The sequence below is a fragment of the Citrobacter sp. RHBSTW-01044 genome (assembly GCF_013781945.1).
Lineage (GTDB): Bacteria > Pseudomonadota > Gammaproteobacteria > Enterobacterales > Enterobacteriaceae > Citrobacter > Citrobacter braakii.
Map to the genome: position 1 here is coordinate 2,066,682 of NZ_CP056180.1, position 115,343 is coordinate 2,182,024.

The 115,343-nt window shown below is 51.5% G+C and carries 104 protein-coding genes, 2 tRNA genes, 4 other RNA genes and 1 pseudogene (2 of these 111 cut by a window edge); 50 read left to right on the top strand and 61 right to left on the bottom strand.

Going from position 1 to position 115,343, the window contains the following annotated elements:
• Positions 1 to 315: the final stretch of a D-amino acid dehydrogenase gene (locus HV352_RS09985; protein WP_046275019.1), read on the top strand. It extends 984 nt beyond the left edge of the window; 315 of the gene's 1,299 nt are visible here — the last part of the coding sequence; its start codon lies beyond the left edge, outside the window; its stop codon occupies positions 313 to 315.
• A 12-nt stretch (positions 316 to 327) separates the two neighbouring features.
• Entirely contained in the window at positions 328 to 1,398 is a 1,071-nt protein-coding gene (dadX, locus tag HV352_RS09990; RefSeq protein ID WP_046275018.1) for a catabolic alanine racemase DadX, read from the top strand.
• A gap of 107 nt (positions 1,399 to 1,505) precedes the next feature.
• Here dadX and HV352_RS09995 read toward each other — a convergent pair whose 3' ends face one another.
• Positions 1,506 to 3,245 carry a potassium/proton antiporter gene (locus HV352_RS09995; protein ID WP_016153367.1) on the bottom strand — a complete coding sequence of 580 codons (1,740 nt, stop codon included), beginning with the start codon at positions 3,243 to 3,245 and terminating at the stop codon, positions 1,506 to 1,508.
• Between the two features lie 97 nt (positions 3,246 to 3,342).
• On the bottom strand, positions 3,343 to 4,257 hold the full coding sequence (gene ldcA, locus HV352_RS10000) for a muramoyltetrapeptide carboxypeptidase (RefSeq protein ID WP_181635391.1): 915 nt from the start codon (positions 4,255 to 4,257) through the stop codon (positions 3,343 to 3,345).
• 98 nt (positions 4,258 to 4,355) lie between these two features.
• Between ldcA and emtA the strand changes: the two genes are divergently transcribed.
• On the top strand, positions 4,356 to 4,967 hold the full coding sequence (gene emtA, locus HV352_RS10005; protein WP_016153365.1) for a membrane-bound lytic murein transglycosylase EmtA: 612 nt from the start codon (positions 4,356 to 4,358) through the stop codon (positions 4,965 to 4,967).
• Between the two features lie 11 nt (positions 4,968 to 4,978).
• Here emtA and ycgR read toward each other — a convergent pair whose 3' ends face one another.
• Positions 4,979 to 5,713 carry a flagellar brake protein YcgR gene (gene ycgR, locus HV352_RS10010; RefSeq protein WP_049043144.1) on the bottom strand — a complete coding sequence of 245 codons (735 nt, stop codon included), beginning with the start codon at positions 5,711 to 5,713 and terminating at the stop codon, positions 4,979 to 4,981.
• Positions 5,714 to 5,913: 200 nt separating this feature from the next.
• On the opposite strand from ycgR, the gene HV352_RS10015 reads away from it, so the two are divergent.
• Positions 5,914 to 6,168, top strand: a complete 255-nt coding sequence (locus HV352_RS10015) for a GlsB/YeaQ/YmgE family stress response membrane protein (protein ID WP_016153363.1) — start codon at positions 5,914 to 5,916, stop codon at positions 6,166 to 6,168.
• A gap of 41 nt (positions 6,169 to 6,209) precedes the next feature.
• Here the strand turns inward: HV352_RS10015 and HV352_RS10020 are convergent, their stop codons facing one another.
• From HV352_RS10020 to HV352_RS10100, 17 genes are all read right to left on the bottom strand, one after another.
• The gene (locus HV352_RS10020; protein ID WP_181635392.1) at positions 6,210 to 8,180 is read right to left on the bottom strand and encodes a TonB-dependent receptor; all 1,971 of its coding nucleotides are present in this window, start codon (positions 8,178 to 8,180) and stop codon (positions 6,210 to 6,212) included.
• 23 nt (positions 8,181 to 8,203) lie between these two features.
• Entirely contained in the window at positions 8,204 to 9,061 is an 858-nt protein-coding gene (gene modD, locus HV352_RS10025) for a ModD protein (RefSeq protein WP_016156777.1), read from the bottom strand.
• Positions 9,058 to 9,870 (bottom strand): class I SAM-dependent methyltransferase, encoded by an 813-nt coding sequence (locus tag HV352_RS10030; protein ID WP_103283751.1) that lies wholly within the window; start codon positions 9,868 to 9,870, stop codon positions 9,058 to 9,060. The genes modD and HV352_RS10030 overlap by 4 nt, the downstream gene beginning before the upstream one ends.
• A gap of 9 nt (positions 9,871 to 9,879) precedes the next feature.
• Positions 9,880 to 10,641, bottom strand: coding sequence for an ABC transporter ATP-binding protein (locus HV352_RS10035; RefSeq protein WP_019076955.1), 762 nt, complete (start codon positions 10,639 to 10,641; stop codon positions 9,880 to 9,882).
• The gene (locus tag HV352_RS10040; RefSeq protein WP_181022911.1) at positions 10,638 to 11,597 is read right to left on the bottom strand and encodes an iron ABC transporter permease; all 960 of its coding nucleotides are present in this window, start codon (positions 11,595 to 11,597) and stop codon (positions 10,638 to 10,640) included. The genes HV352_RS10035 and HV352_RS10040 overlap by 4 nt, the downstream gene beginning before the upstream one ends.
• A 26-nt stretch (positions 11,598 to 11,623) precedes the next feature.
• The gene (locus HV352_RS10045) at positions 11,624 to 12,646 is read right to left on the bottom strand and encodes an ABC transporter substrate-binding protein (protein ID WP_181635393.1); all 1,023 of its coding nucleotides are present in this window, start codon (positions 12,644 to 12,646) and stop codon (positions 11,624 to 11,626) included.
• Between the two features lie 208 nt (positions 12,647 to 12,854).
• Positions 12,855 to 14,567, bottom strand: coding sequence for an alpha,alpha-trehalase (locus HV352_RS10050; RefSeq protein ID WP_075848684.1), 1,713 nt, complete (start codon positions 14,565 to 14,567; stop codon positions 12,855 to 12,857).
• Positions 14,568 to 14,738: 171 nt separating this feature from the next.
• Positions 14,739 to 16,169, bottom strand: a complete 1,431-nt coding sequence (dhaM, locus tag HV352_RS10055; RefSeq protein ID WP_181635394.1) for a dihydroxyacetone kinase phosphoryl donor subunit DhaM — start codon at positions 16,167 to 16,169, stop codon at positions 14,739 to 14,741.
• A gap of 10 nt (positions 16,170 to 16,179) precedes the next feature.
• Complete coding sequence (gene dhaL, locus HV352_RS10060; protein WP_016153354.1) at positions 16,180 to 16,812, bottom strand: dihydroxyacetone kinase subunit DhaL; 633 nt, start codon at positions 16,810 to 16,812, stop codon at positions 16,180 to 16,182.
• Between the two features lie 11 nt (positions 16,813 to 16,823).
• Complete coding sequence (gene dhaK, locus HV352_RS10065) at positions 16,824 to 17,894, bottom strand: dihydroxyacetone kinase subunit DhaK (RefSeq protein ID WP_016153353.1); 1,071 nt, start codon at positions 17,892 to 17,894, stop codon at positions 16,824 to 16,826.
• A gap of 325 nt (positions 17,895 to 18,219) precedes the next feature.
• Entirely contained in the window at positions 18,220 to 19,494 is a 1,275-nt protein-coding gene (locus HV352_RS10070; RefSeq protein ID WP_016153352.1) for a Glu/Leu/Phe/Val dehydrogenase, read from the bottom strand.
• 321 nt (positions 19,495 to 19,815) lie between these two features.
• The gene (locus HV352_RS10075; RefSeq protein ID WP_104651337.1) at positions 19,816 to 20,784 is read right to left on the bottom strand and encodes a spore coat protein U domain-containing protein; all 969 of its coding nucleotides are present in this window, start codon (positions 20,782 to 20,784) and stop codon (positions 19,816 to 19,818) included.
• Between the two features lie 13 nt (positions 20,785 to 20,797).
• Complete coding sequence (locus tag HV352_RS10080; protein ID WP_172860483.1) at positions 20,798 to 23,083, bottom strand: fimbria/pilus outer membrane usher protein; 2,286 nt, start codon at positions 23,081 to 23,083, stop codon at positions 20,798 to 20,800.
• A 55-nt stretch (positions 23,084 to 23,138) separates the two neighbouring features.
• Positions 23,139 to 23,861: a molecular chaperone gene (locus HV352_RS10085; protein WP_046275004.1), complete on the bottom strand. Its 723-nt coding sequence runs from the start codon at positions 23,859 to 23,861 to the stop codon at positions 23,139 to 23,141.
• Between the two features lie 14 nt (positions 23,862 to 23,875).
• Positions 23,876 to 24,406: a spore coat protein U domain-containing protein gene (locus tag HV352_RS10090; protein WP_016153348.1), complete on the bottom strand. Its 531-nt coding sequence runs from the start codon at positions 24,404 to 24,406 to the stop codon at positions 23,876 to 23,878.
• Positions 24,407 to 24,726: 320 nt separating this feature from the next.
• Positions 24,727 to 25,458, bottom strand: coding sequence for a MerR family transcriptional regulator (locus HV352_RS10095; protein ID WP_032931597.1), 732 nt, complete (start codon positions 25,456 to 25,458; stop codon positions 24,727 to 24,729).
• Positions 25,459 to 25,679: 221 nt separating this feature from the next.
• Positions 25,680 to 26,891, bottom strand: coding sequence for a diguanylate phosphodiesterase (locus tag HV352_RS10100; RefSeq protein ID WP_181635395.1), 1,212 nt, complete (start codon positions 26,889 to 26,891; stop codon positions 25,680 to 25,682).
• A 318-nt stretch (positions 26,892 to 27,209) separates the two neighbouring features.
• Between HV352_RS10100 and ycgZ the strand changes: the two genes are divergently transcribed.
• The 5 genes from ycgZ (at position 27,210) to HV352_RS10125 (ending at position 28,987) form a co-directional block, all read left to right on the top strand.
• Entirely contained in the window at positions 27,210 to 27,446 is a 237-nt protein-coding gene (gene ycgZ / locus HV352_RS10105; RefSeq protein WP_016153345.1) for a regulatory protein YcgZ, read from the top strand.
• A gap of 42 nt (positions 27,447 to 27,488) precedes the next feature.
• Complete coding sequence (locus tag HV352_RS10110; protein ID WP_181635396.1) at positions 27,489 to 27,761, top strand: hypothetical protein; 273 nt, start codon at positions 27,489 to 27,491, stop codon at positions 27,759 to 27,761.
• 34 nt (positions 27,762 to 27,795) lie between these two features.
• Positions 27,796 to 28,062 carry a biofilm development regulator YmgB/AriR family protein gene (locus HV352_RS10115; protein ID WP_016153343.1) on the top strand — a complete coding sequence of 89 codons (267 nt, stop codon included), beginning with the start codon at positions 27,796 to 27,798 and terminating at the stop codon, positions 28,060 to 28,062.
• Between the two features lie 128 nt (positions 28,063 to 28,190).
• On the top strand, positions 28,191 to 28,436 hold the full coding sequence (locus HV352_RS10120) for a hypothetical protein (protein ID WP_016156767.1): 246 nt from the start codon (positions 28,191 to 28,193) through the stop codon (positions 28,434 to 28,436).
• Positions 28,436 to 28,987, top strand: a complete 552-nt coding sequence (locus HV352_RS10125) for a LuxR C-terminal-related transcriptional regulator (protein WP_049042080.1) — start codon at positions 28,436 to 28,438, stop codon at positions 28,985 to 28,987. Before HV352_RS10120 ends, HV352_RS10125 begins: the two co-directional genes overlap by 1 nt.
• A gap of 142 nt (positions 28,988 to 29,129) precedes the next feature.
• On the opposite strand, the gene HV352_RS10130 is transcribed toward HV352_RS10125, so the two are convergent.
• A complete protein-coding gene (locus HV352_RS10130) occupies positions 29,130 to 29,921 on the bottom strand; it encodes an SDR family oxidoreductase (protein WP_101700536.1) in 792 nt (263 codons plus the stop codon).
• Positions 29,922 to 30,069: 148 nt separating this feature from the next.
• Between HV352_RS10130 and HV352_RS10135 the strand changes: the two genes are divergently transcribed.
• Positions 30,070 to 30,963, top strand: coding sequence for a LysR family transcriptional regulator (locus HV352_RS10135; RefSeq protein ID WP_016156764.1), 894 nt, complete (start codon positions 30,070 to 30,072; stop codon positions 30,961 to 30,963).
• Between the two features lie 24 nt (positions 30,964 to 30,987).
• On the opposite strand, the gene HV352_RS10140 is transcribed toward HV352_RS10135, so the two are convergent.
• From HV352_RS10140 to HV352_RS10150, 3 genes are all read right to left on the bottom strand, one after another.
• Positions 30,988 to 31,977 (bottom strand): aldo/keto reductase, encoded by a 990-nt coding sequence (locus HV352_RS10140; RefSeq protein ID WP_047358275.1) that lies wholly within the window; start codon positions 31,975 to 31,977, stop codon positions 30,988 to 30,990.
• Positions 31,978 to 32,003: 26 nt separating this feature from the next.
• Positions 32,004 to 32,855 carry an aldo/keto reductase gene (locus HV352_RS10145; protein ID WP_016153337.1) on the bottom strand — a complete coding sequence of 284 codons (852 nt, stop codon included), beginning with the start codon at positions 32,853 to 32,855 and terminating at the stop codon, positions 32,004 to 32,006.
• Positions 32,856 to 33,121: 266 nt separating this feature from the next.
• Positions 33,122 to 34,351, bottom strand: a complete 1,230-nt coding sequence (locus tag HV352_RS10150; protein ID WP_103283760.1) for an anaerobic sulfatase maturase — start codon at positions 34,349 to 34,351, stop codon at positions 33,122 to 33,124.
• A 157-nt stretch (positions 34,352 to 34,508) separates the two neighbouring features.
• Here HV352_RS10150 and HV352_RS10155 point away from each other — a divergent pair, with 157 nt between their 5' ends.
• From HV352_RS10155 to HV352_RS10185, 6 genes are all read left to right on the top strand, one after another.
• Complete coding sequence (locus HV352_RS10155) at positions 34,509 to 36,053, top strand: PTS transporter subunit EIIC (RefSeq protein ID WP_141875264.1); 1,545 nt, start codon at positions 34,509 to 34,511, stop codon at positions 36,051 to 36,053.
• 14 nt (positions 36,054 to 36,067) lie between these two features.
• Positions 36,068 to 37,828 carry a sulfatase gene (locus HV352_RS10160; RefSeq protein WP_181635397.1) on the top strand — a complete coding sequence of 587 codons (1,761 nt, stop codon included), beginning with the start codon at positions 36,068 to 36,070 and terminating at the stop codon, positions 37,826 to 37,828.
• A gap of 2 nt (positions 37,829 to 37,830) precedes the next feature.
• On the top strand, positions 37,831 to 38,709 hold the full coding sequence (locus HV352_RS10165) for an aldose epimerase (RefSeq protein ID WP_181635398.1): 879 nt from the start codon (positions 37,831 to 37,833) through the stop codon (positions 38,707 to 38,709).
• A gap of 43 nt (positions 38,710 to 38,752) precedes the next feature.
• Positions 38,753 to 39,634: a MurR/RpiR family transcriptional regulator gene (locus HV352_RS10170; RefSeq protein WP_047416661.1), complete on the top strand. Its 882-nt coding sequence runs from the start codon at positions 38,753 to 38,755 to the stop codon at positions 39,632 to 39,634.
• Positions 39,618 to 40,010 (top strand): DUF202 domain-containing protein, encoded by a 393-nt coding sequence (locus HV352_RS10175; protein ID WP_016156755.1) that lies wholly within the window; start codon positions 39,618 to 39,620, stop codon positions 40,008 to 40,010. Before HV352_RS10170 ends, HV352_RS10175 begins: the two co-directional genes overlap by 17 nt.
• 482 nt (positions 40,011 to 40,492) lie before the next feature.
• A complete protein-coding gene (locus HV352_RS10185; RefSeq protein ID WP_047416664.1) occupies positions 40,493 to 40,831 on the top strand; it encodes a hypothetical protein in 339 nt (112 codons plus the stop codon).
• A 142-nt stretch (positions 40,832 to 40,973) separates the two neighbouring features.
• On the opposite strand, the pseudogene HV352_RS10190 reads toward HV352_RS10185, so the two are convergent.
• Positions 40,974 to 41,102 (bottom strand): annotated as a pseudogene (locus HV352_RS10190) (alpha/beta hydrolase); the annotation flags it as partial.
• Between the two features lie 144 nt (positions 41,103 to 41,246).
• Here HV352_RS10190 and HV352_RS10195 point away from each other — a divergent pair.
• From HV352_RS10195 to HV352_RS10215, 5 genes are all read left to right on the top strand, one after another.
• The gene (locus HV352_RS10195; protein ID WP_047416667.1) at positions 41,247 to 42,257 is read left to right on the top strand and encodes a LacI family DNA-binding transcriptional regulator; all 1,011 of its coding nucleotides are present in this window, start codon (positions 41,247 to 41,249) and stop codon (positions 42,255 to 42,257) included.
• Between the two features lie 125 nt (positions 42,258 to 42,382).
• Positions 42,383 to 43,810 (top strand): MFS transporter, encoded by a 1,428-nt coding sequence (locus HV352_RS10200; RefSeq protein WP_153646308.1) that lies wholly within the window; start codon positions 42,383 to 42,385, stop codon positions 43,808 to 43,810.
• Entirely contained in the window at positions 43,788 to 45,476 is a 1,689-nt protein-coding gene (locus tag HV352_RS10205; protein ID WP_181635399.1) for a glycoside hydrolase family 32 protein, read from the top strand. The genes HV352_RS10200 and HV352_RS10205 overlap by 23 nt, the downstream gene beginning before the upstream one ends.
• 37 nt (positions 45,477 to 45,513) lie before the next feature.
• Positions 45,514 to 46,890 carry a NosD domain-containing protein gene (locus HV352_RS10210; protein ID WP_153646306.1) on the top strand — a complete coding sequence of 459 codons (1,377 nt, stop codon included), beginning with the start codon at positions 45,514 to 45,516 and terminating at the stop codon, positions 46,888 to 46,890.
• Positions 46,890 to 47,849 (top strand): carbohydrate kinase, encoded by a 960-nt coding sequence (locus HV352_RS10215; RefSeq protein ID WP_137380193.1) that lies wholly within the window; start codon positions 46,890 to 46,892, stop codon positions 47,847 to 47,849. The genes HV352_RS10210 and HV352_RS10215 overlap by 1 nt, the downstream gene beginning before the upstream one ends.
• A gap of 844 nt (positions 47,850 to 48,693) precedes the next feature.
• Here the strand turns inward: HV352_RS10215 and HV352_RS10225 are convergent.
• The 12 genes from HV352_RS10225 to HV352_RS10280 all read right to left on the bottom strand — a co-directional run bounded on the left by HV352_RS10225 (position 48,694) and on the right by HV352_RS10280 (position 59,319).
• A complete protein-coding gene (locus tag HV352_RS10225) occupies positions 48,694 to 49,311 on the bottom strand; it encodes a TRAP transporter TatT component family protein (protein ID WP_109017614.1) in 618 nt (205 codons plus the stop codon).
• Entirely contained in the window at positions 49,308 to 50,138 is an 831-nt protein-coding gene (locus HV352_RS10230; RefSeq protein WP_249415457.1) for an SDR family oxidoreductase, read from the bottom strand. Before HV352_RS10230 ends, HV352_RS10225 begins: the two co-directional genes overlap by 4 nt.
• Positions 50,101 to 50,766: an iron-containing redox enzyme family protein gene (locus HV352_RS10235; RefSeq protein WP_047416676.1), complete on the bottom strand. Its 666-nt coding sequence runs from the start codon at positions 50,764 to 50,766 to the stop codon at positions 50,101 to 50,103. The genes HV352_RS10230 and HV352_RS10235 overlap by 38 nt, the downstream gene beginning before the upstream one ends.
• A 2-nt stretch (positions 50,767 to 50,768) precedes the next feature.
• Positions 50,769 to 52,205: an AMP-binding protein gene (locus HV352_RS10240; RefSeq protein ID WP_047416679.1), complete on the bottom strand. Its 1,437-nt coding sequence runs from the start codon at positions 52,203 to 52,205 to the stop codon at positions 50,769 to 50,771.
• The gene (locus HV352_RS10245) at positions 52,195 to 52,842 is read right to left on the bottom strand and encodes a thermostable hemolysin (RefSeq protein ID WP_181635400.1); all 648 of its coding nucleotides are present in this window, start codon (positions 52,840 to 52,842) and stop codon (positions 52,195 to 52,197) included. Before HV352_RS10245 ends, HV352_RS10240 begins: the two co-directional genes overlap by 11 nt.
• A 365-nt stretch (positions 52,843 to 53,207) precedes the next feature.
• Entirely contained in the window at positions 53,208 to 54,272 is a 1,065-nt protein-coding gene (locus tag HV352_RS10250; RefSeq protein WP_181635401.1) for an alpha/beta fold hydrolase, read from the bottom strand.
• A 135-nt stretch (positions 54,273 to 54,407) separates the two neighbouring features.
• Positions 54,408 to 55,169: a carboxymuconolactone decarboxylase family protein gene (locus HV352_RS10255; protein ID WP_101700528.1), complete on the bottom strand. Its 762-nt coding sequence runs from the start codon at positions 55,167 to 55,169 to the stop codon at positions 54,408 to 54,410.
• On the bottom strand, positions 55,147 to 55,626 hold the full coding sequence (locus HV352_RS10260) for a cupin domain-containing protein (protein ID WP_016153327.1): 480 nt from the start codon (positions 55,624 to 55,626) through the stop codon (positions 55,147 to 55,149). The genes HV352_RS10255 and HV352_RS10260 overlap by 23 nt, the downstream gene beginning before the upstream one ends.
• 107 nt (positions 55,627 to 55,733) lie before the next feature.
• Positions 55,734 to 56,381 (bottom strand): DUF4405 domain-containing protein, encoded by a 648-nt coding sequence (locus tag HV352_RS10265; RefSeq protein WP_016153326.1) that lies wholly within the window; start codon positions 56,379 to 56,381, stop codon positions 55,734 to 55,736.
• A gap of 51 nt (positions 56,382 to 56,432) precedes the next feature.
• Positions 56,433 to 57,053 carry a flavodoxin gene (locus HV352_RS10270; RefSeq protein ID WP_196406176.1) on the bottom strand — a complete coding sequence of 207 codons (621 nt, stop codon included), beginning with the start codon at positions 57,051 to 57,053 and terminating at the stop codon, positions 56,433 to 56,435.
• Between the two features lie 100 nt (positions 57,054 to 57,153).
• Entirely contained in the window at positions 57,154 to 58,623 is a 1,470-nt protein-coding gene (locus tag HV352_RS10275) for a heavy metal sensor histidine kinase (RefSeq protein ID WP_181635402.1), read from the bottom strand.
• A gap of 15 nt (positions 58,624 to 58,638) precedes the next feature.
• Positions 58,639 to 59,319 carry a heavy metal response regulator transcription factor gene (locus tag HV352_RS10280; RefSeq protein WP_046275295.1) on the bottom strand — a complete coding sequence of 227 codons (681 nt, stop codon included), beginning with the start codon at positions 59,317 to 59,319 and terminating at the stop codon, positions 58,639 to 58,641.
• 219 nt (positions 59,320 to 59,538) lie between these two features.
• Here HV352_RS10280 and HV352_RS10285 point away from each other — a divergent pair, with 219 nt between their 5' ends.
• Complete coding sequence (locus tag HV352_RS10285; protein WP_181635403.1) at positions 59,539 to 60,588, top strand: alpha/beta hydrolase; 1,050 nt, start codon at positions 59,539 to 59,541, stop codon at positions 60,586 to 60,588.
• Between the two features lie 390 nt (positions 60,589 to 60,978).
• Here the strand turns inward: HV352_RS10285 and ychF are convergent, their stop codons facing one another.
• A complete protein-coding gene (ychF, locus tag HV352_RS10290) occupies positions 60,979 to 62,073 on the bottom strand; it encodes a redox-regulated ATPase YchF (RefSeq protein WP_016153303.1) in 1,095 nt (364 codons plus the stop codon).
• A gap of 115 nt (positions 62,074 to 62,188) precedes the next feature.
• Positions 62,189 to 62,773 (bottom strand): aminoacyl-tRNA hydrolase, encoded by a 585-nt coding sequence (pth, locus tag HV352_RS10295; RefSeq protein ID WP_016153302.1) that lies wholly within the window; start codon positions 62,771 to 62,773, stop codon positions 62,189 to 62,191.
• Positions 62,774 to 63,047: 274 nt separating this feature from the next.
• On the opposite strand from pth, the gene ychH reads away from it, so the two are divergent.
• Positions 63,048 to 63,329, top strand: coding sequence for a stress-induced protein YchH (gene ychH / locus HV352_RS10300; protein WP_016153301.1), 282 nt, complete (start codon positions 63,048 to 63,050; stop codon positions 63,327 to 63,329).
• 124 nt (positions 63,330 to 63,453) lie between these two features.
• Here ychH and lysC read toward each other — a convergent pair whose 3' ends face one another.
• Positions 63,454 to 64,815, bottom strand: a complete 1,362-nt coding sequence (lysC, locus tag HV352_RS10305) for a lysine-sensitive aspartokinase 3 (RefSeq protein WP_016156744.1) — start codon at positions 64,813 to 64,815, stop codon at positions 63,454 to 63,456.
• Positions 64,816 to 65,426: 611 nt separating this feature from the next.
• Between lysC and HV352_RS10310 the strand changes: the two genes are divergently transcribed.
• A complete protein-coding gene (locus HV352_RS10310) occupies positions 65,427 to 66,812 on the top strand; it encodes a diaminobutyrate--2-oxoglutarate transaminase (RefSeq protein ID WP_181635404.1) in 1,386 nt (461 codons plus the stop codon).
• 15 nt (positions 66,813 to 66,827) lie between these two features.
• Positions 66,828 to 68,291, top strand: coding sequence for an aspartate aminotransferase family protein (locus tag HV352_RS10315; RefSeq protein ID WP_016156743.1), 1,464 nt, complete (start codon positions 66,828 to 66,830; stop codon positions 68,289 to 68,291).
• Positions 68,292 to 68,388: 97 nt separating this feature from the next.
• On the opposite strand, the gene dauA is transcribed toward HV352_RS10315, so the two are convergent.
• The 4 genes from dauA to lolB form a co-directional block, all read right to left on the bottom strand.
• On the bottom strand, positions 68,389 to 70,044 hold the full coding sequence (gene dauA / locus HV352_RS10320) for a C4-dicarboxylic acid transporter DauA (protein ID WP_016153297.1): 1,656 nt from the start codon (positions 70,042 to 70,044) through the stop codon (positions 68,389 to 68,391).
• A gap of 151 nt (positions 70,045 to 70,195) precedes the next feature.
• Positions 70,196 to 71,143, bottom strand: a complete 948-nt coding sequence (prs, locus tag HV352_RS10325; RefSeq protein ID WP_001518537.1) for a ribose-phosphate diphosphokinase — start codon at positions 71,141 to 71,143, stop codon at positions 70,196 to 70,198.
• Positions 71,144 to 71,360: 217 nt separating this feature from the next.
• The gene (gene ispE / locus HV352_RS10330) at positions 71,361 to 72,212 is read right to left on the bottom strand and encodes a 4-(cytidine 5'-diphospho)-2-C-methyl-D-erythritol kinase (protein ID WP_016153296.1); all 852 of its coding nucleotides are present in this window, start codon (positions 72,210 to 72,212) and stop codon (positions 71,361 to 71,363) included.
• Complete coding sequence (lolB, locus tag HV352_RS10335; RefSeq protein WP_047358971.1) at positions 72,209 to 72,832, bottom strand: lipoprotein insertase outer membrane protein LolB; 624 nt, start codon at positions 72,830 to 72,832, stop codon at positions 72,209 to 72,211. The genes ispE and lolB overlap by 4 nt, the downstream gene beginning before the upstream one ends.
• A 211-nt stretch (positions 72,833 to 73,043) precedes the next feature.
• Between lolB and hemA the strand changes: the two genes are divergently transcribed.
• From hemA to kdsA, 6 genes are read left to right on the top strand one after another with little or no spacing between them, the layout of a single operon-like run.
• Positions 73,044 to 74,300, top strand: coding sequence for a glutamyl-tRNA reductase (hemA, locus tag HV352_RS10340; RefSeq protein WP_016153294.1), 1,257 nt, complete (start codon positions 73,044 to 73,046; stop codon positions 74,298 to 74,300).
• Positions 74,301 to 74,341: 41 nt separating this feature from the next.
• A complete protein-coding gene (prfA, locus tag HV352_RS10345) occupies positions 74,342 to 75,424 on the top strand; it encodes a peptide chain release factor 1 (protein WP_016153293.1) in 1,083 nt (360 codons plus the stop codon).
• A complete protein-coding gene (gene prmC, locus HV352_RS10350; RefSeq protein WP_181635405.1) occupies positions 75,424 to 76,257 on the top strand; it encodes a peptide chain release factor N(5)-glutamine methyltransferase in 834 nt (277 codons plus the stop codon). The genes prfA and prmC overlap by 1 nt, the downstream gene beginning before the upstream one ends.
• Positions 76,254 to 76,646 carry an invasion regulator SirB2 gene (gene sirB2, locus HV352_RS10355; RefSeq protein ID WP_016153291.1) on the top strand — a complete coding sequence of 131 codons (393 nt, stop codon included), beginning with the start codon at positions 76,254 to 76,256 and terminating at the stop codon, positions 76,644 to 76,646. Before prmC ends, sirB2 begins: the two co-directional genes overlap by 4 nt.
• Before the next feature lie 2 nt (positions 76,647 to 76,648).
• A complete protein-coding gene (sirB1, locus tag HV352_RS10360; protein WP_003020775.1) occupies positions 76,649 to 77,458 on the top strand; it encodes an invasion regulator SirB1 in 810 nt (269 codons plus the stop codon).
• Between the two features lie 35 nt (positions 77,459 to 77,493).
• A complete protein-coding gene (gene kdsA / locus HV352_RS10365; RefSeq protein WP_181635406.1) occupies positions 77,494 to 78,348 on the top strand; it encodes a 3-deoxy-8-phosphooctulonate synthase in 855 nt (284 codons plus the stop codon).
• Between the two features lie 152 nt (positions 78,349 to 78,500).
• Here the strand turns inward: kdsA and chaA are convergent, their stop codons facing one another.
• Positions 78,501 to 79,601, bottom strand: coding sequence for a sodium-potassium/proton antiporter ChaA (gene chaA, locus HV352_RS10370; protein WP_016153289.1), 1,101 nt, complete (start codon positions 79,599 to 79,601; stop codon positions 78,501 to 78,503).
• Positions 79,602 to 79,876: 275 nt separating this feature from the next.
• Between chaA and chaB the strand changes: the two genes are divergently transcribed.
• Entirely contained in the window at positions 79,877 to 80,107 is a 231-nt protein-coding gene (chaB, locus tag HV352_RS10375) for a putative cation transport regulator ChaB (protein WP_181635407.1), read from the top strand.
• A gap of 196 nt (positions 80,108 to 80,303) precedes the next feature.
• The gene (locus HV352_RS10380) at positions 80,304 to 80,999 is read left to right on the top strand and encodes a gamma-glutamylcyclotransferase (protein ID WP_003833406.1); all 696 of its coding nucleotides are present in this window, start codon (positions 80,304 to 80,306) and stop codon (positions 80,997 to 80,999) included.
• 54 nt (positions 81,000 to 81,053) lie between these two features.
• Here HV352_RS10380 and HV352_RS10385 read toward each other — a convergent pair whose 3' ends face one another.
• Together HV352_RS10385 and HV352_RS10390 are read right to left on the bottom strand one after the other, a co-directional pair.
• Complete coding sequence (locus HV352_RS10385) at positions 81,054 to 81,299, bottom strand: DUF1883 domain-containing protein (RefSeq protein WP_003833405.1); 246 nt, start codon at positions 81,297 to 81,299, stop codon at positions 81,054 to 81,056.
• 262 nt (positions 81,300 to 81,561) lie between these two features.
• A complete protein-coding gene (locus HV352_RS10390) occupies positions 81,562 to 81,915 on the bottom strand; it encodes a DsrE/DsrF/TusD sulfur relay family protein (protein WP_049042858.1) in 354 nt (117 codons plus the stop codon).
• Between the two features lie 175 nt (positions 81,916 to 82,090).
• Between HV352_RS10390 and HV352_RS10395 the strand changes: the two genes are divergently transcribed.
• A complete protein-coding gene (locus HV352_RS10395) occupies positions 82,091 to 83,476 on the top strand; it encodes a YchO/YchP family invasin (RefSeq protein WP_071600324.1) in 1,386 nt (461 codons plus the stop codon).
• Between the two features lie 21 nt (positions 83,477 to 83,497).
• Here HV352_RS10395 and narL read toward each other — a convergent pair whose 3' ends face one another.
• Both narL and narX read right to left on the bottom strand, forming a co-directional pair.
• Positions 83,498 to 84,148 carry a two-component system response regulator NarL gene (gene narL / locus HV352_RS10400; protein ID WP_003020756.1) on the bottom strand — a complete coding sequence of 217 codons (651 nt, stop codon included), beginning with the start codon at positions 84,146 to 84,148 and terminating at the stop codon, positions 83,498 to 83,500.
• On the bottom strand, positions 84,141 to 85,937 hold the full coding sequence (narX, locus tag HV352_RS10405) for a nitrate/nitrite two-component system sensor histidine kinase NarX (RefSeq protein WP_016156734.1): 1,797 nt from the start codon (positions 85,935 to 85,937) through the stop codon (positions 84,141 to 84,143). The genes narL and narX overlap by 8 nt, the downstream gene beginning before the upstream one ends.
• Positions 85,938 to 86,277: 340 nt before the next feature.
• On the opposite strand from narX, the gene HV352_RS10410 reads away from it, so the two are divergent.
• The 5 genes from HV352_RS10410 to narI all read left to right on the top strand — a co-directional run bounded on the left by HV352_RS10410 (position 86,278) and on the right by narI (position 94,727).
• Entirely contained in the window at positions 86,278 to 87,669 is a 1,392-nt protein-coding gene (locus HV352_RS10410; protein WP_016153284.1) for a NarK family nitrate/nitrite MFS transporter, read from the top strand.
• Positions 87,670 to 88,064: 395 nt separating this feature from the next.
• A complete protein-coding gene (locus HV352_RS10415) occupies positions 88,065 to 91,808 on the top strand; it encodes a nitrate reductase subunit alpha (protein ID WP_181635408.1) in 3,744 nt (1,247 codons plus the stop codon).
• Entirely contained in the window at positions 91,805 to 93,343 is a 1,539-nt protein-coding gene (gene narH, locus HV352_RS10420) for a nitrate reductase subunit beta (protein ID WP_003833388.1), read from the top strand. Before HV352_RS10415 ends, narH begins: the two co-directional genes overlap by 4 nt.
• Positions 93,340 to 94,050 (top strand): nitrate reductase molybdenum cofactor assembly chaperone, encoded by a 711-nt coding sequence (narJ, locus tag HV352_RS10425; RefSeq protein WP_016153282.1) that lies wholly within the window; start codon positions 93,340 to 93,342, stop codon positions 94,048 to 94,050. Before narH ends, narJ begins: the two co-directional genes overlap by 4 nt.
• A complete protein-coding gene (narI, locus tag HV352_RS10430; protein WP_016153281.1) occupies positions 94,050 to 94,727 on the top strand; it encodes a respiratory nitrate reductase subunit gamma in 678 nt (225 codons plus the stop codon). Before narJ ends, narI begins: the two co-directional genes overlap by 1 nt.
• A 166-nt stretch (positions 94,728 to 94,893) precedes the next feature.
• On the opposite strand, the gene HV352_RS10435 is transcribed toward narI, so the two are convergent.
• The 8 genes from HV352_RS10435 to HV352_RS10470 form a co-directional block, all read right to left on the bottom strand.
• A non-coding RNA gene (locus HV352_RS10435) (RtT sRNA) lies at positions 94,894 to 95,025 on the bottom strand.
• A 44-nt stretch (positions 95,026 to 95,069) separates the two neighbouring features.
• A non-coding RNA gene (locus HV352_RS10440) (RtT sRNA) lies at positions 95,070 to 95,201 on the bottom strand.
• Positions 95,202 to 95,245: 44 nt separating this feature from the next.
• A non-coding RNA gene (locus HV352_RS10445) (RtT sRNA) lies at positions 95,246 to 95,377 on the bottom strand.
• A 44-nt stretch (positions 95,378 to 95,421) separates the two neighbouring features.
• Positions 95,422 to 95,553: non-coding RNA, RtT sRNA (locus HV352_RS10450), on the bottom strand.
• A 44-nt stretch (positions 95,554 to 95,597) separates the two neighbouring features.
• Positions 95,598 to 95,682 (bottom strand) — tRNA-Tyr (locus HV352_RS10455).
• 36 nt (positions 95,683 to 95,718) lie between these two features.
• A tRNA-Tyr gene (locus tag HV352_RS10460) sits at positions 95,719 to 95,803 on the bottom strand.
• A gap of 156 nt (positions 95,804 to 95,959) precedes the next feature.
• Entirely contained in the window at positions 95,960 to 96,802 is an 843-nt protein-coding gene (gene purU, locus HV352_RS10465; RefSeq protein ID WP_016153278.1) for a formyltetrahydrofolate deformylase, read from the bottom strand.
• A gap of 55 nt (positions 96,803 to 96,857) precedes the next feature.
• Positions 96,858 to 97,313, bottom strand: coding sequence for a YchJ family protein (locus HV352_RS10470; RefSeq protein ID WP_029139563.1), 456 nt, complete (start codon positions 97,311 to 97,313; stop codon positions 96,858 to 96,860).
• Between the two features lie 111 nt (positions 97,314 to 97,424).
• Between HV352_RS10470 and rssA the strand changes: the two genes are divergently transcribed.
• The 3 genes from rssA (at position 97,425) to galU (ending at position 100,553) form a co-directional block, all read left to right on the top strand.
• Complete coding sequence (gene rssA / locus HV352_RS10475) at positions 97,425 to 98,336, top strand: patatin-like phospholipase RssA (RefSeq protein ID WP_016156731.1); 912 nt, start codon at positions 97,425 to 97,427, stop codon at positions 98,334 to 98,336.
• A gap of 90 nt (positions 98,337 to 98,426) precedes the next feature.
• Positions 98,427 to 99,440 (top strand): two-component system response regulator RssB, encoded by a 1,014-nt coding sequence (rssB, locus tag HV352_RS10480; RefSeq protein WP_016153275.1) that lies wholly within the window; start codon positions 98,427 to 98,429, stop codon positions 99,438 to 99,440.
• A 204-nt stretch (positions 99,441 to 99,644) separates the two neighbouring features.
• Entirely contained in the window at positions 99,645 to 100,553 is a 909-nt protein-coding gene (galU, locus tag HV352_RS10485; protein ID WP_016153274.1) for a UTP--glucose-1-phosphate uridylyltransferase GalU, read from the top strand.
• Positions 100,554 to 100,690: 137 nt separating this feature from the next.
• Here galU and hns read toward each other — a convergent pair whose 3' ends face one another.
• On the bottom strand, positions 100,691 to 101,104 hold the full coding sequence (hns, locus tag HV352_RS10490) for a histone-like nucleoid-structuring protein H-NS (protein WP_003020723.1): 414 nt from the start codon (positions 101,102 to 101,104) through the stop codon (positions 100,691 to 100,693).
• Between the two features lie 623 nt (positions 101,105 to 101,727).
• On the opposite strand from hns, the gene tdk reads away from it, so the two are divergent.
• Entirely contained in the window at positions 101,728 to 102,345 is a 618-nt protein-coding gene (tdk, locus tag HV352_RS10495; protein WP_019076935.1) for a thymidine kinase, read from the top strand.
• Between the two features lie 237 nt (positions 102,346 to 102,582).
• Here the strand turns inward: tdk and adhE are convergent, their stop codons facing one another.
• On the bottom strand, positions 102,583 to 105,261 hold the full coding sequence (adhE, locus tag HV352_RS10500; RefSeq protein WP_016153272.1) for a bifunctional acetaldehyde-CoA/alcohol dehydrogenase: 2,679 nt from the start codon (positions 105,259 to 105,261) through the stop codon (positions 102,583 to 102,585).
• Between the two features lie 487 nt (positions 105,262 to 105,748).
• On the opposite strand from adhE, the gene ychE reads away from it, so the two are divergent.
• The 7 genes from ychE (at position 105,749) to HV352_RS10535 (ending at position 113,669) form a co-directional block, all read left to right on the top strand.
• Positions 105,749 to 106,396 (top strand): NAAT family transporter YchE, encoded by a 648-nt coding sequence (ychE, locus tag HV352_RS10505; protein ID WP_003020714.1) that lies wholly within the window; start codon positions 105,749 to 105,751, stop codon positions 106,394 to 106,396.
• A 768-nt stretch (positions 106,397 to 107,164) separates the two neighbouring features.
• Positions 107,165 to 108,796 carry an oligopeptide ABC transporter substrate-binding protein OppA gene (gene oppA, locus HV352_RS10510; RefSeq protein WP_049269433.1) on the top strand — a complete coding sequence of 544 codons (1,632 nt, stop codon included), beginning with the start codon at positions 107,165 to 107,167 and terminating at the stop codon, positions 108,794 to 108,796.
• Positions 108,797 to 108,916: 120 nt separating this feature from the next.
• Entirely contained in the window at positions 108,917 to 109,837 is a 921-nt protein-coding gene (gene oppB, locus HV352_RS10515) for an oligopeptide ABC transporter permease OppB (protein WP_003020708.1), read from the top strand.
• Positions 109,838 to 109,851: 14 nt separating this feature from the next.
• On the top strand, positions 109,852 to 110,760 hold the full coding sequence (oppC, locus tag HV352_RS10520; RefSeq protein WP_003020701.1) for an oligopeptide ABC transporter permease OppC: 909 nt from the start codon (positions 109,852 to 109,854) through the stop codon (positions 110,758 to 110,760).
• A gap of 11 nt (positions 110,761 to 110,771) precedes the next feature.
• Positions 110,772 to 111,785 (top strand): murein tripeptide/oligopeptide ABC transporter ATP-binding protein OppD, encoded by a 1,014-nt coding sequence (gene oppD, locus HV352_RS10525; protein WP_003833364.1) that lies wholly within the window; start codon positions 110,772 to 110,774, stop codon positions 111,783 to 111,785.
• Positions 111,782 to 112,786 carry a murein tripeptide/oligopeptide ABC transporter ATP-binding protein OppF gene (gene oppF / locus HV352_RS10530; protein ID WP_016156729.1) on the top strand — a complete coding sequence of 335 codons (1,005 nt, stop codon included), beginning with the start codon at positions 111,782 to 111,784 and terminating at the stop codon, positions 112,784 to 112,786. Before oppD ends, oppF begins: the two co-directional genes overlap by 4 nt.
• 46 nt (positions 112,787 to 112,832) lie before the next feature.
• Positions 112,833 to 113,669, top strand: a complete 837-nt coding sequence (locus tag HV352_RS10535) for an ion transporter (protein WP_016156728.1) — start codon at positions 112,833 to 112,835, stop codon at positions 113,667 to 113,669.
• A gap of 36 nt (positions 113,670 to 113,705) precedes the next feature.
• On the opposite strand, the gene HV352_RS10540 is transcribed toward HV352_RS10535, so the two are convergent.
• The gene (locus tag HV352_RS10540; protein WP_003020691.1) at positions 113,706 to 114,035 is read right to left on the bottom strand and encodes an HI1450 family dsDNA-mimic protein; all 330 of its coding nucleotides are present in this window, start codon (positions 114,033 to 114,035) and stop codon (positions 113,706 to 113,708) included.
• Positions 114,036 to 114,069: 34 nt separating this feature from the next.
• On the bottom strand, positions 114,070 to 115,343 hold the 3' portion of the coding sequence (gene cls / locus HV352_RS10545; protein WP_003020687.1) for a cardiolipin synthase. 187 nt of this gene lie beyond the right edge of the window; 1,274 of the gene's 1,461 nt are visible here — the last part of the coding sequence; its start codon lies beyond the right edge, outside the window; it ends in the stop codon at positions 114,070 to 114,072.

The following is a 115,343-nucleotide window of genomic DNA, read 5'->3' on the forward strand; positions in this document are numbered from 1 at the left end:
GAGACGCTGGAGATGGTCGTCCGCGATCTCTTCCCACGCGGTGGGCATGTGGAGCAGGCAACCTTCTGGACCGGGCTGCGTCCGATGACGCCGGACGGTACGCCAGTGATCGGGCGAACGCGCTTTAAGAATCTACTGCTTAATACCGGCCACGGCACGCTGGGCTGGACCATGGCCTGCGGTTCGGGTCAGTTGCTGAGCGACATTCTGTCAGGCCGCACACCAGCCATTCCTTACGACGATCTGAGCGTGGCGCGTTACAGCCCGGGGTTTACCCCATCTCGTCCACGGCATTTACATGGCGCACATAACTGATAAGGACGTGAGATGACTCGCCCGATACTGGCCAGCATTGACCTGCAGGCGTTGAAACAAAACCTGACCATTACCCGCCAGGCCGCGCCGGACGCCCGCGTCTGGTCGGTGGTGAAAGCCAATGCATACGGACACGGCATTGAACGTGTCTGGAATGCGCTGGGCACAACCGACGGTTTTGCCATGCTCAATCTTGAAGAAGCGATAACCCTGCGTGAGCGCGGGTGGAAAGGCCCGATACTCATGCTGGAGGGATTTTTCCACGCCGAAGACCTGATGGTGTATGACAAATATCGTCTGACCACCTGTGTACACAGTAACTGGCAATTAAAAGCGCTGCAGAATGCGCGCCTCAACGCGCCGCTGGATGTTTACCTGAAGGTGAACAGCGGCATGAACCGACTGGGTTTCTTACCGGAAAGAGTATCAACGGTCTGGCAACAGCTGCGGGCAATGCCCAACGTCGGTGAAATGACGCTGATGTCCCACTTTGCAGATGCGGAGCACCCGGAAGGTATTCAGGACGCCATGGCGCGGATTGCACAGGCGACAGAAGGGCTGGAGTGCAGACGGTCGCTGTCCAATTCGGCCGCCACACTGTGGCACCCTGAAGCACATTATGACTGGGTGCGCCCGGGCATTATTTTGTATGGTGCATCACCTTCGGGACAGTGGCGGGACATCGCCAATACCGGCCTGAAACCGGTCATGACCCTGAGCAGCGAGATAATCGGCATACAGACGCTAAAAGCTGGAGATCGGGTGGGCTACGGGGGACGCTATACCGCCAGCGGCGAGCAGCGCATTGGCATTGTGGCGACCGGGTATGCAGACGGTTATCCGCGCCATGCGCCAAGCGGAACGCCGGTGCTGGTGGACGGCGTACGCACGACAACGGTGGGGACGGTCTCAATGGATATGCTGGCGGTAGATCTGACACCGTGTCCGCAAGCGGGGATCGGGACGCCGGTAGAGCTGTGGGGCAAAGAGATTAAAATTGACGATGTGGCCAGCGCAGCGGGTACGGTGGGCTACGAGTTGATGTGTTCTCTGGCGCTGCGCGTGCCGGTTGTGACGGTGTAACGTATCTGAAGCCGGATGTCGACGCTGATGTGTTTCATCCGGCTACACCGTTTATGCGACGCAGAGCGCAGGCCGGGCAAGGCGCTGCTGCCGCCCGGCAAAAAGCATCAACGCGCCTCATCCTCATCTTCAGCAACGCGAACACCGACCTTCAGCACCGCATTATCTTCTTTCTCAGCAACCGTCCAGATCATGCCAGCAAATTCAACCTGGTCACCCACGACCGGCGCGGCACCAAGCAGATGCTGAACAATTTCACCCAGCGTTTGCTGTTTATCACGATACTCTGTGCCATCTTCCAGGCCATAAATCAGTGCCACATCGGCATATTTCGCGCTGGCCTCGAGAATAAAATCACCGAAGAAGCGCTGGTCTAACGACACCGGCGGCGACTGGCTGAACAGCTTGCCGAGAGCAGGGAGATCGCGCTCGCGGCCAATGACGCACAGAACATCGCCTTCACGCAGCCGCGTACTGCCGGATGGGTGAAACAGCACGTTGTCCCGAAACAGGGCGGCAATTCGCGTCTCTTCCGGCATATGCAGGTCACGCAATGCGGCTCCTACACACCACTTATCCGCGCTGAGCTGATAAACAAACTGCTCCCAGGGGTTTTCCGGGTGAATATCCAGACCAATGCGCGAAACGGGCCAGCCGACGGGAGGAACCACCACTTTGGCTTTTTTGGCGGCCCAGGAAAGCGACGTTCCCTGAAACAGCAGCGAGATCAGAACCACGAAGAACGCGACGTTAAAGAACAGGCGCGCATTCTCCAGACCCGCCATCATTGGGAACACGGCGAGGATGATGGGGACTGCACCGCGCAGGCCCACCCAACTGATGAAAATGCGCTCGCGCAGATTGAAGCCACGAAACGGCAGCAGTCCGGCGAAGACCGAAAGCGGACGGGCAATGAATATCATCCATGCAGACAAAATCAGCGCAGGGATCGCGATAGGCAGCAGGTCGGACGGCGTAACCAGCAGTCCCAGCACCAGGAACATGGCGATTTGCGCCAGCCATGCCAGACCGTCGAAGTTTTGCAGAATGCCAAATCGGTTGCGGATGGGGCGATTACCCAGCAGGAAACCACACAGATAGACCGCCAGAATACCGCTGCCTTCCAGTGCAGTGGTCAGGGCAAAAATCAGGATCCCACCGCTTAAGGCCAGTAGCGGATAAAGCCCGGCAGGCAGTGAAATGCGGTTAATCATTTGCTGAAGCAGGTAGCCCCCACCGAGACCCAGTATGATCCCTAAGCCGAACTGCTGGATAATATGCACTGCAAACATCCAGCTTAAACCGGTCTCGTGATTTTGAATCATGGCGATAAGCGTGATGGTTAAAAACACCGCCATCGGGTCATTACTCCCGGATTCAATTTCCAGCGTAGAGCCAACACGCTCGTTAAGCCCCTTGCCGCCGAGCAGGGAAAAAACCGCCGCGGCATCGGTTGAACCGACAATCGCGCCAATCAGGAGTCCTTCAATAAGATCCAGATGAAACAGCCACGCGGCCATCATGCCGGTGAGTCCGGAGGTAATCAGCACCCCGACGGTCGCCAGCGACAGAGCCGGGCCTAACGCGACACGAAATGAGCTGGCCTGGGTGCGCATCCCGCCGTCGAGCAGGATAACCGCCAGCGCCAGGTTACTCACCATATAGGCGAAAGGGTAGTTATCGAAAGGAATACCGCCCACGCCGTCGACTCCCGCTAACATACCGATAGCGAGAAATATCACCAGAATAGGGATACCAAGACGTGATGAGAATGAACTGAGTAAGATACTGCAGGTGACGAGTACGGAACCCAAAATAAAAAGGCTAATTATTGCTGCGGCATCCAACGTTCGGTTACTCCTGAATTACGCTGTTTCGTATTTATAAACCCTAACATAATAACGACAGAAACAGCGTTTTACTTAGCCCTGTTAACCGCTTTTTTTACGATTTAAGTGTCGGATGCCCGCTTAAGGTGAGCTGAGCGCCGTTTTTATCATTTTTCAGTACCGATCTTGCCCCCAACGGCAAGGTGACGGTGCGTTGTTCATGACCAAAATCGAGGCCGTCGATCAACGGAACCGATAACCTGGCGCGTAGAAAATCACAAACTGAGTCAAGACTGTAACCCGCGTCGTAATCATTAGGTGCGCTGCCGCTAAAACTGCCGAGGATAATGGCGTTTTGTCGGGCCAGTATTCCTGCGTGATACAGTTGCAGCAGCATGCGTTCAATGCGAAAAGGATGCTCGTTAATGTCTTCCAGCACCAAAACGCCGTTTTCGATAGCGGGCATCCACGGCGTGCCCATCAGAGAAATGAGCATCGCCAGATTTCCGCCCCATAGCGTACCTTCGGTCGCACATGCCGGACCGTTACCTTGCCACTCGAGGGTAAATTGGGCATTGCGAACAGCCTGCCAGAAATGGTGCTCGGTAAATGCGTTCATCTCCTCGGCGCCAAAGTTAGCCGCCAGCATCGGGCCGCTGAAGCTAATCACATTCCCCTGCGCCAGCAGACCACACTGGATCGCGGTAAAATCGCTGTGTCCGCACAGCAGCAGCGGGTTGTGTTGCTGACGGTTCGCCAGCGCCTGCCAGTCAATATCTGCCAGTAAACGGCTCGCGCCATAGCCGCCGCGTACTGCCATCACAATGGTATCGGGCGTGTTCAGATTTACGAGCGCGTTCACATCAGCAAGCCGTTCTGCTTCTGTACCCGCAAAACGCTGGCAGCGGCGCGCAATGACCGCTGAATTGTCGACCTGATGACCGGCCTCAGTAAGACGCGCCAGCCCGCGTAAGGCAGCCTGCTGGTTGATACAGTAGCCCGACGGGGCAATTAAGTGAAACCGGGACATGGCATTTCCTTGCTACAACTAAAACCAAATGTATATCATGCCGCGTAGGTATGTCGTTGTCACCTCAGCGACAGGTTCCGGCTATAAGGATAGATGACGTGAAATTGAGATGGTTTGCTTTTTTGGTTGTATTACTTGCGGGCTGTAGTTCAAAACAGGATTACAAAAATCCGCCGTGGAATGCTGAAGTTCCGGTTAAACGCGCAATGCAATGGATGCCGATCAGCGAAAAAGCCGGTGCGGCCTGGGGTGTCAGTCCACAATTGATTACCGCGATCATCGCCATTGAATCAGGTGGAAACCCGAATGCGGTCAGTAAGTCTAATGCGATTGGCCTGATGCAGTTAAAAGCCTCGACGTCAGGGCGTGATGTTTATCGTCGCATGGGGTGGAGTGGCGAGCCGTCAACCAGCGAGCTGAAAAATCCTGAGCGCAATATCTCGATGGGGGCCGCATACCTGAGCATTCTTGAGACCGGGCCGCTGGCCGGGATCGAAGATCCGCAGGTGATGCAATATGCGCTGGTGGTATCGTACGCCAACGGTGCGGGCGCGCTGCTGCGAACGTTCTCCTCCGACAGGAAAAAAGCCATTAATAAGATAAACGATCTCAGCCCGGATGAATTTATTGAACATGTTGCGGATAATCATCCGGCGCCGCAGGCTCCGCGCTATATCTGGAAGCTTCAACAAGCGCTGGATGTGATGTAATTCAGGTGATGCTAATCGCGCACCTTATTCGACTTTTCCCGGGCCTCGCGCTCAAGGGAAAAAATAATTCGCTGTAGGTTACGCTCCACCGCCGGGCCGACGTTGAGAAAACGAAAGCTCAGGCGGGGAGTGGTAATTGTTTCGTTTTTCCCGTCGATAACTTTGCGTTCGCTAATGGAAATTAGCTGGGCGTCAACCTGATACACTCCCCATTGCTCCATGTTCAGTTCAACCTGTGAAAAGCGCATGCCTTCTACCAGTCCCTCTGGTTTAGCCGTTTCTAACAGCCCGCCCATGCCGCCAAGAGACAAATCGAATAAGCGAAAACACAGCATGCTGTTATCCGGCATCTTTACCGTGCAGCGATAGGGGGGATGCAGCGGAGCACCGATACGAAAATATTCCCGACGCTGGACGAACCACAGAGATGGCGGCAATGATGAGATAAATGCGGGTAGCCGCTGGTATTCGCCTTTTTTCAGCTGTGGCAGGGTGAACTCCACTTTGGCTCCCTGCGTTTCGGCGATAATCGTAATTTGATTGGCCCGCTGCACGGCCTGGTTTTCATATTCCTGACTACCAAAATCCATGATCAGTTCGTCCGGGCTGACCGCCAGTATTTTGCTGATGAACTGGCCACCTGACCAGGAGATACGCAGCGGAACCTGCTGCGAATTTAAGTCCCGGAGTACGCCTAACACCGCTAACGGATTTTGCTTCAGGAACTGCTCATTGTAGTTACTCACACCTAATGACTCCTGGATGCCTGGTTTATCGTTGGATTATCGGCATCAATCAACGGAACTTAATACAAATGGATGAAATTTTTTACCAAACCCAATGAATTAAGTCTGAGGGAAAAAGCACGTAGCGATGGCTTGCCTATACTTAACGTGCTGGCGCAAGAATGTCTTGCGCGTGCGTTCACTGGAAAGAGGGCCTGGAAATGGGAATTATTACCTGGATTATTTTTGGTCTGATTGCGGGGGTTATCGCCAAACTGATTATGCCGGGGCGCGATGGCGGTGGATTTATCCTGACCTGCATTCTCGGTATTATCGGTGCTGTGGTCGGTGGATGGCTGGCTACGATGTTCGGTATCGGCGGCGATATCAGCGGGTTTAATCTCCACAGCTTCCTGGTGGCCGTGGTCGGCGCGATTGTTGTGCTGGGTGTCTTTCGGCTTGTACGACGAGATTAATCGAACGGCCCCTGACGGGGCCGTTTTTCTGCATTGTTAAGTCAGAACTGATACTCAATGCCCGCCCAGTAATTACGCCCCTCTTCAATAAATCCTTCACTGTAAACGTACTGCGTATCGAACAGGTTATTGACCGAAGCGTTAACGCTAAACCCGTGACCAATAGCGTAATCAGCGCGCAAATGGGTAATGGCGAAACCAGCGGCTTTCTGCGAGCCGTCGGTATTGCTATAGCTCGACGAACGGGCCTCTTCGGACAGCGTAATGCTGAGTGGCTCCCACGGTTTCAGCGTCATCCAGGCTGTCAGGGTTTGCGTCGGCAGATCGGTAATCTTACCGATATCGCTGCGTTTGGCGTCCGCATGAATAAGGCCGTAGCTCAGCCCGACGTCCAGCATATCAAAAACTTTACCTTTAACGCCTGCATCCAGGCCGGTGTAATCCACCCGACCACTGTTCTGATTCTGGATGGTGTCGGCATCAATATTGTGCGAAAGAATCGCGTCGCTGATGCGGTTGTAATACACGCTGGCTTCGAATCCCCAGTTCTGGCTAAGTGAACCATTCCATGTCAGGTCCACGCTGCGGGCGCGCTCCGGTTTAAGCTGTGGATTGACCAGGGCCACCTGGTTATAGGCCGGTTTCGAGGTCGTGTAGCGTTCTTTTAACGTTGGGAAACGCGTTCTGTCAGAGTAAGACAGCGCTAATGTATCTGAATTTTCAAAGTGGTATTTTGTCATCACCTGCCAGTTAAAGGCCGACTGGTTGTTGTCATCGTAGTGCGTGACGCTGCCGTTTTTCTCGTGCTTCATACCTTCCAGACTGTCTCGCCAGTCATAGCTCATTCCCGCCACCACATCGATATTATCCGCCGCAGCCCACTGGTATTCACTGGCTACGGACCAGGTGCGGTCTTCGTAGCGGTCGTAAGCCGCATTCGGTGCGCCTTTCTCGCGGTGAACATCGTCCTTCCAGTTCACGGCGAAAGAGAGCAGATCGTTTTCTCGCATATCCGCAGCGAGCTGCAGGCCAGCCCCATCGCTATAGTCCGAATAATGGCTGTAGCTGCCTTTCTTATTTTTCAGATCGGCCAGCGAGTTGTACATCATTAACGTATTTTCAAAGGTGTCGCGATACAGACGGCTTTTCAGAGTAAAACGGTCGCCCAGATGCGTGGTTCCCTGATAGTAATAGCTCTCTTTATCGTATTGTGGCCATTGCCAGTAGCGTGATTTCTGGCTGCTGGTTCCGGCGTACGGTGGATTATCTTTTTCACCGTCCTGATTTATATAGGTCAGCACATATTCATCATCTCCACGAGGGGTAAAGCCCAGCTTCACGATGCCACGCTTGTCATCAGCGGAAGAGTTGATCATCTTGCCGTGACTGCCTGCAACCGGGTTGTCCACGCCATGTGGTAACCCAAGGAAATCCTGCTTCAGCTGACTGCCGCTGAGCTGGATATAGCCGAGATCGTTACTGGCACCAAATGAAGCGTGCATATCGTGGGCGTTGTCTTTGCTGCGACTCCAGCCCTGGCGATAGCCGATGCTGCCTTCAAGCGGTTTGGTCGGTTTTTTTGTAGTGATATTGATGGCGCCGCCCATCTGGTTTGGCCCCTGCAACAGAGACGAGTAGCCTTTGGAGACTTCAACCGAAGCGATATCGGATGTCAGAAAACGGCCTAAATCGAGGTTGCCGTCATAGGGGATGTACACCGGCACGCCGTCAAAAAAGACGGGAACCTGACGGCTGTCAAACCCGCGCACTTTTACCTGTTGCTCGTTGCGGTTGCCTGACTTTTGCAGCACGACGCCAGGGACGACGCTCAGCGCCTGCGCCACGTTCAGTTTATCCAGCTGTTGTATCGTTTCCTGGCCGAGAACCGTGGTGGTGGCCGCGGAGACTGGACTAGACCAGACGGTCATGGTTTCGCTTTCCTGCCCAGCAAAAGCACTGTGCGCGAAAGCAAACGACAGGGCTGTGTAAAGACAACTTTTGTTGAAATTCATTATTTTTAGTCCATTTTTTGATGTTATAGGCCACGTGCGTCCGGGCTCAGGCTCACTTTGATATCCGCAGGTGGAGCGTAGTAAGGCGCGGAAGTGATAAAGAGTCTGATACCGCAGTCGAGATAACCCGCCAGCGAGGCGAGGGTAATGCCGCCGGTCAGTGCCAGCGTGCAATGGGGGGCCAGAGCAGGGGCCTGACGGGCAATTTCTGCCGCCTGCTCGGGGGTAAATTTGTCGAGTTGTAAGACATCAGGGGCGGCGCGTAGGGCGGCCAATGCCTCATCTGGCGTATCCGCTTCGACCACGATCTTTTTTTCTGGCGCATGGCTGCGTAAGCGCGCAATCGCGCCTGTCCAGTCGTTTGGGTTGGTAAGAAAACGGCGGTGATTAGCAAACAGCAGTACCGTTTCGGCGCATCCTCCCCGATGGATAATGCCCCCGGCGGCAAGTATTGCCTGAGTCGCCAGTAAACGCGTACCGGGAATGGCTTTGCGGGTGCAGGCAATCTGCCCATCGGGATAGCGTTGATGCAGCATGCTCAGCATCTCGACGAGATAGCCCGACACGCCGCAGCTCCACTCCAGTACATTTTGTACCGCTTTCCAGCCCTGGTGCAGCGCCGCCGCCGGTCCGTGTGCGCGAATCAGTCGCTGTCCGGCGTTCGCCCGTTCGCCATCAGACAAAATATCGGTGACGGTTAATCCCAATGACGTCAGCATTTGTCTGGCAACAGCGGTACCGCTAACGCATCCGCCCTGGCGATGGTTAAACTCGATGACGCCTGGTTGGGCGCCGATACCCAGCGCGCGGGTGGTCAGATCGCCGCCCTGAATATCTTCCAGCAGCAGCGCGTCAGTTTGCGCCTGCGAAAAGTAGATCATCGCAGCGCCTCCAGCGGGATGCTGTCCCACCAGATAAGCGCCCAGTCACGGCTGGCGGGGGCAATAGCGCGTGGATCCTGCTGTTGGTACCAGTTTTCCAGACGTTCGACCTCGTCGGCGCTCAGTTCACCCATACTCCAGCGCACGTTTTCCAGAAAACGCGTCCAGGTGCTGTTGTCCTGCTGACAGTTGGGACCGCGGATAAAATCAACGTGCGCGTGGATCCCCATCTGATACAGAACATTAAGCGCATAGATATAGTTGGGCAGTTCAATCACTTCGCGGCCCAGTGCGCGCTGAATGGTGGGAGAAACGAAAGATGAACTGACGAGGTGGGTGGTATAAACCCGCAGCCGGGCCTGATTATTCAGCTTGCTCATTGCCTGACGCATATCGGCAACCAGCGTGGAGCGCGAGGCGACGGCGATATCGCACTGGGGTAAATCATCCCAGTGCTCTTCCCAGGCTCGTTGCACCCATTGTACGTGACGGGCGTTCATTTGTGCGGCGCGGCGGGCAGCTACGCTCAGCATTCCCTGGCTGTAATCTACGCCGTAAATTATTGGCATTTTTTTAGCCAGCGCCAGCGAGACTGTACCGGGGCCGCAACCCATATCAAACAGCGACTCTGCACCTTGCAGGTCGATTTTCCCCAGCAGTTGCAGCAGATAGCTGTCGGTTAATGAAGCGCAATTCTCCGCCATTTTTTCCGCACGTTTGTCCCAGTGCTCCGGCTTTTTCTCGGTTCTGTTCGCCAGCTGTAATTGCTTACGGTAAAGATCGGCAAAATCAATGTCGTCAATGAGCATAAATATTCCTTAATTGAGTGAACCATAAAGATGGTGGGTAATTTGTGACGGTGTAACGCGATACAGCGCGGCCAGGCGGTCGGCGGCGAGCTGATGTTCAGGCAGACCCTGCGACACCTCGCCGTTTGGTTCAACCCGTACCACGCTGTCGGCGATTGCCCGGGCGTGCAACGGGTGATGGGTCGACATCAGCAGGGCCATACCGGAATTTTTCAGCGTCACCAGCGTGTCGAGCAGACGGATTTGATGCCCAAAATCAAGGCTGGATGCGGGTTCATCCAGCAATAAAAGACGCGGACGTTGCGCCAGCGCGCGAGCGATCAACACCAGTTGCCGTTCGCCGCCGCTCAGGGTGTTCCAGCGTCGAAGTGCCAGGTGAGAAATCTCCAGCATCGCCAGTTGCTGATGCGCAATTTCACGCTCTTTAGCGCCGGGAACCGCAAATGCCGCCAGTTGCGGGGCCAGTCCCATCATCACCATGTCCAGCGCGGTGAAGGCAAACGCGCCGTCGTGCGCCTGAGGAACCCAGGCGATGGCTGCGGCGCGTTCCCGATCGCTGAGATGATTCACTGCGACGCCATCAAGCAGAATGTCACCGCGAAGCGGCGGAAGAACGCCGAGAATGGTGCGCATCAGGGTGGTTTTACCGCTGCCGTTAGCACCAATCAGACAACAGACAGAACCGGGCGAAACCTGAAAGGAGACATCGCGTAACACGGGTTGTTTACTGTGGTATCCCAGCGACGCGTGGCGCACGAGTAATAGCGTCATGGGCGGTTTCCTCGCAGCAAAAGCAGCAAAAAGAACGGTGCGCCAATAAATGCAGTCAGGATCCCCAGCGGGATTTCCGTGCGGCTCAGCGTGCGGGCGAGGGTGTCGGTGAGCAGGAGTAGAATGGCGCCGATCCCCATGGACACCGGCAGTAACTGCTGGTGGTTATTCCCGCTGAGGAGTCTGCCGATGTGCGGCACCACCAGTCCAATCCAGCCGATAATGCCGGCAATGGCGACGGTACAGGCGGTGACTAACGTTGCGCAGACGATCAGTCCCAGCCGCAGTCGGGAGACGTTGATCCCAAGCGATCGGGCTTCATCATCCGACAGAGTGAGCAGGTTCATGCGCCAGCGCAGCAGCAATAACGGGACCAGTCCAGCAAGGATCAGCGGTGCTGAGAACCACAGATCGTGCAGAGTAATTGTCGATAAACCGCCGAGCAGCCAGAAGGTGATCGACGGGAGTTGGGTATACGGGTCGGCCAACGTTTTGATGAGTGAAATTCCCGCTCCGCAGACCGTACCCAGCGCAATCCCGACCAGCACCAGTGTTAACACCGGATCGTGACGCTTGACTCGCCGGGTAATCAGCCAGACACCGGCGACCACTAACAAACCGCCAGTAAACGCATACAGCTGAATAAACAGGATTGGTAGCCCCAGCAGGATTGCCGTACAGGCGCCCAAACCGGCACCGGCCGCCACGCCGAGGATATCCGGAGAAACCAGTGGGTTACGGAACATGCCCTGATAGGTGGTTCCTGCACCAGCCAGCGCTGCGCCGAGTAACAATGCAGCCAGAATGCGCGGCAGTCGGATTTGCCAGAAGACGATTTTGTCCTGCATCGGGACGCTATCCCTGCCTGCAATAAGATCCACGACCTGTTGTGCATCGAGGCGATAAGCACCCGACACCGCGGCGATGCTCGCGAAAAGCACCGCCGTCGTAATCATCAGAAAACCGAGGGTAGATGTTTTCATCAGACGCTCACCAGTTGTTGATACTGTGCGTCGCTTAACGTGGTGTGCCAGAACAGTTCACTGTAGCGCTGCATATCGGTTTTAAAGCCCGCTTCAACCTGTGGATCAAGCCAGGCATGCAGACGGCGTAACCCCAGCAAACGATTGATGCCGGGAGGCGCGTCCAGCCAGCCAAACGGCAGGCCGCTGAGAAACAGAATGCGCCGGGCGGCAACCGCTTTGACTCCTTGCCAGACGGGATCTTCCCGCAGGTACTGTGCCGTAATGGCATCCTGTACCAGAATAATATCGGGCTGCCAGTTCAACAGGTTTTCCATTGAAACCTGCGCCAGCCCGTGCCGCCCAGGAATTTGCGCCACATTGTGTAATCCCAGTAGTTCTGCAGCTTCGGTATGCAATGAACCTTGTAATCCTGTTTCAAGTCCTTGGGCGCCGCGTGCGGCATAAAAACGCAGCTTTGCTGCGGGAGAGTGTGAAAACGCGAGGGCTTCATCAATAAAACGCTGGGCCAGTTTGGCCTGAGTCCTGGCCCGTGTTGCGACTCCCAGCGCTTCACCTGCCGCGAGTAGCTGTTGTGGGCTGAGCCGCAGTTCGCCATTAATCAGCAGCCAGGGAATTTGCGTTTGCGCATTCACTTGTCTGGCCTGAGAAAGCCAGGTTTCATCGGCATTGCCGCAGTCAATCACCAGATCGGGTTTAAGCGCCAGTAGCGCTTCAAGCGAGAGTGTGCTGGCGCGTCCCGCCAGCTTGCCCAGTTTCGGTAAAGCCCGAATGTCTTCGTGAAACGGGATGGCGGTCTGACGAGAAAAATCAAAGGATGAAAAACCAACCAGTTTTTCCGGCGCGACGGCCAGCAGCAGCAGGTCGGCGGGTGCGCCTGCGCTGACCACGCGTTGGGTCGCCTCTGGCGCTGGGTGGCCTCCAACGGCAACGGTTAGCGGCATTTGAGCCAAGGCGGGAAGATGGCGTAGCAGCAGTGCAGATGCCACAAGCTGGGCAAACATCCGTCTTGTCAGTGGCATAATTGTTATCCTGAAGGTGATAAAATCGCTATATATTTACATATACAGCGAATAAAAACATGTTCAGAATCAATTTCTCACGGATGAAAACCCGGAATACCCCATATGGGCTAGATGGCGTAGAGACAACAGGAATGGCGAAATATAAGCCAGAAAAAATCCGCGACGCAGCGCGGATTCGGGGAGTAAAACGCTTCAGGTAACGGCGTTAAGACGTCGGCTGAGCCTGTTTTTTAGGCTCGACTGGCGTGGTACTTGCCGGGGCCGGGCGCGATGCGGGCACGCTGTCACAGGGCTTTTCTTTGGCGCAGATCAGGTCGAGCATTTTTAGCGTTACGCCGTTGGTCCAGCCAAAACCATCCTGCAACGGATATTCGCCGCCGCCTCCGCCAGTGCCTGTGCTACTCACGTCATACTTTTCAACCAGCTTTTTCTCACGATCGTAGGTGTGCTGCACGTTGGTGAGGAATCGCCAGGTCACGTCCATGGCGACGTTATCCTGACCGTAATTCTGTAATCCCGATGCGGCGACCCACTGGAGCGGGGCCCAGCCGTTGGGAGCATCCCACTGCTGGCCGCTTTTCACCGACGTGGTGGCCAGGCCGCCGGGTTGCAGCAAATGCGCCTGGGTTGCCGCGGCCACTTTACTGGCGCGATCTTTTGCTGCTGCATTGACATACAACGGGAACAAGGCGGCGGCCGTGAGTTGGTTACGTACTTTGTGGCTCTTCAGATCGTAATCGGCATACCAGCCTTCTTTGTCGTTCCACAGGTGCTTTTCGATCCCTTTTTGTCGGGCATTAGCGAAGCCTTCATATTGTGCAGCTTTGGCATTATCCCCGGCGGCCTTGCTGGCGAGGGCGATCATCTTTTCCATTTTGTACATCAACGCATTGAGATCGACCGGAACGATGCTGGTGGTGCGCAGGGTGCCTAGTTGATTGGGGTTATCCATCCAGCGGGAACTAAAGTCCCAACCCGACGCGGCGGCAGAACGCAGGTCGCGGTAGATTTCTGTGGCCGGTCGGTTCGGATTGCTTTTCGCTGTGGCGATATCCTCCATCCAGGACTCTGGCCGCGGCGTATCACGGTCATCCCAGTAGCGATTCAAAATGGTGCCGTCATCCAGTTTAACCACGCGCTTATTCTGCTGACCGGGCTGGAGCGTTTCGACGCCTTCCATCCAGTAGGTGTATTCTTTGAGCATCTGCGGGAGGTATTTTTTCAGCGCGTCATCCCCGTCATGCTGCGCCAGCAGTTCCACCATAAAGGCAAAGAATGGCGGTTGAGAACGGCTCAGATAGTAGGTGCGGTTGCCGTTAGGAATGTGTCCCCAGGAATCAATCTCGTAAGCAAAGTTTGCCACCATGTCGGAGACCTTATCCCAGTGATTGCTCTCGGCAAGCCCCAGCATGGTGAAATAGCTGTCCCAATAATATATTTCGCGAAAACGCCCGCCAGGCACGACATACGGTTCCGGGAGCGGCAGCAGAGAGTCCCATTTTTCAGCGTCGGTTGTCGAACGGGTGAGTACCGGCCACAGTCCGTCAATATGCTCGCGCAGCGATTGCCCGGCTGGGGGGACGTATTTCTCGCCAGCTTTCGGCAAGGTGAAATTCACTTCCACAAAATGACGTAAGTCGAATCCGGACTGATTTTTCTGCATCCGGTAATCGGCAAGGATCATTAATGGATCGCTGTTAGGTACGGCGTCAGCAAAGGTTTTCTGATCAGGAAACAGTTTGGCCGTTTGTACATCGTTAAACAGTGGGCCAAGCAAAATATCAGGCGGCTGAGGCGTAGCGGTTGGTGCGTCCTCGGCGTTAACGGCAAAAGAGGAAAGGGCAAAAAAGGTGCTTGCGAGCGTCAGTTTTATTGCAACAGAGAGCAGGCCTGGATGGCGAGTTGCAGGCGTTATCATCGGTTAATCTCCTTAGGGTGTGCCGAAGCAGCGGCATTTACCATGAGAAAACCTTAGTTCAGGATCGACCGTTGCGCGTGATCGACGCCCCATTTTGCGAATAAACAGACATTTCCCGACGCGAATCGAAAAGATGCACACCCTTTGTCGGCAAAGGGCGTGCAACCGACATCAGTCCGCGCGGGTTATCCGCTGGGCCACGCTGTCAAGGGTCAGGGTATCACCCATCGTGATACTCTCGATGGCCTCGCCTTGCTGACATAACCAACATAACCCCATTGCACGGGCGATAATCGCCGGGTGGGACGCTTCGCTCCCGTCCCGCAGGCAGATGCCTTTGATGGTCTTCGGATCGAGTTGCAGCACCGTAGATGGATAGATGACCTCCGCGACCAAAATAGTGGGGCGGATGAATGCGGGAATTTGTGCAGTCTCTCCCGTCAAATACTGCAGTGAACGAGACAACAAATCTTCAATATCGATGTATCGCGCCTGCAGGTAAGGATCGTCGAGCTGTAAATACTGCTGGCTGAGATCGCTCAGCACCTGATGCCAGGCCCAGGCCGCGCTGCACTGCGTTTCACGCATTAAATCGCAGGCCATATCGAACAGATCCGGATCGTCCAACAGCGTGTGGTGACCGGAGAAAATAGCGGCGATATCTGCGGAATATCTCTCTTCTGCAAGCGCGGTTAGCTCGCTTAAGTCGTTCAGCGTGCTTTGGATAGCGACCCGTAACCGTTGCTGCTCAATCTGGAGTGAGGCTACAGGCTGCTGGCTTACCTGTGGTGAGAACGGTGTGTAACAGAATGCCGTCCCCGTGACCTGTGAGGGAACCTTCGTCACTACGGTATCAGCATGCGCGGGCTCGAGCGATTCACCAAAATTCTCAGCCGCCAGCTGTTTGAATGCGGCCAGCGCATCCTCTGCCTGTTCGCCCTTGGCAATCAGGCGCAGCGTGTCGTTACAGCGTACCTGCAGCAGGGCAATCTGATTCAGGCTATCAGGGACGACGCACTTGCCATTTTTCTCGAGCCACATATCGGCGTTAAAGCCAGACAGCGTGGAAACCAGCCGGGAAGCCGGACGCACATGAATGCCGTTTGGGTTTTTCACCACAATGGCCACTGAATGAGCATCTGCATCGGGCGCGAATTCGGCGGATGTCGGCTTTGCTGCAGATGGCGAAGGTAAACCCAGTTGCTCACATTTGGCGTCGAGGGCGTTCATGGCATCACAGATGACCCGCTCAATGTCAGCACCTGCAGCAGCGCTAACCGTTGCGGCGAGCGTGCCTTCGACCAGCGGCGCGGCGCACAAACGTACTTTGGCGGCAATGGCCGGATCGAGCAGTTCCAGCGCGGTTTCCGCACTCAATAGCGCGCTACCGATATCCATCATCACCAGCACGTGATCCTTATCGGCCACGGACTCAATGGCTTCCATCACCTTGATAGGATCGGTACCAATCGGATTCTCAGGATCGTCAATGCCTGCGGCAATAGCGATTTTGCAACCATCACCCATTAACATCTGCCGGGCTAGCGCGCCGACGCCTTCGCCCAACTGGGCGCTGTGAGAAACAATAACCAGGTTTACCATCGCTTTATCCTTACTCTCTGGACGCCTGAGCCAGCATTTGCATCATAAACATTACGGACGTTGCGCCGGGATCCTGATGCCCAATGCTGCGCTCACCGAGATAGCTGGCGCGGCCTTTGCGGGCCTGCATGGTGATGGTGCTTTGCGCTGCTGCTTCCGCTTGTTGGCTTGCCGCTTCCAGCGCCGCCTGTACGCTCAGCTTTTGCTCGCAGGATTGGCGTAAAGATTCCACTACCGGCAGCCAGACATCGCACATGGTTTTGTCGCCAGGTTCAGCTTTACCGCGGCTAATCACACCTTCTGCGCCATCACGAATCATTTGATACAACTCCTCAAGCGTCAGGCTTTGATGAGCCTGGGTCACCTGGGCGGCGCGGATAAAAAAGGTACCAAACAGTGGACCGCTGGCCCCCCCGACGCTTGAGAGCAGTACCATGCCGGTGTTTTTCAAAATAAAACCAATGTCTTTATCGGCGATGGACGGCAGCTTTTCGACGACTTTGCTAAAGCCACGGTGCATGTTCAGACCGTGGTCGGCATCACCAATTTCCCGATCAAGACCGGTGAGAAAATCACTTTCGGTGGTGAAGATCTCACCGCAGCGATAGAGCCAGTTAACAATTTGTGTTCTGTTGAGGGACATCATGTATCTCCTTATTTACCCCAGTTGAGAGCAGGGGTGTGAACCGGTGCATCCCATAAGCTCAGCGTGTCGTCATCCACCTGTAACAGGGTGATTGAGAAGCCGGTCATATCCAGAGAGGTACAGTAAGAACCGATCAGGTTGCGCTCAATGACGATGCCGGCGTCCTGGCAACGGCTTTCGAGGCGGTTATAAACGCCGAAGAGTTCTGACAGCGGCGTCGCACCGAGATTATTGACCAGCGCAATGACGCGATCGCCGCTTTGCAACGCGCGCTTGCTTTCTTTGCCTTCCTGCCACGCGCCCTGAACGTTGTCCCAGTGGCGGAGCGTACGGCTGTAGTTGCCGTTTTCCAGCAGGGTATCGAACATTTCATCAACGGTCTGATCGAGGGAAGTGAAGGTGCGGCGGTCAATGCCCGGTTCCCCGTGGATACCCACGCCAAACTCCATTTCGTTATCCTGCAACGTGAACGACGGTTGTCCGGCGGCCGGAACGGTACAGGCGCCAATGGCTATCCCAATGGAGTGGCCCTGGTTATTCAGTTTACGACCCAGCGCCGCACAAACTTCCAGTGAGTCACCGCGTTCGGCGGCAGCGCCGACCAGTTTTTCGATCAATACGGTATTCGCCACACCACGACGACCGGCGGTATACAGACTGTCTTTCACCGCCACGTCGTCATCCACTACCATGGTGGTGACTTTGACGCCGCTTTCATGCAACAGCTCGGTGGCGGTTTCGAAATTAAGAATATCGCCGGTGTAATTTTTGATGATCAGCAGTACGCCTTCGCCGCCATCAATTTGCATGGCGCATTCGAACATTTTATCCGGCGTGGGTGAGGTAAAAATTTCACCCGGGCAGGCACCAGAGAGCATGCCCTGACCAATATAGCCGCAGTGCATAGGCTCGTGTCCGCTGCCACCGCCGGAAAGCAGCGCCACTTTGCCCATTACCGGCGCATCTGCGCGGGTGACATATACCGGATCCTGATGCAGTGCCAGGGAAGGATACGCTTTCGCCAGCCCGGCGAGTTGTTCAGTCAGTACGTCTTCAACACGGTTAATCAATTTTTTCATTATTTATGCTCCGCAGACAGTCCTGGATGGCTGCCAGATTCGGGCAGGCATCTGATGTAGGGTATCGGGTTATACAACGCCACGGCGACTGCTCGCTGCCGATAAGGTAATTTTGCACACGGGTTGGCAAAAGAAAATTGCTGTAATGGGCGTTTCAATACGAAACGTAGCAACATAATAATGTTCCGTATTGGAACGTCATGGTGCATAAAACAGCGAAAATGAGAGGTTGGGCCGTATTTGGCCGGGAAGCTGATTCACGGGTGTTTATGGAAAACAAACCACCTGCAGAGCAGGTGGTTTGTAGGCAAGGTCGATTTCGGCGTTAGCCCGGATAAATTCCGCGATCTTTACGTGCCAGCAGAATGCGTTCGCAGGCAACAATGTAGGCTGCCGTACGCAGTGAGCAGGATTTCTCTGCCGCTTTTTCCCACACGTGTACCATCGCATCGGTCATGATTTTGTCCATGCGATTGTTAATCTCTTCTTCGCTCCAGAAGAAGCTAGCCATGTCCTGAACCCATTCGAAGTAGCTGACGGTTACGCCGCCGGCGTTACAAACAACGTCTGGGACAACCACGATACCGCGGCTTGCCAGAACGTCGTCGGCGTCCGGATAGGTTGGGCCGTTAGCGCCTTCGAGTACCAGTTTACAGGTCAGCGTTTCCGCGCGGTGACGGGTGATCTGGCCTTCGAGCGCGGCCGGGATCAGAATATCCATCTCCAGGCTCCAGAAGGCTTCGCTGGCAATGGTTTCAGCGCCCGGGAAACCGGCAATCTGTTTGTGCTCCAGTTGCCAGGCAGACAACGCGGCCATGTCGATACCCGTTGAGTTAAACAGCGTTGCGGTGTGATCCTGAATCGCGACCACGCGTGCTCCTGCTGCCGCGAACAGGCGGGCGGCTTCGCTGCCGACGTTACCAAAACCTTGCACCGCTACGCGAGCGCCTTCAACGTCGATGTTGGCACGACGCGCCACTTCCAGACCGCTGACGAAAACACCACGACCGGTGGCTTTATCACGGCCTAACGAGCCGCCGAGGTGAATAGGTTTACCGGTGACCACGCTGGTCACGGTGGTGCCGTGGTTCATGGAGTAGGTATCCATCATCCAGGCCATTACCTTTCCGTTAGTCCCCACATCCGGCGCAGGAATGTCTTTCTGCGGCCCGATGATAATGCCGATTTCGCTGGTATAACGGCGGGTTAAACGCTCCAGTTCACCTTCGGAAAGCGAGAACGGATCGACGCGCACGCCACCTTTCGCACCGCCGTACGGCAGGTTCAACGCCGCGCATTTGATGGTCATCCATGCGGACAGGGCCATCACTTCATTAAGATCAACATCAGGATGATAACGCACACCGCCTTTGCCCGGCCCGCGGGAGAGGTTATGTTGCACGCGATACCCTTCAAAATGACGGATAGTACCGTCATCCATCTGCACCGGGATATCGACAATCAGCGCGCGTTTTGGGTGGCGCAGGGTATCCACCCAATGGGAAAGTTCGCCCAGGTAAGGGGCCACACGCTCGATTTGTTGCAGGTAGGTATTCCAGGCAGATGTGCTGCTATCTGAAGCGTAAGATAACTTATCCATGATAAACCTTAGTTATAAAAGTAATATGTTCTTAATTTGGCCGTGGTATACAGTGAATCACACCATATAAACCTAAATTTAACATTTATTTCATAGAATGGCCTGTCCGGCTAACACGGTTTATCGGCATGAAGCGTGTGGGCTTTAGCTGAGAAGTGAATAGTTATTCTTTGATTGTGCTGATATTTCGGTATTTTTGCTGGCTGGATAATTTAATATGCATGATTTATAAAAATCGCAATTTGTCAGATTTATGACGCACCTCTAAAAGTAAATAATATGATAATAAAATGTATTTGCTTTATTGCGATTAAGCTGGGGTCAGTAGGTCACGGCGATGGTAACGGTATCAGTATAGTTGTCAGGCGTGTAGTTCGCGCTGGGAACGGTGGCGTAAACCGGGTAGGTGGTGGTGGTTCCCGTACCGTTGCCCGCGACAGTATTGAGCGATGAATTGCCCCAAACCGTACCGGACGGCCCCGGCGTCGAGCTAAGCTGGTAGGGGACCTTGTCCGTATTTGACCCCGTGCCGGCCATCACGCCGCTGCCTGCCGTATTGCCGTTAGAGGGCTGAAGTCCGATGGTGTAAGGCGTGTTATTGGAACATGCTACGCCCACGGTATTTGAAGCCGTTAGGTTACGCCCGGTTGCCCTGGCGGGCGCAAAGCTAATATTGGTTGCAGAGGTGATATTGCACTGTTTGCTGACCGTCGCCGATACGGTGAAGGGAAGCCTGGCGGCAACGGTATCGCCACAGGTGGTCGGCGGGAAAAGCAATCCAGGATTGAGGGTGACAAGGGCTGTCGCCGCCGTATAGCTATCCTGATAGCTTCCGGGGACCGCTGAGGTTTGTGGCGTGACAATCTGTGCTGATACCGTGAGTGAGCCCGTCACTGGCGTCAGATTCAGCAGGTTAAGCTGTACCATTGGAAAAGTTGTTCCCGACTGATACTGACTCCCCCAGACTTTGGTGTGTCCGGCATCCTGGTAAAGCTGGTATGCCAGCGTTCTGGCAGGTGTTCCGTTTAATGACATATTTCGGGGTGTCACCTGGCCACTGACGGCTGAGGCGCCAATATTAAAACAGAGGTTGATCCCTGCCAGCGCGTCGCCAAGCTCTTTGGTGCAGGTGTAGTTGAACGTCATTGATGACGTTGCGCCTGTCGCAGACAGCGGATTGACTGAGCCCAAATTTATGGGTTGTACATTGCTCACCGAACAGGTTACGGCATGGCTAATCGCCGGACAAAAGAGTACGGCTGCGATGAGTAACAGATGCCTTAACCTCATGAGCGCACTCCTGTTAGTGTGGCCGGCAAACCAGTGGACCTATTTGCACAATCCCCTTTGCGGAAGCGGGATAGTCAAATTGCACGCGACAACTGCCGGTGTCTGTCTCAACGCGTAGCGCGTTGTGCTGTTCCAGCGTGTCGAACCAGGTCATCCCATCAAAACCAACGACAGACGATTGTCCTGCTCCGCTGATGGCGTATGCCATGCTGCCTTCGGGAATGGGTTTACCCTGATTGTCGACGAGGATGACCTGCGCAGCGCGCACCGGGGTAATGCCAAAGCTAACCAATGTACCGGAACGATCGGCAGGCGTTGCATTCGTCTCAACGCGTGCGATCCGCATATTGGCGGGGAGATCCATAGGGTCAATACTGATCAGGTTTTTTTGATAACTGTTCAGCGGCGTGACCAGCAATAGCCCCTGGTCGTCGCTGCGACCAATCAGGTTATTTTGTAATTTAATCGGGACGTCAGGAACGCCGTCAGTTGATACGACGGCAAAGCCATTGTTGATTTCACGTGCTGCAAACAGGCCGCCGCCCATGGTAACAAGCGATCCGGTGGCGCCTGCGTAGCCGTAATGGTTATCCGGTAAACGGCTAAATCCCGCGTACGCTTTACCATAACGACCCAGATATCCCACTTCTCCCTGACCGCTTTGCCGGGAAGCCTGCTGACTTGCGGCCAGATTCCAGCCCCAACCGCCGTCGGCAGGAGGCGTCAGGCTGGCGTTGAGCTGGTAGCCGGTCTCATCATTGGTGCGTTGTAGGGTGCTGCTGGCACTGAGATTGTTATCAGTGGTCATTGTCACCATCAGATAGAGACTGCGATCGCGGTTATCGTCGATGTTTTGGTTGAATCCGGCATTCAGTGAAATGTTGTCGGTAATCGATTTGAACCAGCTGGCGTTGGCGTAGCGCACCGCATTTTCGTGCGGATAACGAAACTGCAGGTAACTCAGGCTGACATTACCGGCAGCCTCCAGCGAATAGCCAATGACCGTATTGCTGTTAAGCGTCGGTGGCGGCTCGCCATAATGGGTGGCGACATCACGATAATCGCCGGAAGTGGCCGTCGTACTGGTACTGAAATTAAACCGTTCGCCGGACCAACGATAACCAAAACTGTACAGAAAACCGTTCTTTCCTGCGTCGGTACTTGCGGCAATTGAGGTCGAAAACGTGCCGCTGCGGGTGCCTGGGATCCAGTCGTTACTGAAGCCCGCGTTAATCAGTCCATCGCTGGTTTCAGCGTGAGTCCCGGCAGTGAACGTATTGCTAAACCCACGACGCCATGTACCGCTCAGTACCGGTGCGCTGGCATAATCAAAAGAGGAGTAACCATAGTTTTCGCGTACCGTACCCAATTCTGCAGACCAGGCAGTTAATCCTTCCCGCAGGAGTTGCTGATCGTTGTAGAACGAGAAATTTTGTACGCTCGTTCTGCCCAGCGCATCCGTCATCATTACCTGACCCGTTCCCGCGCCGCTGATGTTCGGCATTGTGTTGATCTGAAAGCTACCCGCGGGGACTTCTCCGTTGTAGTACCTGACGCCGTCGACGTACAGCTCAACGTTTGACGGCAACGTCGCGGAGCCAAGATATGCAGGGAGCGGGGTGGTTGGCATATAGGGCCGCAAACCAAAATCGGTTCCTATCTGAATGCCGCCGATACGCGTCGGTCGGGACCAGATAAGTGAACTGGTCAGGGTATCGCCAACGGTTACCGCCAGCATCGTTTCGGGAAATGACGTACGCCAGCTGGTATCGAGTCGCTCAACGCTGTTATCCGCATTTTCCTCGGTGGAATACTGCGTCAACTGGGTGGTGCTGAGCACGCCTGCAGCATTGAAAGCGCGGAATTCGCTGAAGGTATTTATTGCGCTTTCATCCCCCTGTTGGGTATAGATATCGTAATTGAGCAGCGCTCCGCGTGATGTTGTCGCCGTCGGCGCGGTCTCCACGGGGGAGTTAAGCTGCGTGGTCGCAAGATCGAGTGAACTGAGTGGCGCAGTAAGCGAAAGCGTTTGCAACTGAACGTTATAGTCAATGGTTAGCTCGGGGATATCGTTCAGGCAGACGGCGTGAGTGGCGTCAGGCGCAAAGCGAAAGCCCATTTTTCGCAGGGTATCTGCCCCTGCATAGAGCTTTCCATTATCGTAACCCAAATGCACCAGCCCAACGGGATTCCCATTTAAGGTGACGTCGAGATACAAATTGACCCCCACGAGCTGAGCTGCGCCATTAATAACACCATCTTCGCTCTGGTTATTATTCAGCGTTTGTGCGCAAACCATTCCCGATATTAATACTCCATTGAGAAAGCAATATTTCACCAGAAGCCAGGATCTGTTACAGATCTTGTACTGTTTTTTGGCCATTGATTGTGACTTCAACTTTCCCGCCATCATGAGTATTACTGGCCGACGGGGAGACTATCCAGCGCATTGTTGAGCCGGGTAAAACGTAGCCTAACAGACCGGGCGTAATAACTTTTTTAGCACCGTCAGGGCTTATAAATGTTGCAGCAGATAATTGTGCATGCCCATTTCCCTGGTTACTCACTTCAATAAATTTTTTGCCATCAAGCTGTTGTAATTTCCATTGCAATTTAGCCTGCGTTTGCGCCGCTGATGTTGGTTGAATGAAAACGGGGACGGAATAATGCAGCACAAACTGAAGCTTATTTTTTTCTACTTTTGCAGGCGGTAACTCATTTATCGATAACCGATAAGCGTCTTCAGCATGTGCCGAAGGTGGGCCGGTCCGAATAACGCGAATCAACTGACGTTCTCCAGGGGCTAATGCCAGCATCGGCGGGCTAATGACCAGCCCCTGAGAGGGGGAAAGTTTGTCGCCGTAAGCGCTCTGGCTCCAGCGAAAAACCCGAACCTGGGCATTGAGCACATTTTCACCCGCATTACTAAGCCAGATACCATCGGCATTTTGCGTCGCGAGCAAAGTTAATGTGACCGGGGCGATTTGCAGCCCGCTGGCGGCGGCAGGGTTGAGGCTCGCAACCATCCCTAACAGGCATGCGCAGGCACACTGCTGAACAGACAGTTTTACTCTCATGTGGCTTCCTGAAGTTAGTAGTTAACGTTAACCGTTACCGTGTCGGCATAGTCGTCAGGAGTGAAGTTGGCGCTCGGTGCGGTGGCATAAACAGTAAACGTTTGCACCAGCCCGGTCCCCGTCGCCGCTACGCCGTTTCCAGGCGCGGTGTCGGTGGCGGTGTTCCCCCACACCGGACCTGTTGCTGATGTTCGATTTAGCTGGTAGGGCACTTTATCGGTATTGGTGGCAGCGTTAGCCACGGAGGACATGGCGCCTGAGCCTGTCGTCGTCCCCCCATTGGCGGCCGACGGCGCCAGACCGATAAAATAGGGCGTGGTTTTTGAGCAATTAATCGAAATCGTGTTGCTTGCATTGGTATTTGTTGCCGTGGTATTCACCGGCCCAAGCGTGATATTTGAAGCCGAACCGGCAGTCACGGTACAGGCCTTTTGAATCGTCATCAGTACCTGAAATGTTCCGTTAACGGTTGCTGCATTTGCCACGGGAATAATGGAAAAGGCGCAGCAACAAAGAATTAAGCGTTTGTCTAAGACTAGAGCCATATCCTTTACCTTTTTCAAATAACCACATTTATTACTTTAGAAAAACAATAATGTGGTACAAGAAGACATGGTTTAACCCTAGAATAAGTATTAGGCGTGCGCCAGTTGATCTAATAAATTTTACTTAGGAAAAAGGTGATGTCGTTTGCAAAAAAATAATACCCACGGGTGAGTATATTGTTTTGTTTTTATGCTACTGCGGGTATTAAGTCAGGCGGGTAGGGAACACAGATTCATTGGATGGCATTCAAAATAACCACCCAAAAAATGAGAATTAGTAAGATTTATCTTACTCAGCTCATTACTGCGATACATGTTGGTTACGGGCTGTGAAAAATGACTTTATAACCTTGTTCGTTCCAGTGTTGTAGAAGTTCATTTTGTCTGCGGGTTGGCGTAATACCAGTCCAGACAAAAAGCGTTTGCCCGGGGAAGAGTTCAGGTCTTGGCGATTCAATGGGTTCAGCAAGCACGGCAATATGCCAGCCCGATTGCGATAAACGCCAGGCTTCGAGCCATAAACGGGTTCGGTCTTCAACATCCCAGGCCATCAGGATGGCATCTTTCCCTGATTTGCGCCGCGTTTCAGACAGCAGGGTGGCTACATATTCAATCAATGCGCCATCAAGCATACTGTTCATGATACGGGATGTATTATGGTCAAGTATCAACCGCTGACGCACAGGAAGATAAACGCGATCAATCAACGCATCTACGGGGTAGGCGCGACCGAGTGCGATAATTTTGGCTCGCAGCTTCGGGGGATACGCCATACGAAGAATGCCCATCATCTCTTCTTGCAACTGATTCCAGTCGTCGTCAGTTTCACGGGTACTGGTTTCCAGCAATGCTTTAACTTTGCCAACGGGTGTGCCACTGCTAATCCAACGTTTTATTTCTTCAATACGTTGAATATCCTCTTCATCAAAGAGTCGGTGGCCACCTTCGCTGCGTTGAGGTTTGAGTAAACCGTAACGTCGTTGCCATGCCCGAAGGGTGACAGGATTTATCCCGCAACGTTCTGCGACATCCCCAATGCTGTAATAAGCCATAATTCCCCCAGACACTCATGATTCTCCGTCACCGATATGCGGTTCCTGCTACTTTGTACAACATGCATCAAATTGTACAAAACATACATAGGATTCTAGCAAAATTAAGATTTACTTTACTATCACGTAGGGAGTAAATGCTGAATTTTTATGTTCAGCATAAAAGAGGTGGCGGGATTATTGTGTAATAACAATACGTTAATTATTATAACGCTGAGAAATCATTTTTTCTCTGGCCACGCGACAGACGGAGTACCATTCAGGCAGGCTCTTGCAAACAGGTTACCCTGGAAGATCTCAATACCCGCGGATTCAAGCCACATCCACTCTTCAGGTTTTTCGACGCCGACCGCAGAAATCATAATCTCCAGTGAAGCGCAGCATTTGATTATGGCCTGAATGATGGCCTGCCGTGGTCCACTTTTATGCACATCAGTGATGAGTTCGCGGCTTATCTTAATTCGGTCCGGTTGAAAGCGAGACAAAAGCTGAAGCCCGGCAAAACCTGCCCCGAAATGATCTATCGCCACACATATTCCCGCTGCCTTGAGTGACTTCACGGCCTGCGCGAACGTATCAAAACGCGAAATAACTTCACTTTCGGTAAACTCAACAATGATTTGTTCAGGCACCAGTCCATGCGCCGCGATTTCGTTTATAAGAAAGCTGACTGCATCGGGTCTGTTTACCAGGGTCATGGGTAACAGATTAACCGACAGCATTTTGTGATTAAGTCCCAGTGCGCTTGCCATTGCAAATGCAGTCTTTTTGCTCTGCAGATCAGCGGCATACACATCTTCAGGTTTGAATTTGTCAAAATACGTTGCGGGCGTTTCACCGTCTTTACCGCGAATAAGGGCTTCCAGCGCAATGACGCGCTGTGACATAGGATCGATAATTGGTTGAAAAGCAAAGCTGAAATCTGTATCTGACGGGAGTGTGCTTTCATCCAGGATGGTACAGGTATTGTCGGTTATAAAACTCCAGTAATCAGGCGCAGGTATTTCAAAATAGCTCGATTTTTCCGTGGCGAGGACAAATGTGCGGAAAAACTGTAATGCTCTGTCATCATACGTGAGCTGAAATTTGGACGTACCCTTATTGAGTACAGCTTGCAGGACGTCATTCCGTTCATGTTTTTGTAAATCAAATAACTCCATCCCTAAATTTCCGAATCTTCTCGCAGGTGCGTAATCACACATCAGTTCAACGATATTGTGGTGCCGGGGGTCGTTACAAATACAACGATAGATCTCTTTTACCTGCTCCTCTGGGCCTTCAAGCAGTTGGAAAAAGTGATGGCCGTTAAAGAGTAAGATCCCCGTAACATCTGATCGCCTGTTTTTGATATTTGCGGCTGTCACCATATCCTCAAGCGCTTTGAGAGGGGCGTCTTCACGTAGATGGCTACGGTAAATAATGGTCGTGAGCATGGACAGTCCGGGATCAAGGAAGGAGAAGAGGTCTGGTCAGTATCAGACAAACCAGGTTACGCCCTGATTTTAATACATAATTCTAACTTTGTCTTTACAAATAAGCGGGCTAATACAGATCAATTTCATTGATAACACAAAGTAATTTGTACAAAGAAATTGGATTTCATATAGATCCGAACTATCGTAACTACATGATTTAATTAATTTAGCATTTTTTGCTAAAAATTAGCGTGCTATGTTGTACACATTTTCGGTACAGCTTTGCTACTGTTATAAAACTTAATATTCACCAGCATTTTGTTACAGGAGCACTCCATGCAGCAGCATACCGTTCGCACTGATTCTGCAAGCGCGATTTCTCGTTACTTTGCTAAAGCGCATCTGCCAACCCAACAGGAAACGTTGGGCGAAATCGTGACTGAGATACTAAAAGATGGGCGCAATCTCAGTCGCAAATCACTGTGTACCAAACTTCTGCACCGTCTTGAAAATGCATCAGGTGAGAATGAACAGAAACATTACAATGCGTTAATCGGCCTGCTTTTCGAATAAAATAAAGCCCTACTATGATTATGGGTAAGTAGTGAAGGAGTTATGAAGAAACCTGACAGTGAACGCTTGAAACATGAATTTACAGGTTTGGCTGTGCTAGAAATTTTGCGAATGCATAAAGACGTTTCGTTAGCTGCACTGATTAAGCAATTGCGGCTTATGCATGCCAGTGAAATGGATGGTACACGTAAACAATTAATTGACAGCGTTATCAATGATTTCACAAATGTTAATCCGGGGAAGATAAGCAGAAAACCGGAAAAAACGAGAGATGAGAGTGCTTTCAGTGCCAGCAAAAACCCTAAATTACATTAAAGATAATTCTCCAGACTATACAAGCGAGGTTACCATGCTTCATGAAATTAATGTCCACAGTGTAATGACGGATAAAGCTTTATCAAGTTACTTCCATAATGCAGGTGAACTATTAGCAGATGAGTCAGTGGTATTGGGGCAGGCGGTTACAAATGTAATTCTGGCAGGTGATAATGTTAATAATAAAAACATCATTTTAAGCCTGATTAGTTCGCTGGAGTCAACAACTGACGTTGTCAAGGCAGACATTATCAGAAAAACCCTGGAAATAGTGTTACGTTATACGGCTGATGACGTCTAATGAGGTAGCTCATTAATATAAATACACAGCACAATTATTGTATGATGTAAGTTCTGTCGCTTCGCTGTTTGGATTAAGACTATACATAGCATCCTCTTATTTTTATGACTGCATATTATGGAGTTGATATGGCTAATTCAATTCCGGAAGATTTTATTTTCCGCTGCGCTTTGTATAAGGATATAGAGCGTAATGTCATGTTAAAACAGGGTTGTATCAGTAATGATGTTCTTATTCAGGCATTCAGCACGCAGTTGAAGAATGAGAAGAATGTGATACTGACCGATCTCTATTCACAGATTCTGGCACATCTTCAACTCGATAAAACTTCGCAGCCCGGTGAGGTCAATGGTGATTTTTCGTTGAGGTCATAATGATGAACATCGTGCAGGAACATGCTGGAAACGCAGTTTTATGGATTGATGATATCTTTATCAGGCAAGGGTTAAGGAATATCCTTACAGATATCGTTTTTGAAGATGACAAGGCGCGACTTGTTTTCTTCACCGCTAATCATTTTGACGCGGTAAAAAAGCAAAATTACGATCTGAATACATATCGTCTGGTGCTGCTGATTGATGGCCATCTGTATCAGTATCTCAATGACATCTCACTTTACAGACTGCCAGTAGATAGCGATGTTGCCTCAATCAAGCAATTTATTATTGATATTACTCGTGCTGGTGGAAAGCACGAGCATCAATCGGAACTCAATATCTCCTTGACTGCGCGAGATAAATATATTTTAACGCAGCTAGGGGAGGGGCGAACTGTTTTTGAGATATCTGCCATGTTAAATCTACACTTAAAAACCATTTACCAGGCCAGGCAGAATCTGATCAAGAAACTTGGTTGCTCAGGGCTGATTGATTTTCAGGGAATACTGCAAGCGCAAATATTCCGCAACTGGCTGAAGCATGCCTGATCATCGATACGCTGAACTTACCTTCAGCGATTTGTGTAAGTTTAAATCAATCGCTCGGGTTATCTCATCGATGATGTCTTCTGTTGTGAACATAAATTAACGCGCATTATAAGAGGGTGATGATAAAGCCTTGTCGGGATGCTTATGATTTATTTACAGATTTTAGCAACCCCGTGCGGTTCAGCTCGTTAATAATGCACTCTGGTTCTTCACACAGAGGCATATTGTCTATATCTAAAATGCCATCATTTTTATGTGGATCATCAGCCTGCAGGTCTGCAAACAGTGGAGTAAGATCCGGCGGTGCTTCGCCTCGTTCGGCCACCAGCTCAAACGTTTTATTTTTTGCCGCCTCGTTAGTCAGGGCACTGACCAGAACCTGGGCGATTTGCTGCCTTGATATCACACCATCTTCTGGTGTTCCTGCATGGCGACGATCCCCCTGGAGCAATACGATTCTGTGTTCATCATCATTGTTGTAATCAAACCAGCCGGGTCTGACGATGGTATAGGGGTGACCACTCGCTCTGACCAGACGTTCGGCACGTCTTTTCCAGTCATGAACCTCAGTGCGTTGATTCCAGGTACTGAGTCGTTCAGTCACGCCAATCGTGGTCATTAAACCGATGCGTACAGGTGTATCCCTGAAGAGTCGTAAAATGTTACGTACACCGCCGTAATCTATCGCTCTGGCGCCAATACGCCCCTGGCCATCGGAACCGAGAGTGAAGATGATGGCATCAATATCTTTCGGCAAATCGGTAAGTGTTTCAGGCATTGAAACATCGCCGTAAAAAACATCCGTTCCACGCGGAAGTAATTTTACTTTCCGTTTATTTCTGACCAGCGCCACGGGCTGATGACCCATTTCGATAGCGGTATTCACGACATGAAGACCAATACTTCCGGTCGCGCCTGCAATGAGTATTTTCATGATAAACCTTCTGATAATTCAGACTTATTTTCTCTACAGTCAGAATATCAATTATCATTATTGTCAGTAATAGGGCTAAAATGATTGTGTCTATGAACACCCTTCATGAGTGCGCGATGAAGGGAATGCCACCATAAGGAAATCGCCGATGCTTAAAGAAAACTTCAACGAACTGCAAATCTTTCTGGTGGTGGCAAGGGAGCGAAGTTTTACCAAAGCAGCGGGCAAACTGGGTGTTTCTCAGTCTGCACTCAGCCATGCGATGAAGGCGCTGGAGGAAAGGCTCAATATCCGCCTTCTGACCCGTACGACCCGAAGCGTTGCCCCTACGGAAGCCGGTGAGCGAATTATTGCCTGCCTTGAACCGCGTATTGCCGATCTTGAACAGGAGCTGGAATCGCTGGTTCAACTGAACGGCACTGCCTCCGGCAATATCCGCTTATCTGCTGGGGAGCATGCCGCGCGAAGTCTGGTTTGGCCAAAGTTAAAACCTTTCCTCAGGGAATATCCGGAAATTAATCTCGAACTGGTGGTTGATAACGGCTTTGTCGATATTGTTGAGGGCCGTTTTGATGCCGGGATCCGCCTGGGCGAAAGCGTGGATAAGGATATGGTTGCTGTAAGAATTGGCCCGGACATGCGCATGGCCGTGGTGGGAGCACCGTCTTACTTCGCGGCAAACCCTGCACCTGAAACGCCGCACGAGCTACAAAATCATCGGTGCATCAATATGCGCCTGCCGACTGCCGGTGGGCTTTATCACTGGGAGTTTGAGAAGGAAGGGAAACCGTTACGGGTCAGAGTGGAAGGGCAGGTAACGTTTAATCAGCAGGCAGAAAGGATTGATGCTGCTTTATCCGGTTTTGGCATTGCCTGTATGCCTGAAGACAGGGTGCAGGATTATATAAAGTCAGGAGAGCTTATTCAGGTTCTGCAGGACTGGTGTCCGTCTTTCCCTGGATATTATCTTTACTACCCGAGCCGTAAGCAGCACCCGCCCGCATTTGCGCTGATGATCGATGCACTTCGCTACGCCCAATAACGGGTCCGTAGACCCGTTCGGGTATTAACGGCCTACGCGGGCCAGGTGCTCAGGAGAGTAACGTTCACCGACGATGTTAATCGTTTCCAGCGCTTGGGTTATCTGCTGCGTATCCTTCTGCGAAAGAATGATGTCGGCAGCCCCCAGGTTTTCCTCCAGCCGGTGCAGTTTGGTGGTACCAGGGATAGGAACAATCCACGGCTTTTGTGCCAACAGCCATGCCAGCGCGATTTGCGCAGACGTCACACCTTTCTCGGCCGCCAGTTCACCCAGCAAGGTGACCAGCTTTTCATTGGCTTCAATCGCCTGCTCGGCGAAACGCGGCACTTGGCTTCTGTAATCATCCTTGCCAAAAGTGGTTCCTGGCTTAATCGATCCCGTCAGGAAGCCTTTGCCTAATGGGCTGAAGGGAACGAAACCAATACCCAGTTCCTCCAGTAACGGCAGGATTTCCTGCTCAGGTTCGCGCCACCACAGAGAGTATTCGCTTTGCAGCGCAGTGACCGGTTGTACGGCATGTGCACGACGAATGGTTTGTGCGCCCGCTTCGGACAGACCGAAATGTTTGACTTTGCCTTCCGCTATCAGGTCTTTCACGGTTCCCGCAACATCTTCAATAGGGACATCCGGGTCGACACGGTGTTGGTACAGCAGATCAATGACATCAGTCTTAAGGCGGCGTAATGATCCTTCCACGGCTTCACGGATATGCTCCGGACGGCTGTTTAAAATCTGCTGCTTGTTGTCCGCACCGAAGGTAAAACCAAACTTGGTGGCAATAACCACACGGTCACGAAACGGTTTTAAGGCTTCGCCTACAACCTCTTCATTAAGAAAGGGGCCATACACTTCAGCGGTATCGAAGAAGGTGACGCCACGTTCAACCGCTGCGCGAATGAGCTCGATAGCCTGACGGGTATCGGTCGCCGGACCGTAGCCATGGCTTAAGCCCATGCAGCCGAGCCCAAGCGCGGATACTTCGAGTCGGGATTTACCCAGATAACGTTTTTGCATTGAATGAATACCTCTTTTATCGCGACTTAAACATCAAGTTTGCGGCCGGTCAGCCATTCCACCATCGCCGGATCGCGGTGAGAGAAGAAGGCGCTGGTTGCAGTGTCGAGGGCAGCAATCTGCAGCATATCTTCAGAACTGAGTTCAAAATCGAGAATGTTAATGTTCTCTGCCATGCGTTCTTTGCGCACCGATTTCGCCAGTGAAATGATGCCTCGCTGGAAGATCCAACGCAGAACAACCTGGCCCACGCTTTTGCCGTACTTCTGACCAATTGCCGTTAATACGGGATGCTGGAACAGACCATTTTTCCCCTCAGCAAACGGAGCCCAGGCTTCCGGCTGAATGCCACGGCTTTGATTCCAAGGAACGGCATGCAGCTGCTGGTTGAAGGGGTTAACTTCAATCTGGTTTACCGCAGGGGCAACGTTGTTGAAGGCGATAAGGTCGGCCAGTCTGTCAGGATGGAAGTTGCTGACGCCAATAGCGCGAATTTTTCCTGCCTGTTGTAATTCTTCCATGGCACGCCATGCCCCATGGACATCACCGTAAGGCTGGTGAATCAGATACAGGTCAACATAATCAAGTTGCAGACGATTCAGGGAGCGTTCGAACTGGGCTTTAGCGCCTTCGTAATGAGTATCCTGCAGCCACAGCTTGGTCGTTACAAAGAGTTCGTTACGGGCGATACCACTTTGTTTCAGAGCGTTCCCGACCTGGGTTTCATTCTGGTAAGACGCGGCGGTATCGATCAGGCGGTATCCCGTATCGATGGCATCAATCACGGCTCTTTCGCATTCAGCGGCATCAGACATTTGAAACACACCAAAGCCCAGCAGGGGCATTTCAATACCGTTGTTCAGTTTTACAGTTTGCATGACGTTATCCTTTGGCTGTTGTCGAGGAAAAGCATAACGCAAAGTTATTTATTCGATTAGATGGGGTAATTAGCTAGGGTTTATTAGATGTGTTCATTAATTTTGAGGAGGGCTGATGGGCGGTGTTGCGCCAGATATCGTCATTCACACCCTGAGACCTTCAACAAAGGTTGTCTGACGAACTTAGCACACAGCCTTATTTTCTTGCGTGGCCGAAAATATATCCATTACTGGAATCCATCAGCGATTTATTGCTGATGCGTTATCTATGAGCCCCGGGAATGGCTTTCCTGATTAGCAATAATCGCGGCCACCTGCATCACCTCTGCTGGTGGTCGCTGCATACTGATTTGTCTGGCCATATAATGCATGTAAGGGTCGACATGACTGAAAATTGCCTTGTAGCCCGCACACAGGTGATTATGCCAGCGCTCGCCCATTTTATGTATCCGGTGCTTCGGGCAACCGCCATGACAGGCAAATCGCCACTCACAGCGCATGCACTCTGAACTCACCTCTGTTTTAGCAAGCCCAAACCTGCGTTGCTGTTTGCTGGCGACCATCTTCGCCAGGCTATCCCGGCGCAGATTTCCCAACCGGTGCTCAGGGTAAACGTAATGGTCGCAGCTGTAGACGTCACCGTTTTGCTCCACGACCAGACCAAAACCGCAGGAAGACTGCATTACGCACAGTGATGGCTTTTCACCAAGCCAGGCCGCCAGCGCGCTATCAAACATCTGTACATACACGCGGCCAACGTCCCTGCGTATCCACAGGTCAAATACCCCCTTCATGAAGTTCCCCCATTGTTCCCCGGATACTGACCACTCCGTGACGGAACCGGCGAGTGTCTGCGGGTAGAGTAATTCACCATACTTTTCGTTAGCCGGGCGCTGCTCGACCGCCGGGATAAACTGAACAAACTCAGCCTTCAGTTCCTGGGTCAGATACGCGTAAATCTCTTGCGGATGTTCAGCGGTGACATTATTGACGACAGTCAGAACATTCACATCAACATGGTGTTTCTTCAGCAAATCCATCGCCCGCAGTACGTTGTCAAAAACAGACTGCTTACTCCGGGTCTTCCTGTAGCGGTCGTGCAACCAGGCTGGACCGTCAATCGACAGGCCGACCAGAAACTGATTTTTCGCCAGGAATGCAGCCCATGCCTCGTCAATCAGCACGCCATTGGTCTGGATGCTGTTACTGATACGCTTCTTCCCGGCATATTTGCTCTGCAACTGCATCGCCTTTTCATAGAAAGCAATACCGGCAAGCGTTGGTTCGCCTCCCTGCCAGGTAAATTCCACCTCTGGGCCAGGGTTCGCCTCAATGTACTGCCGCACATAGGCTTCAAGCGTGACATCATCCATATGCCGGGCGGGTTTACGGGGTTTCAGCGTGCTCTGTTCTTTTTCCAGATAGAAGCAGTAATCGCAGGCGATATTGCACTGATAGCTGACGGGCTTGGCCATCAAATGGAATGGTTTGCTCATGGTCGCTCCTGAATAAATCACACACGAAATTTAGTGATATTGCTCACTCTTTTATCACTGTGTTTTGACTTTGGCCAAAAAAGACTGAAACATAGTTTTCATTGATATCAATATAACATGAAATATAAACTTCATAACACCAACATTAGGGGTCTTTATGAGCAAACTGTTTGCCGGAGCACAAAATCTGGGTAAATCGTTTATGCTGCCGATTGCCGTCCTGCCAGCCGCAGGTCTGCTTCTGGGATTCGGTGGCGTGTTCACCAATCCGGTTACCATCTCCACCTATCCAGCCCTCAACAGTGAAGTGATTCAGGCGATTTTTACCGTCATGAAACTGTGTGGTAGCGTGGTCTTCGATAATCTCTCTCTGCTGTTTGCCGTGGGCATCGCTGTAGGTATGGCACGAAGCGACAAGGGAACGGCCGGTCTTGCTGCAGTACTTTGCTTTATCGTCATGAACAAGGCGATCAACGCGTCACTATTGCTATCTGGAACGCTGGCCTCAGAGAATCTGGCCGCAGCCGGGCAGGCGAGTGTAATGGGGATCACTACGCTACAAACCGGCGTGATGGGCGGGATCATTAGTGGTCTGCTGGCCTTCTGGGTTCAAAAGCGGTTTGGCAAAACCGAGCTACCCAGTCTGCTGGCCTTTTTCAGCGGCTCCCGTTTCGTGCCTATTGTCAGTTCCTTTTTTGCCATCTTCCTCGGGGTGGCGCTGTTCTGGGTCTGGCCTCATATCCAGACGGGCATTACCCATCTGGGGGGGCTGGTTGAAAAAACCGGTTATGTTGGGACCCTGTTCTACGGCATGATCCTCAAATGCCTCATTCCCTTGGGCCTTCATCATCTGTTCTACCTGCCATTCTGGCTGACCAGTGTGGGAGGGGAGCAAATGGTGAACGGACACCTGGTACAAGGAACGCAAAAAATCTTCTTTGCCCAGTTGGCCGATCCCTCTGTGACGCAGTACTACATCGGGGTATCCCGTTTCATGGCCGGGCGTTTCGCAGACTTTATGTTCGGCCTGCCGGGTGCAGCGCTGGCTATCTACCATTCTGCCCGTCCTGAGAACAAGAAAAAAGTTGCCAGCCTGATGCTTTCCGCTGCGCTAACTGCGTTTGTCACCGGCATTACTGAGCCGCTGGAATTTGCGTTCATGTTCTGCGCGCCGTTGCTGTATGGCATGCACATTGTGCTGACCGGCGTTGCATTTATGTTTACACACATCCTGCAAATCACGGTTGGACAGACATTCTCCGGTGGGCTTATCGACTTTCTGCTGTTTGGTGTTCTTCAGGGTAATGCCAAAACCAACTGGCTGCTGATGCTCCCTCTCGGTGTGGTCATGTTCTGCCTGTATTACTTCTCCTTCCGCTTCCTTATCAAATGGCGTCAACTGAACACGCCGGGCCGTGAAGATGACGCAGAAGATGAACAGCCGGTAGCGGCATCTGTCAGTGGCAGTGAACGGGCTGCAGGGATCGTGCAGGCACTGGGGGGCCGGGACAATATTGTTGATGTGGATTGCTGCGCTACTCGTCTTCGTATCACAGTCAAAAACCCACAAAGCGTTGTTGTGGACGCCTTTAAACTACTCGGCAGCCGTGGGGCGTTTATCCGTGGAGAGGGGGTGCAGGTAGTCTACGGCCCACACGTGACGCTGATTAAAAACGAAGTCGAAGAATTTATCGGTTCATAAAGAAGAGACGTTTTATGAAAGCTGTAATGTTGATGTTTGATACGCTGACGCGTAACCACCTCGCCCCTTATGGGGGCGATGCCATCACTCCCAATTTTACCCGGCTAGCCCGTGAGTCTGCGCAGTTTGATAACTTCTATGTCGGCAGCATGCCCTGCATGCCAGCCCGACGCGAACTGCATACTGGGCGTTATAATTTTCTGCACCGCAGTTGGGGGCCATTGGAGCCGTTCGATTTCTCAACGTTCCAGGCGCTGAAGCAGGCTGGCATTCATACCCATATGGTGACCGACCATAAACACTACTGGCGTGATGGCGGAGCGACCTACCATACCCGTTATTCCACCTTTGAGTTTATCCGCGGCCAGGAAGGGGATTGCTGGAAAGGGCAGGTTGAAAAACCAGCCATCAACTGGCAGGGAATGGAAGACGAAGAAACCCTGCGCCGTCGCAGCGGGCGTATGATCCAGGACCTGATTAACCGTGCGGCGATGCCCATCCAGGACGATCACTTTACTCACCGTACCATCAGTGCCGGTATAGATTTCCTGGAAACCAATAAAGATCAGGATAACTGGTTCCTGCAGATCGAATGTTTCGACCCCCATGAACCGTTCTTCGTACCGGAAAAATACCTTGCGCAGTATGGCTGCACCCCTGATGAATTTGACGGGTGGGTGCCTTACTACTGCGGCGCACCTGGCGGCAGGGATGATGATAAAGTCCGAAAATTCTACCAGGCACTCATCACCATGTGTGACGACTACCTTGGCCAGGTGATGGACAAGCTGAAAGCACTGGAGCTGTGGGAGGACACGTTGTTCATCGTCTGTACCGACCACGGATTCCTGTTGGGAGAGCATCAATGGTGGGGCAAGAACATCATGCCGGTGTACAACGAAATCGCAAACACACCGTTCTTTATCCGCGATCCACGTTGTAAAGCAGAAGGCGTACGCCGCAGCGCGCTGGCACAGACTATCGATATTCCGGCAACTCTGCTGGAGTATTTCGACGTTCCACGTCCGCCATCCATGACCGGTAAGCCGCTGCGTCCGGCTGTGGAAAATGATACCCCAGTACGTGATTATGCGATGTTTGGCTACTTTGGCGGCCACATCAATATCACCGACGGCGAGTACGTCTATATGCGCTGCCCACGGGAGGAAGGGAAGGGGGGGCTGTATGAATATACCCTGATGCCGGCCCGAATCGACAGCATGTTCAAGATGAATGAGCTGCAGAATATCACTATCCATCCCGGCTTTGATTTCACCCAGGGCGCGCAGGTCATGCAAATTCCTGCAACCTTTGGTTATCTGAATCCGTGGCGGTTCGGGGATAAACTCTTCGATCTCAACGCCGATCCGCAGCAGATGCGTCCTCTTCACGACAGTGAACGTGCGTTTCACTACGCGCAGGCAATAACCGGACTGATGGAACGGCATGATGCACCACCAGAACTCTACGTCCGTTTTGAACTGGACATGCTAACGCCGGAACGCGAAATTGCCTTCGCTGAGCGCTGGGCCAGACAGCGTCCATGGACCGGGAAAGCCTATCGCTGTGCGCATCATGGCGTGGAAGAGGCATTACGTTTTGTCCTCAGTGCAGCCAAAGAGCAGGGCATAACGCAGGATGAGTTGCTGAAGCATTTCCCGGCCGGACATTCACTGGCTGAAAGGGATATCTTCACGCTGATTGATGCTTGTTTCACCGGAGACCGGCATAAGGCGCTGGTTTATCAGAGCCGATTGCTGCTGAGGACAGAGTAACCATGAACGTCTCGCAGCTTGAAAATAACCGCTTTCTGGTCGTGGTGAACGCGGCGGGCGGTGAGCTATCTTCTCTGCGCGATAAATCCACGGGGCGTGAATGGTTGTGGCAACCGCAGCCAGGCGTCTGGAATAACTCGGCTACGCAGCTGTTTCCTGTGGTCGGGGCGCTCATCAATGAAGGACTGCGTGTAGACAATCGACATCTGCCGTTACCGGCGCACGGTTTTTTACGACATCAGACGTTTACCTGCCTTGAACAAGGTGTGAACCATCTGTTGCTGGAAGCCTGCTCCACCTCTGAAACCCTTGGCGTATGGCCATGGTGCTGGCGGATTCAGTTACGGCTCATGTTGCATGAGTTTGGGGTCAGTGTGACACAGCGAGTTTTTAATGATGACCGTCAGCCATTCTTGTATTCCATTGGCTGGCACCCCGGGTTTGCGCTGCCTGTGTCCAGCCAAACGGGATGGCAGGTGAAGTTTGGTGAGCTGGCGGTCAGAGGGCCTTTTCCGACGCGTAACAGAACACTGGTCACGGAAGACCTGACTCGAACAACGCAGTCCTTTGCACTGACAGAGGCAGCCTTTCGCGAGGGTGCCATTTACTTCGGTGACTGCCAGCAGCAACAGATCAGGGTTTGTTCACCCGACGGCACAATCGTCATGACGCTTGAAACGGCTGAATATGACTGGCTTGCGCTCTGGGGCGTTCCCGGTGCTGACTTGCTCTGTATCGAGCCACTCGCCGGGACGACCGATGCGCCAGATTTTGACGGAACGGTGGAGAAGAAGCGCGGAATACGACTGCTTGCACCGAACCAGAGTCAGAGATTCTCCGTGAAACTGCGTTTTACGGTGGACGCATGCGAAGGGGATTGACAGAATACCCGTTATTTTTCATGCAAAAGGATCGGGTGTTGCGATGAGCGTAAATCGTGAAAATGTGCGGGTGTATATCAGTAATGTGCTGGGTGGACTTGGTGAAACTGACCAGCATATTGCCCGGTTTATTCTTGAGCAGCCCGCTACGGTAGCGCAAATGCCGGTACGTAAACTGGCCGAAGCCATATCAGTCAGTGAAGCGACGATCGTGCGCTTTTGCAAAAAAATTGGTTATACCGGGCTGCTCGAGCTGAAAGCGGCGCTTAAACGTGAGCTTCTGGCCGATCGCGAGCAACTGCTGCCATCGTCCCCGGACATCTTCCTGGATGATTCCCGCAACGATGTGGCGCAGAAAATAGCCATGACGGTTGAAACCACCCTGAATGAGACCATCGGTCTGCTGGACATGAAAGTGGTCAATCCAGTGGTTGAGCGATTTTTGACCGCGAACCGCGTTTTGTTCGTGGGGTTTGGAGCCTCAGGTCTTTCCGCAATGGAAGCCCGCGACAAAATGAACCGTCAGGGCATTGATTCGGAAGCCTATACCGACCGTTTTACCATGACGTTGAAACTCGCCAACCTCAAACCAGAAGACCTGGTGGTTGCATTTTCTCACTCAGGCGAAACACCGGAAGTGGTTAATGCCTTCCGGCTGGCCAAAAAAGCGGGCGCGCATTGTCTGGCAATAACGCACAGTCCGCAGTCACCGCTGACTGAACTGGCAGACACCTGGTTGCTGACCAGCGGTAGTGCTGGCCCCTACCAGGGAGACTCGATCGCCACCCGTATGTCACAGCTGTTCATGATTGAGTTTCTGTGCACAGAAATCACTCGCCACAATCTGCGCGACAGCGAATCGACCGGACTGTCTATTAAAGAATTGTTGATAAAAGAAAGGATTAAACGTGAGTCTACAGGATAATACTCCGTCAATACGCCCAAAGGGGAAGTGGTGGCTTGAGGGTAAAACCCCCGATTATCGTTTTACGCTCGCCAACGAGCGTACATTTCTTGCCTGGATCCGTACTGCGCTGGCACTCATGGCCGGTGCTGTCGGCATCGAGCAGTTTTCCCCCCAATTATCTTCTGCGGAACTGCGTATCGGTATTTCAACACTGCTGCTGGTCGCTGCATCAGCGATGGGATATATGGCCTGGCGACGCTGGCGCAAGAATGAATATGCTATGCGTCTTGAAAATGATTTACCTTACACCCGTTTGCTGGTGGTTCTGTCAATACTGATGCTGGTTCTCGCAATATTGCTGGGTATATTACTCTGGCAGGGAAGACCATTATGAAAAGAGATCCGGGCTTACAACCAGAACGTACACACCTGTCATGGCGAAGAACAGGATGGTCAATGCTCGCGCCTGGTCTGTTGTGTTTTCGGGGATGGAGTCATACTGGTAATCTTCTCTACGGTGTGGCGGGTATGCTGCTGATGGCTGGTTCTTTCGCTATTTTCTGCGGAGCCCTCACTTGCCGGCATGTAGTGATCTCATTCAATGTAATGATTGCAGGTGTATTGCTCTTGTTATCTCAGTTATAAGCGCACCGTGAAGGACGTAGAGGTAGAATTTAGTTTACAGGAAGGATTTCGTCTCAGGGCAGTCACTCTTTCACTCGGTTGGCGGGCCTGTTTTAGTTGACCTCTACACTGGAAGCAATCGGAATCTCCGATGCGTTATCTGCCGTCGTCCAGCATGTCAGTTGGTGCTAATATTAAATCAATGGATTTATGAGAAATTATCCCCTTAATTATGCATGTAGAAGATGAAGAATGAAAAGACTGCTGATATTGACCCTTCTAGGGTTTTCCTGTGTGTCACAAGCCAAGTCAGTAATGCGTTGTGAGGGCGACAAAGCGGTTGTCTTCGACAAAGAGCGGGCGACCATTGTTTATGACGGTCGTGTTTTTGAGAATGCATACCAGAGAACGCTTAGTGGTATGGTCATAATCAGTGGCACTGACGATCTGGGCTATGAAGGTGAATTGTTGTTTTCGAAAGTCGAAGACGTTGGCGCATGGAGCTTCAATATCAGCGAAAGTGACGAAATGACCCCTCCAGAAGCTAAGACGCGGAAAACGATTTTATCCATAGATTGCACTCCACAGTAGGATGGAGGTGCGGGCGTTACTATTGAACTGCCACATGTCCGCTCCTCGTGCCAAGCAGACCGTCACGTTCCCATTTTATTTTTTTGATAAAGCTGATGTTTGTATTGAGCCCTCAATAATGAAGGCTCAATACTAGCTCTTCCTATTGTAGATCTTTTTCCTTCAGGAATTGACTCACCAAATCAGCAATCTGCACATTATTTAAATCAGAGAACGGGAAGTGGGTATTGCCTTTGATTCCTTCCTCAGGCAGATGCGTCACAGTGACATTGAATTTTTTACGGTGCTAACGCCAATGGAAGTGAGAGCGCGAACTGGGTTTCATGTAACGCAACAACATGTGAACTGGCTTACATCTTTGACCTCTATCACACTTTATAGTGACATTACTTTTTAGAGGACACATTTCATCATCATGGCTTCCATTAAAGATGTTGCAAAAAAAGCAGGAGTATCAACGGCTACTGTATCGCGGGTGCTTAACAATCACCCCAGCGTAGTGCCTGAAACGCGTCAGGCGGTACGTGATGCAATGGATTTCCTGTGTTATGTGCCCAGTAAAAGCGCGATTCAACTGAGCGGCAAATGTTCAGGCCTCATCGCCGTCGTGTTGCCGAACCTGGTCAATCCGCACTTTTGCGAGCTGCTGGCGACTTTTGAGGAAGAAGCGCGATACATAGGCAAGACGGTGATCGTTAAAACGCATCAAAACCAACCGCAGCAGGATAAACAGATAGTTCATACCCTGATCGGTACGGGAATTGATAGTCTGCTGTGGGTACCGACGGAAGCGGAATCTGAACTTGCAGAGTGGCTCGCGGCTACTCATATTCCGGTTGCGGTGGTAACACAGGTTTCCCGGTTTTTTAATTCGGTATCGATTAATCAGAGCAAAGGTGCAGAAAGCATTGCAGAACATTTTATCCAGACCGGACATACCGCCTTAGGTTTTATTGCGCAGGAGGGGGTCGACAATCGCAAAGTGTCAGCGTGGAGTAAAAAAATCACCGGTCACGGATTAACCATTAACCCACAGAATCAATTCTGGATTACGAAAGGCGAAGGTGAAAAAATATCAGGTCATATAAGTACCCTTGACGACATTATAGAAAAATTAGCCAGGCGGGAAACAGTATGTACATGCCTGATGGTCTATAATGACGTCGCCGCCAGTTATATTATTGATGGATTAAATAATCATGGCATTTCCGTTCCACAGGACATTGCCATTGTCAGTTTTGATAACACATTTTTGGCACAAACTAAAAAAATAACAAGTATAGCTCAGCCGATAAATGAAATTGCGCATCTGGCATTTCAGATGGTCAGCAATAAAAACAATCAGGAGAGTATTGAAATGTATGAAATTGTATCTCGCTTAATTATTCGTGAGAGCAGTGTTAATATTAACATTACAGCTTTGTAAGAATAATATTTACAAATTAAGAAGAACTCAAAGTAGAGAGTATAACCCCGCCTATTTTTACTACGGCATGCGCCGCGCATAAACCGTGCTTTGTAATTATGGCTGTTCAATATTAAGGGATATATATGTCTAATACAGCCGCTGAAAAACACAGCTATTATGAAAGATTGAGCCTGAAAGAAAAGATTGGTTACGGTATGGGTGATGCCGGTTCCTGTATGATTTGGAGCGTACTGGCACTCTATCTGACCTGGTTTTATACCGATGTCTATGGCCTTGATCCCGCGATTGTCGGCACTCTTTTTCTGGTGATCCGCGTTTTTGACGCCTTCAGCGATCCAGTTATGGGGGCGATTTGTGACCGGACCCGCACCCGCTGGGGGAAGTTCCGACCGTGGCTATTATGGATGGCCGTGCCGTTTGGCCTCGGTGCTGTCTTAATGTTCACCACGCCCGACCTGAGCATGAATGGAAAAATCATCTATGCTTGGATCACCTATTTAGTCATGTCATTGATTTATACAGCAATAAATATCCCTTATTGTTCGGTCGCAGGCGTCATTACGCTCAACCCGAAAGAACGCATGGGGTGCCTGTCATGGCGCTTCTTCCTTAACGGCCTGGCCACGCTGATCGTCTCTTCCTCGATTTTACCATTAACCGATTGGCTGGGTGATGGCAGTCGTGCATCCGGTTTCCAGTTAACGATGATGATCATGGGCGGTGCAGCTACCTTAATGTTCCTGTTCTGCTTCTTCAGTATTAAAGAGCGCGTGGTCTCAATTAAAAATAATGAGACCTTAAGAAAGGATCTCAAAGATATTATTAAAAATGACCAATGGCTATTGATGATCTCGATTACCTTCTTGAATGTTTTTCCGGCATTCATTCGCGGGGCCGTGACCATTTATTATGCCACTTATGTGATGCAGGCTTCGGTAGGATTTATTACCTTCTTCATGGCGCTCGGTGTGGCCTGCAACATGTTGGGTAGCGTAATTGCTAAACCGCTAACGGATCGCTTTGATAAAATTAAATTATTCCGCATTATTAATATTATTCTCGGCATACTCTCTTTCGCTCTGTGGTTTGTCGATCCACATTCACTGACGCCGCTGCTGGCACTGTTTATTGTGATTAATATTTTGCACCTGATTCAATCGGGGCCTATTTTGTGGGCAATGATGTCCGACGTTGACGATTATGGTGACTGGAAATTAGGTAAACGCCTGACCGGTATTTCTTTTGCTGGTAATCTATTCATGCTGAAAATGGGACTGGCAGTCGCAGGCGCTATTGTTGCGTGGATATTGTCTTACACCGGTTATATTGCCAATAAACCACAGCAAAATACGCAGGCCATCCAGGGCATTATTATGATGTTTTCGTTATTGCCGATGGTGAGTTATTTCATTAGCGCCTGGATAGTACGCTATTTCAAACTGAACGATACGTTCCTCGAAAAAATTAAAGTCGACCTCGCAAAACGCGAATTGCAAAACGGCTCTGCCCAGACTCAGGAGTATAAAGATGTCCCTGTCGTTAAATGTTAAGCAAGGCCAGCGTATTGATTTATGGCTAAAAGAAACCAAGCCAGCCAGTGAAGCCTTATTTTCCATCCGTATTGAGAGTGAGGTGGTATTCAAAATCAAAACGGCCCCTTGTTATTATTCCTATTTTACCTGGACCGCCTGGCGGGATGGCAATGCTTGTCTGGACTGGTTGCAAGATAATAGCGAGATCTCGCTATGTTATACCTGGCATCCGGATACACTCTCCGAGAATGGAGTCAGTTTTATCGCCACTGAGGGCAATGCGCTTTGTTTGCTGAATGACCGCGACATTGCCAATGGATATCTGCAAGATCCTTTACGTCCGACGCTGCATTTTTCGCCTCACACCGGCTGGATGAATGATCCAAACGGCCTGCATCGCAAAGGCGACGAGTGGCATCTGTTTTACCAGTATCACCCGCATAGCACCCAGTGGGGACCGATGCACTGGAATCACGCGGTGAGCAAAGACCTTTATCACTGGCGGCATTACCCGGTCTTTCTCCAGCCAGAACAAAATCTGGCGGCGCTGGGGGCGACAGGCGGTGCCTTTTCCGGAAGCGCGTCTATTGATATGCAAGGGCAAACCCGTTTTTGGTATACCGAACGTCTGCCGGCATACGATTTATATCACGGTTATCGCGAAATTCAGAAAATGGCCGTGCCACTGGACAGTTACGACAAACCTGCGTCAGTGAAAACGGTGTTAACTGAACTGCCTTCCGGCGTCGATTGTGATTTTCGCGATCCTAAAGTCTGGTATGAGGAGGCCGATTCCTCTTTTTATATGATCCTCGGCGCCTCTGTGCATGGCGATCCGGCGATGCTGCTGTTCCATTCTTCTGACAGTGAACGCTGGGAATTTCACCATGTGCTATACGTGGCCCCGGCTTACTTTCGTGAAAATGGTGGTCGTTGCGTTGAATGCCCAGACTTTTTCTGCCTTGATGGCGTGTGGGTGTTAATCCTTGGCGTTGTGGGATATACCGAACCTGTCACCGGTCGCCACAACCTGTTGTTCGCACAAACCGGTGATTTTCAACACGGTCATTTCACCCCTTCGGCACAAGCGCTGCAAATGCTGGATTTCGGCACCGATTTCTACGCCCTGCAAACCTGGGGTGAAGAAGAGGGGCGTACCGGTTTTGCCTGGTTATATAACTGGGCCACGCAAAAAAACGTTGATTCCACGTATTGCGGCGAAATGTCTTTACCGCGTCGCTTTCATCTCAACGCGCAACAAGAACTGTGTATGACCCCGGTTTTACCGCCAGAGTCACTGGTCATCAATCAGAACAGGCTGGCTGATAACATGCTTTGGTCAAGTGCAGAGGGCAGTAAAGCCTGCATGATCACGTTCACGCCGACAGCCGAGTTTTGTCTGAGGCTAAACGGAAACAGCGGCCAGGAAATTGTCTTCGAATATGACGGCAAATCGTTGTCACTGCGGGAAAAAGGTCAGGATGATGGCCGTTACCATGCACCACTGACCCACGTAGAGGATGTCACATTGTGCTTCGATGCCGGGATCGTGGAAGTCTTCACCAATCAGGGTAGCGTCTGTGGAACACGACGATATTATTCGTGCAATGCACTGACACAAATACAACTCGCCGGTGCTCCGGCAATAGTCACTCATTATCGTGCCGCTTATGCGCAACAATAAAATGGTTTAATTTTAATTCCCCACAAGGATTTAACATATGTCGAGTAATAATTATTACGATGTCACTGAATGGAAAACCGGTAATCCGTATGATGATATTGGTGAAGTTATTAATAGCATCATCGCCGATATTAAGAGCCGACAAACAAACATTGATGTGAATGAAGGCGGTAAACCCGGTGCGGTGATTTATATTCCACCAGGCGATTATCATCTTCTCACCCAAATCGTGATCGATATTAGTTATCTAAAAATAATGGGTTCCGGGCATGGTTTTACGTCCTCCAGCATCCGCTTTAATACCCCCGAAAGTGATTGGCCAAACTGGCACGAAATATGGCCGGGTGGCAGCCGTATCCTGGTGGATAGGTTACCGGAAGATGGCGCAGCGGAATCTGCCGGGGCCGCATTCTATATCGCACGCAGTGGCGACCCACGTATAAGCTCGGTCGAGTTTGCAGACTTCTGTATTGACGGCTTGCACTTTGGTGATGACGGTACTGGTAGCAATGATCCGGAGAATAGCTATCTCAATGGCAAGACGGGCATTTACATTTCCAGCGCGCAAGACTCCTTCCGCATCAACGGCATGGGGATGGTCTATCTTGAGCACGGAGTGACGATTTATAATGCTGATGCCTTGGCTATCCATAACAACTTCATTGCTGAATGCGGGAACTGCATCGAGTTACGCGAGTCTGGCCAGGCCTCGAAAATAACCGATAACTTGATAGGTGCTGGCTACAGAGGCTATTCTGTTTATGCGGAAAACTTCGGTGGCTTGTTAATTACCGCTAACAATATCTTCCCGCGTGGTAAAAGTAGCGTTCATTTATCCAATGTGGTTCGCTCATCCATTAGTAGTAATCGCTTCCATTCATTTTATCCAGGCATGCTGATCATGGAAAATGGTTGCACTGAAAACCTGGTTTCGTCCAACCATTTATTCCGCGAACGTGAACCATGGGGACCGATGCAAGTTTACGATAACGGGTTAGATGATTTATATGGACTGCTGTATATCAGTGGCGATAATAACTCGATCATTGCCAACCATATTTCTGAAACTATAGATAAGCAATATATTATGCCAACTGGCGCAACCCCGGTTATTATTCGGGTTGTCTCTGGCAAAGGCAATACGGTTTCTAATAACCATATTGTTGCTACGACCGAAACCTCCGACGTACAGACAGTAGCTAACGCCAATGCATGTTTCTCTACCCAGGTCAGTGCGTTGTTGTCTACACAGGGCCTGGAAACGCTGACGGTAACTACCGTCCAGATAGAAGCGGCCTCGCAGCAAAATATCGTGTTGGACTCAGGCACTGACGGCCAGGTAATGATAGATAAAACCCTGAATGCTTTCAGAGCGACACCCGCTCCCGGAGTGACGGTGGAGGAACACCGTTAATGCGTGGTCACAACATCGCCTGCATTGGCGAACTGTTAATTGATTTTGTCTGTACCGACATTGGTCTGGGGCTGGAGTTCGGGGCCTCCTTCCTCAAAAAAGCTGGGGGAGCCCCGGCAAACGTTGCCGTAGCAATCAACCGTAGCGGTGGGCAAGCCAGGCTGGCGGCAAAAGTCGGCTACGATCCCTTTGGTGATTTCCTGCTTCACACGCTGAAATCGGAAGGCATCGATTGCAGTGGTGTGTCGCGCAGTTCTACAACCACAACGTTAGCATTTGTCGGATTGCAGAACGATGGCGAGCGCGATTTTACCTTTTGCCGTGGTGCGGATGGTGAGCTTGGCTGGCAGGATATCCCCTCAGATTTTCTTGACGATGTCGGCATCGTTCATTTTGGTGCCGCCACAGGCCTGCTGGACGGCGAACTCTATGCTACTTATCAGCGCCTTCTGCATGAAGCCAAACGGCGTGGTTTATTGGTCTCATTTGATCCCAACTATCGAGGAGGGTTGTGGGGGCAAAATCCCCAAGAATTTATCGTCCGCTGCACACCCTGGTTTCAGCAGGCGGATATCGTGAAAGTCAGTGAAGAGGAACTGCACTTCATTACCGGTGCGAAAACGGATACAGAGGGGTGTCAGATACTGCATGAGGCTGGTGTCAGCTATGTCACTGTCACCTGTGGTCGTCGAGGAACGTGGGTCAGTCATCGATCTGGCATGCAACAACTTATCCCCTCTGTGCCAGTGGATGCTGTTGATTCGACCGGGGCGGGGGATGCGTTTATCGGTGCCTTGTTAGCGCAAATTGCCCGGTCCGGCAGCAGATTAGACGATGGTCCACAGTTCCTGCATGCGGTGCGTTGGGCCAATATCTGTGGCGCATTAACTTGCATGAAATTTGGTGCTATTGACGCTATCCCCGTTCGGCAAGATGTTGATAAATATTTAAACAAGTAGTTAGTGTCGAGAAAAGAAGTTGAAATATCCTGAACTTTCCAGCGCCAAAAATGGCGCTGTGTCGGTATATCCCATTCTGGAAACAGAAGTCGACGTTATAAGGCTATGTTCCTGTTTCTTGCTCATGAAATTCATACGAACATTGTTAATGTGTACAACTGACCGACTTCCCATAGCTCAAGAAGGTTCGATGTAAGAATAAATTCAGAACGTCCGCTTTTCGCTGTGAGTTCAACCGATGGACGCAACACAGGGCTATTGGTAGATATGCTCGTGTAATATAACTTACAATCCGTAAGGAAATGACTTAGGTCTTCATTTACATAAACTGGAAAACAATCATGAATAACCTCGATGATTTGCCTAAGCGCGATCAGAATCATGTTCACGATACAATGGCTAAGACTGCGTTCGAAGCTTGTATCGCTTCGTCAGGTGTGGTTCTGTAGTGGCACAGTTCATTTGGCTACTTGAACAGCCGATTATCGTTGATTCCATGCTCACGAGCGAGTTTCGCCACGGAGATCTCTGGTCGATCTGAGCGTTCAACCATTTTGATTTTGAACTCAACGAGATAATTAGGGCTTTTTTACGCACTGTAGTTAACAATTTCATGGATAGCGCCCATCTTATTTGGTGTCCGCTATGCTGTCAGAAAATTGAGAGTCTGCCAGACGGTGCTGAAATGACGCCTACAATAGGTGAGCTGGGTGTGGATGACAAGCCTGAAAAAGACGAAGGCATCACCACAGTGATGGCTATTCTCGTCAAAGGAAAAAGGGAATATCTGTACCGTTCACAGGGAACAGTGGGCGGCACAGTATATTCTGCGGGTACTGGTTTTTTACTTAATACTGGCCAGATCCTTCGCAATATCACGACGGCGTCCATTATCAGCAATCTCTCGTCCTGGGCGCGCCGGAGCTTTCAGTGCTTTATCCAGATAGCGCTTCGCGTCCTGGTTTTTTTTCTCCTGCAATAGAAAGTCACCATAAAAATAGTTAGGGTCAATACCGTCAGGATTGATCGCCAGCGCTTTCTTTAACATTTCTTCGGCTTTTTCTTTATCACCAAAACCAATCGGCCAGCCTGGTACCTGATAATACAGCGCACCGAGGCTAGTCCAGGCTGACCCCTGCAATGCGCCTGGATCAATCTCAATGGCTTTTTCCAGATTACTGCGCGCCTGTTTAACAAGGCTCAGCGCGCCAAGACCGCCTTTGGCGCCAGCCCAACTGCTGTCAATAATACCTGACCAGATTAACAACGGTGCATCGGTATTGTTAGCTTGAATAGCATTGTGGGTCTTTTGGCTGAGCGCACTGAAACAACTCTCTTTTTTCGCGGCTAACGTCTGATATTGGCAAATGGACCACTCATGCTGTAAATCTTCCAGCGTCGTATTCGCCATTGCAGAGACAGGTATCACTGTCGCAATAATGAGTACATGTAGAATTCTCATTTATGTTCTCCCTTGAGCGGTTTTCTGGCAAATAACTGAATCACAGGTAATTTCTTTCCTAATGCCCCATCGATGACGGTGGGAAACCAGGCATTGATTTTGACAAACAGGCGTTCCATCACGCCAAAGCGGTAGCGTTTCTGTTCAGTTTCAAGTAGACGGGTGAGTCGCGCGGCAACAAAGTCGGGGGAATCGCTATTGTTGCCGAGTTTCTGATTCAGGGCATACACATGTTCGTTGTTCAGCAAGGTTTCTGTTGAACGCGGAGCGGCATACAGTACCGTGATGCCGCTACCCTGTAATTCACGCCCTAATGCTTCAGAAAAACGGTGTGTCGCTGCTTTGGTCGCACTGTAAACGCTCCAGGCTGGATGACCAATTTCCCCAAAGATAGACCCTATATTGAGCACGATCCCTGGTGTATTCATCTTTTGCATTAAAGCACGGGTGAGTAAGGCCGGGATCTCAATGTTGGCGCGGATCTGCTCACGAATATCGTCAAAAGATTGCTGTTCAAACAACGCAAAGCGACTACTTCCCGCATTGTTTATCAGGATATCCAGCCCACCATCCTGGCTAAATCGTGCGGCCAGCGCGTTGATTTCATCATCAGAATAATTACGCATTAGCGCGATGCTGTGCCGCTCCGCATAGGGAAGTGTCTGTTGCAGAAGCTTCATTGCCTGTTCGTTGCGCCCGACAAGGCAAAGCCGTGCCCCTTTTTTCGCCAGCGACAGTGCCAGCGATTGACCGATACCCCCGCTTGCGCCGGTGAGTAAAACCGTCTTGTCATGCAGGTTCATTTGCGTCATTTCCCAGTTGCTCAAGCATCTGCCCATACAAGTTATAAACACGACGGGCGGTGTGGATAATGGCAGTCTGATCGTCCTTATCGGTAATGGTATCCATCAGAGATGCAAAAAATCGCAAATGTCCCTGATCAAGCTCGCCATGTGAACGCAGATAAGTGGTAGCCTGCTCAGGTAGCGCCAGCGTATGCTCAACTTGTGCGGCAACGGCTGATGCTATCGACACGCTGGTACCTTCCAGTACCTGGACCATGCCAAAGAGGCTCATTGGATTGATTCGTTCAATACGATAGTAGAGGTAAGCGATCATCATTTCGATTGGCAGCCCAGGCGTTCCATTTCTGACTTTTTCCGCGTCGCCACCACAGGTGCGAATATCATTGAGGATCCATTCCTGATGTCCGTACTCTTCATCAATATATTCGGCAATGGCTCCTCGCACTGCTTCATGTGAAGCACCAAGACGACTGCCGGCGCACATCAGCAGCGGTACGGTATGGCTGACGTGGTAATATGCCTGCGTCAGAAAGTGGATATACATTGCGCGGGAAATATCGCCTTGCTGGCAGCGGGCGATGATTGGCGATGCCAGTAACCGCTGACGGTCCTCAGCGGTTTGTTTTTGCAGTTCCTGATAAAAACTCATGATTATTCCTCCTCACTGCAGGTGAGAATATCTTGTTTCAGGGAGTGCCAGATGGCGCTCCGCCGGGGACGCCCATTGGCGGTAAACATATCGGGAGATGACAGGACTGAAGTAAAAAGCAGTCGATGGAACCGGGCATAGTCAGGCAAGCGAGCGGAGAGGGCCTGAAGTTGCTCACGGGCCAGTTCCTGTTGACCTTCAAAGACATCAACCAGGGCAACATTGCGTCGCAATCCCTCGCCGAAGATCACAATACGTCGGACCGCCGAACATGCCATTGCTTCAGCTTCCGGCCATTCTGGCGAGAAATTGCGACCAAAAGCATTTATCTGAATATTTTTTAGACGCCCATGAAGATATATAAATCCTTCTTCATCCACTTTGCCGAGATCGCCAGTCGCAACATTCTGCGAGGGTGGTTCAGTCCCCAGATAGCCCAGCGCATTGGCCGGGCTGTTTACATACAGTTGCTGACTGGCATCAACCGATACCTTGATACCCGGTAACGGTTTGCCGACGCTGCCCGCTTTTGCCGCATCAGGCAGATTCAGTGCCACAACGGAACCACATTCCGAAAGGCCGTACCCTTCAAATACCGGTAGACCGCTTTGTCCCGCCAATGCCAACAACTGGGTTGAAATTTTTCCACCGCCGACGGCGATAAAGCGCAAGGATTGCGTGCTTTCCGGGATCTGCTGGTGCAGGTGGAGCAGCGCCCGTAACAGTTCTGGCACCAACACCAGACTTTGTGGATGCCATTTCATCAACACGTGGAAAAACTGAGAGGGATTAAACTGGCTGGAACCTGCGAATCCAATCTGTGCAGAGGGCAGTACCACTGTCTGTGCGCCCAGCAACATAGGGATATAGATTCCGCACAAATTCTCCAGCAGAATGCTGAGCGGTAGTGTGACCAGATGCTTTTGCGAATTGATATTCTGCAGGGCCCTGGCCAGCGTTTGTGCAGTCCAGAACATCCCTTCCTGGCTCAGACAGACGCCTTTAGGTTCACCTGTAGTGCCAGAGGTATACGTTATTTTGGCCGTCCCGGCAGGCAGGGGCGTTGGAGCAGTAATCTGGCGAGTTTGCAGTCTGCCGAATGGGAAATCATGCCTCAGCCAGCCGACCATCAACTCGCCGCCGATTTGCGCATCAACCGATGCCGATGCGCGTACCCACTCTTTTTGTGCGTCGGTGAAGAAGGCGGGGACAGGGATAATAATGATCCCACAAGCCAGACAGGCGAGATCGATGATCGCCCACTCCGGGCTGTTGTCGGCTTCCAGCGCCAGACATTTAACTCCGAGTGACTGTAATCGTGTTGCGGTGTCAATCACGGTTTCATGATATTGCCGCCAGCTCCAGAACCGGGTTTCTCCTTGCAGGGCTACGCTATCGGGATGTAGACGAGCCTGCTGCTCAAGCGCGTTAAGAAACATGGCGTCCTCCTGAAAGATCAGTCCATGGGGCATCTGGTAATGGCGTAAACAGGGCTAACAGCATGGTGTTCTGACTCAGCGCTGTGTATCCGCCAGTCAGTTCTCCTGCCATTATTTGTGGATCATATTGGTAGTACTCACCCCATTCCAGGGCCGCATCGCCCAGTCTGTCAGGATCAGCAGACATCAACTGAATGGGATGTAGATTCAGACGGTAGAAGGTGTTGCGGATTTTCTTCGTACCAGTAAACACGATCCATCCGTAGTGATATTGATTAAGCAACAGACAGAGGGCGGCATACATAATCCGCGCGCTGGCACCATCACGCGCGCTGAAATTGCCGATTTCGACAATTGCTTCACGCGGAACAGGCAGTTCCAGCCGCGACGATAATGTCGTTTCAATTGGAGTATCAAGGTATTGTTCCAGGTATAACGTTCCATGAGATGCCACCTGGACGCCGCATGCGGCTTTAAGTTCACCGTTGGCGTCATACATACCAAGAAGCCAGGGCATACAGCGGGAAAGTGAAGCATGGTAAACCTGATGATAGTTTTCGCGTATTAATGCAGAAATATCATTATGTTCGCTTCCGCCATGTAGCCATTTTAATGTGTAAGGCGAGATTATTCGCATGATAAGACCTCTCACAGATGTCCTATCAATAATGGGGAGATATTATTATGTTAACCTTAAGATGACTGATTATTTAAATTTTCCAAATTTAATAAAACTTTAAGGTTTTCTATCTATAATTCATCACTTTCGTTAACGGCTTTACGACATGCCCCTTTTTTAGAAGTAAATACCGGTATTTATGCTCGGGTATATGGTGAAAGAACACCAACTGGGATGCTATCCTTAATATAATGTGAAATTAGCGGGAAGCAAAATTCCGCCTCTCCCTTATAGCAGACTTTCGCTCCCCCATTTTATTTTTTTTTGATATAACTGATGATTGTATTGAGCCCTCAATAATGAAGGCTCAATATTATCTCTTTCTATTGCAGATCTTTCTCCTTCAGGAATTGACTCACCAAATCAGCAATCTGCACATTATTCAGATCCGAGAACGGGAAGTGGGTATTCCCTTTGATTCCCACTTCAGGCAGATGCGTCACAGTGACATCCCCGCCATGCTTGTTCACCACGTCACGCCACTCGCGAGCCATTGCCAGACGCACGCGCCAGCTGTCTTGCGCGGGCATGGCGACAGGTTTATCCGGGATGTTATCGCCGTAAATAATCAGAATCGGAATTTTAGTCAGTGCCATAAACTGCTCCATCGGCACCGGTTCACCCTTCAGCGTGTCGAACGCGCTTGGCATTGGGGCAGGGAGCTCTTTCTCCAGGAAGACAAAGCTGCTACCAGGCTCGAAGGCGACAATGGCTTTGACCTTGTCATTTTTCATCGCCGTGTACCAGCCTGGTCCGCCACCCTGGGAGTGGGTGAAAAGGATAGCCGGGCCGGATTTTTCCACGACGGCGGACATCGCATCGGAGATAACATTGATATCAAACGGCCCGGTATTTGGGGTCATCTGACGGAAATACTGATTCAGGGCTTCTTTGTCGTGAGAAAACTGAACGCCCTGAAAATACTCTGGCCACACGCCAACGCGGAACTGGTTAAACCACATCTGTTCATCCGGTTTAGGCGTAACCGTACCTTCTACCGTCGTGCGCCCGGCGCTGCCCCGACGCGGCTGATCGACCAGATAAGTTGAGAATCCACGACGCAGGAATATGTTCTGGAACCCTTCGCGACCATCCGGCGTGGTTTCCCAGGTGCGGGAGAACTGACCTGCGCCGTGCAGCATGACGATAGGGTATTTATGCGGATTTTCCGGAATTTGGTAGAACACAGACGCATGATCGCCATGCCAGGTTTGACCCGCAGAGTCCAGCGGCGTTTTCGCGTCAAATTTCCCTGGTGCGGTGATGATTGTGCCACCAGCAGAAAAGCTTCCCTGTTCCTGAATGACCAGCGGCTCGGCGTATACCGACTGAGCCACCATGCCACCCGCCATCGCGCAGATGGCCAGCGTTTTTAAGACAGTTTTCAAGATTACATCCTCTGTTATGTTTGCCGTTCAATCATATCTGAGTTGTCAGCGTGAATTATTTAGCACCTTTGATTGCCCTTATTTGGCAGACTCATGAATGCGGAGGATTAGCACCGTATCGTCTCAAACGAACGCCTAACTGTTTGCTAACGCCTGTTGCAGCGCCTGTTCCGCCCGCGTAGCCGCATCTTCTTCGCCATGTTCACGCAGAACCTGTGCCAGTTGGCGCAGTTGCGCTGCCGTCAGGCCGACTCGCATGCTGGCTCGCGTATGCGATAACAGCTGAGCTTCAACGCCCGGCGTGGCGGCTAATGCGCCAACCGTTGCCAGCTCGCGGCTTTGCCAGTCGAGGTTATCGCGGGCGAAAATGTCGCCGAACAGATGCGTTTGTAGAAATTGATTAATGACCGGGGCAAAATCAAACAGAGGTCCCTGGACGGGGGCGCCGGAGATTTTAGTCTGGTTTGCGGTACCGACACGGCGAAGCTCATCTCCGACAGGGATGGCGGCGACCGGCTCTTTACCTTCAACGTCTTCAACGCCACGTTGTTTACGTGCTTCGACGACTTTCATCAGTTCATTCAGCGCGTTCAGGCTACGGGGAAATCCCGTATAGGCATAGAGCTGGACGAGAATCTCTTTGGTCTCGTTTATCGTGAGTCCTGCATCAAGCCCCTGATTCAGTGCCGCATTCAGCTTATCCATCTGACTGCTGGCCATTGATGCCGCAATCAACGGAATGGCTTGCTGGCGAGCTGACAGCGTATCTGAAACCGTTTGTTCGTGGTTCATTTCTGAGGCTCCTTTATTGACGGGCGCAGCATGTGCCGTGAGACCCAAACCAAAGGTCAGCAGTACCGCTGCCGTTAATGCCTTAATGGGCGTGGTATTGTTCATCTGTCACTTTCTCCATCCAGTTAACGCTTTTGCCATCCACAATCCCGGTTATCGCCAGGTGCGTCATTGCGCTGCCGGGTGCCGCCCCGTGCCAGTGTTTGACGCCCGCTGGGCAAGAGACAACGTCGCCAGCGCGGATGACCTGCACCGGCTGGCCTTCTTGTTGGGTAAGCCCAACTCCCGAGGTCACAATCAGCCGCTGGCCTGCCGGATGCGTATGCCAGGCGGAACGAGCACCTGGCTCAAAGGTGACATAAGCCCCGGAAACGCTAATTTCGTTATCTGGTTTGAAGAGAGGATCAACCCGGACGCGACCGGTAAAGTTCTCTGCTGCCCCGTACACCGCATTCTGGCTTCCGGCGGTGGCGATATGGACAGCGGGATTTTGCTCCGCCGCCCAGGATGAAAACGTAAAGAGGGGCAGTAACAGCCCGAGGTAACGTAAATGTCTGATCATGCAAAGCGTCCTTATCTACAATGATGGAGAGGGTCTGCAATGATTCTAATCAGGGGGAGATGTCGTCAGACTGACGCCAGCCTGACAATTCTGTCAGTTAACCCTTATTATGGTGACGCTGCTTTGTCTTTTCTAAAAATAAGGCACCAAAGCGAAAACCGTGTCATTAATGAAAATAAAACAATAATGGCCAGGTAGCGTAGATAAAAAAGTAGGGCAGATTCATCGTAATCGAAAAAGGAGAAATCGACCTTTATCAACAAATAATCGAGATAGTCCTGGTTCAGTAATTCGTACAATCCCAGTAGTGCGATTAGCGAAAAAACTCCTGGCATCATGACATTTGCAAAGAATGAATTGCTGGAGATGTTCAGGACCCGGCAGAAAAAGGTTGCCAGCATTTTCCAGTGCAACCCGATATGCAGCGCCAGAATGAGCATTCCCCAGTGGACCGACGTCATGTGTACTTTCCTGATCCAGCTCGCCGGGTTGTGGAACGCCAGGTCCAGAAGGATATGTCGGGACAGCATCATGCCCGATACAATCGCGGTCAGAATGACAACGAATGTCACTGCATTAATGATTCTGTTAACTACCAGCATGGTTAACGGAATATTGGGCGACAGTGACCACAAGCGATGCCGGTTAAGATATAAATGCAGCATGATGAGCAGCGTAAAAATAATACCCGCCCATTCATGCACGATTTCACCGTGAAGGTGAAATCCCATCAATACCAACAGAAGTAACGTCATCAGCGCATCCTGCATGACCTGGAAAATATAAATTTTCTTCATGTCGAGGGATTAACGCTGTGGCTGGACTTGTTTTACCCATTGCTCAACCTGCGCGGGTACGTCAGGAGCTGAAATATCGTTGCGCGAGATCGCGAGCGCACGAGTGACTAATTTGGCCTGTGGCTGCATGCGAGCAATTTCTCGCAGGGAGTCGGCTAACCTGCTGCCACCATGGGTGGTAAAGGGAACGACCGTTTTGCCTGCAAAGTCATTTTGCTCAAAGAGGCTGTATATCACCATTGGCATGGTATACCACCAGATGGGGTAGCCGACGTAAATGGTGTCGTAACTGCTCAGGTCAGGGAGCGGCGTTTTTAGCGAGGGTCTGGCTTTCGTTTGCTGTTCCTTTTCGGCAACGCGCAAAAGTGCATCATGCTGGCGAGGGTAGGGAGTGGCGGTTTCAATGCGAAACAGGTCGCCGTGAGTCTGCTTCTGAATCAGTTGCGCAATAAACTGCGTGCTGCCGGTCTCCGGCGTATTTTTTTGTAATACGCTGGCCCCGGAAAAACCATCCACGGCACCAGGTTTCATCTCCTCTGGCTGTGAAAAGTAGATAATCAGCGTGCGGGCGTGTGCGGATGAATCCTCTGATGCGAACGCGGGCTGCCCCAGAAGCCCCATGACCATCATCGCCAGAAACCCGCTAAATACCTTTTTCATTCTCACTGTTTCATTCCTTCAATCAGCCGTGGTGAGTATCAGCAGTGATTCTGGCGCAGATAGCCTGACATCAGACTGACGACTCTCTGACAATTTTGTCAGAAGTCTTTGCGCGCGGAGATCCCGATTTTGTCTCTGAAATCAGTCTCCCGGGTCGGATAGCGTCAGGCTGTTTAGCAAACGTCAGGCCAAAGGTATTGATACCGTTCTCGCTACGGGCAAAGACATCTCCCCGGTGCATAATGGCGACGGCGCGGACGATCGACAGGCCCAGCCCATGATGGGTATCACTCCTGGCTCGGGAGGTGTCAACACGATAGAACCGTTCGAAAAGCCGGTGTAAGTGCTCTGGCGCTATCGGATCGCCAGGGTTAGAAACGTCTACACAAGCTTGATTGCCTTTTTCGCTTAAGCGCACCGTAACCGTGCTATTGGAAGGGGAATGCCTGGCGCTATTTTCCAGCAAATTAGCCAGTGAACGATGAAACAGCCGCCTGTCGATATGCGCCGTGACGTCGCCCTCAACCTCCAGCGAAAGCTGTTTTTCAGCAAAAGAGGGTTCAACATATTCCGCTGTTTTCAGGGTTTCTTCTCGCAGGGAGACTTGCGTAAGCTGGGAAGCATGTTCACCCGCGTGCGCGTGCGACAGGAACAGCATGTCGTTAACTATCGACGTCATGCGTTCAAGCTCTTCCAGATTGGAACCCAATAACTCTTCCAGTTCATCTTGTGAACGTCGGCGTGATAGCCCGAGTTGCGTCTGACCGATCAGGTTAGTCAGCGGGGTACGAAGTTCATGCGCAACATCGGCATTAAAGCTCTCGAGCTGTCGCCAGGCGATTTCCTGACGCTCTAACACACCGTTAAATGATGATGCCAGTTGCTGCAGTTCTTCGGGCAACGCGCAGGTATTCAGGCGCTGGCCATGGTCACCTGGTGCAAGGTGTTGTGCCTGCTGACTGAGCATGCCCACCGGACGCAGGCCAATCCGTGAAACAACGTATCCCAGTAAGGCGACAATCAGTACGCCCAGCGCGGCAATAATCAGCAGCGTTCGTGTGAACGCATCAAGTGTGCCCATATACGGCGTAGAGTCGATGGCAACCACATAGCGCAGCTCAGGCCTTTCACCGTTGGCGGGGATGGTTTTCACTAACAGGAACAGTGAGCATGCACCTTCCGATGCGCCGGGCACTTTATTAAATCCCTCCTGCAAAGAAGACCACTGAACGCCCACCGGTGGTATTCCCCCCATGCTAAAGCGCGGGTTATCGCTCACTATCCAGTAGCGAACGCGCTCACCTTCAGAATTGGTTAGCAGAGTAAATTTATTAGCCAACGTCGACCAGCCGTCAGCCGAGGTTCGTGCGGTGATCCACGGACTCATTAATGATTCCCGGAACAACAGTTCGTTGTGCATCTGCTTTTGCAAAGAGTCATGTAAGGAGCTTCTGAGCAGGATACCGATAATGGACACAATCAGCAGCGCGGATAAGGCAAACATCAGCGCCAGGTGAACGGAGATGGAACGTTTAGGCATGCTGAGCCTCTTCATTTATTCCGACCGGACTTCGAGGACATACCCCATGCCACGAACGGTATGTAACAGTTTGACGTCGAACGGGGTATCCACTTTGGCTCGCAGACGTTTAATGGCGACTTCAACCACATTGGCATCGCTGTCAAAATTCATGTCCCATATCTGCTCAGCAATCATCATTTTTGACAGGATCTCCCCCTGATGCCGGGCCAGAAGACTTAACAGGGAAAACTCTTTTGCGGTCAACTCCAGTCGCGTTCCGGCGCGAAATACGCGGCGGGCCAGCAGGTCGAGATGCAGATCGTGAATTTGCAGTTGGGTGATGTCTGCGCCATCCGTGGAGCGGCGACGCACCAGAGCCTGAATGCGCGCCACCAGTTCAATCAGCGAAAAGGGTTTAGGGAGATAATCATCCGCGCCAAGTCGAAGCCCTTTGACGCGCTCGTCGACCGAACCGCGGGCCGAGAGCATCAGTACCGGCGTTTGTTTGACGGCCCGCACCCCCTCGAGTACCCGGTAGCCATCCATCCCCGGCAGCATCACATCAAGGATTATCGCGTCGTAGTCAAGCTCCAGTGCGTAATGAAGACCTTCAGCGCCATCTGCAGAGACATCTACCGTAAATCCCGATTCACTCAACGCACGGTTGAGATAGGTTGACGTTTTTTCTTCATCTTCGACTAGCAACAGGCGCATAACGGGATTTCCTCTTAACTGTTCAATCGGGCTTATTCTGCCTCTTGATTGCCAACATAAAGCTGACGCTTACCTGACAGCATTGTCAGAAACATGAAGCCATCTCAGCCTGCTTGCTGACAAAAATGTTATTTACCTGTCACGATGCTGACAGGCCTCTCTCTCTAACCTGAGTCTGCACATTTAAATCCGCAAGCCTGAAACTCATCGGGAGAGACCATGAAATTCAATCTGTTAACTGCAATACTGCTCACGGCAATAACCGGGGCCGCCTCAGTCAATGCGGCTGATTACAAAAAAAATCCATTCACCCTGGCCTATGACGGTGCCATCACTGAGAACGTCAAAGGCAAGGTCAACATTCATCCGGTGAAGTACGATCTGCATGGCATTCAGATAGCTGCGAATGTCTATACCCCTGCTAACTACGATCCCGCCAAAAAATACCCTGCCGTGGTGGTTGCACATCCGAATGGCGGCGTAAAAGAGCAGGTCGCAGGCTTGTATGCCCAGCGTCTCGCCGAGCAGGGCTACATCACGATTACTGCCGACGCGGCTTATCAGGGCGCGAGCGGTGGGATGCCTCGCAGCGTGGATAAACCCGCTAATCGCATCGAGGATATCCACGGCATGGCTGACTACATCAGCCAGTATCCGGGAGTGGATACTTCCCGCCTCGGTCTGCTGGGTGTTTGCGGAGGTGGCGGTTATTCACTTGTTGCGGCCGAAACGGATCAACGGTTTAAATCGATCGCAACCATCAGCATGTTTAATTCAGGCCTGGTGCGCCGCAACGGTTTTCAGGACTCACAGCTGGATACTATTCAGCAGCGTCTTCAGCAGGCTTCTGACGCACGTGCTCAGGAAGCTTCCGGAGGCGAAGTCCTGTACTCCGGTGATGCCAATCTGACTGATGAACAGATCGCTAAGTTACCCTTTGCCTTATATCGACAGGGCTATGAGTACTACTGGAAAACTCACGCGCACCCGAACTCTACGTTTAAATACACGACAAGCAGCCTGTTAGATTTGATGAGTTTTGACGTTACGGACCATATCAATCTCATCAATAAACCGCTGCTGATGATTGCTGGTACAAAAGCCGACACGCTCTATATGACGGAAGATGCGTTTGCGAAAGCCACCGGTACAAAAGACAAAGAACTCTTCCTGATCGATGGCGCTACCCATATCGAGACGTATTGGGTTCCTGAGTACGTCGACAAGGCTTTGCAAAAGCTGGGCGTCTTCTTCGATAAGAGTATTTAACCCCTATCAGACGATACCTTTGGCCAGCCACTCAGGCTGGTCATATCAGGACATAATGAGTGTGTCAGCATGTGACCAAGACTAACGAAGTCGGGAGGAAAGATAATTACGCACATTAAATAGCCGCTATGAATGAAATTCATAAAACGGCAGGGACATCTGAGGATTATTTTTTGCCTGTAAGGTTTTACTTCGTGGTCCAGGCCAACTTTAGGTTTAGCATTACCGCATTGAATTCCGGTGAGCATAACGAGCTCTTGTTTGTACTGTCTCGTTACGAGATGGATTTACACTCTATGAAATGAAAAAATCCACGCAATTGCGTGGATTTTATAGACTTTTTCAATATTCATGAGATTTGATGAAACCTCATGAGACGAGAAGTTTTGTTTAGACGTTGAACAGGAAGTTCATCACATCGCCATCTTTAACGATGTAATCTTTACCTTCTGCACGCATCTTACCGGCTTCTTTCGCGCCTTGTTCACCTTTATAGGTGATGAAATCTTCAAACGCGATGGTTTGTGCGCGGATAAAGCCTTTCTCGAAGTCAGTATGAATTTTACCCGCCGCCTGCGGAGCCGTTGCGCCAACAGGAATGGTCCATGCACGAACTTCTTTCACGCCAGCGGTGAAGTAGGTCTGCAGGTTCAGCAGTTCGTAACCAGCGCGGATTACGCGGTTCAGACCAGGTTCTTCCAGACCCATTTCAGCCATGAATTCTTCACGGTCAGCATCATCGAGTTCTGCGATGTCAGCTTCAACGGCAGCGCAAACTGCAACAACCACGGAGCCTTCAGCTGCGGCGATTTCACGCACTTTATCGAGGTATGGGTTGTTTTCAAAACCGTCTTCGTTGACGTTGGCGATATACATCGTTGGCTTCAGCGTCAGGAAGCTCAGGTATTTGATAGCCGCTTTGTCTTCATCGGTCAGCGTTTTCAACGCACGCAGCATGCCAGCGTTTTCCAGCTGTGGCAGGCATTTTTCCAGTGCAGCCAGTTCCGCTTTAGCGTCTTTATCGCCGCCTTTAGCCTTCTTCTGTACGCGATGGATAGCGCGCTCACAGGTATCCAGGTCAGACAGCGCCAGTTCGGTATTGATAACCTCAATGTCGTCAGCCGGATCCACTTTGTTATTAACGTGGATGATGTTGTCGTTTTCAAAGCAGCGAACCACGTGGCCGATAGCTTCGGTTTCACGGATGTTCGTCAGGAACTGGTTACCCAGACCTTCGCCTTTGGACGCGCCTTTTACCAGACCGGCAATGTCGACGAATTCCATCGTTGTTGGCAGGATACGCTGCGGTTTGACGATTTCGGCCAACTGATCCAGACGCGGATCGGGCATCGGGACAACACCTGTGTTCGGCTCGATAGTACAGAACGGGAAGTTTGCCGCTTCAATACCCGCTTTTGTGAGCGCGTTGAACAGGGTGGATTTGCCTACGTTTGGCAAACCGACGATACCGCATTTGAATCCCATGTTTAAATCACCTTAATCTTTTGATATTCAGCCTGTTATGGAAAACAGATTGTAGAAAAGTAAATAACTCTGCCTATTATACACAGCACGCGAGAAAAATGCCGCACATCCCTGCTTATTGCGCTTTAAAGGTGTGTAACCGGCTCGTTGCCTTGGTCAGGCCATCTTTGAATAAAATCTCGGTACAACGTGCCGCTTCGTCAATTGCTTCATCAATTAACTTCTGTTCTGAAACAGGCGGTTTGCCTAAAACAAATCCGACAACTTTGTTTTTATCACCCGGATGACCAATTCCCACGCGTAAACGATGAAAGTTGGGGTTATTGCCCAACTTGCTGATGATGTCTTTCAGGCCATTATGTCCGCCATGACCGCCACCGAGCTTAAATTTTGCCACGCCAGGCGGCAGGTCTAATTCGTCGTGCGCGACCAAAATTTCATCGGGGTTGATACGATAAAAACTGGCCATCGCACCCACGGCCTTGCCGCTGAGATTCATAAATGTGGTCGGTACCAGCAAACGGACATCTTCCCCTTCGAGCGTTACTCTGGAGGTGTAGCCGAAGAATTTCGGCTCATCACGCAGGGGCGCGCGTAATCTCTCTGCCAGTAAATCGACATACCATGCGCCTGCGTTGTGTCGCGTTGCCGCATACTCTGCGCCGGGGTTCGCCAGGCCGACAATCAATTTAATCGTCACGTGTTTTGTCCTGAGTGTTTCCATAAACGACGTGTAGTTTACTGTCTGACGCTGCTCTTGACAAAAAACTGCGTTCTAATCGCCAAAAACTGAATAATTGCACAAATGGACTATTAGAAATTGAGTATGTTCAGTAGCTTATTTGTAAAGTTTTGTTGCGCGAGTGTTTGTAATTGTGATCGCTCCCGCACTTGCGAACGGCAGTGTTGTCTATACTTTACACATAAGGATTAGGGGTATTCCCTGTAGCAACCCAAAGTTCCGGAGGTGACACATGAAACGCAAAAACGCTTCGTTACTCGGTAACGTGCTCATGGCTTTAGGGTTGGTGGTGATGGTGGGGGGGGTTGGTTACTCTATTTTAAACCAATTGCCGCAATTTAATCTGCCACAGTTTTTCGCACATGGTGCCGTGCTCAGTATTTTTGTAGGTGGTGTTCTGTGGTTGGCGGGAGCTAGAGTGGGCGGGCACGAGCAAATCAGTGACCGTTACTGGTGGGTACGCCATTATGACAAACGCTGTCGTCGCGGTGATACCACTCATCGTCATAACTAAATCGTTTCCCGGCAGAGAGGGCTGCGGTTTGAATACAAAGTCCTGGTTGAAAAACCAGGACTCTGCTTGTTCATTATCCTTGCATAGAACGCACTTTTATATTCGCTACGGAATATAAGAAACGTTATTCGAATAACCGATAATGTAACGTTTTAACCGCGCTATCCGCGTCTTCAGCGGGCAACAGGAAACACAGGTTGTCATTTGACGCGCCGTGGCAGATCATTCGCACTGTATGCCCTTCAAGCCAGGCAAAAACGTCTTTGCAAACTCCCGCCGCCTGAGTCAGCCGATTCCCCACCAAAGTGACTAATGCCAGTCCGGTTTCCACTTCCACACGACAGTGGGAGGACAATGCGGTAAACAATGCGCTGGTCAGTATATGATCTTCACCTGAGGTAGCGTGAGTCGCGTCCAGCGCCAGCGCAATACTGTTTTCTGAGGTTGTAACCAAATCCACCGTGACCGCGTGGCGAGCTAAAATGGCGAAGGACTGCGCCAGGAAAGAACCGGACGGTTGTGTCTCCAGACTATGTAATCGCAACAGCGTCTGTTTACGGCGCACGGCAAGCGCACGATAACGAGGTGGGTTGTCGGTGGTGTTATGCACCAGCGTACCACCGGCAGCCGTATCCTTACTTGAGCCAACAAACACCGGAATGCTTTTACGCATTGCCGGAAGCAGCGTAGCCGGGTGGAGGACTTTCGCACCGAAGGCGGCCATATCGCTGGCCTCGGAAAATGAGATGTGGTCAATCCGTTTGGCCCGCGGCGCAATGCGCGGATCGGTGGTGTAGATCCCTGCGACATCGGTCCAGATGTCCACGCGTGCGGCGTGAAGCGCCTCACCGAGAAGCGTCGCCGTGTAATCACTACCACCGCGTCCCAGCGTAGTGGTATGCCCTGCGGCATCCCGGCCGATAAACCCTTGGGTCACCATAATCGCTTGCTCAAGACGAGGGCGCAGGTGAGTCTCCACCAGGTGGTGCAGGGTACTGAGTTCGGGTTCGGCGCAGCCGAAACTCGAGTTGGTACGCATCACGCTGCGGGCGTCAAACCACCCGGCCTCGGCATGCCGTTCACGTAAGACTTCAGTAAACAGTAAAGAGGACATCAGCTCGCCGTGACTGACCAATTCATCGCTTAGCGCATCAGACGGTGAAACGGTCGCCGTTTGTGCAAGATGGCGGATGTTGTTGAGAAGATTATCGATTTCCGTGCTGATAACGGACGGCTGCTTCAGGCGGGAAATAATGTTGTATTGGATGGCGCGTAAGGTCTCAAGCTTATCTAATTGTTGATGCGTTTCCAGACCTTCAGAAAGTTCGACCAGTAAGTTTGTAACGCCTGCTGAAGCAGACAGTACGACTAAACGGACATCTTGATCAGCAAGGACAATGCTGGCGCTTCGGTTCATCGCATCAAAATCAGCGACGCTGGTGCCGCCAAATTTGGCAACGACGGATGGTGGATAAATGCGAGTCATAACAATCTCATATCAGGGCGCCATAAAAGTATGGCTAGAAAATTTTCATTCTCGGCATAAGGGGAAACAGTGTTCGCCTTACGAAATGTCCGCCCGCGAACATTTCTGCTGACAACCCAGGGAATTCCTGTTGTCGAAAACGCGTGTCGCCTGTACGCGTTACCGGGTGCTGCGCATTAATTTTATTTACATAGCCTGCAAATAAGCGCGCCATACTAAGTGATTTATATTTAGGGATCGACTTTTTTATTCGATTTATCGACAAATAAGTGAAAAATCATGTCGTAACAAGAAAACGCGTACATTATTAATGGTAAAAACGTGTAAAAAAATAATAAAAGCATGAAAATTCCATGGTTTTTATAACATCGTATGCGTTGCAATTGGCTACGGTAATTGTTAATTAAATAGATATATTTCTTTAGGATTTCGTAATGAAGGGTGGCTGTTACACTTTGAATTATAAAGAAAAAACACCCGCTAAATGTGTTGAAAAATAAATGATTGAGTCCAGGGCTAAAACAACATATATTAGCCGCGCTTTTTTACAGGTAACCCTTATAACCATTTATTCAATCAGGCGTTAATCTACACCTGGTTGTAGGAGTGATATGATGACGGATAAAGTCCGTATTGATACTTTAAGTGCTAATTCATTACCACAGAGCAATGATATCTTTTTAGCAAGACAGGCTGAGTTTGAATCTAATGTCCGCAGCTATCCACGTAAACTGCCATTAGCGATTGCTAAAGCGCAGGGCGTCTGGATTACTGACGTAGAAAATAATCAATATCTTGATTGCCTGGCAGGTGCCGGAACCCTGGCGCTTGGTCATAATCATCCTGAAGTGCTGCAGAGCATTCAAAGTGTCATCACAAGCGGCTTACCGTTACATACGCTTGACCTTACCACACCGTTAAAAGATGAATTCTCATCGTATTTACTTTCTTTATTACCGGGCCAGGGCAAAGAGTATTGCCTGCAGTTCACCGGGCCGTCCGGTGCCGATGCCGTTGAAGCGGCGCTGAAGCTGGCGAAGAAAGTTACCGGCCGTTCCAGCATCATCAGCTTCTCCGGTGGTTACCACGGGATGACCCACGGCGCGCTGTCCGTGACCGGCAACCTGTCGCCGAAAGAAGCCGTCAGCAACATGATGGCGGAAGTACAGTTTATGCCGTATCCGCATCAGTACCGTTGCCCGCTGGGTATTGGCGGCGACGCTGGCGTCAAAGCATTGACCTACTACTTCGAAAACCTGATCAACGACGTTGAGAGCGGCGTGCGTAAACCGGCTGCCGTGATCCTCGAAGCGGTGCAGGGCGAGGGCGGGGTAAACCCGGCTCCGATCGAGTGGCTGCAGCGTATTCGTAAAGTGACCCAGGAACACGGCATTCTGCTGATTATCGATGAAGTTCAGGCTGGCTTCGCGCGCACGGGTAAACTGTTCGCCTTCGAACACGCCGGTATTGAGCCGGATATCATCGTGATGTCCAAAGCGGTTGGCGGCGGTCTGCCACTGGCGGTACTGGGCATTAAAAAGCAGTTCGATGCGTGGGCCCCGGGCCACCACACTGGCACCTTCCGCGGCAACCAACTGGCGATGGCGACCGGTCTGACAACGCTGAAAATCCTCAAAGACGACAAGATTGCCGATAAAGTTGCTGCCCAGGGCGAGTGGCTGAAAGACAAACTGACTGACCTGCAGAAACGTTACCCGGTTATCGGCCAGGTACGTGGTCTGGGCCTGATGATTGGTCTGGAAATCGTTAAGCCGAACGAAGCGCAGGATCACATGGGCTGCTACCCGGCCGATGGCGAGCTTTCCGCGCTGCTGCAGAAAAAATGTTTCGAAAACGGCCTGATTCTTGAGCGTGGCGGCCGTAACGGTTGCGTACTGCGTCTGCTGCCGTCTCTGTTGATCACCAACGCAGAGCTGGAGATTTTCCTCGATAAATTCGAAAATGCCCTGCTGGGCGCTGGCGTGAAGCCGGTTTAAACGGAGTTGGATCGAATGTCAGACGTAAATCCGATTCTGTCCGGCTCGGCACAAAGCATCGCTGCCTACCAGGACGCTATCGAGCAGAGTACGCAAGCGGTCGTTGAATGGTTGAAGCAGCCTGAGATGTATCAGGGCAAAACCGTTGAGCAACTGCGCGAACGTATCAACCTGAATTTTACGTCTCAGGGCCTGGGCAACCAGGCCGCTATTGAGCGTGCGGTTGAATACTTTCTGAAAGACAGCTTGTTGGTTCACCATGCGCAGTGCGTGGCGCACCTGCACTGCCCGAGCCTGGTGATTAGCCAGGCGGCAGAAGTGTTGATCAACGCCACCAACCAGAGTATGGACTCCTGGGATCAGAGCCCGTCGGCGACCATCATTGAGATCAAACTGATCGAATGGTTGCGTGAGCAGGTGGGCTATGCGGCAGGCGACGCGGGCGTGTTCACCAGCGGCGGCACCCAGAGCAACCTGATGGGCCTGATGCTGGCGCGCGACGCCTTCTTTGCCCGCCAGGGGCATTCCATTCAGCAGAATGGTCTGACCGGCGACCTGAGCAAAATCAAAGTATTTTGCTCTGAAAGCGCGCACTTCTCTGTGCAGAAGAACATGGCGCTGATGGGGCTGGGTTACCGTTCCGTCACCCAGGTGAAGACTGATGCGTTCTCACGCATGGATCTGGCTGACCTGAAAGACAAGCTGGCCCAGGCGAAAGCCAACGGCGAACAGGTGATGGCGATTGTCGCCACTGCGGGTACTACCGATGCGGGTGCGATCGACCCGTTAGCGGACATTGCGGCGCTGGCGGCAGAACACCAGATCTGGATGCATGTGGATGCAGCATGGGGCGGGGCGTTACTGCTTTCTGAGCAGTATCGTCACTTCCTGAACGGCCTTGAACTGGCGGATTCTGTGACGCTGGACTTCCACAAACAGTTCTTCCAGACCATCAGCTGCGGCGCGTTCCTGCTGAAAGACGCGCGTCATTACGAGCTGATGCGTTACCAGGCGGCGTACCTGAACTCTGATTTTGATGAAGAGGCGGGCGTACCGAATCTGGTGTCGAAATCGCTGCAGACCACGCGCCGTTTTGACGCGCTGAAGCTGTGGATGGGTCTCGAAGCGCTGGGCAAAAAGCAGTATGCCGAAATCATTGATAACGGCGTAACGCTGGCGCGTGATGTGGCTGCGTTTGTGAAAACTCAGCCACACCTGGAACTGGTGATGGAGCCGCAGCTGGCAAGCGTGCTGTTCCGTTTCCGTCCGCACAGTGACGACATGGCGTTCGTTGCGCTGTTGAACCAGCGTATTGGCGACGTTCTGCTGGCTTCTGGTAGCGCCAATGTTGGCGTGACCGAAGCGGATGGCGTAACCTGCCTGAAGCTGACGCTGCTGAACCCCACGGTGTGTCTGGAGGATGTCAAAGTCCTGCTGGCAAGCGTGAAAGCGACAGCTGAGCAACTGCTGAACGCGTAAGCAATAAGCTGATTATAAAAATGGCTCCCACACACGGGAGCCATTTTTTTGCCTGTCATTTGTAGTCCGGCGGCGCTTCGCCTGGCTGGGCTACACGTCAGCTGATATCTGCCAGTGCGGCGTCTTTATTCGGGAAGAACGTCAGGCGTCCGGCAATCGGCTGAATGCCCGCGCGCGCCATGGTACGTAACGGCTGGAATTCCAGATTACTGATCCGCAGTTCACACCCTTCCGGGAGGCGTTTTACAAAACGCTGGAAAGCGTCCAGACCACCGGCATCCAGTACCGGGACCGCGTCCCACTTCAAGACCACAATACGTTTACCTGCAATACGCGATTCGAGATCGGTAAATAATCCCTCCGCAGCGGCAAAGAAAAGTGGGCCAATAACGCGCAGCACCAGCACATCGTCAGGTACGTCTACGTTGACCGGCGCCAGACGCGTCATGCGCGCGATACGACGCATAAACAGCAGGGAGGCGAGAACGATACCGACGCTGATGGCGATCACCATGTCGAATAGCACCGTCAGCGACATACACATAAGCATGACAATGATGTCGTCTTTTGGCGCATGACGCAGCAGATCCACCACTTTATGCGCTTCACTCATGTTCCATGCCACCATCAGCAGCAGGGCGGCCATGGCGGAAAGCGGTAACCAGGAAAGCAGCGGCGCAAGCACCAGCAGGGCAAGGATCACCAGAATCGCGTGGATGACCGCTGAAATTGGTGAGGTCGCCCCGGCGCGGACGTTTGCCGCAGAACGGGCAATTGCCGCCGTGGCGGTGATACCACCGAAGAACGGTGCCACGATGTTACCCAGGCCCTGGCCAATCAGCTCACTGTTGGCTTTATGCTTGGTGCCGGTCATCCCATCGAGCACGACGGCGCACAGTAGAGATTCAATCGCCCCGAGCATCGCCATGGAGAAGGCGGCCGGTAACAGCGCCTGTAACGAACTCCAGCTCAGGGTAAAGTTTGACTCCGGCATGTCCCACGGTAATACCAGTTGCGGCAGCAACTGCGGGATGCCGTTACCCTGCGAGCCGTCAGCCAGAATGTAGTGGAACTGAGAACCGATGGTGGCGACATGGCCGCCGGTCAGGTTCACAATCCCCATTACCGCACAGCCTGCCAGCAGCGCAGGAAGGTGGCCCGGCAGTCGGATCCCCAGACGCGGCCAGAAAATCAGGATCCCCAGCGTCACCACGCCAATTGCGGCATCGCCAACGTTGAGGGTTGGCAGGGCCATAAACAGCGCGCCGACCTTTTGCAGGTAGTGCTCCGGGACATGGGCCATTTGCAGACCGAGAAAATCTTTAATCTGCATGGTACCGATGGTGATACCAATACCCGATGTAAAACCTAACGTAACGGATACCGGGATATATTCGATCAGGCGACCAAAACGGGCGAGGCCGAAAAGGATCAGGAATATCCCGGACATTAGCGTTGCGACCAGCAGGCCTGCCAGCCCAAACTGTTGCGAAACCGGATACAGAATCACCACGAAAGCGGCAGTTGGTCCAGATACGCTAAAACGTGAGCCACCGGTAAGGGCGATAACAATCCCAGCAACGGCTGAGGTATACAAGCCGTACTGCGGCGCCACGCCACTGCCTATTGCCAGGGCCATCGCCAGCGGAATGGCAATGATCCCAACGGTTATTCCGGCGATCAAGTCGCGGGTAAAGCGAGAAGCGGTATATTTTTCTTTCCAACAAGCGTCGATGAGGGCGCGGAAAGGCATCACATGTGAGGAAAATAATCTGTTCACAATAATGTTTCATCCATGAGCGCATCATCTGTCAACTAAATGGCAGGTGAAGGAGGCATAAGTCATACAAATAGATGTTGCAGATAAAAAAACCCGCCGCAGCGGGTTTTTGAGCCGGGCTCGATTAATGCTCGAACATAGCAGAGATGGATTCTTCGTTGCTGATACGACGAATCGCTTCGGCCAGCATACCCGACAGGGTCAATGTACGCACGTTTGGCAGTGCTTTGATTTCGTCAGTCAGTGGAATAGTGTCACAGACAACGACTTCATCAATCACTGAATTGCGCAGGTTGTTTGCCGCATTACCTGAGAAGATCGGGTGGGTAGCGTAAGCAAATACGCGTTTTGCACCACGTTCTTTCAGTGCTTCTGCTGCTTTACACAGCGTACCGCCGGTATCGATCATATCATCAACCAGCACGCAGTCACGACCTGCAACGTCACCAATAATATGCATCACCTGAGAAACGTTCGCGCGCGGGCGTCGTTTGTCGATGATAGCCATGTCGGTATCGTTCAGCAGTTTAGCGATAGCGCGGGCACGCACGACGCCACCGATGTCCGGAGAAACCACAATCGGGTTGTCCAGATTCAGCTGCAGCATGTCTTCTAACAGGATCGGGCTACCGAATACGTTATCAACCGGTACGTCAAAGAAGCCCTGGATCTGTTCAGCATGCAGGTCAACGGTGAGGACGCGGTCAACGCCAACGCTGGACAGGAAATCAGCGACGACTTTAGCAGTAATCGGTACACGAGCGGAACGTACGCGACGATCCTGACGTGCATAGCCGAAGTAAGGAATAACGGCGGTGATACGGCCTGCGGAAGCACGGCGCAGCGCATCAACCATAACGACCAATTCCATCAGGTTGTCGTTAGTAGGGGCACAAGTGGACTGGATGATGAAAATATCACCACCGCGTACATTTTCATTAATTTGTACGCTGACTTCGCCGTCGCTAAAGCGACCTACAGCGGCGTCGCCGAGTGAAGTGTACAGGCGGTTGGCAATACGTTGTGCTAGTTCCGGGGTGGCGTTACCAGCAAAAAGCTTCATATCAGGCACGAGAAGAACCTCAGGCATGCGTCCATTGGTGGAAAGAATCTGCCGAAAACTGTGCGGGCCAGGCAGTATCCTCTCCATGCGGTGTATTAAAGAGCGCGATGCAACGTCTGGAACAGGGTGACGTTGTCACCGCAACTCAGCTTGCCCGGCTTACTCGTCATCTTTCACGTTTCATGTGTGCTGGCATATTTCGCCATCTTCCTGAAACCCGAATGATTTAGAGTAACGCTCTGTGCAATGGGGAGAGGTTGACACCTTTCGCCACAAAGCCTTTGAGCCATTCCGGGGCTTGCTCAAGCACCTGGCGAGCACGAGACTCAGTGTCAAATTCAGCAAAGACACAAGCCCCTGTACCAGTCAGGCGCGACGGCGCGTATTCTAACAGCCAGGAAAGCGCCGCATCAACCTCGCGAAAACGTTTTCTTGCGATAACCTCGCAATCATTGCTGAATTCACATTTTAGTAACGTTTTTATTGACCTTTTTGGCGTGTTGCGCGGGAGGTCGGGATCTTTAAAAATCACCGGCGTCGGAATACTGACTCCCGGGTGTGCGACCAGATACCATTTTTCCTCTGGCTCGACCGGGGTCAGAATTTCACCTACGCCTTCAGCAAAGGCCGCATGGCCGCGCACGAATACGGGAACGTCCGCCCCCAGCGTTAAGCCGAGTCCTGCCAGTTCATCAACCGAAAGTCCGCACTGCCAAAGGTGATTCAGCGCCACCAGGACGGTAGCCGCATTCGACGAACCTCCGCCAAGACCGCCGCCCATCGGTAGGCGTTTTTCGATACTGATATCGGCGCCGCTCCCTTTGGGAAGGCGATCGCTTTCAGACGCCGCCTTCATCAGCAAGCGCGCCGCACGGACAATGAGATTGTCTTCATGTGCAACGCCTTCCACCGGCGTTAACAGGCGGATTTCGCCGTCGCCACGCAGCGCAATACCTATCGTGTCGCCATAATCAAGAAACTGGAATAGCGTCTGCAAGGTGTGATAACCGTCCGCACGCTGCCCGGTGATGTATAAAAACAGATTCAGTTTTGCCGGAGAGGGCCAGTGGGTCATCATTTCACAATCCAGTTATCCATTTTCAGCTTAATACGCTGATCGCCGTCGGACAGTTCCATGTTTGCCGGCATCGCAGGCTTAATTTTGCTGTCGTAGGCGCTATAGACCACTTTCCAGTTTTTACCGTCTTTGCTGTAGTTCACTTCACTCAGACGATACTGATCGTCGAGTTTGTAATCGCTGGCGTCTCCCGGCAGGCCAAGGATCCACTGGCGCAGGCTATTCAATGGAATAGGCATGCCGGTCAGCTTACCAATCATCTCTTCGGCGTCGTCAGCGGTGTAGTGCTTGCCTTTGTTATCGACAAGTTCGACGTTGCCCGGCTGGGCATTGAGTTCCAGTTCAGTGCTGCCCAGGGGATTGGTCAGCAGGAGACGGTAGCGATCCTGTCCGGTTTGTTGCCAGAAAAAGCGGGCATAGACTTTCTGTTGATCGGAAATATACGCAAATGCACCGCGCGTCTGATATTGGTTCAGGGCGCGTACTTCCTGCTGGTGCTGGCGCCACTGTGGAGAGTCAGGGCTTTTGCCGGGACCTTTCGGCGCATTGAGCGTACAGGCGGTAAGAGCCAGGGCCGCGAGCGGCAGCAGGCGAATCAGGCGAAAATCAGGCAGGGTCATAATGATGACAAATCCTTGAGATACGTTGCAGTTATAACTCTTAATGCTAGCGCCGCCATCATACATCGTCTACGTTCAAGTTATCTTAAATCGCTCAAATTTGTGCACTAAGCTATTACTCCAAAAGGGGGCAGTCTCTTTTATTGACCGCACGCATCCTGTATGATGCACCCAGTCTAACCTTATCAACGCTGGTACTATTCCCGCACACATGACCCTTTTAGCGCTTGGTATTAACCATAAAACGGCACCTGTATCGCTGCGAGAACGCGTAACGTTTTCGCCGGATACGCTCGATCAGGCGCTGGACAGCCTGCTTGCGCAGCCAATGGTGCAGGGCGGGGTGGTGCTGTCGACGTGTAACCGTACGGAACTGTATCTCAGCGTTGAAGAGCAGGATAACCTGCAAGAAGCGCTGGTTCGCTGGCTGTGCGATTACCATAATCTTAATGAAGAAGACTTGCGCAATAGCCTGTACTGGCACCAGGACAACGACGCCGTCAGTCATTTGATGCGTGTTGCCAGCGGTCTGGATTCGCTGGTGCTTGGTGAACCGCAGATTCTGGGGCAGGTGAAAAAAGCTTTTGCGGATTCGCAAAAAGGTCACCTGAACGCCAGTGCGCTGGAGCGCATGTTCCAGAAATCATTCTCTGTCGCTAAACGTGTACGTACAGAAACAGACATCGGTGCCAGCGCCGTGTCCGTGGCTTTTGCCGCCTGTACGCTGGCGCGGCAAATATTTGAATCGCTCTCCACGGTGACCGTGCTGTTAGTGGGCGCAGGCGAAACCATTGAGCTGGTGGCGCGACACCTGCGTGAGCATCAAGTGAAGAAGATGATCATCGCCAACCGTACCCGCGAGCGGGCGCAAGTGCTGGCGGATGAAGTCGGCGCCGAAGTGATTTCGCTGAGTGATATCGACGCGCGTTTACAGGATGCCGATATTATTATCAGTTCTACCGCCAGCCCGCTGCCGATTATCGGCAAAGGAATGGTGGAGCGCGCGCTTAAAAATCGCCGTAATCAACCTATGCTGCTGGTGGATATCGCCGTACCGCGCGATGTCGAGCCGGAAGTGGGTAAGTTGTCCAACGCCTATCTGTACAGCGTTGACGACCTGCAAAGCATCATTTCGCATAACCTGGCCCAGCGCAAAGCGGCGGCCGTGGAAGCCGAAACCATTGTGGCGCAGGAAACCAGCGAATTTATGGCCTGGCTACGCGCTCAGGGCGCAAGTGAAACTATCCGCGAGTATCGCAGTCAGTCAGAACAGATCCGTGATGAACTGACAGCCAAAGCGTTGGCCGCTCTTCAGCAGGGTGGTGATGCGCAAGCCATTATGCAGGATCTGGCCTGGAAACTGACCAACCGCTTGATCCATGCACCAACCAAATCACTTCAACAGGCCGCCCGTGACGGGGATAGTGAACGCCTGAATATTCTGCGCGACAGCCTCGGGCTGGAGTAGCAGCACACCAATCTTATTTTTTACAGGGTGCATTTACGCCTATGAAGCCTTCTATCGTTGCCAAACTGGAAGCCCTGCATGAACGCCATGAAGAAGTTCAGGCGCTGCTCGGGGATGCGGGTACTATCGCAGACCAGGAACGCTTTCGTGCACTGTCGCGCGAATATGCGCAATTAAGCGATGTATCTCGCTGTTTTACGGACTGGCAACAGGTTCAGGAAGATATCGAGACGGCTCAGATGATGCTCGACGATCCTGAAATGCGTGAAATGGCGCAGGATGAACTGCGTGAAGCAAAAGATAAATGCGAGCAGCTGGAGCAACATCTGCAGGTTCTGCTGTTGCCTAAAGATCCTGATGACGAACGTAACGCCTTCCTCGAAGTGCGTGCGGGAACCGGTGGTGATGAGGCCGCGCTGTTTGCCGGCGATCTATTCCGCATGTACAGCCGTTACGCTGAATCGCGTCGCTGGCGGGTAGAGATCATGAGCGCCAGCGAAGGCGAACATGGCGGGTTTAAAGAAGTCATTGCCAAAATTAGCGGCGAAGGCGTGTACGGTCGACTGAAATTTGAGTCCGGTGGGCATCGTGTGCAGCGCGTACCTGCGACGGAGTCACAGGGCCGTATTCACACTTCTGCCTGTACGGTCGCGGTCATGCCGGAACTACCAGATGCCGAACTGCCGGACATCAACCCGGCCGATCTGCGTATTGATACCTTCCGCTCATCAGGCGCAGGGGGTCAGCACGTTAACACCACCGACTCCGCAATCCGTATTACCCACTTGCCGACCGGTATCGTAGTGGAATGCCAGGACGAACGTTCGCAGCATAAAAACAAAGCGAAAGCGATGTCGGTGCTGGGGGCGCGAATTCGTGCCGCCGAAGTGGCAAGACGTCAACAGGCCGAAGCCTCTGAACGTCGCAATCTGTTGGGCAGCGGCGATCGCAGCGATCGCAACCGTACCTATAACTTCCCGCAGGGTCGCGTGACCGATCACCGCATTAACCTGACGCTCTACCGTCTGGATGAAGCGATGGAAGGCAAACTGGATATGCTCATTGAGCCAATTGTCCAGGAATACCAGGCCGACCAACTGGCGGCGTTGTCCGAGCAGGATTAATGGATTATCAGCACTGGCTGCGTGAAGCGATAAGCCAATTACAGGCAAGTGAAAGCCCGCGCCGTGACGCCGAGATTTTGCTCGAGTTTGTTACCGGTAAAGGACGCACCTTTATTTTGGCTTTTGGTGAAACGGTATTAACCGAGGCGCAGCGTCAACAGCTCGACACATTACTGGAGCGCCGTCAGCGGGGTGAGCCGGTGGCGCATTTAACCGGCGTGCGGGAGTTCTGGTCACTGCCGCTGTTTGTGTCTCCGGCTACGCTTATTCCTCGTCCGGATACTGAGTGTCTGGTGGAACAGGCGCTGGCTCGCCTGCCGGCCTCAGCATGCCGCATTCTCGATTTGGGAACTGGCACGGGCGCCATTGCGCTGGCGCTGGCAACCGAACGTCCGGATTGCGCAGTAACGGCGGTTGACCGCATGCCGGATGCCGTTGCGCTGGCCACTCGCAACAAACAGCATCTGGGCATCGACAATGTTTGCGTGCTGCAAAGCAACTGGTTCAGCGCTTTGCAGGGACAACAGTTTGACATGATTGTCAGCAATCCGCCGTATATCGACGAACAGGATCCGCACCTGGCGCAAGGCGATGTACGCTTTGAACCTCTGTCGGCACTGGTGGCGGGCGATCGGGGACTGGCGGATATCGTGCATATCATTGACCAGTCTCAGCGCGTGTTAACGCCTGGCGGCTATCTGTTGCTGGAACATGGCTGGCAGCAGGGGCAGGCCGTCCGGGACGTCTTTACTCGTACGGGTTACCAGGCGGTTGAAACCTGCCGTGATTATGGCGGCAATGAGCGAATTACGCTTGGACGCATCCCAACATGAGTACCTTCAGTGTGTTACTCAACATTCATCTCATCAGTATTGCGCTTTCCGTTGGTTTGCTGACGCTGCGTTTTTGGTGGCGTTACACCGACTCGCGTCTTGCCTGCGCACGCTGGACGCGCATTGTGCCACCGGTTGTGGATACCGTTTTATTACTCAGCGGCGTGGCGCTAATGGTTAAAGCGCACATCCTGCCATTCACTGAGCACGGGACATGGCTGACTGAAAAGCTGTTTGGGGTTATCATTTACATCGTTTTGGGTTTTATTGCGCTCGATTATCGTCGGGCGCGCAGTCAGCAGGCGCGATTAGTCGCATTTCCGCTGGCGCTGGTGGTGCTGTACATCATCATTAAACTCGCCACCACAAAAATACCGTTACTGGGGTAAGCATGAGGTCGTTAGCTGATTTCGAATTTAATAAAGCGCCATTGTGTGATGGGATGATCCTGGCGTCGGAGTCTATCCGTCTGGATTTTCCAACACAAACTGTCTATGACGAACTGGAACGTCTGGTCAGTCTGGCGCAAGAAGAAATTAGCCAGCTCCTGTCTCAGGATGAGCAACTGGAAAAACTGCTGGCACTTTTTTACGGCGAATGGGGATTTACGGATACCCACGGCGTCTATCGTCTTTCTGATGCACTCTGGCTTGACCAGGTACTGAAAAATCGGCAGGGCAGCGCCGTGTCTCTGGGGGCGATCTTATTGTGGATTGCCAACAGACTGGAGCTGCCGCTGGTACCGGTGATTTTCCCGACGCAACTGATCCTTCGTATTGAGTCGCTCGATGGTGAAATGTGGCTAATCAATCCATTCAATGGCGAAACGTTAAATGAGCACACGCTGGAAGTGTGGTTGAAGGGGAACATCAGCCCGGTCGCGGAGCTGTTTAACGAAGACCTGGATGAAGCGGATAACGCAGAAGTGATCCGCAAACTGCTCGACACGCTGAAATCATCACTGATGGAAGAGCGGCAAATGGAGCTGGCGCTGCGTGCCAGTGAAGCACTATTGCAGTTTAATCCTGAAGATCCGTATGAAATTCGCGATCGTGGTTTAATATACGCGCAACTCGAGTGCGAACATGTTGCGCTGACAGATTTAAGTTATTTCGTTGAACAGTGTCCGGAAGACCCGATCAGCGAAATGATTCGTGCGCAGATTAATACTATTTCGCACAAACAAATTGTATTGCATTGATTAATGACACTTTACCTACCGTTTAAGGCGATCCTATGAAACAAAAAGTGGTTAGCATTGGCGACATCAACGTGGCAAATGACCTGCCGTTCGTGCTGTTTGGCGGAATGAACGTGCTGGAATCCCGCGATCTGGCGATGCGCATTTGTGAGCACTACGTAACCGTTACTCAAAAGCTGGGTATCCCTTACGTGTTCAAAGCCTCCTTTGATAAAGCCAACCGTTCTTCGATCCACTCTTACCGTGGACCGGGCCTTGAAGAAGGGATGAAAATCTTCCAGGAACTGAAGCAGACTTTTGGCGTAAAAGTGATCACCGACGTTCACGAAGCCAGCCAGGCACAGCCTGTTGCTGATGTGGTGGATGTGATTCAGCTTCCGGCATTCCTCGCTCGTCAGACCGATCTGGTGGAAGCGATGGCGAAAACCGGTGCCGTTATCAACGTGAAGAAACCGCAGTTTGTAAGCCCGGGCCAGATGGGCAATATCGTGGATAAATTCCATGAAGGCGGCAACGATAAGGTTATTCTGTGTGACCGTGGTGCGAACTTTGGTTATGACAATCTGGTTGTGGACATGCTGGGCTTCAGCGTGATGAAGAAAGTCTCCGACAACTCACCGGTGATTTTTGACGTTACCCATGCGCTGCAGTGCCGCGATCCGTTTGGCGCAGCAAGCGGCGGTCGTCGTGCGCAGGTTACCGAACTGGCGCGTGCCGGTATGGCGGTTGGTCTGGCAGGTCTGTTTATTGAAGCGCATCCGGATCCAGCCAATGCGAAATGCGATGGCCCATCCGCGTTGCCGCTGGCGAAGCTGGAACAGTTCCTGACGCAGATTAAAGCGATTGATGACCTGGTGAAAAGCTTCGACGAGTTGGATACCGAGAACTAAGAGAGTGTGACAGGCCGGAATTTCCCTCCGGCCTGCTATTTGAAAAGGGTGTCAAGGTCGTCGTCAGGCACCAGACGCGCCATCAATTGTGTTATATCGGTAGAAAAGAAAACGGCCCTGAAGCGGACCGTGGGGTACGTCTAAAATAATAATCAGGCAAATATTGTCATCAGATAGGCGATAAACAGTGCCAGATGCGCTGCACCGTTAAGCACATTGGTGCGTCCGGTGGAGAAAGAGATCTGACACAGAACCAGTGATGAAACCATCACAATCATCTCTGGCGCACCCAGCGCAAACATCAAATCATTCCCGGTTGCCCATGCAATCAGCGTCACCACCGGTACGGTCAGCGAAATTGTGGCTAATACCGAACCGAAGAATAAATTCATTGCTCGCTGTACCTGATTGCTCAGAACCGCTTTCAGTGCGCCCAGTCCTTCAGGCGAGAGGATCAGTAACGCCACCAGGAAACCCGTAAATGCGACCGGCGCATTCAGTTCAGTCAGCAAGGTCTCAAGCGGGCTGGCGTTCATCTTGGTCACGGCGATAACAGCGATCAGATGAATGATAAGCCAGGCGGCGTGCCACAGATTGCTGTGCGCTGACGGCTTACCGTGATGCGGGTCGTCGTCGTCACCCTCGTCTTCATGCTCGTAAATGAACAGACTTTGGTGCGTTTTAGTTTGAATCAGCAAAAATACGCCGTACATCGCCGCAGAAATTAACGCCACCAACAGCGCCTGCGCGGTAGTGAAATTTGCCCCCGGCAACGCCATCGGGAATACCAGTACAATAATGGCCAGTGGGAACAGGGCGATTAAATACTGCTTAATACCAAATAGGTTCATATACTGAGTGGCAAATTTACGGCCACCTAATAGTAATGAAAAACCGACCAGACCCCCGGTTACGATCATAATGATTGAATACAGCGTATCGCGCATGAGCGTAGGTGCGGCATCGCCGGTTGCCATTAATGCGGAGATTAAGCTGACTTCAAGAATAACAACGGACAAACTGAGGATCAGCGACCCGTAGGGTTCGCCAAGTCGATGCGCTAATACGTCCGCATGACGGACAACGCTGAATGCGCTGCTTAATATACCAATAAGGGCCAGCGCATTAATACCGATGACCACTGGTAGTGACTGACTGCTCCCCCAGAAGAACAGTACTACCAGCGCCAAAATCGGGAAGACGAGAGAGGTCTCCTTGTGGCGGGTTTTTACCGCCTCATGTGCTTGTGTCATTGCATTAATTCTCCATCTCTGCAGGTATTTATAATTATAAAAAGTATTAAAGAATGTAAAAAATAACAGAAAACGTGGTTTTGTAGGTGACATTTTACGAAATTTTACTACATCACCTGTTTTCCCTCTCAAAGCGGCCAAAAACAAATTTCTTGTTTATAGACTGTTTAATTAACAGAAGGTTAGGTAAAGAAAATTTCTAAAAATGTCCATTATTGGCGTCTCGCCGCATTGTTAACCACACTTAAGGTTTAGCCTAAAAAGAGGAGTTCACAATGCCCTATAAATCTAAAAGTGATCTGCCTGACAGCGTGCAGCACGTTCTGCCAGCCCATGCTCAGGACATTTATAAAGAAGCTTTCAACAGCGCCTGGGAACAGTATAAAGACAAATCTGACCGACGTGACGATGCCACCCGAGAAGAGACTGCACATAAGGTGGCGTGGGCCGCGGTTAAAAATGATTACCAAAAAGGTGATGATAATAAATGGCATAAAAAGACGTAACAGTATCAATTATAATGCCTTTATAAACTCGCTTGCATCAGGCGTTAGCGAATCGTGCTACGCCGCGCGGTTACTGGCTTGCAAGCGAGCGGTGAATTGCCTATTGTCCAGCTATTGGTTTCAAAATGAGCAGTAAAAAAGCCCGGAAGGCGTCAAAAAAGTTGTCGCAGGGAAGCAGCAGTGGCGGAGGTGTAAGGTGTTAACGCGTGATTTTTTATTGAATGCCGACTGTAAGACGGCATTTGGTGCTATTGAAGAATCACTACTCTGGTCAGCGGAACAACGTGCAGCCTCACTGGCCGCCACGCTCGCTTGTCGACCAGATGATGGACCGGTGTGGATCTTCGGTTATGGATCGTTGATGTGGAACCCGGCCTTAGAGTTTGAAGAGTCCTGTACCGGCACATTAGTCGGCTGGCACCGTGCATTTTGTCTGCGCCTGACGGCGGGGCGAGGAACGGCGTGTCAGCCAGGCCGCATGCTGGCCCTGAAAGAGGGCGGACGTACCACCGGTGTGGCCTACCGCTTGCCGGACGCGTCGCTGGAACAAGAGCTTTCTCTGCTGTGGAAGCGAGAAATGATCACCGGATGCTATCTGCCGACCTGGTGCCAGCTGGCGCTTGATGACGGCCGTACGGTGAACGCGCTGGTGTTTATTATGGATCCGCGCCATCCGCTGTTTGAGTCAGACACGCGCGCGCAGGTGATCGCGCCGCTTATCGCCACGGCCAGCGGACCTTTAGGCACCAATGCCCAGTATCTGTTCTCGCTGGAACAAGAGCTGGTCAAGTTGGGTATGCAGGATGATTGTCTTAATGATCTGGTGATCACGGTCAAACGATTGTTGGGAGAGAACCTGCCGGAAGGCGTTATGCGGCCAGGGTTTGCCTGAACCCGGTGTGGAATTGCATGCCCGAAAGCCAGGTGCTTTTCGGGCATGTCACGCTTAGGCTGCAATATAACTTATTGAATGCTCAAGCGACTGACTGTGGCTGTCGATCAGCACGTTCCAGACGCCGGTATAGGGCACGGTCAACCATGCGTTATCACGATCCTGCACGCTTAAGATGTCGGACTGCGTGTCTTTGACGTGATTTTTTTCGCTCATCAGATGGATGTGACAGCGCTCGGAACAGCGCACAACCACCGTATCGCCACCAAATAACTTTAAACTTGCCTTCACTAATGCCATTTTTCACCCCGTTCTTGAAAACAACGTACTTTCTGTCGAAAGTGCTGCGTGATGTTGTTCACATTTCACTCATTGCATAACACCAAAGGGGGAGCAACAGGATGCTGATTTTGATCAAAAAATGGCATAACGATTAAACAAAAGTGACAAAACACCTCAAAAGGGTTGAACGGGCGTGCTAACGTTCAACGAAACCGCGCCCATCAAATATTAAATCCGGAAATTATCGACACTTTCAGTGCGCTTGCCTGAAAACGGTGTATCAGAAGGTCAACACTTTATCTGCAGCCAGCGTCCATTGAGCCAGTTCTACCAGCGTGCCGACGGCCACTCCATCAATTAACGGCAGCGCCGTGATCCCACGACCATCGGTGCAGGTTTTGCATAGTTTTACCGGAACATTTTGCGCTGTCAGGATCTCCAGCATTTGCTGAATATTGTAGCCTTCCGCGGGTTTCTGACCACGTAATCCTGCGGTTACGGCATCAGACATTAAAAACAGACGCAGGTCGAGAGCGGCTTCTTGTTCGCGCAGGGCGATAGCCAGACGCAGGCTGTTAAATAACGATTCGCTTCCATAAGCCGCTCCGTTCGCGACGATCACTATCTTTTGCATTTTTACTCCTGTTACTGCATGTGAGCGTTAATAACCGACACGTATGTTACACCTATTTCTCAATGCCAGGATAATGCCGAAAAAAGGGGGAGGGGCTGAAAATCAACGCTGAAAACGTTATGGTTTAAGATAAGTATGCCACTGTGGCTAATTGATGTAAGAAACCACTAACGATTTGAGCCGTATTATCTGTTCTTCTCTTGCTGTATTCGCACTCTTGCCGCTGGCAGGCGGTACTGCTAACGCGCAGTCGTCCTTTGTGCACCAGGCTGAAAACCCTTTCGATAACAATAGTGATGGCTTGCCCGATCTTGGTATGGCCCCGGAGTCGCGGGCAGGCGAAAAGCATTTTGCCGAAATGGTCAAAGCGTTTGGTGAAGCCAGCATGACTGATAACGGGCTTGATACCGGTGAACAGGCGAAGCAGTTCGCGTTTGGCCAGGTGCGAGATACGGTCAGCGAACAGGTGAATCAGCAACTGGAATCCTGGCTTTCTCCCTGGGGAAACGCCAGCATCGGGTTGCAAGTTGATAACGAAGGCAGTTTTACCGGGAGTCGGGGAAGCTGGTTTGTGCCGTGGCAGGATAACCAACGTTATCTTACCTGGAGCCAGCTAGGAGTGACGCAACAGGACGATGGCTTAGTCAGTAATGCGGGGATTGGGCAACGTTGGGTACGCGACGGTTGGTTACTGGGTTACAACACCTTTTATGACAACTTACTGGATGAAAATCTGCCCCGGGGAGGCCTCGGCGCGGAGGCGTGGGGCGAATATTTGCGCTTATCCGCTAACTATTATCAACCGTTGTCTTCCTGGCAGGATCGTTTTGCAACCCAGCAACAACGGATGGCCCGCGGCTACGATCTGACCGCGCAAATGCGGATGCCGTTCTATCAACACCTCAATACTAGCGTCAGCGTGGAACAGTATTTTGGCGACCGGGTGGATCTATTTCATTCGGGAACCGGGTATCACAATCCGGTGGCGGTGAACCTCGGGCTGAGCTATACACCGGTGCCGCTAATCACGGTGACAGCGCAGCATAAGCAGGGGGAAAGCGGCATCAGCCAGAATAACCTCGGCTTAACCCTTAGTTACCGTTTTGGCGTGCCGTTAAAAAAACAGTTGATGGTCAGTGAGGTGGCGAACAGCCGTTCACTGCGCGGCAGTCGTTATGACGATCCGCAGCGTAACAATTTGCCGACGCTGGAGTATCGCCAGCGTAAAACGCTGTCGGTATTTTTGGCCACGCCACCCTGGGATCTCAAACCGGGAGAGACGGTGGCGCTGAAGCTGCAGGTGCGTAGTTTGCATGGGATCCGCCACCTGACGTGGCAGGGCGATACTCAGGCGTTGAGCTTAACGGCTGGCAGCAATAACCGAAGCGCGCAGGGCTGGACGATTATTATGCCGAAGTGGGACAGCAGAGAAGGTGCGACGAACCGCTGGCGGTTGTCTGTGGTGGTAGAAGATGAGCAGGGCCAGCGTGTCTCTTCCAATGAGATCACGCTATCACTGACCGAACCGTTTACTACCGTTTCGGAAAATGATCCTCGTTAACAATGACGCATGCGCGCGTTATCAGAAAATACGTTCCTGGTGCACCCATACCGCGGCTTCAACACGTGATTTGAGCTTCATTTTCTTCAGCATATGCTTCACGTGAACTTTTACCGTGCTTTCGGTGATGTCCAGGCGGCGGGCGATCATCTTGTTAGGCAGGCCCTGGGCGATGAGCTTAAGAATATCGCGTTCGCGCGGCGTCAGTTGGGTAACATCACGGTCGGACGTTGCACGATTGGCGCGTAGGCTGGCGGCCAGAACCGGCGTTAAGGCTTCGCTCAGCACCATTTCACCGGCAGCCGCTTGCTGCAATGCTTTCAGCAAATCTTCCGGCTCCATATCTTTCAGCAGATAACCGTCGGCACCGCGCTTCAGTGCAGTAACCACGTCTTCTTCATGGTTGGATACGCTAAACACGACGATACGGCCTGACAGTGATTTCTCACGCAGCTTGTCGAGTGTTTCCAGACCGTTCATGCCGGGCATGTTGAGATCAAGAAGGATCAGATCGGGATCAAGGGATTCTGCCAGCTCGATACCCTGCTCACCATTGCTGGCTTCGCCGACAACGGTGATATCGGGCGCCATGCTGACAAGCTGTTTTACACCGGTTCGCAGCATCGGATGATCGTCGATCAACAGGATGGTTGCCGGTTCCAGATTACTCATGGGTATCTCCTTGGACTTCTGTGAAGTTTGTTTCGGGAATAAAAGTGACAGCAACTTCAGTACCGCCTGTCTCGCGACGGCGTACACGGCAATCGCCGCGCAAGCTTTGCGCACGGTCGCGCATGATTATCATGCCGTAGTGGTTACTGCGTTCGGCGTTTTCCGGTACGCCGCAGCCGTTATCTTGCACTGTAAGTTTGACCTGCTTACCATTTTGCACCACCGTCACGACCACTTCATCGGCCTGAGAGTGTTTGAGGGCGTTGCTCAGGGCTTCGCGCGCAATTTGTAGCAGGTGAATCGCCTGATGCGAAGGGACCAGACGCGGTGGCAGCTGATAATCCAGCTTAACCGTAAAGCCAAAACGCGCGCTGTATTCCTGACAGCTGGCTTCCAGCGCCGGTCTCAATCCAGGTTCCGTCAGCTGTAAACGGAAGGTCGTTAACAGCTCGCGCAGTTGCGCCCAGGAAGCGTTTAGCTCGTTACGAATCTGACTGAGTAGCTCGCGGCAGTTATCTGAAAGCGCATCGCCCTGCATCTGCAAACAGCTCACCTGCATCTTCATACAGGAGAGCGATTGTGCAATAGAATCATGAAGTTCGCGCGCAATGGTGGCACGCTCTTCCATCACGATCAACTGCTGCTGACGCTCCTGATGCCTGTCGAGTGCAAGCGTTGCGGTCAGTTGCTCAACCAGGGTATCAACCAGTTGCTGCTGATCGTGGCTGAGATGGCGTCCGTACGGCAAAGTCGCGAGCAGGATACCATACTGGGTATGGGCATCGGTTAGCCGCCATTTCAGCGTGATACCGCCGTCAATGGCGGGTAGCGTACCGCGCGGACACAAATGGCAGCCTTTCTCATCACAGCTGACATTGGACTGGCAGGTAAATTCCTGATGATTATCTTCATCTTCCAGGTCATAGACCCGCAGTTCAATATCATGCAGCAGGGTCAAATTTTGTAGACCGTTCAGTACCGGAGAGAGGCGTTCGCACAACGGCACCTGAGAGTGCAGACGGCGGTTGGCTTGCCACAGGAAAGAGAGGATCTGATTTTTGTGCTCCAGACCCGCCGTTTTCTCCTGTACCCGCTGTTCCAGCACCGCGTAACTTTCGGCCAGTTCTTCCGACATATTATTCAGCGCCGAGCCCAGCGCTGCCATCTCATTACGTCCACTGATATGTGCGCGTTGGGTAAAATCACGTTGACTGACGGCTCGCGCCATCGCCAGCAGTTGTTTCCACGGCTGTAACAGGCGCACGCGCAGCCAGATAATGGTGAAGACCAGCAGCAACGCCATAAATACGGCCATCAGGCGATGCAGCAGAACGACGCGTTCAATGCGTAATTCGGTGGTATGGTCAAAGGCGGTGACCAGCTTATCCAGTCCGCCCACAAAGCGCCTGACATCCTGCGCTACCGCATCGGGCGTTTGCGCATGCGCAAGCCCCGGTGCCAGTTTGGTGTGCCAGTAATCCTGTAAGGCTTTTAACTGCGCCTGTTGTCCGTCACGCTGCGCGGCACGCGTCAATTCCGGGCTAAACGCCGTTTGCTCCATTTCATCCAGTAGTGGTTGATCGTTGGCGTCCAGCGGTATGGCCGCCAACAGGCGATAGCTTTGCATGCGCAGCGATCCAGCTTTGTTGATTGCATGCGCGCTACCCTGAACGCCCTGAACCAGCCAGCCAGAGACTGCCATACCCGCCACGCCGATGGCAGTAGACAATAAAACAATCAGCGCCACCTGGTTGACCAGCGTAAGCGGGGAAAGACAACGTTTAAACATGGTGACTTGTTCCTTCGGGTTTTCGTAAAACCGAAAACCTTATTGAATGACGATTCTGCTGCAGGCAGTGGCGTTATTCTCGGCGATACACTGGAGTATACCCATACCTCAAATGGGCTACCCCTTAATTGCCGCTAGAGGGAGAGATCCTAAACGAGGGGGAGTAGGGGACGACAGAAGCGTGAAAAACCACATCTTTTTTACCGAAGTTATGTACTCATTTAGGATGATGATAAATTTCAGGCATCAATAATGACACCTTTTCCTTTGATTTATATCAACTTACCTCCAGCTGTAAACCCTAATGTGGCAGGCATCGAAACAAGTATCAGAGGTGTCTATGAGTCACTCATCTGCCCCGGAAAGGGCATCTGGAGCTGTAATTACCGAATGGCGGCCGGAAGATCCCGCCTTCTGGCAGCAGCGTGGTCATCGAATCGCCAGCCGTAACCTGTGGATTTCCGTCCCTTGCTTGCTGCTGGCGTTTTGCGTGTGGATGTTATTTAGCGCCGTGGCGGTGAACTTACCGAAAGTCGGATTTGATTTCACCACTGAACAACTGTTCATGCTGACGGCATTACCTTCGGTGTCCGGTGCGCTGCTGCGTGTACCGTACTCCTTTATGGTCCCCCTGTTTGGTGGACGTCGCTGGACGGCGTTCAGCACCGGTATCCTGATCATTCCTTGCGTATGGCTAGGTTTTGCGGTGCAGGATACCTCCACGCCATTTAGTACCTTTATCATTATCTCCCTGTTGTGCGGTTTTGCCGGCGCGAACTTTGCCTCCAGCATGGCAAACATCAGCTTCTTCTTTCCAAAACAGAAACAGGGCGGCGCGCTGGGTCTGAACGGTGGTTTGGGTAACATGGGCGTCAGCGTGATGCAGTTGGTCGCTCCGCTGGTGGTTTCACTGTCAATCTTTGCCGCATTTGGCAGCCAGGGTGTTGAACAACCGGATGGTACGCAACTGTATCTGGCAAACGCCGCATGGATTTGGGTCCCGTTCCTGGCTGTATTAACGCTGGCCGCATGGTTTGGTATGAATGAACTGGCAACCTCAAAAGCTTCGCTGAAAGAGCAACTGCCGGTGCTGAAACGCGGGCACCTGTGGATTATGAGCCTGCTGTATCTGGCAACCTTCGGTTCATTTATCGGTTTCTCTGCCGGTTTCGCGATGCTGTCAAAAACGCAGTTTCCTGAGGTACAGATCCTGCATTACGCCTTCTTTGGACCGTTAATTGGCGCTCTGGCTCGTTCAGCAGGCGGCGCAATCTCTGACCGGCTGGGGGGGACCCGCGTAACGCTGGTGAACTTCGTGCTGATGGCTATTTTCAGTGCCTTACTGTTCCTGACGCTGCCATCAAACGGTGTCGGTGGCAACTTTATCGCCTTCTTTGCGGTGTTCCTGGCGCTGTTCCTGACGGCTGGTCTGGGGAGTGGTTCAACCTTCCAGATGATCTCCGTTATCTTTCGCAAGCTGACGATGGACAGAGTGAAAGCTGAAGGCGGTTCAGAAGAGAAAGCGATGCGCGAGGCGGCGACCGACACCGCGGCGGCGCTGGGCTTTATCTCAGCTATTGGTGCGATCGGCGGCTTCTTTATCCCGAAAGCATTCGGTACGTCCCTGGCATTAACTGGCTCTCCGGTCGATGCGATGAAAGTATTCCTGATCTTCTATGTCGCCTGTGTGGTTATCACCTGGGCGGTGTACGGACGTCATTCTAAAAAGTAAAAAAGTAGTAACTGTTGATTATCCATTGCGCGGTGTTAGACCGCGCTTTTTTTTGCCTGCAATTAGTTACAACATACTTTTATGTTGTGGCACGACAACAGCCTGTTAGAACGGCGCTCGCAATATGCTAAACAGGGGGGATACCCCTTAATACCCACTTATAAAGAATTTAACATTTGTATGATAAGTGAGTTTAAAAAACTCAATAAAATTCAATATGTTGATTGATTTATCGATATCCCACTAAGGGGGTATGTCAAAATCGGCCCTCAATTTTCATCCCTGCCTGCCTTGATCGTTATCAATTCTCACGCCCTTTCAGAGCGTTACCTTCGCTCTCAATCAAGCAATGTCGATTTATCAGAGAGCCGTCAGGCTCCTACAGGAGAAAACCGATGAGTAAATTCCTGGACCGGTTTCGCTACTTCAAGCAGAAGGGCGAAACCTTTGCCGATGGGCACGGCCAGCTTCTCAATACCAACAGGGACTGGGAGGATGGATACCGCCAGCGTTGGCAGCATGACAAAATCGTGCGTTCAACCCACGGTGTAAACTGCACCGGCTCATGCAGCTGGAAAATCTATGTGAAAAATGGTCTGGTGACCTGGGAAACCCAGCAAACTGACTACCCACGCACTCGTCCAGATATGCCCAACCACGAGCCTCGCGGCTGCCCGCGTGGTGCAAGCTATTCATGGTATCTCTACAGCGCTAACCGTCTGAAATACCCGCTGATGCGCAAACGTCTGATGAAGATGTGGCGTGAAGCAAAAAGACTGCACAGCGATCCGGTAGATGCATGGGCATCCATTATCGAAGACGCCGATAAAGCAAAAAGCTTCAAACAAGCGCGTGGTCGTGGTGGATTCGTTCGTTCTTCCTGGCAGGAAGTGAATGAGCTGATTGCCGCATCTAACGTTTACACCATCAAAACCTATGGTCCTGACCGCGTCGCAGGCTTCTCGCCGATCCCGGCGATGTCGATGGTTTCTTATGCGTCCGGCGCACGTTATATGTCGCTGATTGGCGGGACCTGCCTGAGCTTCTATGACTGGTACTGTGACCTGCCGCCAGCTTCCCCGCAGACCTGGGGCGAGCAGACCGACGTACCGGAATCTGCCGACTGGTATAACTCCAGCTACATTCTGGCATGGGGCTCTAACGTACCGCAGACCCGTACCCCGGATGCGCACTTCTTTACTGAAGTTCGTTATAAAGGCACCAAAACAGTAGCAATTACCCCGGACTACGCAGAAATCGCCAAACTGTGCGACCTGTGGCTGGCTCCGAAGCAGGGAACCGATGCGGCGATGGCAATGGCGATGGGTCATGTCATGCTGCGCGAGTTCCACCTCGATAACCCGAGCCAATATTTCACCGACTACGTACGTCGTTATACCGACATGCCAATGCTGGTGATGCTCGAAGAGCGCGACGGCTACTATGCTGCTGGTCGTATGCTGCGTGCTGCGGATCTGGTTGACTCTCTGGGCCAGGAAAATAACCCGGAATGGAAAACTGTCGCTTTCAACAGCAACGGCGAAATGGTTGCGCCGAACGGTTCAATTGGTTTCCGTTGGGGCGAAAAAGGCAAATGGAATCTTGAGCAGCGCGACGGCACGTCCGGTGATGAAACCGAACTGCAGCTCAGCCTGCTGGGTAGCCAGGATGATATCGCTGAAGTGGGCTTCCCGTACTTTGGTGGCGAAGGCACCGAGCACTTCAGTAAAGTCGAACTGGAAAACATTCTGCTGCATAAATTGCCCGTTAAACGCCTGCAACTGGCCGATGGATCGACGGCGCTGGTGACCACCGTTTACGATCTGACTATGGCCAACTACGGCCTGGAACGTGGTCTGAACGATGAAAACTGCGCGACCAGCTACGATGACGTGAAAGCGTACACGCCAGCGTGGGCAGAAAAAATTACAGGCGTATCACGTTCTCAGATTGTACGCATTGCCCGTGAATTTGCGGATAACGCAGATAAAACGCACGGTCGTTCGATGATTATCGTCGGTGCCGGTTTGAACCACTGGTACCACCTCGATATGAACTATCGTGGCCTGATCAATATGCTGGTGTTCTGTGGCTGTATCGGCCAGAGCGGCGGCGGCTGGGCCCACTACGTAGGGCAGGAAAAACTGCGTCCGCAAACCGGCTGGCAGCCGCTGGCGTTTGCTCTTGACTGGCAGCGTCCGCCTCGTCATATGAACAGCACCTCCTACTTCTATAACCACTCCAGCCAATGGCGCTATGAGACGGTGACTGCGCAGGAACTGCTGTCCCCGATGGCAGACAAATCCCGCTATAGCGGTCATTTGATTGACTTTAACGTTCGCGCTGAACGTATGGGCTGGTTACCGTCTGCGCCGCAGTTAGGGACTAACCCGCTGTATATCGCGAAAGAAGCGCAGAAAGCAGGTATGACGCCGGTGGACTACACCGTTAAATCCCTGAAAGAAGGTTCTATTCGCTTTGCGGCAGAGCAGCCGGAAAACGGTAAAAACCATCCGCGTAATCTGTTTATCTGGCGTTCAAACCTGCTCGGTTCTTCCGGTAAAGGCCACGAGTACATGCTCAAGTATCTGCTGGGTACTGAACATGGTATTCAGGGCAAAGATCTCGGCCAGCAGAGCGGCGTGAAGCCAGAAGAAGTGGAATGGCAGGATAACGGACTGGACGGCAAACTGGATCTGGTCGTTACGCTGGACTTCCGCCTGTCGAGTACCTGTCTGTATTCCGATATCGTGCTGCCGACCGCTACCTGGTATGAAAAAGACGACATGAATACCTCGGATATGCATCCGTTTATTCATCCTCTGTCTGCGGCCGTTGACCCGGCCTGGGAATCGAAGAGCGACTGGGAAATCTATAAAGCCATCGCCAAGAAATTCTCTGAAGTTTGTGTGGGCCACCTCGGTAAAGAAACCGACGTCGTTACGCTGCCGATCCAGCACGACTCCGCCGCTGAACTGGCGCAGCCACTGGACGTGAAGGACTGGAAAAAAGGGGAATGCGACCTGATTCCAGGTGTTACGGCACCGCACATCATGACCGTTGAGCGTGATTATCCGGCAACCTACGAGCGTTTCACCTCCATCGGTCCGCTGATGGAAAAAATCGGTAACGGCGGTAAAGGGATTGCCTGGAACACCCAGAGCGAAATGGATCTGCTGCGTAAGCTCAACTACACCAAGGCTGACGGTCCGGCGAAAGGCCAACCGATGCTGGATACCGCAATTGATGCTGCTGAGATGATCCTGACGCTGGCTCCGGAAACTAACGGTCAGGTTGCCGTTAAAGCCTGGGCGGCGCTGAGTGAATTTACCGGTCGTGACCATACGCATCTGGCGCTGAATAAAGAAGACGAAAAAATTCGTTTCCGCGACATCCAGGCGCAGCCGCGCAAAATTATCTCCAGTCCGACCTGGTCAGGTCTGGAAGATGAACATGTGTCTTATAACGCCGGTTATACCAACGTTCATGAGCTGATCCCATGGCGTACGCTGTCTGGTCGCCAGCAGTTGTATCAGGATCACCAGTGGATGCGTGACTTCGGTGAGAGCCTGCTGGTGTATCGTCCGCCAATCGACACCCGTTCGGTGAAAGCGGTGATCGGCGAGAAGTCTAACGGTAACCCGGAAAAAGCGCTCAACTTCCTGACGCCGCACCAGAAATGGGGTATCCACTCCACCTACAGCGACAACCTGCTGATGCTGACGCTGTCTCGCGGTGGTCCGATTGTGTGGATGAGTGAAGTTGATGCGAAGGATCTTGGTATCGAAGATAACGACTGGATCGAAGTCTTCAACAGCAACGGGGCGCTGACGGCGCGTGCAGTTGTCAGCCAGCGTGTGCCGGCCGGGATGACCATGATGTACCACGCGCAGGAACGTATTGTTAACCTGCCGGGTTCTGAAATCACCCAGCAGCGCGGCGGGATCCACAACTCGGTAACCCGTATTACGCCGAAACCAACTCACATGATCGGTGGTTATGCGCAACTGGCATACGGCTTTAACTACTACGGTACCGTCGGTTCAAACCGCGATGAGTTCGTAGTTGTACGTAAGATGAAGAACGTTAACTGGTTGGATGGCGAAGGCAATGACCAGGTACAGGAGAGCGTAAAATGAAAATTCGTTCACAAGTCGGCATGGTGCTGAATCTCGATAAGTGCATCGGCTGCCACACCTGTTCAGTGACCTGCAAAAACGTCTGGACCAGCCGTGAAGGTATGGAGTACGCCTGGTTCAACAACGTCGAAAGTAAGCCTGGCGTTGGCTTCCCGAACGACTGGGAAAACCAGGAAAAATGGAAGGGCGGTTGGATCCGTAAAATCAATGGCAAGCTGCAGCCGCGCATGGGTAACAAAGCACTGCTGCTGGGTAAAATCTTTGCTAACCCGCATCTGCCGGGCATGGATGATTACTATGAGCCGTTTGATTTTGACTACCAAACGTTGCACAACGCCCCAGCAGACAGTAAGGCGCAGCCGATTGCCCGTCCGCGTTCGCTGATCACCGGTCAGCGGATGGATAAAATCACCAGCGGTCCGAACTGGGAAGAAATTCTGGGGGGCGAGTTCGAAAAACGCGCCAAAGACCAGAACTTCGAAAACATGCAGAAGGCGATGTACGGTCAGTTCGAAAATACCTTCATGATGTATCTGCCGCGTTTGTGTGAGCATTGCCTTAACCCGGCGTGCGTGGCGACCTGCCCAAGCGGCGCTATCTACAAGCGTGAAGAAGATGGCATCGTGCTGATCGACCAGGATAAATGTCGCGGCTGGCGTATGTGTATCACTGGCTGCCCGTATAAGAAGATCTACTTCAACTGGAAGAGCGGGAAATCTGAGAAGTGCATTTTCTGCTACCCGCGTATCGAAGCCGGTCAGCCGACCGTTTGTTCCGAAACCTGCGTAGGCCGTATTCGTTACCTCGGCGTACTGCTGTATGACGCAGATGCGATCGAAAGTGCGGCAAGCACGGAGCACGAGAAAGATCTGTACCAGCGTCAACTGGACGTGTTCCTCGATCCAAACGATCCGGCTGTTATTGAACAAGCGCTGAAAGATGGTATTCCGCTGAGCGTCATTGATGCTGCACAGCAGTCGCCGGTTTACAAAATGGCGATGGACTGGAAGCTGGCGCTGCCGCTGCATCCGGAATACCGCACGCTACCGATGGTCTGGTACGTGCCGCCTTTGTCACCGATCCAGTCTGCCGCCGATGCGGGCGAGCTGGGCAGCAACGGTATTCTGCCGGACGTTGACAGTCTGCGTATCCCGGTTCAGTACCTGGCGAACCTGCTGACCGCAGGCGACACTCAGCCGGTACTGTTGGCGCTGAAACGTATGCTGGCGATGCGTCACTACAAACGTGCGGAAACCGTTGACGGTAAAGTTGATACCCGTGCGCTGGAAGAGGTGGGCTTAAGCGAAGCGCAGGCACAGGAAATGTATCGTTATCTGGCGATTGCTAACTACGAAGATCGTTTCGTGGTACCGAGCAGCCATCGTGAACTGGCGCGTGACGCGTTCCCGGAGAAAAGCGGTTGTGGCTTTACCTTCGGTGACGGTTGCCACGGTTCTGATACTAAATTCAATCTGTTCAACAGCCGCCGCATCGACGCTGTCGATGTGACCAGCAAAACGGAGCCGCACCAATGATTGAACTTGTCATTGTTTCGCGTCTGCTCGAGTACCCGGATGCTGCCTTGTGGCAGCATCAGCAGGAACTTTTCGATGCACTCGCGTCATCTGAGAACCTGGATAAAGAGGATGCCCAGACTCTGGGCATTTTCCTGCGCGATCTCACCGCGCAGGACATGCTGGATGTGCAGGCAAGCTATAGCGAACTGTTTGACCGTGGCCGCGCCACCTCGTTGTTGCTGTTTGAACATGTACACGGCGAGTCCCGCGATCGTGGTCAGGCTATGGTTGACTTGATGGCGCAGTATGAACAGCACGGTCTGCAGCTCGACAGCCGCGAACTTCCCGATCATCTGCCGCTGTATCTGGAATACCTTGCGCAGTTGCCGAAAAGCGAAGCATTAGGGGGGTTACAGGATATCGCGCCGATTCTGGCGCTGCTCAGCGCTCGCTTGCAACAGCGTGAAAGCCGTTATGCGGTGCTGTTCGATCTGCTGTTAAAACTGGCGAATACTGTTATCGACAGCGATAAAGTGGCTGAAAAAATTGCAGATGAAGCGCGTGACGATACCCCACAAGCGCTGGATGCGGTCTGGGAAGAAGAGCAGGTGAAATTCTTCGCCGATCAGGGGTGCGGTGAGTCGGAAATTTCCGCTCACCAGCGTCGTTTTGCCGGGGCCGTTGCGCCGCAGTATCTGAATATCACCACCGGAGGACAGCAATAATGCACTTCCTGAATACGTTCTTCTTTGACATCTATCCGTACATCGCGGGTTCTGTCTTTCTGATTGGCAGTTGGCTGCGTTATGACTATGGGCAGTATACCTGGCGCGCGGCTTCCAGTCAGATGCTGGATCGCAAAGGGATGAACCTGGCGTCAAACCTGTTCCACATCGGGATCCTGGGGATTTTTGCCGGGCACTTCCTTGGCATGCTGACACCACACTGGATGTATGAAGCGTGGCTGCCGCTTGAAGTGAAACAAAAGATGGCGATGTTCGCGGGTGGTGCCAGTGGTGTGATGTGTTTGATTGGCGGCGTTCTGCTGCTGAAACGACGCCTGTTCAGCCCACGTGTGCGGGCGACCACTACCGGAGCGGACATTCTGATCCTCTCCCTGCTGGTGATCCAGTGTGCGCTGGGCCTGCTGACCATTCCGTTCTCCGCCCAGCATATGGACGGCAGCGAGATGATGAAGCTGGTGAACTGGGCGCAAACAGTGGTGACCTTCCAGGGGGGGGCGTCTCAATATCTGGATGGCGTCGCGTTCATTTTCCGTATGCACCTGGTGCTGGGTATGACGCTGTTCCTGTTGTTCCCGTTCTCGCGTCTGGTGCACATCTGGAGCGTTCCGGTCGAATATCTGACGCGCAAATACCAGATTGTTCGTGCGCGTCATTAATCGGTTATCTGTGTAAGACAAAACCCTGCTCCGGCGGGGTTTTTTTACGACTATTTGGCGGATAAGCATAGCGCATCAGACAAATTGCCGACCCGAATTGAGGCTTGATCGAGGGCAAGGTATGGGGCATTACAGATGGATTGGATGCTGGTGCGTTATGAGGTGATGGTGGTGGGGGAAGGATTACTCAGCGCGGTGCGCTTCGCCCTTCGGGTCGTTGCCTGCGGCAACGCTTTCTCGCTAACGCTCGAATCGAACCTTAGTCGAAGCTTCTCATCCTTCCCGTCTGGGCAGAATATGAGGCATAACAGATGGATTTGATACAGGTGCTTTATGAGGTGATGGTGGTGGGGGAAGGATTACTCAGCGCGGTGCGCTTCGCCCTTCGGGTCGTTGCCTGCGGCAACGCTTTCTCGCTAACGCTCGAATCGAACCTTAGTCGAAGCTTCTCATCCTTCCCGTCTGGGCAGAATATGAGGCATAACAGATGGATTTGATACAGGTGCTTTATGAGGTGATGGTGGTGGGGGAAGGATTACTCAGCGCGGTGCGCTTCGCCCTTCGGGTCGTTGCCTGCGGCAACGCTTTCTCGCTAACGCTCGAATCGAACCTTAGTCGAAGCTTCTCATCCTTCCCGTCTGGGCAGAATATGAGGCATAACAGATGGATTTGATACAGGTGCTTTATGAGGTGATGGTGGTGGGGGAAGGATTACTCAGCGCGGTGCGCTTCGCCCTTCGGGTCGTTGCCTGCGGCAACGCTTTCTCGCTAACGCTCGAATCGAACCTTAGTCGAAGCTTCTCATCCTTCCCGTCTGGGCAGAATATGAGGCATAACAGATGGATTTGATACAGGTGCTTTATGAGGTGATGGTGGTGGGGGAAGGATTCGAACCTTCGAAGTCGATGACGGCAGATTTACAGTCTGCTCCCTTTGGCCGCTCGGGAACCCCACCAGGGGTATACTAATTTTATGAATCTATCGGAATGAATGGTGGTGGGGGAAGGATTCGAACCTTCGAAGTCGATGACGGCAGATTTACAGTCTGCTCCCTTTGGCCGCTCGGGAACCCCACCACGGGGTAATGCTAGTTACTGGCCTGCTTCCGTTGGAAGCGGGGCGCATCATATCAAATGATGCGCCCCTGTAAAGTATTCCGTTGATAAAAAAGAACTGGTTGCCTGATTTTTACGCGTAAAGATGTAAAGGTAACCAATTCAATTATCAATCGATTACAGAATAATCGTTCGGTTACCGTAAACAAAGACGCGTTGAGCCAGAACCTGATACAGCGCGCGGCTTAATACATTTTTCTCAACGTCGCGGCCCGCACGCATCATGTCTTCCGCGGTGTAGGTGTGATCCACATGAATTACGTCCTGCATAATGATTGGGCCTTCATCGAGGTTATCATTCACGTAGTGGGCTGTCGCACCGATGATCTTCACGCCGCGCTCATAAGCCTGATGGTAAGGGCGAGCGCCAATAAACGCTGGCAGGAATGAATGGTGAATATTGATAATCTTATTCGGGAAGCGTGAAACAAATGTTGGCGTCAGAACGCGCATGTATTTTGCCAGCACGACATAGTCAGGTTGGTGCGCGTCGATAGCGTCGGCCATTTTCAGATCATGTTCGTCACGCGTTAAACCTTCGTGGCTGACCAGCTCAAACGGGATATCAAACCGCTCAACCAAAGGTCGCAGCGTCTCGTGGTTGCCGATCACAGCGGCGATTTCAACATCCAGCCCGCCATAATTGGCCTTCATTAACAGATCACCCAGACAATGTGCTTCCTTGGTGACCAAAATGACGATACGGCGGCGTCCTGCTGGCGTTAATTCACGAATGGAGCCATCTGGAAGGGCACTATCCAGATCGGCAAGCAGCGTGACGTCGTTAAAAATACCCTCCAGTTCGGTACGCATAAAAAAGCGCCCGGTACGGTGGTCCACGAACTCATTGTTCTGCACGATGTTCAGTTCATGCTTGTAACAGATATTCGTAATGCGCGCGATCAGACCTTTTTGGTCCGGGCAAATAGTACGCAGCACTTTTCGTTGTAATGAATGCATTTGCAGCGGTGATCCTGTTGAGAATGTTTGCAAAATTGATACTGTCGGGCGTTGATTAGCCGCAGCACTTTTTAAATTTTTTACCGGAGCCACAAGGGCAGGTATCGTTTCGTCCAATTTGAGGGCGTGTACCGTCTATATAGTACCACTGACCGTTTTCTTTTAAAAAACGAGAGCGCTCGATAATTGCACCTGTTTTACCTTGTTCAGAAAATCGCGCAACAAAGCTGACATAGCCGATATTTTCTGTGTCTGCCGTTTGTTGTTCAAAAACGGTCAGCCCGAGCCATTCGGTGTGGCTAAATCCTGCGATAATGTCGTCGCGAAACTCGGCTGCATGACAGTCCGGATGCCAGGTCTTGATAAGGTAATCTGCGTCTTTCATCACAAAAGCACAGTAACGAGAACGCATGAGGTGTGACGGCGTAGGTGCTACTTGCGCGCCAGACACATAACGGTAGCAACATAGGCTATACTCGACAGCGCTACCACAGGGACAAAGCTGAGACACAAAGTACTCCCTGGAATAAAAAAACGGCGTAAAAACGCCAAGGTAGCACTATGTTAACTGAGCGGTAGCGATGTTGCTACGTCTGCAAGCCAGGGGAAGTTTGTACGTACAATGAGAAAAATAAAAATTGGGCTGGCGCTAGGTTCCGGCGCGGCGCGAGGTTGGTCGCATATTGGCGTTATTAAGGCCCTAAAGCATATGGGCATTGATGTTGATATTGTGGCAGGGTGTTCCATTGGTTCGCTTGTTGGTGCAGCCTACGCATGCAATAAGTTACCTGCTCTCGAACAATGGGTTTGTTCTTTCAGCTATTGGGATGTCTTACGTCTGATGGATCTCTCGTGGCGCAGGGGCGGTTTACTGCGTGGTGAACGGGTATTCAATCAGTACCGTAATGTCATGCCGGTAGAAGCAATTGAGCAATGCACTCGCCGTTTCGCAACTGTGGCTACTAATCTGAGTACGGGTCGGGAGCTCTGGTTCACGGAAGGTGATTTGCACCTGGCTGTTCGGGCCTCCTGCAGTATTCCTGGTCTGATGTCCCCTGTAGCGCATAATGGTTACTGGCTGGTCGATGGCGCGGTGGTGAATCCCGTTCCTGTATCCTTAACTCGCGCGCTGGGCGCTGACATCGTTATTGCCGTCGATCTGCAACACGATGCGCATCTTATGCAGCAAGATTTACTCTCCTTCAACGTCAGCAGTGATGCCGAAACGGGTGATGATGTCGACGCGCTTTCATGGCGTGCCCGACTGAAAGAGCGCTTGAGCAACATAACGGCCAGGCGTGCGGTAACCGCGCCGACGGCGATGGAGATCATGACGACTTCTATTCAGGTTCTGGAAAACCGTCTGAAACGTAACCGCATGGCCGGTGACCCGCCAGATATCCTGATCCAGCCGTTTTGTCCGCAAATATCCACGCTGGATTTTCACCGCGCCAGCGCAGCAATTGCTGCTGGACAACTGGCGGTCGAGAAGAAAATGGATGAACTTCTACCCCTGGTGAAAACCAACATCTAACGCATTTTTTATCAACACTTAAGCAAATTCTGACAGGCGTGAGTAGCAATAGCATGCCACTATTTACTAAAGCCAGTCAGGGGGGAGAATATGACGCAGCCATTGGTCGGAAAACAGATTCTTATCGTTGAGGATGAGCCGGTATTTCGCTCACTCATGGACTCATGGTTTTCCTCTTTGGGAGCGACAACGGCGGTAGCTGGCGATGGACTTGAAGCACTTGAATTACTCGGGCACTTTAACCCCGACCTGATTATCTGCGACCTGGCTATGCCACGAATGAACGGCCTTAAGCTAGTAGAGTATCTGCGTAATCGTGGCGATCAGACCCCCATCCTGGTGATATCAGCGACGGAAAACATGTCTGATATAGCCAAAGCACTGCGATTGGGTGTGGATGATGTGCTGCTAAAGCCGGTAAAGGACCTGAACCGCCTGCGCGAAACCGTCTTTGCGTGTCTGTATCCGAATATGTTTAATTCACGCGTGGAAGAAGAAGAGCGGCTGTTTCGCGACTGGGATGCGATGGTTGGTGATCCCGCCGCTGCAGCAAAGCTGTTGCAAGAATTACAGCCTCCTGTGTCGCAAGTTATTTCACGATGTCGGATCAACTATCGTCAATTGGTGGCTGCCGATCAGCCGGGGCTGGTACTGGATATTGCACCGCTATCGGACCATGACCTTGCGTTTTATTGTCTGGATGTGACGCGGGCAGGGGATAATGGCGTTCTGGCAGCATTGTTACTGCGGGCGCTATTTAACGGTTTGCTGCAGGAACAGCTCGCGCATCAAAATCAACGATTGCCGGAGCTCGGTGCGTTATTGAAACAGGTTAACCATTTATTGCGCCAGGCTAATTTGCCCGGACAATTCCCTTTGCTGGTGGGTTATTACCACAGCGGATTAAAAAACCTGATTCTGGTATCAGCAGGGCTGAATGCGACATTAAATACAGGTTCCCACAATGTACAAATCAGCAATGGCGTTCCGTTGGGAACCTTAGGGAATGCGTATCTTAATCAACTGAGCCAACGTTGCGAATCCTGGCAATGCCAAATTTGGGGGGCCGGTGGTCGGCTGCGCCTGATGTTGTCTGCAGAATGAACAACCGAGTGGAATGAGAATGAAATTGGCTCACCCCCCTCATGCTGTGAGTGCTACTATCAGCGCCAGATTTATTCGTATTTATCTTAATTATACCGACGCGCGTCCTTTTCAGACCAGAAGCTTGTCGCGGTACTGATATACTTGGATGCGATACAGATTGATGAACACGTTCAATACATGAACAGTCCAGGAGAGTTTTAAATGGCTGCCCTTAATTCAAAAGTCAAAAAGGCCGTTATCCCGGTTGCGGGATTAGGAACCAGGATGTTACCGGCTACGAAAGCAATCCCGAAAGAGATGCTACCGTTGGTTGATAAGCCATTAATTCAGTACGTCGTAAACGAATGTATTGCTGCGGGCATCACTGAAATTGTACTTGTAACTCACTCGTCTAAAAATTCGATTGAAAACCACTTCGATACCAGCTTTGAACTTGAAGCTATGCTGGAAAAACGTGTAAAACGCCAGCTTCTGGAAGAAGTGCAATCTATTTGTCCGCCACATGTCACTATTATGCAGGTGCGTCAGGGACTGGCCAAAGGTCTGGGCCACGCGGTATTGTGCGCGCACCCGGTGGTTGGCGATGAGCCCGTTGCGGTTATCTTGCCGGACGTCATTCTTGACGAATACGAATCTGATTTATCACGCGACAACCTTGCCGAAATGATTCATCGTTTCGATGAAACAGGCAGCAGCCAGATTATGGTTGAGCCGGTAGAAGATGTTACCGCTTATGGTGTTGTTGATTGTAAAGGCGTTGAATTAGCGCCGGGCGAAAGCGTACCGATGGTTGGCGTTGTTGAAAAGCCGAAAGCGAATGTGGCGCCATCTAATCTGGCCGTCGTGGGGCGTTACGTCCTTAGCGCTGATATCTGGCCTCTGCTGGCAAAAACGCCTCCGGGAGCCGGTGACGAAATTCAGCTGACTGATGCTATCGATATGCTGATTGAAAAAGAAACGGTTGAAGCTTATCACATGAAGGGCAAAAGCCATGACTGTGGTAATAAGCTGGGCTATATGCAGGCGTTCGTTGAATATGGTATTCGCCATAATACTCTCGGCGCTGAATTTAAAGCCTGGCTGGAAGATGAGATGGGTATTAAGAAGTAACCTCCTGGTATTATCAGGTCTGAACGGTGCTGTTAATCCAGCACCGTTTTTTTATACCTGAACTGGGTAGGGACTGTGCGAAGTACAGGTAAAAAAAATCCCGCCACTGGCGGGATTTTAAGCAAACTATTTCTGAATTATTCTTTGATTAAGAAATCGTCCAGTTGTTTACCTTGTTCTTCCATCGCTTTTTTGATCACTGCCGGTGTACGACCCTGACCAGTCCAGGTTTTAGTTTCACCGTTTTCGTCAACATAGCTATATTTCGCCGGACGTGCAGCGCGTTTAGCTTTGGTGCCAGATTTAACAGCAGCCATGCTATTCAGCAGTTCGTTCGGGTCAATGCCGTCAGCGATCAGCATTTCACGATATTGTTGCAGTTTACGAGTACGTTCTTCAACTTCAGCAGCTGCAGCGCTTTCTTCTTCACGGCGCTCGCTAACAACAACTTCTAATTTTTCCAGCATTTCTTCAAGCGTTTCCAGAGTACATTCTCTTGCCTGCGCACGAAGAGTACGGATGTTGTTCAGAATTTTAAGTGCTTCGCTCATTGTAGTAATCTCAAACTTATATTGGGGGTGGTTTGTTGAGCTAATAATAGAGCGATAAATTCAGTTGTGCAATAGCCAGGAATGTAAGGAATTCAAAATTGCGCTTTATTTAGTATCAGAATTAATTCATCTGTCTTAAATTCTCCGCGACGTTGGGCATAAAAAAGGCTTATTGGTGAGGGGGCTTCTCAGCGGCTGAGAGTAAAAATTCAAGATTCAGGTCACATTTTATGGTGTACAAATAGTATCTCTTTGCAGTGATTTCAACCTTTTGTATTAGTTTTGCTTACATGAATTCGCTAATACATGGCGACAGTGGGTAGATTCAATAACAATAAGGGAAGGGTTTCTTTATTGCCGTAAGAAGATAAGAGGTATGGATAAATTTCATGAGCACTATTTGTGAAAGAGTGTGTATATACCCATCGAGTTTCAGGCTACCTGGGCCATGGCTGGAGTGTACTCACGCTCCCGTGTCACTTAAAGGATCGGTTATTTAGGCGACACTGAGCGAGTCTGAACGCCTATTTATACGCCTATGCAGGCAACGCTACACCGACACGTTCGTGAAATATGGTACAATCCTGCCCATATTTATTTCCCCGGGTGAGGGCCTACGGTCAATGGCACAGCTATATTTTTACTATTCTGCAATGAATGCCGGTAAGTCGACTGCATTGCTGCAATCTTCGTACAATTATCAGGAACGTGGGATGCGTGCCGTGGTATATACAGCGGAAATTGATGACCGCTTTGGTGCTGGAAAAGTAAGTTCGCGTATAGGTCTGTCGTCACCTGCAAAATTGTTTAACCAAAATTCATCATTGTTCGAAGAGATTCGGGCTGAGAATGAGCAGCAAAGAATTCACTGTGTACTGGTTGATGAGTCGCAGTTTCTGACTCGACAGCAGGTTTATGAATTATCTGAGGTTGTCGATCAGCTGGATATTCCCGTGTTGTGCTACGGCTTGCGTACCGATTTTCGTGGTGAGTTATTTGGCGGCAGCGAATACCTGTTGGCGTGGTCAGATAAACTGGTTGAATTAAAAACCATTTGTTTCTGTGGGCGTAAGGCCAGCATGGTGTTGCGTCTTGATCAGGCAGGACGACCTTATAACGAGGGCGAACAGGTGGTGATTGGCGGGAACGAACGCTATGTATCGGTGTGCCGTAAGCATTATAAGCAAGCACAGTCTGAGGGCTCTCTGACGGCGATACAAGAACGACACAACCACGACTAACTCTACGCGCTTCTGGGCGCTTATTAGCACAGGGTAGGCTGAGCATTCGCTAATGTTCGCTACCCTATCAGACACTCTCCTGACGCTATTCTCGCATCCTCCTAAGCATCCTTTTACAGGTCCATCCTTTAAACGTCGCTGAATTGGTCATGTTTCGATTCTGATAACGTAAGATGCAAAAAAAAACGGCCCCAATTCGGGACCGTTTATGGTGAAACTAAAACTTATCTGGATGAATTAAGCGGATTTCTTCGCTTTCTTCTCAGCTTTCGGAGCAGCTACTGCTTCAGTCTTAACGGCGGTTTGATCTTCGCTGTATTCACGACCGTAGTAGGTATCCATCAGGATCTGTTTCAGTTCAGAAATCAGCGGGTAACGCGGGTTAGCACCAGTACACTGGTCATCAAACGCATCTTCAGACAGTTTGTCCACGTGTGCCAGGAAGTCAGCTTCCTGAACGCCAGCTTCACGGATAGACTTAGGAATACCCAGTTCAGCTTTGATTTCGTCCAGCCAGCCCAGCAGTTTCTGGATTTTTGCAGCAGTACGGTCGCCCGGTGCGCTCAGACCCAGATGGTCTGCGATTTCAGCGTAGCGACGACGAGCCTGCGGACGGTCGTACTGGCTGAATGCAGTCTGTTTAGTCGGGTTGTCGTTCGCGTTATAACGAATAACGTTGCTGATCAGCAGGGCGTTCGCCAGACCGTGAGGAATGTGGAACTGAGAACCCAGCTTGTGCGCCATTGAGTGACATACACCCAGGAAGGCGTTAGCAAACGCAATACCGGCGATGGTTGCTGCACTGTGTACACGCTCACGCGCTACCGGGTTCTTAGAACCTTCGTGGTAGGACGCTGGCAGGTTTTCTTTCAGCAGTTTCAGCGCTTGCAGAGCCTGACCGTCGGAGAACTCAGAAGCCAGCACGGATACGTAAGCTTCCAGGGCGTGAGTGACGGCATCCAGACCACCGAACGCACACAGGGACTTAGGCATATCCATCACCAGGTTGGCGTCAACAATCGCCATATCCGGAGTCAGCGCATAGTCTGCCAGCGGGTATTTCTGACCAGTTGCATCGTCAGTAACAACCGCAAACGGAGTAACTTCAGAACCAGTACCGGAAGTGGTGGTGACGGCAACCATCTTCGCTTTTACGCCCATTTTCGGGAACTTGTAGATACGTTTACGGATGTCCATAAAGCGCAGTGCCAGTTCTTCGAAGTGGGTTTCTGGGTGTTCGTACATAACCCACATGATTTTCGCGGCGTCCATCGGGGAACCGCCACCCAGCGCGATGATCACGTCTGGTTTAAAGGAGTTAGCCAGCTCAGCACCTTTGCGTACAACGGTCAGAGTTGGGTCAGCTTCAACTTCAAAGAACACTTCGGTTTCAACGCCAGCAGCTTTCAGCACGGAGGTGATCTGGTCAGCATAGCCATTGTTAAACAGGAAGCGGTCGGTCACGATCAGCGCACGTTTGTGACCATCGGTAATCACTTCATCCAGTGCGATTGGCAGAGAGCCACGACGGAAGTAGATAGATTTCGGAAGTTTGTGCCACAACATGTTTTCAGCTCGCTTAGCAACGGTTTTCTTGTTGATCAGGTGCTTAGGACCAACGTTTTCAGAGATGGAATTACCACCCCAGGAACCACAACCCAGAGTCAGGGAAGGCGCGAGTTTAAAGTTGTACAGGTCACCGATACCACCCTGAGAAGCTGGGGTGTTAATCAGGATACGTGCGGTTTTCATCATCTGACCGAAGTAAGCAACACGTTCTGGCTGGTTGTCCTGGTCGGTGTACAGGCAAGAGGTATGACCGATACCGCCCATCGCAACCAGTTTTTCAGCTTTAATAACGGCGTCTTCGAAGTCTTTCGCACGGTACATTGCCAGCGTCGGAGACAATTTTTCGTGAGCGAACGGTTCGCTTTCGTCAACAACTGTCACTTCACCGATCAGAATCTTAGTGGTTTCTGGTACGGAGAAGCCTGCCAGTTCAGCAATTTTGTATGCCGGCTGACCAACGATAGCCGCGTTCAGCGCGCCATTTTTCAGGATAACGTCCTGAACGGCTTTCAGCTCTTTGCCTTGCAGCATGTAGCCGCCGTGAGTCGCGAAACGCTCACGTACTGCGTCGTATACAGAGTCAACGACAACAACGGACTGTTCAGAAGCACAAATTACGCCGTTATCGAAGGTTTTAGACATCAGAACAGATGCAACAGCACGCTTGATATCAGCGGTTTCATCGATAACCACAGGGGTGTTACCTGCGCCTACACCGATTGCCGGTTTACCGGAACTGTATGCTGCTTTAACCATGCCTGGACCACCGGTCGCAAGGATCAGGTTGATGTCCGGGTGGTGCATCAGCGCGTTTGACAGTTCTACGGAAGGTTGATCGATCCAGCCGATCAGATCTTTCGGTGCGCCAGCAGCAATTGCTGCCTGCAGAACGATATCAGCCGCTTTGTTAGTGGCATCTTTAGCACGCGGATGCGGAGAGAAGATGATGGCGTTACGCGTCTTCAGGCTGATCAGTGATTTGAAGATTGCAGTAGAAGTCGGGTTAGTGGTTGGAACGATACCGCAGATGATACCAATCGGTTCAGCGATGGTAATGGTACCGAAAGTGTGGTCTTCAGCCAGCACACCACAGGTTTTTTCGTCTTTATATGCGTTATAAATGTATTCGGAAGCAAAGTGGTTTTTAATCACTTTATCTTCGACGATGCCCATGCCAGATTCGGCAACGGCCATTTTCGCGAGAGGGATTCGAGCGTCTGCGGCAGCCAGAGCGGCGGCACGGAAGATTTTGTCAACCTGTTCTTGAGTGAAACTGGCATATTCACGCTGGGCTTTTTTTACGCGCTCTACAAGTGCGTTAAGTTCAGCGACATTAGTAACAGCCATAATGCTCTCCTGATAATGTTAAACTTTTTTAGTAAATCATCTGCTCGATACGAGAGTATAGACAGATCGACGAAAATTTGTGTAACGTTTTGAAAATCAAACGGTTAATTAACGTCCACTTTACCTTGATTTACTAAAAGAGCTTATACGCTAGCGCCACTTAATTCTAACGCGCTACCTCCAGGTGGCGTAAGCAAGATTACTCACTTCTGAGTAGTAATTGCGTGATCTGGATCAAAATTTCGCAAAGCTGACACCTTTCAGCAGGCCCTTTTAGCGTTTATCGGTAAGTGTTAATAAATTGATGGGGTGAATGCCATTAACATTAGCATATTTAATACATATTAATAACACTAAGTATTGGATGTGTATTTACGTAGATATACACAGATAGAAGGTGAAGTATGCTGACAAAAGGCGTATCTTCAGCGCGGATTTTATCAATTTTTATGACTCATTTTATCCGGCTAACGCTTCGGAGCTAACCGTGATCCAAACGCTATTTGATTTTCCTGTCTATTTTAAGTTTTTCATTGGGTTATTCGCATTGGTTAACCCGGTCGGGATCATCCCAGTCTTTATCAGTATGACCAGCTATCAAACGGCTGCTGCGCGAAATAAAACCAACCTTACGGCAAACCTGTCGGTTGCCATCATCCTGTGGACTTCGCTGTTCCTTGGTGACGGTATTCTGCAGCTCTTCGGTATCTCGATAGATTCGTTCAGGATTGCCGGCGGCATTCTGGTGGTGACCATCGCAATGTCCATGATTAGCGGAAAACTGGGCGAAGATAAGCAAAACAAACAGGAAAAATCAGAAACAGCAATCCGCGAAAGTATCGGCGTAGTGCCGCTGGCATTGCCGCTGATGGCGGGGCCAGGGGCGATAAGCTCAACTATTGTTTGGGGTACGCGCTATCACAGTGCGATTAACCTGTTTGGTTTTTTTGTGGCGATTGCGTTGTTTGCCCTGTGCTGTTGGGGACTTTTTCGCATGGCACCGTGGCTGGTACGGCTGCTGGGCCAAACCGGTATCAACGTCATTACGCGTATTATGGGGTTGTTGTTAATGGCCTTAGGGATCGAATTCATTGTGACTGGAATCAAGTCCATTTTCCCCGGTTTACTTGCCTGATATTCCTCTTCGGCATCAACGGAGCCTCTTTCGGCTCCGTTTCCATTCGTTATTAGTAAAACTTCTCACTAAAGTTGAAAATCAGCATAGAAATATAAAAATATCTGATGGTGATTCATTAATTTATTCATTGATTTTATGGATATAACACTCAATGGTCCACCAGAGGGATCCCGATGTCACTGTTATTTTATTAACATCATACTCTGGGGCTTGCTGAAGGATTATCGAAATGTTATTAGTTATTTCAGCGTTTTTTTTAGATGAATGTGCTAATTAATAACCAATTGTTAAATTTATGTGCATTTTGGCGTGGTGTTGACACAGGACTGGGGAGTTAACACTGCGCGTTATGCAATGTATTGATTTTCATCGTTTTATTGTCATGATCTTTCATTCGTAAGACTTTTTTAGTGAGATTTATTTCCAATAAAAGAGAATTGGTTAACAAATTTGTAAAATGTATTGGCGGTTAAGAAACGCATTTGATACTTTCCGGCCAGGTATTATGCAGAAGAATTCACGTTGATGAGAATCATTTTCAATTAGTTTCTCTCAACAGGGTAATAACGTGTTTCCGGCAGGGGAGGCACGTAGATAATCGACGCAAGGCGGTCATACGAATCGCCAGAAATAAAGTCGGTGATAGCAAGCAGTAAAACAAGAAACTACCTGACGGCAGAAAATCTCCGGTGCCGTACAGGGATCCTGACAGGATTAACAGTCTGGTTAAAAAACCAGCCATAATAATGAGGGAGTACAAACACAATGACTAACATCACTAAAAAAAGTTTAGTAGCTGCGGGGATCCTAACTGCGCTAATCGCTGGGAATGTTGCTACGGCTGCAGTTGTGCCAGCAGGTGTGCAGCTTGCTGAAAAGCAGACTCTGGTGCGTAATAACGGTTCGGAAGTTCAGTCACTCGATCCACATAAAATCGAAGGTGTACCTGAATCCAATATCAACCGTGACCTGTTTGAAGGTTTATTAATCAGCGATGTCGATGGCAAACCATCGCCTGGCGTGGCTGAAAAGTGGGAAAATAAAGACTTTAAGGTGTGGACATTCCATCTGCGTAAAGACGCTAAATGGTCTGACGGCACGCCTGTTACCGCGCAAGATTTCGTGTATAGCTGGCAACGCCTGGCTAATCCAAATACCGCGTCACCGTACGCCAGTTATTTACAGTACGGTCACATTGTCAATATTGACGATATTATCGCCGGCAAAAAGCCGATCACCGATCTCGGTGTCAAAGCTCTCGACGATCATACATTTGAAGTCACCCTGAGCGAGCCGGTTCCTTATTTCTACAAATTGCTTGTGCACTCATCCGTTTCTCCGGTTCCTAAAGCAGCGGTTGAAAAATACGGTGAGAAATGGACCCAGCCCGCTAACATCGTCACCAACGGCGCCTATAAGCTGAAAGACTGGGTGGTCAACGAGCGCATTGTACTTGAGCGTAACACCAACTACTGGGACAACGCCAAAACGGTTATTAACCAGGTTACCTACCTGCCAATTTCTTCTGAAGTGACTGACGTTAACCGCTATCGCAGCGGCGAAATCGACATGACCTATAACAACATGCCGATCGAGTTATTCCAGAAACTGAAAAAAGAGATCCCAAACGAAGTTCACGTTGACCCGTATCTGTGCACCTATTATTACGAAATCAACAACCAGAAAGCACCGTTCAACGATGTTCGTGTTCGTACCGCCCTGAAACTGGCGTTGGATCGTGACATTATCGTCAACAAAGTTAAAAACCAGGGGGACCTGCCGGCGTATAGCTTTACCCCTCCTTACACCGATGGCGCGAAACTGGTTGAACCTGAGTGGTTCAAATGGTCTCAGGAAAAACGTAATGAAGAAGCGAAAAAACTGCTGGCTGAAGCCGGGTATACCGCTGAAAAACCGTTGACCTTTGACCTGCTGTATAACACCTCAGATCTGCATAAAAAGCTGGCCATCGCTGCGGCATCTATCTGGAAGAAAAATCTGGGCGCCAACGTGAAGCTGGAAAACCAGGAATGGAAAACGTTCCTCGATACGCGCCATCAGGGTAACTATGATGTTTCGCGTGCGGGCTGGTGTGCGGATTACAACGAACCAACATCCTTCCTGAATATGGTGCTGTCTGACAGCTCCAACAACACCGTCCACTATAAGAGCCCGGAGTTTGATAAGCTGATTGCGGATACGCTGAAAGTGACTGATGAAGCGCAGCGCAGCGAACTGTATTCGAAAGCTGAACAGCAGCTGGATAAAGATTCTGCGATTGTACCGGTTTATTACTATGTTAACGCCCGCCTGGTGAAACCATGGGTTGGCGGATACTCCGGTAAAGACCCGATGGATAATATCCACGTTAAAGACTTGTATATTATCAAGCATTAATGGCAAGACGTGGGGCAATCATTTTGCCCCACAGTGTCTTTTTCTTCGAACTATTAACACCGCTTTACCTGAACGTCGGGGTAGAAGAGGTGTAAAGGCACACGCCAGAAGGTACGGGCAATGTTAAAATTTATATTACGTCGCTGTCTGGAAGCGATTCCGACGCTGTTTATACTTATTACGATTTCATTCTTTATGATGCGCCTTGCGCCGGGAAGTCCATTCACCGGGGAACGCGCGTTACCGCCAGAGGTACTGGCTAATATCGAAGCGAAATATCATCTTAACGATCCTATCTCGACGCAGTACTTCAGCTACCTCAAGCAGCTGGCGCATGGCGATTTTGGGCCATCTTTTAAATATAAAGACTATACGGTAAACGACCTTGTGGCATCGAGCTTTCCGGTTTCTGCGAAGCTGGGAGCTGCGGCCTTTATTCTGGCGGTCCTCGTTGGTGTTAGTGCAGGGGTGATAGCCGCGCTGAAACAAAATACGCGTTGGGACTACACGGTGATGGGGGTGGCAATGACCGGGGTGGTTATCCCCAGTTTCGTGGTCGCTCCCTTATTGGTCATGATATTTGCCATAACCTTGAAATGGCTGCCCGGAGGCGGCTGGAACGGCGGGGCGTTGAAATTTATGATCCTGCCGATGGTGGCCTTGTCACTGGCTTATATCGCCAGTATCGCCCGTATTACCCGCGGTTCGATGATTGAAGTGCTGCACTCTAACTTTATTCGTACCGCGCGCGCTAAAGGGTTGCCGATGCGGCGGATTATTTTCCGCCATGCGTTAAAACCTGCGCTGTTGCCCGTGCTGTCCTATATGGGACCAGCATTTGTCGGCATTATCACCGGTTCGATGGTTATTGAAACCATCTATGGTTTGCCGGGCATTGGCCAGCTGTTCGTCAATGGCGCGTTAAACCGCGACTATTCGCTGGTCCTGAGCCTCACCATACTGGTAGGGACGCTGACCATCGTGTTTAACGCGATTGTTGACGTGCTGTATGCCGTTATCGACCCGAAAATTCGTTACTGATACTGGAGCTCGCTATGATGTTAAGTAAGAAAAACAGCGAAGCGCTGGAAAATTTCAGTGAAAAGCTGGAGGTCGAGGGCCGCAGTCTGTGGCAGGACGCGCGTCGACGCTTTATGCATAACCGCGCGGCGGTAGCAAGCCTGGTCGTGCTGGTGATTATTGCGCTGTTTGTGACGCTGGCGCCGATGCTGTCGCAGTTTACCTACTTCGATACCGACTGGGGTATGATGTCCAGCGCGCCGGATACAGAATCTGGACACTATTTCGGCACCGACTCGTCAGGTCGAGACCTGCTGGTTCGTGTGGCGATTGGCGGTCGCATCTCGCTGATGGTCGGCATTGCCGCGGCGTTGGTCGCGGTAGTTGTTGGCACGCTATACGGTTCTCTGTCGGGCTACCTCGGCGGTAAAATCGACTCCGTGATGATGCGTCTGCTGGAAATCCTCAACTCCTTCCCGTTCATGTTCTTCGTGATTCTGCTGGTCACTTTCTTTGGGCAAAATATCCTGCTGATTTTTGTCGCTATCGGGATGGTATCCTGGCTGGATATGGCGCGTATCGTGCGTGGACAAACGCTGAGTCTCAAGCGCAAAGAGTTTATTGAAGCAGCGCAAGTGGGTGGGGTATCTACCGTGCGCATCGTTATCCGTCATATTGTGCCGAACGTGCTGGGCGTGGTGGTGGTGTACGCTTCGTTGCTGGTGCCCAGCATGATCCTGTTTGAATCCTTCCTGAGCTTTTTGGGATTAGGGACGCAGGAGCCGTTAAGTAGCTGGGGGGCGTTGCTGAGTGATGGTGCCAACTCGATGGAAGTCTCACCATGGCTGCTGCTGTTCCCGGCAGGATTCCTGGTGGTCACTTTGTTCTGTTTTAACTTTATTGGCGATGGCCTGCGTGATGCCCTCGACCCGAAAGACCGTTAAGGAGTGCAGCCATGAGCGTAATTGAAACCTCAACCGCGCCGCTCGCGCAACAACAGGCTAACGCACTGCTGAACGTTAAAGATCTGCGCGTGACGTTTGCCACCCCCGACGGCGATGTGACCGCGGTAAACGATTTAAACTTTTCTCTGCGAGCTGGAGAAACGCTGGGAATTGTTGGGGAATCCGGTTCAGGGAAATCGCAAACGGCCTTTGCCCTGATGGGCCTGCTGGCGGCAAATGGCCGTATCGGAGGTTCCGCAACCTTCAACGGACGTGAAATTCTGAATTTACCGGAACGAGAGTTGAACAAACTGCGCGCCGAGCAAATCTCGATGATTTTCCAGGACCCGATGACCTCTCTCAATCCGTACATGCGAGTCGGCGAGCAGTTGATGGAAGTTCTCATGCTGCATAAAGGCATGAGCAAAGCGGAAGCCTTTGAAGAATCTGTAAGAATGCTGGATGCGGTGAAAATGCCGGAAGCGCGTAAGCGTATGAAAATGTATCCGCATGAATTCTCCGGCGGGATGCGTCAGCGTGTAATGATCGCCATGGCACTGTTGTGCAGGCCTAAATTACTGATAGCCGATGAGCCGACTACTGCGCTCGATGTTACGGTACAGGCGCAAATCATGACCCTGCTGAATGAACTGAAAAGCGAATTCAACACTGCGATTATCATGATCACCCACGATCTGGGAGTAGTGGCCGGTATTTGCGATAAAGTTTTGGTGATGTACGCCGGACGTACCATGGAATATGGCAGTGCGCGGGATGTCTTTTATAAGCCCGTTCATCCGTATTCGATTGGTTTGCTGAATGCCGTACCTCGTCTGGATGCCGAAGGGGAAGAGATGCTGACTATCCCGGGCAACCCGCCGAACCTGTTGCGTCTACCAAAAGGCTGTCCATTCCAGCCGCGTTGCCCGCATGCGATGGAAATCTGTAGCAGTGCTCCGCCACTGGAAGAGTTTAGTCCGGGCCGCCTGCGCGCCTGCTTTAAACCGGTGGAGGAACTGGTATGAATGCGGTCACCGAACAACGAAAAGTGCTCCTTGAAATTGCCGATCTTAAAGTCCATTTCGACATTAAAGACGGCAAGCAGTGGTTCTGGCAGCCGTCTAAAACCCTGAAAGCGGTTGATGGCGTGACTCTGCGACTGTATGAAGGTGAAACCCTGGGCGTGGTCGGCGAATCAGGCTGTGGAAAATCGACTTTTGCCCGTGCGATTATTGGCCTGGTGAAAGCCACTGATGGAAAAGTCGCCTGGCTGGGTAAAGATTTGCTGGGCATGAAACCCGATGAGTGGCGGGAAGTGCGTAGCGATATTCAGATGATTTTCCAGGATCCGCTGGCATCATTGAATCCGCGCATGACCATCGGTGAAATCATTGCCGAACCGCTGCGGACTTATCATCCGAACCTGTCTGGTCAGGAAGTCCGCGACCGTGTGAAGGCGATGATGATGAAGGTGGGGTTGCTGCCAAATCTGATTAACCGCTACCCGCATGAGTTTTCCGGCGGTCAGTGTCAGCGTATTGGTATTGCCCGGGCGCTGATCCTCGAGCCGAAGCTGATTATTTGCGATGAACCGGTTTCGGCGCTGGACGTATCCATTCAGGCCCAGGTGGTGAACCTGTTACAACAGCTCCAGCGTGAAATGGGATTATCGTTAATCTTCATTGCTCACGACCTGGCGGTGGTGAAACATATCTCCGATCGCGTGCTGGTCATGTATCTCGGACACGCGGTGGAATTAGGGACTTATGATGAGGTGTACCATAATCCGCTGCACCCTTATACCAAGGCGTTGATGTCTGCAGTGCCGATTCCCGACCCGGATCAGGAAAGGAACAAGGTTATCCAGTTGCTGGAAGGCGAATTACCGTCGCCGATTAATCCTCCTTCCGGCTGCGTGTTCCGTACGCGCTGCCCGATTGCCGGACCGGAATGCGCAAAAACCCGCCCGGTTCTCGAAGGAAGTTTCCGTCACGCAGTTTCCTGCCTGAAAGTAGACCCGCTATAATCCAGAGGGCTGACAAAGGTCAGCCCTTCTTTTTGGTGAGGTATATGTGTCAGGTTTAGTCTCTTCTGTCCGCCGCGCGCTCTATCGCAAATTATTCGATTTAAACACCCGTTCAGGGCGTCGCTTTGAAGGTATGTGTGCGCTGTTCGCCTTGCTCAGCGTTATTGTTATCTTCATTGAGTCCGGCGTCGGGACGCAATACCATTTAACCTTCGAGGAATGGCGCATTTTTGTCTGGCTGGAGGTCTTTATTACTCTGGTCTTTACCCTCGAATATTTTCTTCGCTTATGCAGCTGGGCCAATCCCGCTAAATATGTGTTTAGCTTCTGGGGGATTATCGATCTGGCCACCATTCTACCGCTGTACGTGATGTGGCTATGGCCTGAAATCAGTTTGAGCTATGTCTTCGCCTGGCGAGCGATGCGTGTCCTGCGCGTCTTGCGTATTCTCAAGCTGCTGCGTTTTATGCCTTCTCTGCGAGTGTTCTGGAATGCGTTAAAAAGCGCCCGTCATCAACTGATGTTGTTCTATTCCTTTATTGCCATTCTGATGGTTGTTTTCGGCGCGATGATGTATCTGATAGAAGGGCCCAAATATGGCTTTACTACGCTGAATGCGTCTGTGTATTGGGCTATTGTTACGGTCACCACCGTCGGCTACGGTGACATTACACCGCACACGCCGTTGGGACGCATGGTGGCGTCAGTGCTTATCCTGATTGGATACTCTGTGATTGCGATACCGACCGGATTGATAACCACACACATGAGCAGTGCGTTCCAACAGCGCGGATATCAGCGTAGATGTCCACAGTGTCAGCAGGCGCAGCATGAACATAGTGCGCAGTTTTGTAACCGCTGCGGAAGTAAACTGCCGGGATAAAAATGAAAAAAGCTGCGAGAGCAGCTTTTTTGTTTGTTACTCGCGCCAGAGAATATGGCAGAGTTTGTGATCTTTTTCGCGACATAATAAAACGCGCGCAAAAATATCGTTAATCTCGCCGTCTTCTGTATCTGCCAGACCAATCACCACTTCGGCAAAGAAGTCAGGGTTCAGGTCAAAATCAACATGCTCCTGCCAGTCTTCTGCCGGGTCGAATAACTCGGCACCACCGCGCTCTTCAAACTGTAAATTGAACAGAATGATGTCGGCTGGATCCAGGTTGTCCGCAGCCAGTTCGAGAAAAATATCGTAAGCCTGCTCAAGCGTTTCGTCTTCAGTCAGGCGATTGTTCAAATCCATATCCATAATGACTACCTGTTTACTGTCTGATGGGCACGTTTTACAGCAACGGACTAAAGAAGTAAAACAGTCGCTCAGCGATCCGCTGCCAGAGTGGTCGTTTTACCCACAAACGGGCATCAAGCAGACGGGAACGCGAAATATAATCATCCTGTACTGCCGCGAGATCGCCACCGAATCCGGCATCATCAATGACCAGCGTGATTTCAAAATTGAGCCACAGACTGCGCATATCCAGGTTAACGGTACCGACCAGGCTCAGCTCGCCATCGACCAGTACGCTCTTGGTGTGCAGTAAGCCACCTTCGAACTGATAGATTTTAACGCCAGCCGCCAGCAACTCAGTGAAAAAGGCCCGGCTTGCCCAGCCAACCAGCAGGGAATCATTCTTGCGTGGAAGAATAATACTGACGTCGACCCCGCGCTGCGCCGCTGTACAGATCGCGTGCAGCAGATCGTCGCTGGGAACGAAGTAGGGCGTGGTCATAATTAAATATTCACGCGCCGAATAAGCTGCGGTTAACAGCGCCTGATGAATCAAATCTTCAGGGAAACCAGGTCCCGAAGCGATTGTGTGAATGGTGTGGCCGCTGGCCTGTTCAAACGGCATGATATTGACGTCTGGCGGCGGGGGCAGAATGCGCTTGCCGGTCTCAATTTCCCAGTCGCAGGAATAGACGATGCCCATAGCGGTGGCTACCGGGCCTTCCATTCTCGCCATCAAATCCACCCATTGCCCGACGCCTGCATCTTGTTTGAAGAAACGGGGATCGACCATGTTCATGCTGCCGGTATAAGCAATATAGTTATCGATCATGATCATTTTGCGGTGCTGACGCAGGTCCATACGGCGTAAAAATACACGCATCAGGTTTACTTTCAGCGCTTCAACAACCTCGATACCCGCGTTACGCATCATCGCCGCCCATGGGCTGCGGAAGAACGCCACGCTACCCGCGGAATCCAGCATTAAGCGACAGTGAATTCCACGCCTTGCGGCAGCCATTAATGACTCGGCGACCTGATCGGCCATACCGCCTGGTTGCCAGATGTAGAACACCATCTCGATGTTGTGACGCGCCAGTTGAATATCACGGATCAATGCCTGCATCACGTCATCTGAACTGGTGAGCAACTGCAGTTGATTCCCTTTAACGCCAGCGATTCCCTGACGACGCTCGCACAGCTTAAATAAGGATGACGCGACGCTGCTGTTTTCCTGCGCAAAAATATGCTTACAGGCTTTAAGATCGTTCAGCCACTTGGCCGTTGACGGCCACATTGCCCGGGCGCGTTCGGCGCGACGTTTACCCA

Excerpts from the sequence above, each read along its gene's own strand:
- galU (WP_016153274.1), top strand. The coding sequence starts at position 99,645 with ATGGCTGCCCTTAATTCAAAAGTCAAAAAGGCCGTTATCCCGGTTGCG.
- HV352_RS10195 (WP_047416667.1), top strand. The coding sequence starts at position 41,247 with ATGGCTTCCATTAAAGATGTTGCAAAAAAAGCAGGAGTATCAACGGCT.
- dhaK (WP_016153353.1), bottom strand. The coding sequence starts at position 17,894 with ATGAAAAAATTGATTAACCGTGTTGAAGACGTACTGACTGAACAACTC.
- hemA (WP_016153294.1), top strand. The coding sequence starts at position 73,044 with ATGACCCTTTTAGCGCTTGGTATTAACCATAAAACGGCACCTGTATCG.
- HV352_RS10210 (WP_153646306.1), top strand. The coding sequence starts at position 45,514 with ATGTCGAGTAATAATTATTACGATGTCACTGAATGGAAAACCGGTAAT.
- narI (WP_016153281.1), top strand. The coding sequence starts at position 94,050 with ATGCACTTCCTGAATACGTTCTTCTTTGACATCTATCCGTACATCGCG.
- dauA (WP_016153297.1), bottom strand. The coding sequence starts at position 70,044 with ATGCCTTTCCGCGCCCTCATCGACGCTTGTTGGAAAGAAAAATATACC.
- HV352_RS10315 (WP_016156743.1), top strand. The coding sequence starts at position 66,828 with ATGTCAGACGTAAATCCGATTCTGTCCGGCTCGGCACAAAGCATCGCT.
- HV352_RS10150 (WP_103283760.1), bottom strand. The coding sequence starts at position 34,351 with ATGAGCAAACCATTCCATTTGATGGCCAAGCCCGTCAGCTATCAGTGC.
- ldcA (WP_181635391.1), bottom strand. The coding sequence starts at position 4,257 with ATGTCCCGGTTTCACTTAATTGCCCCGTCGGGCTACTGTATCAACCAG.
- HV352_RS10255 (WP_101700528.1), bottom strand. The coding sequence starts at position 55,169 with ATGAACAATACCACGCCCATTAAGGCATTAACGGCAGCGGTACTGCTG.
- oppF (WP_016156729.1), top strand. The coding sequence starts at position 111,782 with ATGAATGCGGTCACCGAACAACGAAAAGTGCTCCTTGAAATTGCCGAT.
- HV352_RS10115 (WP_016153343.1), top strand. The coding sequence starts at position 27,796 with ATGCTTCATGAAATTAATGTCCACAGTGTAATGACGGATAAAGCTTTA.
- HV352_RS10275 (WP_181635402.1), bottom strand. The coding sequence starts at position 58,623 with ATGCCTAAACGTTCCATCTCCGTTCACCTGGCGCTGATGTTTGCCTTA.
- HV352_RS10110 (WP_181635396.1), top strand. The coding sequence starts at position 27,489 with ATGAAGAAACCTGACAGTGAACGCTTGAAACATGAATTTACAGGTTTG.
- HV352_RS10245 (WP_181635400.1), bottom strand. The coding sequence starts at position 52,842 with ATGCGAATAATCTCGCCTTACACATTAAAATGGCTACATGGCGGAAGC.
- oppC (WP_003020701.1), top strand. The coding sequence starts at position 109,852 with ATGATGTTAAGTAAGAAAAACAGCGAAGCGCTGGAAAATTTCAGTGAA.
- hns (WP_003020723.1), bottom strand. The coding sequence starts at position 101,104 with ATGAGCGAAGCACTTAAAATTCTGAACAACATCCGTACTCTTCGTGCG.
- HV352_RS10260 (WP_016153327.1), bottom strand. The coding sequence starts at position 55,626 with ATGATCAGACATTTACGTTACCTCGGGCTGTTACTGCCCCTCTTTACG.
- ispE (WP_016153296.1), bottom strand. The coding sequence starts at position 72,212 with ATGATGACCCACTGGCCCTCTCCGGCAAAACTGAATCTGTTTTTATAC.
- HV352_RS10145 (WP_016153337.1), bottom strand. The coding sequence starts at position 32,855 with ATGCAAACTGTAAAACTGAACAACGGTATTGAAATGCCCCTGCTGGGC.
- HV352_RS10540 (WP_003020691.1), bottom strand. The coding sequence starts at position 114,035 with ATGGATATGGATTTGAACAATCGCCTGACTGAAGACGAAACGCTTGAG.
- ychH (WP_016153301.1), top strand. The coding sequence starts at position 63,048 with ATGAAACGCAAAAACGCTTCGTTACTCGGTAACGTGCTCATGGCTTTA.
- HV352_RS10140 (WP_047358275.1), bottom strand. The coding sequence starts at position 31,977 with ATGCAAAAACGTTATCTGGGTAAATCCCGACTCGAAGTATCCGCGCTT.
- dadX (WP_046275018.1), top strand. The coding sequence starts at position 328 with ATGACTCGCCCGATACTGGCCAGCATTGACCTGCAGGCGTTGAAACAA.
- dhaM (WP_181635394.1), bottom strand. The coding sequence starts at position 16,169 with ATGGTAAACCTGGTTATTGTTTCTCACAGCGCCCAGTTGGGCGAAGGC.
- prfA (WP_016153293.1), top strand. The coding sequence starts at position 74,342 with ATGAAGCCTTCTATCGTTGCCAAACTGGAAGCCCTGCATGAACGCCAT.
- rssA (WP_016156731.1), top strand. The coding sequence starts at position 97,425 with ATGAGAAAAATAAAAATTGGGCTGGCGCTAGGTTCCGGCGCGGCGCGA.
- lysC (WP_016156744.1), bottom strand. The coding sequence starts at position 64,815 with ATGACTCGCATTTATCCACCATCCGTCGTTGCCAAATTTGGCGGCACC.
- HV352_RS10095 (WP_032931597.1), bottom strand. The coding sequence starts at position 25,458 with ATGGCTTATTACAGCATTGGGGATGTCGCAGAACGTTGCGGGATAAAT.
- HV352_RS10075 (WP_104651337.1), bottom strand. The coding sequence starts at position 20,784 with ATGAGGTTAAGGCATCTGTTACTCATCGCAGCCGTACTCTTTTGTCCG.
- HV352_RS10280 (WP_046275295.1), bottom strand. The coding sequence starts at position 59,319 with ATGCGCCTGTTGCTAGTCGAAGATGAAGAAAAAACGTCAACCTATCTC.
- tdk (WP_019076935.1), top strand. The coding sequence starts at position 101,728 with ATGGCACAGCTATATTTTTACTATTCTGCAATGAATGCCGGTAAGTCG.
- HV352_RS10120 (WP_016156767.1), top strand. The coding sequence starts at position 28,191 with ATGGCTAATTCAATTCCGGAAGATTTTATTTTCCGCTGCGCTTTGTAT.
- HV352_RS10130 (WP_101700536.1), bottom strand. The coding sequence starts at position 29,921 with ATGAAAATACTCATTGCAGGCGCGACCGGAAGTATTGGTCTTCATGTC.
- HV352_RS10050 (WP_075848684.1), bottom strand. The coding sequence starts at position 14,567 with ATGATAACGCCTGCAACTCGCCATCCAGGCCTGCTCTCTGTTGCAATA.
- kdsA (WP_181635406.1), top strand. The coding sequence starts at position 77,494 with ATGAAACAAAAAGTGGTTAGCATTGGCGACATCAACGTGGCAAATGAC.
- prmC (WP_181635405.1), top strand. The coding sequence starts at position 75,424 with ATGGATTATCAGCACTGGCTGCGTGAAGCGATAAGCCAATTACAGGCA.
- HV352_RS10235 (WP_047416676.1), bottom strand. The coding sequence starts at position 50,766 with ATGAGTTTTTATCAGGAACTGCAAAAACAAACCGCTGAGGACCGTCAG.
- HV352_RS10285 (WP_181635403.1), top strand. The coding sequence starts at position 59,539 with ATGAAATTCAATCTGTTAACTGCAATACTGCTCACGGCAATAACCGGG.
- HV352_RS10225 (WP_109017614.1), bottom strand. The coding sequence starts at position 49,311 with ATGAGAATTCTACATGTACTCATTATTGCGACAGTGATACCTGTCTCT.
- HV352_RS10085 (WP_046275004.1), bottom strand. The coding sequence starts at position 23,861 with ATGAGAGTAAAACTGTCTGTTCAGCAGTGTGCCTGCGCATGCCTGTTA.
- HV352_RS10170 (WP_047416661.1), top strand. The coding sequence starts at position 38,753 with ATGAGCGTAAATCGTGAAAATGTGCGGGTGTATATCAGTAATGTGCTG.
- HV352_RS10020 (WP_181635392.1), bottom strand. The coding sequence starts at position 8,180 with ATGAATTTCAACAAAAGTTGTCTTTACACAGCCCTGTCGTTTGCTTTC.
- HV352_RS10310 (WP_181635404.1), top strand. The coding sequence starts at position 65,427 with ATGATGACGGATAAAGTCCGTATTGATACTTTAAGTGCTAATTCATTA.
- sirB2 (WP_016153291.1), top strand. The coding sequence starts at position 76,254 with ATGAGTACCTTCAGTGTGTTACTCAACATTCATCTCATCAGTATTGCG.
- narL (WP_003020756.1), bottom strand. The coding sequence starts at position 84,148 with ATGAGTAATCTGGAACCGGCAACCATCCTGTTGATCGACGATCATCCG.
- narX (WP_016156734.1), bottom strand. The coding sequence starts at position 85,937 with ATGTTTAAACGTTGTCTTTCCCCGCTTACGCTGGTCAACCAGGTGGCG.
- ycgZ (WP_016153345.1), top strand. The coding sequence starts at position 27,210 with ATGCAGCAGCATACCGTTCGCACTGATTCTGCAAGCGCGATTTCTCGT.
- narH (WP_003833388.1), top strand. The coding sequence starts at position 91,805 with ATGAAAATTCGTTCACAAGTCGGCATGGTGCTGAATCTCGATAAGTGC.
- HV352_RS10240 (WP_047416679.1), bottom strand. The coding sequence starts at position 52,205 with ATGTTTCTTAACGCGCTTGAGCAGCAGGCTCGTCTACATCCCGATAGC.
- HV352_RS10100 (WP_181635395.1), bottom strand. The coding sequence starts at position 26,891 with ATGCTCACGACCATTATTTACCGTAGCCATCTACGTGAAGACGCCCCT.
- sirB1 (WP_003020775.1), top strand. The coding sequence starts at position 76,649 with ATGAGGTCGTTAGCTGATTTCGAATTTAATAAAGCGCCATTGTGTGAT.
- dhaL (WP_016153354.1), bottom strand. The coding sequence starts at position 16,812 with ATGTCCCTCAACAGAACACAAATTGTTAACTGGCTCTATCGCTGCGGT.
- HV352_RS10070 (WP_016153352.1), bottom strand. The coding sequence starts at position 19,494 with ATGGATAAGTTATCTTACGCTTCAGATAGCAGCACATCTGCCTGGAAT.
- narJ (WP_016153282.1), top strand. The coding sequence starts at position 93,340 with ATGATTGAACTTGTCATTGTTTCGCGTCTGCTCGAGTACCCGGATGCT.
- oppB (WP_003020708.1), top strand. The coding sequence starts at position 108,917 with ATGTTAAAATTTATATTACGTCGCTGTCTGGAAGCGATTCCGACGCTG.
- ychF (WP_016153303.1), bottom strand. The coding sequence starts at position 62,073 with ATGGGATTCAAATGCGGTATCGTCGGTTTGCCAAACGTAGGCAAATCC.
- HV352_RS10135 (WP_016156764.1), top strand. The coding sequence starts at position 30,070 with ATGCTTAAAGAAAACTTCAACGAACTGCAAATCTTTCTGGTGGTGGCA.
- HV352_RS10165 (WP_181635398.1), top strand. The coding sequence starts at position 37,831 with ATGAACGTCTCGCAGCTTGAAAATAACCGCTTTCTGGTCGTGGTGAAC.
- HV352_RS10015 (WP_016153363.1), top strand. The coding sequence starts at position 5,914 with ATGGGAATTATTACCTGGATTATTTTTGGTCTGATTGCGGGGGTTATC.
- modD (WP_016156777.1), bottom strand. The coding sequence starts at position 9,061 with ATGATCTACTTTTCGCAGGCGCAAACTGACGCGCTGCTGCTGGAAGAT.
- HV352_RS10205 (WP_181635399.1), top strand. The coding sequence starts at position 43,788 with ATGTCCCTGTCGTTAAATGTTAAGCAAGGCCAGCGTATTGATTTATGG.
- purU (WP_016153278.1), bottom strand. The coding sequence starts at position 96,802 with ATGCATTCATTACAACGAAAAGTGCTGCGTACTATTTGCCCGGACCAA.
- HV352_RS10160 (WP_181635397.1), top strand. The coding sequence starts at position 36,068 with ATGAAAGCTGTAATGTTGATGTTTGATACGCTGACGCGTAACCACCTC.
- chaA (WP_016153289.1), bottom strand. The coding sequence starts at position 79,601 with ATGACACAAGCACATGAGGCGGTAAAAACCCGCCACAAGGAGACCTCT.
- HV352_RS10090 (WP_016153348.1), bottom strand. The coding sequence starts at position 24,406 with ATGGCTCTAGTCTTAGACAAACGCTTAATTCTTTGTTGCTGCGCCTTT.
- HV352_RS10265 (WP_016153326.1), bottom strand. The coding sequence starts at position 56,381 with ATGACGTTACTTCTGTTGGTATTGATGGGATTTCACCTTCACGGTGAA.
- HV352_RS10030 (WP_103283751.1), bottom strand. The coding sequence starts at position 9,870 with ATGCTCATTGACGACATTGATTTTGCCGATCTTTACCGTAAGCAATTA.
- HV352_RS10185 (WP_047416664.1), top strand. The coding sequence starts at position 40,493 with ATGAAAAGACTGCTGATATTGACCCTTCTAGGGTTTTCCTGTGTGTCA.
- oppD (WP_003833364.1), top strand. The coding sequence starts at position 110,772 with ATGAGCGTAATTGAAACCTCAACCGCGCCGCTCGCGCAACAACAGGCT.
- HV352_RS10035 (WP_019076955.1), bottom strand. The coding sequence starts at position 10,641 with ATGACGCTATTACTCGTGCGCCACGCGTCGCTGGGATACCACAGTAAA.
- HV352_RS10215 (WP_137380193.1), top strand. The coding sequence starts at position 46,890 with ATGCGTGGTCACAACATCGCCTGCATTGGCGAACTGTTAATTGATTTT.
- HV352_RS10045 (WP_181635393.1), bottom strand. The coding sequence starts at position 12,646 with ATGCCACTGACAAGACGGATGTTTGCCCAGCTTGTGGCATCTGCACTG.
- HV352_RS10270 (WP_196406176.1), bottom strand. The coding sequence starts at position 57,053 with ATGATGGTCATGGGGCTTCTGGGGCAGCCCGCGTTCGCATCAGAGGAT.
- HV352_RS10410 (WP_016153284.1), top strand. The coding sequence starts at position 86,278 with ATGAGTCACTCATCTGCCCCGGAAAGGGCATCTGGAGCTGTAATTACC.
- adhE (WP_016153272.1), bottom strand. The coding sequence starts at position 105,261 with ATGGCTGTTACTAATGTCGCTGAACTTAACGCACTTGTAGAGCGCGTA.
- oppA (WP_049269433.1), top strand. The coding sequence starts at position 107,165 with ATGACTAACATCACTAAAAAAAGTTTAGTAGCTGCGGGGATCCTAACT.
- HV352_RS10200 (WP_153646308.1), top strand. The coding sequence starts at position 42,383 with ATGTCTAATACAGCCGCTGAAAAACACAGCTATTATGAAAGATTGAGC.
- HV352_RS10155 (WP_141875264.1), top strand. The coding sequence starts at position 34,509 with ATGAGCAAACTGTTTGCCGGAGCACAAAATCTGGGTAAATCGTTTATG.
- rssB (WP_016153275.1), top strand. The coding sequence starts at position 98,427 with ATGACGCAGCCATTGGTCGGAAAACAGATTCTTATCGTTGAGGATGAG.
- lolB (WP_047358971.1), bottom strand. The coding sequence starts at position 72,832 with ATGACCCTGCCTGATTTTCGCCTGATTCGCCTGCTGCCGCTCGCGGCC.
- HV352_RS10390 (WP_049042858.1), bottom strand. The coding sequence starts at position 81,915 with ATGCAAAAGATAGTGATCGTCGCGAACGGAGCGGCTTATGGAAGCGAA.
- HV352_RS10080 (WP_172860483.1), bottom strand. The coding sequence starts at position 23,083 with ATGGTTTGCGCACAAACGCTGAATAATAACCAGAGCGAAGATGGTGTT.
- HV352_RS10125 (WP_049042080.1), top strand. The coding sequence starts at position 28,436 with ATGATGAACATCGTGCAGGAACATGCTGGAAACGCAGTTTTATGGATT.
- HV352_RS10040 (WP_181022911.1), bottom strand. The coding sequence starts at position 11,597 with ATGATTACGACGGCGGTGCTTTTCGCGAGCATCGCCGCGGTGTCGGGT.
- chaB (WP_181635407.1), top strand. The coding sequence starts at position 79,877 with ATGCCCTATAAATCTAAAAGTGATCTGCCTGACAGCGTGCAGCACGTT.
- HV352_RS10415 (WP_181635408.1), top strand. The coding sequence starts at position 88,065 with ATGAGTAAATTCCTGGACCGGTTTCGCTACTTCAAGCAGAAGGGCGAA.
- HV352_RS10385 (WP_003833405.1), bottom strand. The coding sequence starts at position 81,299 with ATGGCATTAGTGAAGGCAAGTTTAAAGTTATTTGGTGGCGATACGGTG.